Source organism: Pseudovibrio sp. Ad5, assembly GCF_001623095.1.
In the GTDB taxonomy this organism is placed as follows: domain Bacteria; phylum Pseudomonadota; class Alphaproteobacteria; order Rhizobiales; family Stappiaceae; genus Pseudovibrio.
In genome coordinates this window covers 57,672-173,014 of sequence record NZ_LMCH01000065.1, presented here as the reverse complement: position 1 = coordinate 173,014, position 115,343 = coordinate 57,672, and the positions used below count along the sequence as shown (strand labels likewise).

92 protein-coding genes, 1 tRNA gene, 1 other RNA gene, 1 pseudogene and 1 riboswitch (2 of these 96 cut by a window edge) are annotated in these 115,343 nt (G+C 52.3%); of the genes and pseudogenes, 65 read left to right on the top strand and 30 right to left on the bottom strand.

The features are described from left to right. Together dnaG and rpoD are read left to right on the top strand one after the other, a co-directional pair. Positions 1-1,980: the 3' portion of a DNA primase gene (gene dnaG / locus PsAD5_RS23935; RefSeq protein ID WP_063293949.1), read on the top strand. It extends 12 nt beyond the left edge of the window; 1,980 of the gene's 1,992 nt are visible here — the last part of the coding sequence; its start codon lies off the left edge, out of view; the stop codon is at positions 1,978-1,980. Between the two features lie 538 nt (positions 1,981-2,518). Further along, a complete protein-coding gene (gene rpoD, locus PsAD5_RS23930; protein WP_063293948.1) occupies positions 2,519-4,639 on the top strand; it encodes an RNA polymerase sigma factor RpoD in 2,121 nt (706 codons plus the stop codon). 116 nt (positions 4,640-4,755) lie between these two features. On the opposite strand, the gene PsAD5_RS23925 is transcribed toward rpoD, so the two are convergent. Beyond that, positions 4,756-5,496: a hypothetical protein gene (locus PsAD5_RS23925; protein WP_063293947.1), complete on the bottom strand. Its 741-nt coding sequence runs from the start codon at positions 5,494-5,496 to the stop codon at positions 4,756-4,758. A gap of 91 nt (positions 5,497-5,587) precedes the next feature. Here PsAD5_RS23925 and PsAD5_RS23920 point away from each other — a divergent pair, with 91 nt between their 5' ends. Next, entirely contained in the window at positions 5,588-5,935 is a 348-nt protein-coding gene (locus PsAD5_RS23920) for a winged helix-turn-helix transcriptional regulator (RefSeq protein WP_063293946.1), read from the top strand. A 102-nt stretch (positions 5,936-6,037) separates the two neighbouring features. Beyond that, positions 6,038-6,295 carry a hypothetical protein gene (locus PsAD5_RS23915; protein ID WP_057461158.1) on the top strand — a complete coding sequence of 86 codons (258 nt, stop codon included), beginning with the start codon at positions 6,038-6,040 and terminating at the stop codon, positions 6,293-6,295. 148 nt (positions 6,296-6,443) lie between these two features. On the opposite strand, the gene PsAD5_RS23910 is transcribed toward PsAD5_RS23915, so the two are convergent. The 3 genes from PsAD5_RS23910 to PsAD5_RS23900 form a co-directional block, all read right to left on the bottom strand. Further along, positions 6,444-7,883, bottom strand: coding sequence for an MFS transporter (locus PsAD5_RS23910; RefSeq protein WP_208988792.1), 1,440 nt, complete (start codon positions 7,881-7,883; stop codon positions 6,444-6,446). A gap of 500 nt (positions 7,884-8,383) precedes the next feature. Next, positions 8,384-9,139 carry an SIMPL domain-containing protein gene (locus tag PsAD5_RS23905; RefSeq protein ID WP_063289991.1) on the bottom strand — a complete coding sequence of 252 codons (756 nt, stop codon included), beginning with the start codon at positions 9,137-9,139 and terminating at the stop codon, positions 8,384-8,386. Positions 9,140-9,264: 125 nt separating this feature from the next. After that, positions 9,265-10,347: an AI-2E family transporter gene (locus PsAD5_RS23900; protein ID WP_057461156.1), complete on the bottom strand. Its 1,083-nt coding sequence runs from the start codon at positions 10,345-10,347 to the stop codon at positions 9,265-9,267. A gap of 206 nt (positions 10,348-10,553) precedes the next feature. Here PsAD5_RS23900 and PsAD5_RS23895 point away from each other — a divergent pair. The 6 genes from PsAD5_RS23895 (at position 10,554) to PsAD5_RS23870 (ending at position 15,504) form a co-directional block, all read left to right on the top strand. Next, positions 10,554-10,630 (top strand) — tRNA-Ile (locus PsAD5_RS23895). 344 nt (positions 10,631-10,974) lie between these two features. Further along, a complete protein-coding gene (locus PsAD5_RS23890) occupies positions 10,975-11,442 on the top strand; it encodes a curli assembly protein CsgF (RefSeq protein WP_208860170.1) in 468 nt (155 codons plus the stop codon). Positions 11,443-11,457: 15 nt separating this feature from the next. Continuing rightward, complete coding sequence (locus PsAD5_RS23885; protein ID WP_057465680.1) at positions 11,458-12,408, top strand: CsgG/HfaB family protein; 951 nt, start codon at positions 11,458-11,460, stop codon at positions 12,406-12,408. A 250-nt stretch (positions 12,409-12,658) separates the two neighbouring features. Next, positions 12,659-14,218, top strand: coding sequence for a curlin (locus PsAD5_RS23880; RefSeq protein WP_063293944.1), 1,560 nt, complete (start codon positions 12,659-12,661; stop codon positions 14,216-14,218). Positions 14,219-14,335: 117 nt separating this feature from the next. Further along, positions 14,336-14,860: a curlin repeat-containing protein gene (locus PsAD5_RS23875; RefSeq protein WP_063293943.1), complete on the top strand. Its 525-nt coding sequence runs from the start codon at positions 14,336-14,338 to the stop codon at positions 14,858-14,860. Positions 14,861-14,901: 41 nt separating this feature from the next. Next, positions 14,902-15,504, top strand: coding sequence for a curlin (locus PsAD5_RS23870; RefSeq protein ID WP_063294096.1), 603 nt, complete (start codon positions 14,902-14,904; stop codon positions 15,502-15,504). Between the two features lie 29 nt (positions 15,505-15,533). Here the strand turns inward: PsAD5_RS23870 and PsAD5_RS23865 are convergent, their stop codons facing one another. The 5 genes from PsAD5_RS23865 to PsAD5_RS23845 form a co-directional block, all read right to left on the bottom strand. After that, positions 15,534-16,403, bottom strand: coding sequence for a BadF/BadG/BcrA/BcrD ATPase family protein (locus PsAD5_RS23865; RefSeq protein WP_063293942.1), 870 nt, complete (start codon positions 16,401-16,403; stop codon positions 15,534-15,536). 284 nt (positions 16,404-16,687) lie between these two features. Then, the gene (arsH, locus tag PsAD5_RS23860; RefSeq protein WP_063293941.1) at positions 16,688-17,395 is read right to left on the bottom strand and encodes an arsenical resistance protein ArsH; all 708 of its coding nucleotides are present in this window, start codon (positions 17,393-17,395) and stop codon (positions 16,688-16,690) included. Between the two features lie 12 nt (positions 17,396-17,407). Then, positions 17,408-17,818, bottom strand: coding sequence for an arsenate reductase (glutaredoxin) (gene arsC, locus PsAD5_RS23855; RefSeq protein ID WP_063293940.1), 411 nt, complete (start codon positions 17,816-17,818; stop codon positions 17,408-17,410). 22 nt (positions 17,819-17,840) lie between these two features. Next, positions 17,841-18,203, bottom strand: a complete 363-nt coding sequence (locus tag PsAD5_RS23850; RefSeq protein WP_063293939.1) for an ArsR/SmtB family transcription factor — start codon at positions 18,201-18,203, stop codon at positions 17,841-17,843. 157 nt (positions 18,204-18,360) lie between these two features. After that, positions 18,361-19,092 (bottom strand): pirin family protein, encoded by a 732-nt coding sequence (locus tag PsAD5_RS23845; protein ID WP_063293938.1) that lies wholly within the window; start codon positions 19,090-19,092, stop codon positions 18,361-18,363. Positions 19,093-19,471: 379 nt separating this feature from the next. Here PsAD5_RS23845 and PsAD5_RS23840 point away from each other — a divergent pair, with 379 nt between their 5' ends. Both PsAD5_RS23840 and PsAD5_RS23835 read left to right on the top strand, forming a co-directional pair. Beyond that, positions 19,472-20,719: an exonuclease SbcCD subunit D gene (locus tag PsAD5_RS23840; RefSeq protein ID WP_063293937.1), complete on the top strand. Its 1,248-nt coding sequence runs from the start codon at positions 19,472-19,474 to the stop codon at positions 20,717-20,719. Continuing rightward, positions 20,719-24,468, top strand: coding sequence for an AAA family ATPase (locus tag PsAD5_RS23835; RefSeq protein WP_063293936.1), 3,750 nt, complete (start codon positions 20,719-20,721; stop codon positions 24,466-24,468). The genes PsAD5_RS23840 and PsAD5_RS23835 overlap by 1 nt, the downstream gene beginning before the upstream one ends. 44 nt (positions 24,469-24,512) lie before the next feature. Here the strand turns inward: PsAD5_RS23835 and PsAD5_RS23830 are convergent, their stop codons facing one another. After that, positions 24,513-27,722: an EAL domain-containing protein gene (locus PsAD5_RS23830; protein WP_063293935.1), complete on the bottom strand. Its 3,210-nt coding sequence runs from the start codon at positions 27,720-27,722 to the stop codon at positions 24,513-24,515. Positions 27,723-28,148: 426 nt separating this feature from the next. Here PsAD5_RS23830 and PsAD5_RS23825 point away from each other — a divergent pair, with 426 nt between their 5' ends. From PsAD5_RS23825 to ettA, 3 genes are all read left to right on the top strand, one after another. Then, complete coding sequence (locus PsAD5_RS23825; protein WP_208988791.1) at positions 28,149-28,964, top strand: hypothetical protein; 816 nt, start codon at positions 28,149-28,151, stop codon at positions 28,962-28,964. Between the two features lie 356 nt (positions 28,965-29,320). Beyond that, positions 29,321-29,531: riboswitch (cobalamin riboswitch) on the top strand. A 36-nt stretch (positions 29,532-29,567) separates the two neighbouring features. Beyond that, a complete protein-coding gene (locus PsAD5_RS23815; RefSeq protein WP_057465684.1) occupies positions 29,568-30,233 on the top strand; it encodes an energy-coupling factor ABC transporter permease in 666 nt (221 codons plus the stop codon). A gap of 223 nt (positions 30,234-30,456) precedes the next feature. Continuing rightward, a complete protein-coding gene (gene ettA, locus PsAD5_RS23810) occupies positions 30,457-32,106 on the top strand; it encodes an energy-dependent translational throttle protein EttA (RefSeq protein ID WP_063289978.1) in 1,650 nt (549 codons plus the stop codon). A gap of 59 nt (positions 32,107-32,165) precedes the next feature. On the opposite strand, the gene PsAD5_RS23805 is transcribed toward ettA, so the two are convergent. Beyond that, the gene (locus PsAD5_RS23805; RefSeq protein ID WP_063293933.1) at positions 32,166-32,903 is read right to left on the bottom strand and encodes a hypothetical protein; all 738 of its coding nucleotides are present in this window, start codon (positions 32,901-32,903) and stop codon (positions 32,166-32,168) included. Positions 32,904-33,146: 243 nt separating this feature from the next. Then, positions 33,147-34,046 (bottom strand): glycosyl hydrolase family 18 protein, encoded by a 900-nt coding sequence (locus PsAD5_RS23800; RefSeq protein WP_063293932.1) that lies wholly within the window; start codon positions 34,044-34,046, stop codon positions 33,147-33,149. A gap of 259 nt (positions 34,047-34,305) precedes the next feature. Here PsAD5_RS23800 and PsAD5_RS23795 point away from each other — a divergent pair, with 259 nt between their 5' ends. Further along, entirely contained in the window at positions 34,306-34,569 is a 264-nt protein-coding gene (locus PsAD5_RS23795) for a hypothetical protein (protein ID WP_063293931.1), read from the top strand. A 7-nt stretch (positions 34,570-34,576) separates the two neighbouring features. Here PsAD5_RS23795 and PsAD5_RS23790 read toward each other — a convergent pair whose 3' ends face one another. Continuing rightward, the gene (locus PsAD5_RS23790) at positions 34,577-34,912 is read right to left on the bottom strand and encodes a DUF2293 domain-containing protein (RefSeq protein WP_057465688.1); all 336 of its coding nucleotides are present in this window, start codon (positions 34,910-34,912) and stop codon (positions 34,577-34,579) included. A gap of 29 nt (positions 34,913-34,941) precedes the next feature. Beyond that, on the bottom strand, positions 34,942-36,966 hold the full coding sequence (locus tag PsAD5_RS23785; RefSeq protein ID WP_208988790.1) for a diguanylate cyclase domain-containing protein: 2,025 nt from the start codon (positions 36,964-36,966) through the stop codon (positions 34,942-34,944). Positions 36,967-37,358: 392 nt separating this feature from the next. Between PsAD5_RS23785 and PsAD5_RS23780 the strand changes: the two genes are divergently transcribed. Continuing rightward, the gene (locus PsAD5_RS23780) at positions 37,359-37,985 is read left to right on the top strand and encodes a helix-turn-helix transcriptional regulator (protein WP_057465690.1); all 627 of its coding nucleotides are present in this window, start codon (positions 37,359-37,361) and stop codon (positions 37,983-37,985) included. A gap of 24 nt (positions 37,986-38,009) precedes the next feature. Here the strand turns inward: PsAD5_RS23780 and PsAD5_RS23775 are convergent, their stop codons facing one another. Then, positions 38,010-38,612, bottom strand: a complete 603-nt coding sequence (locus tag PsAD5_RS23775; RefSeq protein WP_063293929.1) for a helix-turn-helix transcriptional regulator — start codon at positions 38,610-38,612, stop codon at positions 38,010-38,012. A gap of 204 nt (positions 38,613-38,816) precedes the next feature. Beyond that, on the bottom strand, positions 38,817-39,704 hold the full coding sequence (locus tag PsAD5_RS23770; RefSeq protein WP_063289973.1) for a LysR substrate-binding domain-containing protein: 888 nt from the start codon (positions 39,702-39,704) through the stop codon (positions 38,817-38,819). A 525-nt stretch (positions 39,705-40,229) separates the two neighbouring features. Between PsAD5_RS23770 and PsAD5_RS23765 the strand changes: the two genes are divergently transcribed. The 7 genes from PsAD5_RS23765 (at position 40,230) to PsAD5_RS23735 (ending at position 52,000) form a co-directional block, all read left to right on the top strand. Continuing rightward, positions 40,230-41,315, top strand: a complete 1,086-nt coding sequence (locus tag PsAD5_RS23765) for a DUF2336 domain-containing protein (RefSeq protein WP_063293928.1) — start codon at positions 40,230-40,232, stop codon at positions 41,313-41,315. Between the two features lie 155 nt (positions 41,316-41,470). Beyond that, positions 41,471-43,813: a mechanosensitive ion channel family protein gene (locus PsAD5_RS23760; protein WP_063293927.1), complete on the top strand. Its 2,343-nt coding sequence runs from the start codon at positions 41,471-41,473 to the stop codon at positions 43,811-43,813. A 217-nt stretch (positions 43,814-44,030) separates the two neighbouring features. Then, positions 44,031-45,047, top strand: a complete 1,017-nt coding sequence (locus tag PsAD5_RS23755; protein ID WP_208860167.1) for an ArsR/SmtB family transcription factor — start codon at positions 44,031-44,033, stop codon at positions 45,045-45,047. Positions 45,048-45,049: 2 nt separating this feature from the next. Then, positions 45,050-45,970 (top strand): methylenetetrahydrofolate reductase [NAD(P)H], encoded by a 921-nt coding sequence (gene metF / locus PsAD5_RS23750; protein ID WP_063293926.1) that lies wholly within the window; start codon positions 45,050-45,052, stop codon positions 45,968-45,970. A gap of 90 nt (positions 45,971-46,060) precedes the next feature. Next, positions 46,061-49,807: a methionine synthase gene (gene metH / locus PsAD5_RS23745; RefSeq protein WP_063293925.1), complete on the top strand. Its 3,747-nt coding sequence runs from the start codon at positions 46,061-46,063 to the stop codon at positions 49,805-49,807. A 181-nt stretch (positions 49,808-49,988) separates the two neighbouring features. Beyond that, positions 49,989-50,585 (top strand): FMN-dependent NADH-azoreductase, encoded by a 597-nt coding sequence (locus tag PsAD5_RS23740; protein WP_063293924.1) that lies wholly within the window; start codon positions 49,989-49,991, stop codon positions 50,583-50,585. Between the two features lie 605 nt (positions 50,586-51,190). Beyond that, positions 51,191-52,000: an extensin-like domain-containing protein gene (locus tag PsAD5_RS23735; RefSeq protein WP_063289968.1), complete on the top strand. Its 810-nt coding sequence runs from the start codon at positions 51,191-51,193 to the stop codon at positions 51,998-52,000. Positions 52,001-52,107: 107 nt separating this feature from the next. Here PsAD5_RS23735 and PsAD5_RS23730 read toward each other — a convergent pair whose 3' ends face one another. Continuing rightward, positions 52,108-52,596 (bottom strand): BA14K family protein, encoded by a 489-nt coding sequence (locus tag PsAD5_RS23730; protein WP_057465821.1) that lies wholly within the window; start codon positions 52,594-52,596, stop codon positions 52,108-52,110. Positions 52,597-52,922: 326 nt separating this feature from the next. Between PsAD5_RS23730 and PsAD5_RS23725 the strand changes: the two genes are divergently transcribed. Beyond that, on the top strand, positions 52,923-53,669 hold the full coding sequence (locus PsAD5_RS23725) for a HugZ family pyridoxamine 5'-phosphate oxidase (RefSeq protein WP_063290148.1): 747 nt from the start codon (positions 52,923-52,925) through the stop codon (positions 53,667-53,669). Between the two features lie 83 nt (positions 53,670-53,752). Next, positions 53,753-54,409: a class I SAM-dependent methyltransferase gene (locus tag PsAD5_RS23720; protein ID WP_063289967.1), complete on the top strand. Its 657-nt coding sequence runs from the start codon at positions 53,753-53,755 to the stop codon at positions 54,407-54,409. Here the strand turns inward: PsAD5_RS23720 and PsAD5_RS23715 are convergent. Together PsAD5_RS23715 and PsAD5_RS23710 are read right to left on the bottom strand one after the other, a co-directional pair. Next, positions 54,393-55,076 (bottom strand): glutathione S-transferase, encoded by a 684-nt coding sequence (locus PsAD5_RS23715; protein WP_063293923.1) that lies wholly within the window; start codon positions 55,074-55,076, stop codon positions 54,393-54,395. The genes PsAD5_RS23720 and PsAD5_RS23715 overlap by 17 nt on opposite strands. After that, positions 55,069-55,641, bottom strand: coding sequence for a thioesterase family protein (locus tag PsAD5_RS23710; protein ID WP_063293922.1), 573 nt, complete (start codon positions 55,639-55,641; stop codon positions 55,069-55,071). Before PsAD5_RS23710 ends, PsAD5_RS23715 begins: the two co-directional genes overlap by 8 nt. Positions 55,642-55,804: 163 nt before the next feature. On the opposite strand from PsAD5_RS23710, the gene PsAD5_RS23705 reads away from it, so the two are divergent. The 5 genes from PsAD5_RS23705 (at position 55,805) to PsAD5_RS23685 (ending at position 59,974) form a co-directional block, all read left to right on the top strand. Further along, positions 55,805-56,587 (top strand): sulfite exporter TauE/SafE family protein, encoded by a 783-nt coding sequence (locus PsAD5_RS23705; RefSeq protein WP_063293921.1) that lies wholly within the window; start codon positions 55,805-55,807, stop codon positions 56,585-56,587. A 97-nt stretch (positions 56,588-56,684) separates the two neighbouring features. Beyond that, positions 56,685-57,485 (top strand): sulfite exporter TauE/SafE family protein, encoded by an 801-nt coding sequence (locus tag PsAD5_RS23700; RefSeq protein ID WP_063293920.1) that lies wholly within the window; start codon positions 56,685-56,687, stop codon positions 57,483-57,485. A gap of 94 nt (positions 57,486-57,579) precedes the next feature. Beyond that, positions 57,580-58,557: a calcium/sodium antiporter gene (locus tag PsAD5_RS23695; protein ID WP_063293919.1), complete on the top strand. Its 978-nt coding sequence runs from the start codon at positions 57,580-57,582 to the stop codon at positions 58,555-58,557. 605 nt (positions 58,558-59,162) lie between these two features. Then, on the top strand, positions 59,163-59,396 hold the full coding sequence (locus tag PsAD5_RS23690) for a type II toxin-antitoxin system Phd/YefM family antitoxin (RefSeq protein WP_063293918.1): 234 nt from the start codon (positions 59,163-59,165) through the stop codon (positions 59,394-59,396). A gap of 203 nt (positions 59,397-59,599) precedes the next feature. Then, a complete protein-coding gene (locus tag PsAD5_RS23685) occupies positions 59,600-59,974 on the top strand; it encodes a hypothetical protein (RefSeq protein ID WP_063293917.1) in 375 nt (124 codons plus the stop codon). Positions 59,975-60,233: 259 nt separating this feature from the next. Here the strand turns inward: PsAD5_RS23685 and PsAD5_RS23680 are convergent, their stop codons facing one another. Next, positions 60,234-63,833 (bottom strand): hydantoinase B/oxoprolinase family protein, encoded by a 3,600-nt coding sequence (locus tag PsAD5_RS23680; protein WP_084406046.1) that lies wholly within the window; start codon positions 63,831-63,833, stop codon positions 60,234-60,236. A gap of 235 nt (positions 63,834-64,068) precedes the next feature. On the opposite strand from PsAD5_RS23680, the gene PsAD5_RS23675 reads away from it, so the two are divergent. Further along, positions 64,069-64,611, top strand: a complete 543-nt coding sequence (locus PsAD5_RS23675; protein WP_057465707.1) for a winged helix DNA-binding protein — start codon at positions 64,069-64,071, stop codon at positions 64,609-64,611. Between the two features lie 32 nt (positions 64,612-64,643). Here the strand turns inward: PsAD5_RS23675 and PsAD5_RS23670 are convergent, their stop codons facing one another. Together PsAD5_RS23670 and PsAD5_RS23665 are read right to left on the bottom strand one after the other, a co-directional pair. After that, complete coding sequence (locus PsAD5_RS23670; RefSeq protein ID WP_063289959.1) at positions 64,644-65,549, bottom strand: DoxX family protein; 906 nt, start codon at positions 65,547-65,549, stop codon at positions 64,644-64,646. Positions 65,550-65,652: 103 nt separating this feature from the next. After that, positions 65,653-67,731, bottom strand: a complete 2,079-nt coding sequence (locus PsAD5_RS23665; RefSeq protein WP_208982009.1) for a putative bifunctional diguanylate cyclase/phosphodiesterase — start codon at positions 67,729-67,731, stop codon at positions 65,653-65,655. 352 nt (positions 67,732-68,083) lie between these two features. Here PsAD5_RS23665 and PsAD5_RS23660 point away from each other — a divergent pair, with 352 nt between their 5' ends. The 3 genes from PsAD5_RS23660 (at position 68,084) to PsAD5_RS23650 (ending at position 70,298) form a co-directional block, all read left to right on the top strand. Next, positions 68,084-68,776 carry a J domain-containing protein gene (locus tag PsAD5_RS23660; RefSeq protein ID WP_063289957.1) on the top strand — a complete coding sequence of 231 codons (693 nt, stop codon included), beginning with the start codon at positions 68,084-68,086 and terminating at the stop codon, positions 68,774-68,776. Then, positions 68,773-69,531: a peptidoglycan recognition protein family protein gene (locus tag PsAD5_RS23655; protein WP_057465710.1), complete on the top strand. Its 759-nt coding sequence runs from the start codon at positions 68,773-68,775 to the stop codon at positions 69,529-69,531. The genes PsAD5_RS23660 and PsAD5_RS23655 overlap by 4 nt, the downstream gene beginning before the upstream one ends. Positions 69,532-69,800: 269 nt before the next feature. Further along, positions 69,801-70,298, top strand: coding sequence for a lytic transglycosylase domain-containing protein (locus PsAD5_RS23650; protein ID WP_063293915.1), 498 nt, complete (start codon positions 69,801-69,803; stop codon positions 70,296-70,298). Positions 70,299-70,467: 169 nt separating this feature from the next. Here the strand turns inward: PsAD5_RS23650 and PsAD5_RS23645 are convergent, their stop codons facing one another. Further along, the gene (locus PsAD5_RS23645; protein ID WP_244272114.1) at positions 70,468-71,280 is read right to left on the bottom strand and encodes a pyridoxamine 5'-phosphate oxidase family protein; all 813 of its coding nucleotides are present in this window, start codon (positions 71,278-71,280) and stop codon (positions 70,468-70,470) included. 108 nt (positions 71,281-71,388) lie between these two features. On the opposite strand from PsAD5_RS23645, the gene pdxR reads away from it, so the two are divergent. Then, positions 71,389-72,822 carry a MocR-like pyridoxine biosynthesis transcription factor PdxR gene (pdxR, locus tag PsAD5_RS23640; RefSeq protein ID WP_208988789.1) on the top strand — a complete coding sequence of 478 codons (1,434 nt, stop codon included), beginning with the start codon at positions 71,389-71,391 and terminating at the stop codon, positions 72,820-72,822. Positions 72,823-72,866: 44 nt separating this feature from the next. Further along, an RNA gene (rnpB, locus tag PsAD5_RS23635) (RNase P RNA component class A) lies at positions 72,867-73,262 on the top strand. Between the two features lie 159 nt (positions 73,263-73,421). On the opposite strand, the gene PsAD5_RS23630 is transcribed toward rnpB, so the two are convergent. After that, complete coding sequence (locus tag PsAD5_RS23630; protein ID WP_063293913.1) at positions 73,422-74,144, bottom strand: SDR family oxidoreductase; 723 nt, start codon at positions 74,142-74,144, stop codon at positions 73,422-73,424. A gap of 160 nt (positions 74,145-74,304) precedes the next feature. Here PsAD5_RS23630 and PsAD5_RS23625 point away from each other — a divergent pair, with 160 nt between their 5' ends. The 3 genes from PsAD5_RS23625 (at position 74,305) to pepT (ending at position 77,061) form a co-directional block, all read left to right on the top strand. Beyond that, complete coding sequence (locus PsAD5_RS23625) at positions 74,305-74,988, top strand: formylglycine-generating enzyme family protein (RefSeq protein WP_063293912.1); 684 nt, start codon at positions 74,305-74,307, stop codon at positions 74,986-74,988. 119 nt (positions 74,989-75,107) lie between these two features. Then, a complete protein-coding gene (locus tag PsAD5_RS23620) occupies positions 75,108-75,728 on the top strand; it encodes a LysE family translocator (RefSeq protein ID WP_208980675.1) in 621 nt (206 codons plus the stop codon). A gap of 91 nt (positions 75,729-75,819) precedes the next feature. After that, positions 75,820-77,061 carry a peptidase T gene (gene pepT / locus PsAD5_RS23615; RefSeq protein ID WP_063293911.1) on the top strand — a complete coding sequence of 414 codons (1,242 nt, stop codon included), beginning with the start codon at positions 75,820-75,822 and terminating at the stop codon, positions 77,059-77,061. Between the two features lie 42 nt (positions 77,062-77,103). Here pepT and PsAD5_RS23610 read toward each other — a convergent pair whose 3' ends face one another. Beyond that, complete coding sequence (locus tag PsAD5_RS23610; RefSeq protein WP_057465717.1) at positions 77,104-77,526, bottom strand: helix-turn-helix domain-containing protein; 423 nt, start codon at positions 77,524-77,526, stop codon at positions 77,104-77,106. Positions 77,527-77,595: 69 nt separating this feature from the next. Between PsAD5_RS23610 and PsAD5_RS23605 the strand changes: the two genes are divergently transcribed. The 21 genes and pseudogenes from PsAD5_RS23605 (at position 77,596) to recN (ending at position 104,206) form a co-directional block, all read left to right on the top strand. Continuing rightward, the gene (locus PsAD5_RS23605; RefSeq protein ID WP_063293910.1) at positions 77,596-78,828 is read left to right on the top strand and encodes an MFS transporter; all 1,233 of its coding nucleotides are present in this window, start codon (positions 77,596-77,598) and stop codon (positions 78,826-78,828) included. A gap of 286 nt (positions 78,829-79,114) precedes the next feature. Continuing rightward, entirely contained in the window at positions 79,115-79,933 is an 819-nt protein-coding gene (locus tag PsAD5_RS23600) for a sugar phosphate isomerase/epimerase family protein (RefSeq protein ID WP_063293909.1), read from the top strand. Positions 79,934-80,551: 618 nt separating this feature from the next. Beyond that, a complete protein-coding gene (locus PsAD5_RS23595) occupies positions 80,552-81,022 on the top strand; it encodes a division/cell wall cluster transcriptional repressor MraZ (RefSeq protein ID WP_057465720.1) in 471 nt (156 codons plus the stop codon). Beyond that, positions 81,022-82,059, top strand: coding sequence for a 16S rRNA (cytosine(1402)-N(4))-methyltransferase RsmH (rsmH, locus tag PsAD5_RS23590; protein ID WP_193757776.1), 1,038 nt, complete (start codon positions 81,022-81,024; stop codon positions 82,057-82,059). Before PsAD5_RS23595 ends, rsmH begins: the two co-directional genes overlap by 1 nt. Before the next feature lie 3 nt (positions 82,060-82,062). Beyond that, complete coding sequence (gene ftsL, locus PsAD5_RS23585) at positions 82,063-82,416, top strand: cell division protein FtsL (protein ID WP_057465722.1); 354 nt, start codon at positions 82,063-82,065, stop codon at positions 82,414-82,416. 11 nt (positions 82,417-82,427) lie between these two features. Beyond that, positions 82,428-84,152 (top strand): peptidoglycan D,D-transpeptidase FtsI family protein, encoded by a 1,725-nt coding sequence (locus tag PsAD5_RS23580; protein ID WP_063293907.1) that lies wholly within the window; start codon positions 82,428-82,430, stop codon positions 84,150-84,152. Positions 84,153-84,264: 112 nt separating this feature from the next. After that, a pseudogene (locus PsAD5_RS28895) lies at positions 84,265-85,746 on the top strand (UDP-N-acetylmuramoyl-L-alanyl-D-glutamate--2,6-diaminopimelate ligase); the annotation flags it as partial. 63 nt (positions 85,747-85,809) lie between these two features. Continuing rightward, positions 85,810-87,984, top strand: a complete 2,175-nt coding sequence (locus PsAD5_RS28890) for a UDP-N-acetylmuramoylalanyl-D-glutamyl-2,6-diaminopimelate--D-alanyl-D-alanine ligase (protein WP_446737490.1) — start codon at positions 85,810-85,812, stop codon at positions 87,982-87,984. 10 nt (positions 87,985-87,994) lie between these two features. Next, the gene (mraY, locus tag PsAD5_RS23570; RefSeq protein ID WP_063293905.1) at positions 87,995-89,089 is read left to right on the top strand and encodes a phospho-N-acetylmuramoyl-pentapeptide-transferase; all 1,095 of its coding nucleotides are present in this window, start codon (positions 87,995-87,997) and stop codon (positions 89,087-89,089) included. A 12-nt stretch (positions 89,090-89,101) separates the two neighbouring features. Beyond that, on the top strand, positions 89,102-90,502 hold the full coding sequence (gene murD / locus PsAD5_RS23565) for a UDP-N-acetylmuramoyl-L-alanine--D-glutamate ligase (RefSeq protein WP_063293904.1): 1,401 nt from the start codon (positions 89,102-89,104) through the stop codon (positions 90,500-90,502). Then, a complete protein-coding gene (locus PsAD5_RS23560) occupies positions 90,502-91,650 on the top strand; it encodes an FtsW/RodA/SpoVE family cell cycle protein (RefSeq protein ID WP_063293903.1) in 1,149 nt (382 codons plus the stop codon). Before murD ends, PsAD5_RS23560 begins: the two co-directional genes overlap by 1 nt. 37 nt (positions 91,651-91,687) lie before the next feature. Continuing rightward, on the top strand, positions 91,688-92,812 hold the full coding sequence (gene murG / locus PsAD5_RS23555) for an undecaprenyldiphospho-muramoylpentapeptide beta-N-acetylglucosaminyltransferase (protein WP_063293902.1): 1,125 nt from the start codon (positions 91,688-91,690) through the stop codon (positions 92,810-92,812). Next, positions 92,809-94,230, top strand: coding sequence for a UDP-N-acetylmuramate--L-alanine ligase (gene murC / locus PsAD5_RS23550; RefSeq protein WP_063293901.1), 1,422 nt, complete (start codon positions 92,809-92,811; stop codon positions 94,228-94,230). Before murG ends, murC begins: the two co-directional genes overlap by 4 nt. Further along, positions 94,227-95,201 (top strand): UDP-N-acetylmuramate dehydrogenase, encoded by a 975-nt coding sequence (gene murB / locus PsAD5_RS23545; protein WP_063293900.1) that lies wholly within the window; start codon positions 94,227-94,229, stop codon positions 95,199-95,201. The genes murC and murB overlap by 4 nt, the downstream gene beginning before the upstream one ends. Before the next feature lie 46 nt (positions 95,202-95,247). Beyond that, complete coding sequence (locus tag PsAD5_RS23540) at positions 95,248-96,174, top strand: D-alanine--D-alanine ligase (protein WP_208980677.1); 927 nt, start codon at positions 95,248-95,250, stop codon at positions 96,172-96,174. Continuing rightward, entirely contained in the window at positions 96,162-97,076 is a 915-nt protein-coding gene (locus PsAD5_RS23535; RefSeq protein ID WP_208988788.1) for a cell division protein FtsQ/DivIB, read from the top strand. Before PsAD5_RS23540 ends, PsAD5_RS23535 begins: the two co-directional genes overlap by 13 nt. Next, a complete protein-coding gene (gene ftsA / locus PsAD5_RS23530; RefSeq protein ID WP_063293899.1) occupies positions 97,073-98,395 on the top strand; it encodes a cell division protein FtsA in 1,323 nt (440 codons plus the stop codon). The genes PsAD5_RS23535 and ftsA overlap by 4 nt, the downstream gene beginning before the upstream one ends. A 110-nt stretch (positions 98,396-98,505) precedes the next feature. Beyond that, positions 98,506-100,269, top strand: a complete 1,764-nt coding sequence (gene ftsZ / locus PsAD5_RS23525; RefSeq protein ID WP_063293898.1) for a cell division protein FtsZ — start codon at positions 98,506-98,508, stop codon at positions 100,267-100,269. A 247-nt stretch (positions 100,270-100,516) separates the two neighbouring features. Then, complete coding sequence (lpxC, locus tag PsAD5_RS23520; RefSeq protein WP_057465827.1) at positions 100,517-101,479, top strand: UDP-3-O-acyl-N-acetylglucosamine deacetylase; 963 nt, start codon at positions 100,517-100,519, stop codon at positions 101,477-101,479. Positions 101,480-101,632: 153 nt separating this feature from the next. Further along, on the top strand, positions 101,633-102,499 hold the full coding sequence (locus PsAD5_RS23515; RefSeq protein ID WP_057465730.1) for an outer membrane protein assembly factor BamD: 867 nt from the start codon (positions 101,633-101,635) through the stop codon (positions 102,497-102,499). 33 nt (positions 102,500-102,532) lie between these two features. After that, entirely contained in the window at positions 102,533-104,206 is a 1,674-nt protein-coding gene (recN, locus tag PsAD5_RS23510; protein WP_063293897.1) for a DNA repair protein RecN, read from the top strand. 241 nt (positions 104,207-104,447) lie between these two features. Here recN and PsAD5_RS23505 read toward each other — a convergent pair whose 3' ends face one another. The 3 genes from PsAD5_RS23505 to PsAD5_RS23495 all read right to left on the bottom strand — a co-directional run bounded on the left by PsAD5_RS23505 (position 104,448) and on the right by PsAD5_RS23495 (position 106,526). Then, positions 104,448-105,206, bottom strand: a complete 759-nt coding sequence (locus PsAD5_RS23505) for an ABC transporter permease (protein ID WP_063293896.1) — start codon at positions 105,204-105,206, stop codon at positions 104,448-104,450. Beyond that, entirely contained in the window at positions 105,203-105,886 is a 684-nt protein-coding gene (locus PsAD5_RS23500; RefSeq protein WP_063293895.1) for an ATP-binding cassette domain-containing protein, read from the bottom strand. Before PsAD5_RS23500 ends, PsAD5_RS23505 begins: the two co-directional genes overlap by 4 nt. Before the next feature lie 190 nt (positions 105,887-106,076). Then, entirely contained in the window at positions 106,077-106,526 is a 450-nt protein-coding gene (locus tag PsAD5_RS23495) for a hypothetical protein (RefSeq protein ID WP_063293894.1), read from the bottom strand. Between the two features lie 335 nt (positions 106,527-106,861). Here PsAD5_RS23495 and PsAD5_RS23490 point away from each other — a divergent pair, with 335 nt between their 5' ends. Together PsAD5_RS23490 and ligA are read left to right on the top strand one after the other, a co-directional pair. Then, positions 106,862-108,121: a glycosyltransferase family 87 protein gene (locus tag PsAD5_RS23490; RefSeq protein WP_063293893.1), complete on the top strand. Its 1,260-nt coding sequence runs from the start codon at positions 106,862-106,864 to the stop codon at positions 108,119-108,121. Between the two features lie 217 nt (positions 108,122-108,338). After that, positions 108,339-110,507 (top strand): NAD-dependent DNA ligase LigA, encoded by a 2,169-nt coding sequence (gene ligA / locus PsAD5_RS23485; RefSeq protein ID WP_063294091.1) that lies wholly within the window; start codon positions 108,339-108,341, stop codon positions 110,505-110,507. Between the two features lie 58 nt (positions 110,508-110,565). Here the strand turns inward: ligA and PsAD5_RS23480 are convergent, their stop codons facing one another. Both PsAD5_RS23480 and PsAD5_RS23475 read right to left on the bottom strand, forming a co-directional pair. Further along, a complete protein-coding gene (locus PsAD5_RS23480) occupies positions 110,566-111,177 on the bottom strand; it encodes a hypothetical protein (RefSeq protein ID WP_057465734.1) in 612 nt (203 codons plus the stop codon). A 216-nt stretch (positions 111,178-111,393) separates the two neighbouring features. Beyond that, the gene (locus tag PsAD5_RS23475) at positions 111,394-111,891 is read right to left on the bottom strand and encodes a DUF4142 domain-containing protein (RefSeq protein ID WP_208982004.1); all 498 of its coding nucleotides are present in this window, start codon (positions 111,889-111,891) and stop codon (positions 111,394-111,396) included. 371 nt (positions 111,892-112,262) lie between these two features. Between PsAD5_RS23475 and PsAD5_RS23470 the strand changes: the two genes are divergently transcribed. Continuing rightward, the gene (locus tag PsAD5_RS23470) at positions 112,263-114,701 is read left to right on the top strand and encodes an ATP-dependent helicase (RefSeq protein ID WP_063294090.1); all 2,439 of its coding nucleotides are present in this window, start codon (positions 112,263-112,265) and stop codon (positions 114,699-114,701) included. Positions 114,702-114,775: 74 nt separating this feature from the next. After that, positions 114,776-115,343 carry the beginning of a cation:proton antiporter gene (locus PsAD5_RS23465; RefSeq protein ID WP_063293891.1) on the top strand. Its footprint extends 1,250 nt past the window's final position, so the window shows 568 of its 1,818 coding nt (coding positions 1-568); its start codon is at positions 114,776-114,778; the stop codon falls past the right edge of the window.

Genomic DNA, 115,343 nt, shown 5'->3' with positions numbered 1-115,343 from the left:
CAGCTCTTTCTTGATGACATTCGCAACCGCGTCTCGCTTACAGATGTGGTGGGGCGACGTGTAACCTGGGATCGGCGTAAATCGCAGCCCGGAAAGGGTGATTATTGGGCCTGTTGTCCCTTCCATTCAGAGAAGTCTCCCAGCTTTCATGTTGATGAGCGCCGCAACCGCTACAAGTGCTTTGGCTGTGGTGAAAGTGGAGATCATTTCAAGTTTTTGATGGAGACTGAGGGCCTCAGTTTCCCCGAAGCTGTGGAAGAACTGGCCGGTGTAGCCGGAATCGCCATGCCTGCGCCCGATCCTCAGGCGGCAAAACGAGCTGCAAAGCGCAATTCTCTGACCGATGTTTGTGAGATGGCGGCACGCTATTTTCGGCATGTGTTCCAGTCTGCTGACGGGCGCGCTGCGCAAGAGTATGTGCAGCGGCGCGGTTTGAGTGCCGAGACACTGAATGAGTTTCAGTTTGGTTTTGCGCCTCCAGGACGTGACAATCTGAAGAAGGCTTTGATGGCGAAAGACGTCACTGAAGCTGAGCTGATTGAAGTGGGGTTGCTCATTAAACCCGAGGACGGGCGTCCGTCCTATGACCGGTTTCGCAATCGTCTGATGATCCCGATCCATGATGATCGGGGCAGGGCGGTTGCTTTTGGTGGCCGAACCATGGACCCGGACGGCCAGCCGAAATATCTGAACTCACCGGAAACACCTGTCTTTCACAAAGGGACGATGCTGTTTAATGCACATCGCGCGCGCCAGCCTGCTTATGAGAGCGGACAAGCGATCGTGGTGGAAGGGTATATGGATGCCATTGCTCTCTGGCAGGTTGGCATCAAAGCGACGGTCGCGAGTTTGGGTACTGCGTTTACCGAAGACCAGATTATGCGGCTTTGGAAGTTTGCTGATGAGCCCGTGGTTTGCTTTGACGGTGACGTCGCCGGTATCTCTGCTGCCCACCGAGCGGTTGATCGTATTCTTCCAGTTCTGACCAGCGGTAAGTCTTTCCAGTTTGCGTTTTTGCCTGACGGGCAGGATCCGGATGATGTGATTAATGCTGGTGGCACTGCTGCCATGTATGGAGAGATTGAGAAAGCTCTGCCACTTTCAGAAGTGGTTTGGCGCCGTGAGAGTGAGCAAGCACGGATTGATACGCCTGAGCGCAAGGCTGCGCTGGAAAAGGCCGTTGAAGATCTGGTTGGGACCATCAAAGATGAGCGCGTTCAGAAGCGTTATCGGATGGACTTGCGCCTCAAACTCTCCAACTTGTTTTACGAGGAGAGCCGTCGGAACCGTAGCAAAAGCGGTGGTAGTGGTCGTCGTGATGGGGGGTGGCGCGGCCAACAAGCTGGCAAGGGCGGTAACGAAGAAAATCGCTTCAGAAGCGCTGAAAACAACATGGGGGCGCCTAACACGCCTGCTTACGGGATTGAGCGAATTGTTATTGGTATGTCCGTTGTATACCTTGATTTGCTTGAGAAGCATTTCGAGCGAATTTCTCTACTGAGCTATAACAATGATGATCATGTGAAGTTTATGGAGAGTTTTCTTCGCGTTGTTTCTCCTGAACTGGGAGATGAAACTGTCGTCCGTATGTATGATAGTCTTGGAGAGCACTTTTACCAGATTTTGGGGGAAGCCAAAGGCTTCATTGAGCGATTTGAGCCGCAGTCGAAGACAAATAAATTAATCAGCTGGGATGCTTTGGGGAACCGTGCTCAAATCCTAAAAGAAAATCCGCCCGAGGACTTCGTGGAGATGCTGTTCCTGAATTATGCTGATATGCTTGAGTTGCGCATGTTGGAGCAGGAACTTGAGCATGAAACGCGGGCCATGGAGCAGGATCTGACCGAAGAAAGCTGGGGCCGGTTTCAGGCGCTTACGCAGGATTTGGCTCGTCGCCGTGAGGATTGTCTGCGTGATGAGCAGGAGTTGGCGGAGCGTGCAGCCAAAATGCGCTCCTCAAAAGGGTCTGTTCTGGCTTGATCTGAGAGGAGGGATTGCGGATCTGTTTATCTGCTTCCACCATAGGATCTGGTGATCGCAACTTGAGGTAGAATTGTGATGGAAGAACTCTTGTTTTTCAAAGTTATCCAGAAAAACAGGCAATGAACTGTCCAAAATCCCCCAGAATCAGATTGACCATGCCGAATCGCCCTTGCGAATCACAAAAGGCGGGCTACATACACTAAGTCAGACAGCCGATACGAGCGCCCGTAGACCTTAGATGTCTTTAAAGCGGCGATATCATAATCGGATAATCAGCGCTGTCGATGCCTGGAATGTGCCGGATACGGCCTAAAACGGTAGGGATGCCGGTGAGCAGTCCTGCCCGAATGAGTTTTGGGTTTTCAATTCCGTGAAAACATTTTGATACCAGGGTTAAGTCAGGTTTAAGGGACTTTGCGTTAAACCCCAAAGTCAAATGTGATTCAAATACCGCCTGTGTGGTCCAAACACGGGGGTGATTGATTGCGTAACGCGATAGTTCGCTGGAGCACGACCAGCGACTTTGGAGCAGAATATGGCGACGAAGGCGACACAAGCTGAAGATACGCAGGAACCGGCAGGCGCAGAGGGACAAGATGGTCCGCTCTTGGATTTGTCGGTCGCCGCCGTCAAGAAAATGATCAAGTCCGCGAAAAAACGCGGATACATCACTTATGACGAACTGAATGAAGTTCTTCCACCTGATCAGGTGAGCTCTGAGCAGATTGAAGACACCATGTCGCTTCTTTCTGAAATGGGCATCAACGTTGTTGAGGCGGAAGATGCAGAAGAAGGTAAAGAAGAAGAGGAAGCTCCACCCGCTGTAGACGGCGGTGAGTTGGTTGTTGCTTCTTCTACTGCTGTTACCAAAACCACGACTGCCAAAGAACCTACAGACCGTACCGATGATCCGGTGCGTATGTACCTGCGCGAGATGGGCTCTGTTGAGCTGTTGTCCCGCGAAGGCGAAATTGCCATTGCAAAGCGTATTGAGGCTGGCCGTGAGGCTATGATCTCAGGTCTTTGTGAAAGCCCACTGACCTTCCAGGCGATTATCATCTGGGGTGAGGAGCTGGCTGAAGGCAAGGTTCTGCTGCGTGACATTATTGATCTGGATGCAACATATTCCGGACCTGATGACAAGAACGGTCCATCTGATGATGACCTTTCTGAGCAGGAAAACGCTGGCGAGGGTGAAGTTCCTGAGGCCGTGCGCCTTAAGGAAAAAGAAGAAGCCCGCAAGCGCAAGGAAGAAGAAGCCCGCAAGCCTAACGGTGCTGCGGCTCCTGCCGCTGCTGCACCAGGTGATGCCGCTTCGGGTGCGCCGGGTGAAGCACCTGCAGAAGGTGGTGAAACCACTGATGACGATGACGACGAGTACGAGGCAAACGTTTCTCTTTCCGTGATGGAAGCAGAACTGAAGCCTATGGTCGTTGAGATCTTTGACAAGATCACAGAGGACTACAAGAAGCTGCGCAAGCTTCAGGACCAGCTGGTTGAAAACAAGCTGGCTAACAAAACTCTGTCTCCGTCTCAGGAGCGTCGTTACAAGAAGCTCAAAGAAGACATTATTGTTGAAGTGAAGAGCCTGCACCTCAATAACAACCGTATTGAAACACTGGTTCAGCAGCTTTACTCCATCAACAAAATGCTGATGGGTTATGAAGGTCGCTTGCTGCGTCTTGCAGACAGCAACGGCGTGAACCGCGCTGACTTCATCAAGCACTATCAGGGTTCTGAGCTAGATCCGAACTGGATCCGCAAAGTTGCAAACCTTTCTGGCCGTGGCTGGAAGAAGTTTGTGACTAATGATGGCGACATGATCCGCGAATTGCGCGGCGAGATTCAGACGCTTGCGACTGAGACTGGCCTTGAGATCACCGAATTCCGTACTCTGGTTTCCATGGTGCAGAAGGGTGAGCGCGAAGCGCGTATCGCGAAGAAGGAAATGGTGGAAGCGAACCTTCGTCTCGTTATCTCCATTGCCAAGAAATACACCAACCGTGGCCTGCAGTTCCTGGATCTTATTCAGGAAGGTAACATTGGCCTCATGAAGGCGGTCGACAAGTTCGAATACCGCCGTGGTTACAAGTTCTCCACCTATGCGACCTGGTGGATTCGTCAGGCGATCACCCGATCCATCGCGGATCAGGCACGCACCATCCGTATTCCGGTGCACATGATCGAGACGATCAACAAGATCGTTCGTACCTCTCGTCAGATGCTTCACGAGATTGGCCGTGAGCCAACCCCGGAAGAGCTCTCTGAAAAGCTGCAGATGCCGCTTGAGAAGGTCCGTAAGGTGCTGAAGATCGCTAAGGAGCCTATCTCCCTTGAAACACCGATTGGTGACGAGGAAGACAGCCATCTTGGTGACTTCATTGAGGATAAAAACGCCATCCTGCCGATTGATGCGGCTATTCAGGCGAACCTTCGTGAGACCACGACCCGCGTTCTGGCATCGCTGACACCTCGTGAAGAGCGTGTCCTGCGTATGCGCTTCGGCATCGGCATGAACACCGACCACACTCTGGAAGAGGTTGGTCAGCAGTTCTCCGTTACCCGTGAGCGTATTCGTCAGATTGAAGCGAAAGCCCTGCGTAAGCTGAAGCACCCAAGCCGCTCCCGCAAACTGCGGAGCTTCCTGGACAGCTAAGCTGCTACGGATATGCGAGAATTAAGAAAGCCGGTCTCTGTGTGGAGACCGGCTTTTTTGTTGGGTTGAGACTTTCTGGCTGGAGAGCGGACGGGTTTTTCTGCATTAATTGAAGGTTATGCAGCTACCGTTTTCTCTTTCCTATTTTCTGTCACCATCTTTTGTATCGACAGAATATGCGCTGTCAGGAAGAGGGGGACGAAGAAGGCGGGGACGAGGACGAGGGGGTAGTTGTCTATGATGTTGGGAGCATCTGTGGAGAGCAGGTGGAAGTAGCCGTTTGAGGTGAGGACACCTGTGCCGATTGCGGCCACGAAATCCAACAGGCCGAGAATGTGAACACGGATCATGAGAGTGCGGGCGTTGGCGGCGTTGCTGCGGGCTGCTTTGTAAGCAAACACGGCCAGAATGCCTGTTGCGATATCTCCAAGGCCCGCTGGCATGGCAAATTCCCATGGCACTGGCCCCATTGCCCACCCCACTAGAAACACAAAGCCGATCACACGCAGGATTTGAACTCCCATGAAGATGCTTTGGTCTGTGGCTTCCAGAATCTTGCGTCCTGCCGCCGTGAAGTTTGCCAGGGCCCATACGGTGAGGGAGCCGCCCAGAAGCAGAAGGATTAACCGTGGAACCTGTGGGGCTTCGGTGGGCAGCGTGAACAGATCTGCCTTGGCAAGCAAGACGGCAGCTGCAAACCACACCCCAAGCAATGTGATGAAGACGCCGACGGCCCAACTTTGAGCGGGAGGTGATAGCTGGGCGTGGTTGGCTCTGTTTGCGACGATAGCAACCAGTGTAGTCGGGAATATAACAGCGAAGGCTAAAACAATGAATTCCAGAATGATTGAAGTCATGGGAGTTCTCCTGAATAACTTCAATATTGGTAGTGACTTCAAATATAGGAGTCAATTCCATTTTTGAATTTACTATGCTACCTCTGCTTATATGACTGAGTTTGACCCTTCTCTTCTGCCGCCTGAACTTGCTGGAATTGACCGCGATAACTGCCCCATCATGCGCTCGCTTGGCGTGCTGGGCGATCCGTGGAGTCTCTTTATATTACGAGAGTTTTTTCTGGATGGGCCGCGTAAGTTCAAAGACCTTGAAACGAGTTTGAAGGTCAGTCCTAACACGCTCTCAACTCGCCTGAAAAAGCTGGAGGAACACGGTGTCCTCAAAAAGCGCTTCTACTCTTCCCACCCTCCACGTGCCGACTACGTCCTGACCGAAAAAGGCCAAGCCGTCGGCCCCATCCTGCTGGAACTGCTGAAATGGGGTGAGACGTTTGCGTGAGGTGAGAGGCTTTCGGGAGTGCATCAATTGTGAGCGATTGATGTAAGTTGGTGTTCCGGTGTTTCTGAGAGGATTGTTCTATCGTTTTTGATGGAGCAGGATATGGAACCGGAAGATATGCGGCGTGAGCTGGATGGGTTGAGGGCTTCGATTGGGCGGAAGCCGAGCAGGGGATGGGTGATTGCGACTTCGATTATCACGACACTGCTGGTTCTTGTGGTGATTGCCGTGATTATGATGTTTGCGATGATGAACCGCATGCATGGTGTTGGTTGGCGTGGGCATGGACCTGACAGGTATTTTGATCAGCCTCTGCGACGAGCACCTCCGCCGCCACCGGGTCAACCGCTTCCACGCTGACTTACTTTCCTGCGTGTTCTGATCCGAAAATCGGCACTCACTTTGGTAAGGTGCGCTTTAAGCACCGGCCAGTGCCTGCACCTGTGGCGGATCGCGTCCTGGGTTGTCTCCACATTTGCGGCACATGTTTGTCATCCCTTCAATGTGACTAGGCCATTCTTGGCATCTTGAACGCCAATAGCGCTGCAATGCTTGCGATGCCCGCCATGATGAGGAACAGGACCGGGCCGGACTGCGCTGCATTTTCCAGTGTAATCAAGTCTTCTGCACCTGGAACGGAGAAGCCGGAGAGGCCAGCCAGAAGGCCTGCCAGCGCTGCGCCAATGGCCATGCCTGCGGATTGCAGAGGCCCGATGAAACCGGAGGCTCTGTCACGCTCGTCGTCCGTTTCTGCGTAAATGATTGCCTTTTTCAAAAACTGACTGCTCATGCCAAAGCCTGCTCCGTTAAAGACGGAGGAAAGCAGGAATATCCATAGGGACATCGTGTAGAGTGAAACAACTGTGAGAAGTGTGCCAGCGATGATGTTTAAGGTTCCCAGACGGATCAGATAGGTTTGTGCGTGTGGTGTTTGCACGCGGGCGACGATCCATGCGGCGGCTGTCCATGTGAAGGCTGTGATGGCCATAGCATAGGATGCTTGAGTGACGGAAAGTCCCCACAGCACCTGCCCCATGGCAGCGCCATAAACAACACGGGCGGCGCTGGCGATGGACAGCAGCAGCGTGACCCACATGCCAAGGCCCAGAATGCCGGTGAACTTGAACGCACTGCGTGGAATGAACGGACTGGTGCTTTTCTTATCCCATTTCACGGCAAGGAACAGCAGGGTTAAACCAACGACCAAAGCCCCGGTGATGTGAGGAAGGCTGCGCAGTTCGCCCACATACGCAATGAGCAAGACCGCCACAGCCAGAAGCCCGAGGCGGGGGAACATGCTCATCTTATCCGAGGATTGTGTCGTTGTGGCTTTGTCTCTGGTGGTGGACGGGATGACGGTGATTGCCAGCAAGAGCAGCATCAAACACAGAGGCAGGTTGGCGTAAAACACTGCACGCCATGACCAGCTTTCTGTCAGGACACCTGCGGTGAGGGGGCCGATGCCTGCCGAGACAGCCCAAACTCCTGAAAGTAAAGCGAAGACCGAGGAGACGGCGTTTTCCGGATAAAGATCTGAAATCAACGTGTAGCAGAGAGAGACAATCATGCCTTCGCCCAGGCCCTGCAGCATTCTGCCAAGCAGCAGGTGTTCCAGCGAATTTGCAGCGCCGCCAACGAATGAGCCTGCCAGAAACGACAGGGCCGCCGCGATAAAGAGAGGGCGTGCGCCAATGCGTGCTTTCAACGAGCCTGTGACCGTGCCTGCCAGAATGGAGCCGATCTGAAACAAGCTGAGGACCCAGAAGGCGCGTTGCTGGCCACCAAGATCGCGGATGATATCTGGCATGATGGCGGAGGAGAGGAAGTTGTTCATGCTTGCCGACCCAACACCCAAAATCATGATGAGAGACGCAAGCCAGCGACCATCCATGGTCAGCTTTTTGAAGGGCGATAATGGGATTGTTTGTGCCGGGCTGGATATGGTCATGAGTATCGCCTATTTGAAAATATATCACTTATTTAATTTGAGGTGTTTAATAAGTAAAGTCTTTTCTTATTGAATTGTGGTGTACTAATCATCCTCAATGAATCGATTTTGCAAAAATTGGCCCAACATAAATTGGCGGATTGTTCCTTTTGTTTCGCAGGCTTAGCTTTCTTACAGCACGAGGAGGTCCTTTTTTCGGCAGATGTGAAGGCAACTTGAATAGCTTGGTTTTATGCGGGCACTTGGCGGTCGCCTACGTGAAGCCTGGCGCGGTTTTGAGCTGTTGAAACGATGAAAAATGCTGCGTGCTTTGTGAGGTGTTCTGAATCGAGGCGACTTCAGAATATGCATAAATAATGAATGTCTGGGGGAGACTATCAGACCCCAATACAGGAGTGCTAGTGGGAGCGTGCATGTTGCCGGACTATGATGGTTGTCGGCATTAAAAAAGAAAACCCCGCTTGGGGCGGGGTTTTGAGAGGTTGCATTGGAGGCTTGTGTTACTGCACAAGTTCGTAGGTTATTGTAACTGATGACGAGAGGGTCTCCTGACCTGCTGCAATTGGCGGGGCACTGTCCATTTTTGCAGCTCTCATGCCCATCATTTCTGGGTAAGGGCGCGGGTTGTACCCGGCTTCGGAAATGCTGAGAATTTTGCCGAGGCTAACACCGGCAGCTTTCGCGTAGGTTTCCGCCTTGGTGCGGGCGTCTTTCACGGCGCTTTCGCGGGCTTCATCAATATATTTTTCAGGATTGGATACGCCGAACTGGATCTGGCCAACATCGTTGGAGCCGTTTTGCACCAGCATGTCCAGCGTGGTGCCCAGTTTGGTGATGTCCTGCAGACTGATGCGGATGCCGTTCTGCACACGGTAGCCAACAATCTCAGGAGCTTTTGGCTCATTGTTTTTGAGGCGGCGGTTGTCGTAGATCGGTGAAATGTCAAAACCGGTGGTCTGGATGTTCTTTTTTTCGATGCCTGCGTCTTCAACATCCTGCAGGATGGCGCGCATGGTGACGGAGTTTTGCTGAAGGGCGGACTTTGCATCATCACCCTGTGTGATTACGCGAGAGACCAGCGTCGCCATATCAGGCGCCACGTTGACCGATCCCTGGCCGGAGATTGTGATCTTGCCTGTTTGTTCAGCAGCCTTGGCATTGACACCGCTGGATACAACAAGGGCGGCGGCAACAAGACCAGCAACTGCCAGCGCGCTTATACTTGGAAGACGCAATTTCTTCTGTTCGCTCTGCATTAAATTCTCCAGTTTCAAATTTGTTGAGGCTGATGCCTGATCCGTGCTGCGGACTATCATTCTTGATCAGCCGAATATCGAGAAATGCAATTAGAAGTTACAATTGCGGCGGCTCTCAGGCGTGATCATGTCAATTCACGGGTTTGATTTTGATGATCCAGGTTTATCGGATCGCCAACATTGCCATCCCCCGACAACAGGATTGCAATGGGACGCGAAGATGGGAACTGGGCGCAAATGATGATGGCAAGCACGACAAGTGGCACGCACAGCACCATTCCAATAACGCCCCATAATGCCCCCCAAAAGCTCAATGAGATCATAATGACGAGGGGTGAAATGTTAAGTTGTGTGCCCATCAGACGTGGTTCCACCAGATTGCCGAGAATGAACTGAACTGCTCCCAGCCCAAGAGTAATCGCGATAAATGGTGTGAGGGTGTCGAAATAGACCAGTGATAACAGGCTTGGGAAGATGACGGCAATCAGAGAGCCGATGGTTGGAATGTAGTTGAGCAGGAAGGCGATGAACCCGAAAAGGGCCGCGTAGGGCAGGCCTGCCCATGACGTGATGCCGTAGGTGAGGAAACCGGTGATGATGCTGACACCGGTTTTGATGCCCATGTAGTGACGCATGCGGCGACCAATCTCTCCGCGGATGGCGAACGCAAGCTGTACGCGGTCGGAATCTTCAAAGAGGGCGGCGAGCTTTTTGTCAAAGGTTGCCGCCTCGAAAATCATGAAGAGCACGTAGATGAAGACCAGTGAGCTGGATCCGGCCAGACTGGTGAGAACGGATGCTCCGGTGCTGAGGGCTGCGCTTAGCGAGAAGTTGGGCAGGATGTCTGAAAGTTGGAGCGGCTTTTCCATATTCAGTTGGTTGGCAAGCTTGAGCAGCAGCTCATCCAGCCGTCCCTGATAGGTCGGTGCATCGAACGCCAGCTGTTGCAGGTTGACTGAGACGATGTTGAACAGGATGCCGACGACATAAAAGATCGCGAACAGGGCCAGCAAAATGGTGAGCGGGCGCGGCAGATACGGTCCAACCACAGGCAAATGTCGCAGGGCAGAGGACATGGAGTTGATAATGTACCAAAGCACCAATGCGATAATCAGGGGTATAATGAGGGAGCGCCCTATGAAGAGTAGCCAGCCAATAATGACAAGAAGGAACAAAGAGGCGGTGAACTTAATGAGAGGCTGGCGCATCATGCACTCCAAGGGGTCAGGCTGCCGGAAGCTGTTAGTTTTCACATAGTCTCTTAAAATCAGGTATTTATAAAGCTTTGTGATGAATGCTCTGTTGATCTGCCGGGGAAAAGGCGCATCCCCAAGTTTCAACAGGATCTGCCTTGTTCACTGCTATAAACAATTTACTCACCCGTGGTTGTTGGTGTAGAACCTGTCTTCGGTAAGGGCCTGTAGCTCAACTGGTTAGAGCCGTCCGCTCATAACGGACTGGTTGGGGGTTCAAGTCCCTCCGGGCCTACCACCTTTCCTATCTTGTTCATTTCCCTTTTAGAACAGCTGCCTTGATGTAATTTGCATTCAAGTTATGCATTTATGCTATCTGCATGATGTAATCGTGTGGGCTCTATTAGAATTGATATTTATACCAATATGAATTTATAGGTGATATATTCTATCAGGCATCTACTAGGTGAAATTAGTTTAAAGTAATCACTTGGTTCTTACCTTGTTAAAAGAAACTAATACCTCGATATGTCGAGAGATGACACAATAGTATTCCCCTAATATACCAAAGCTACATCGATACAACTGACACTTTCTTTCTCAGAAATTTATCGTGAAGTCCTCGTTAGATTAGGGGTTGCTATGAGACTAAATTCTGCTCTCGGGCTTATGCTGGGGTGTGTCCTCAGTGTTGGCTCCTCTCACGCACAACAACTTGTTTATCAGCCGACTAATCCGAGCTTTGGCGGATATGCGGCTAATACTACCCACCTTTTTGCAACGGCGAATGCCCAGAAAACTGCAACTGTCGGAGGAAGCAACAAGTATGGTTCCGGGTCTGGTAGCGGTGCTGATGGTTCTGGCAGTAGCCTGGCTGATTTGTTTGTACGCCAGCTGCAGAACCGATTGATTTATGCTCTGGCGGATCAGGTATCCCAGGCGATTTTTGGTGATGATCCGAAAGACAGCGGCACTGTGAGCTTTGGCGACCAGAAGGTTTCGTTTGTTCGCGGCACAGATTCCATTCAGCTGCAGATTATTGATGAAAGCACGGGTGCCATTACCGATATCACGGTTCCTGTCCTGCAGGACGGTACTCCCATAAATTAATGCCAGGTTATTGATATGATGAAGAAATCCATTGTTGTTGCCATGGCGTTGTCGTTGTCTGCCTGCGGGCCGGTAACACGCATGGCATTTAGTCCCGGACCTCAGCTTGCAACGATTTCGGTGCAAGCCAGCAAGCTGAAAAAGCTGCCCGCTCCGAAGGAACCGATTTACGCTGCTGTCTACAGTTATCAGGATCTGACAGGCCAGTATAAGCCGTCTGACAAAGTTCAGACACTGTCACGATCTGTGACACAGGGTGCTGACACTATGCTGGTTCGTGCGCTTCAGGATGCCGGGGATCGCAAATGGTTCCGTGTGGTTGAAAGGGGCAATCTTGATGCTTTGCTGAAAGAACGCCAGATCGTTACGCAGATCCGCAAAATCTATCTGGGTGAAGACAAAGTTGATCCGAAGGTCCTGCCACCACTGCTTTATGCGGGAGTTCTTTTTGAGGGTGGCGTTGTCGGGTATGATAGCAACACCCGAACAGGCGGATTAGGGGCTCGTTATCTGGGCATTGGCGGAAATGCGGATTACCGGCAGGATGACGTGACGGTTTCGCTGCGTGCTGTCAGCACACGAACCGGTGAAGTCATGGCCAACGTGATGGTTCAGAAATCCGTTGTCTCTGTCGGGTTGAAAGGTGGCGCGTTCCGCTACATCGCTTTAGATGAAATTTTAGAAGCCGAAGCTGGCATCACCAAGAATGAGCCTGTCACCCTTGCTGTGCAGCAGGCTATTGAGAAGGCGGTTTACTCCATTGTTATGGAAGGGGCGCGTGTTGGAGCCTGGAGTTTTGAGAACCCGGCTCAAGCCAATGCTTTGTATCAGGAATACACATCTGAGAAGGCACAGGTCACCCAGCGTGTAAAGGTTAAAAAGGCTCGCCCCCCATCGAATATGGGTCCTTACAGAGGCAGTGTTCCACTGGCACGGTCAAACCTGTGGGCGAATAAGAAATCTTAGGATGTTGCAAAATGTTCAGCAGTTCTAGAACAACATCCATCTTTTTCCTCTTGATCCAAAATTTCTCTAAGCCATTGAAAATAAGTGACTATGAGAATTGGTGGCAAGAGATCTCGGTTACCGTAAAAACGGTAATAGAGGGTGTGCGACCTCGCAAAAACTCACACACCCTCATGTCGCAACGGAGCAAATGTGATTGGTTACAATCTCCTTTGCTCACCCGAACTATTATAGGTGAAGGTTCGTAATTATGAAGCAAATTCTTATTTTGTCATGTTCAGCTTTGGCATTTTCAGTTGCTGCTGCACATGCGGGAGATGGTAATGCATCTTCCCTGAGCCAGGTAAATCTTGCTGGTGCAGGCAACACGGGTACAATCACCCAGATTGGCGACAGCAACGATGCGATTGTAGTGCAGACCAACACTGCAGGTGGTGGTAATAACGCAACTGTGCTGCAAACTGGCAGCAACAACATTGCTGGTAGCAATCGTAGCCCAAGCGGTAAGTACGACGGGCAGATGGTGCAGGATGGCGCTAGCAATACTCTTTCCATCAACCAAGATAACAATCAGATGGTAAGAAATGTTAGTCAGTCTGGTGACCAGAACACTGCAAGTATCTTGCAGCGTGCAAATGGCTCTCCTTCTGATCGTACTCCTGATCATCGTGTCTGGCGTGTAAATCAGACCGGTCAGGCCGGTGCTGTTGCCTTACAGAACAGCCTGACAATTGACCAGCGTGGTGACACCAACGTTGTTGCTAAGGTTAGGCAGGAAAATACCTCTGTAACTGGTGGTGTAAACACTGCTTCAATTCGTCAGCGTGGGGACTTTAACGGCGCTAATATTGATGATGTTCCACCAGATCCAACAGGAACAGGTACTCCTGTTGTTGAAGGTCCATCCCATGGTGCGAAGCTGATTCAGGTTGGTTCTGCCAACGACACATCAGCTCTTCAGAATGGCTCGCGCAACAACTTCTGGCTTGAGTCCAGAGGTGTCGGCAATATGGTTGATCTGGTTCAGGATGCTGGTTCAAATCAGTCCTACACCAAATCTGTCATTGAAGGTGACATGAATGATGCTGGATACCGCCAGACTGGTGACATGCAGGATATTGATGTCAGTCTAAACGGCAGTAACTTTATGATCCGTGCGCGTCAGGCTGGAGACTCTAACACAGTCGACTACGTGGGTGCTGGTACCAACGGCAAAGTTTCCATTCAGCAGTCTGGTGCTGGCAATGCCTTCTCCGGTTATTCATGGGGCGATCGGCAGTATATTGCTGTGAAGCAGTCTGGTGATAACAACGGCGTTTTCATTGATGGCTTGAATGGTCCTAATCTCAACAAGTTCTATGTGTTGCAGACAACAAGCGACAACGGCGTAACGGTTGGGGTTGTTGATGGTAGCTACAACCGCCTGCAGTTCATTCAAAAAGGTGGTGATGGCAACAACATCGATTTTGAAGACGTTAATGGTGATCAGAACAAGATCTTCCTCACCCAGAACGGTACAGGCAATATGATCACCGGTAATGTTGGTAATCGGACTGATGCCTCTACCAGCAATGATAACCACATTCAGGTCGGGCAGATCGGTGATTACAACGAAGCCGGCGTCTCTGTGATGGGAAGCCACAACAGAGCAATGGTTGGCCAGAAGGGTGACTTCAACATTGCTAGTGTTAGCCAGACCGGTGACAGCAACTCTGCAACTATTAACCAGGGTGCTGCCAGTGTGGGAGTTCCAGCTATCGTGACTGACAGTTCTGTTCCGTTCAATACTTTGATGGGCTCGAACTGGTAAGTCTTCTTTCCCCGGCCTACGGGCCGGGGTCTTTTCAGTTTTAGTGACTGAATGCAGAAAAAAAAGAAAATGCTGTGATGTGATGGGAGTGGAGTATTCCACTCCCGGAGCATTGCAATGTTGTTTAAGCGTGTCGGTTTTTTCGTTTTTGGCAGTGTTGTTTGTGGTGCGCTTTCTGGCGTCTCTGCCCAGGAAATGGCGGTTATTCCGCAAGTTGATGCCTCTGGGTATCAGCAGGATGCTTCAACCGCTCAATTACTGGAAAATAAGAGCGCTAAGGTGTTTACGGGCAACATTCCTCAAGTGACTGAAGTTGGTGGGAACACCATCAGCCTTCGGGGGCTGGAAGAGAGTTACGCCACTTTGATCGTTCCTGTGATGCCAGAAACAGTCAGCGGCGTTCCGAACTCTCCGGTTGCCGGGCAGGGGCTCATTATCGGGACCGGTAATACGGTGCTTTATGAGGCTGAGGGAACAGGGAATGGCTTTGGATTTATCCAGTATGGATATGGCAATGCGCTCTCAGGCAGAGCTTATGGGCACGACAACAATGCGCTGGTTGGGCAGTTCGGGAACAATAACCGGGCGCTCTTCAATCAATTTGGAGATGGAAACTCTCTGAGTATCATGCAGGGGCAATAGCCTTCAGTGGGCTCCTCGCTCCGAATTTTCGGGTGATGGATATGTTTAGGAAATTAGCGGGTTTAATTCTGGCATCTGTTTTGATGCCATCTGCGGCTTTTGCAGGTGATGGGAATACAGCTCTCATCCGGCAGGTGGGGGACAATCACGAAGTTCAGGTTTCTCAAAGTGCGAGTGGCAGTGATGTGACTGTCTTGCAAGGGGGAGACACCTTAACCGCAGGCTTGGGTCAACAAGCTTTGCGCGGGACATGGTTTGTCGGCAAGCTGTTGGGTGCCTCAAAAAATACACTGGATACGGCAGATAATGTTGCTGCGCTTGCCGTGCGCAACAGCTTTCTTGCTCCTTCTGCCGCTGGTGTTGGGAATGAAGCAACCGTTGTGATTTCAGGTGATAATTCAACGGGCAATCTGTTCCAGACGGGTGACGGTAATCAGGGCTCGGTAGAAGTATCCGGCAGCAGTTCCAAGGGCACGTTATGGCAACATGGCAATAACAACGAAGCCGGGCTTGCTGTGACGAGCAATGGGACCAATGTGCTTTACACGCAGCGTGGGAACGGGCTTAAAACTTCAGATGTTGCTGCTGGCAACACGCTTACCGTCTATGCGCCAGGTAATACTGTGATGGTGCATCAGCAGTAGGCTGGGCCATGCTTTAGCAGAGGCGAGCTTCAGGTGTTCAGGGCGTTCTCACGCTCTGCCATTGCCAGGGCACCGCGCAGGGCGTCGTTCTTGGCGGGTACGATGAACTGTTTCAGGTCTGGAGGCAGAAATGAGTCGTAGGCGTGGCTCAAACCGCCGAGCAAAGCGATGGGGAGTTTGCCATCATCGCTTAAAAGCCGGAGGGCGGAGGCCACATAGGTGGTGCCTTCCTCGACAATGTCGAGGGCAAGGCGGCTTTGTTGCTTGGCATAGACGAGAATGATGGGCATGAACTCGCCAAAGTCTTTTGGCTTTGCGGTGCGGGCAAACTCGGAAAGCTTACGCGGATCGTCGTTAAACTGGCGCAAAATGTGTTCCGTTAGCGGACACAGGCTGCGCAGGCCATCAGGGCAGCGATGCCAAACTTCCAGTGCGCGTTCGCCCATTTTGGCACCGCTGCCCTGATCTCCGCAATGAAAGCCCCAGCCGCCGAGGTAATAGTGCTTTTCGCCTTTGCGGGCCATGAAGTTGGACCCTGTGCCAAGGATGCCGATGACACCGTCGTCAGAATCATGAGCGCCCTCCAATGCGATTAAGCTGTCGGAGACGACCTGAACGGCGGCGAACGGCAGGTTTTCGGCAAGGCCAATGGGGTCGTTGTGGGCGTTGGCGCCTGCCAGCCCCAGCACTGCGAATGTCTGTTGTAAGGCCTCTTCGGTCAGCCCTGCGTCCTTGCAGGCCTCTTTGGCGGCATGGAGAATGGAGCTGAGGCTCTGGGTTGGGTCGCTGTAGATGTTGGCTGATCCGGCTTTGCCGCGTCCCAGCAGACGTCCATCTGCCGTTGCGATTGCAGCACGACAACTGGAGCCACCGCCATCAACACCCAGAATGTAATCCATGAAGCTTGCCTCTGTTTGTTCCAATCCCACTGCTGTGTATGGCAGCAGGTGTTTAATGCATGGTTGAGACTTGTCAGTTTTAGCGGGCGGTGGTTTGAGGGGGAGTGTTTGATGGTGGTTGGAATAGGATGTGTCGGCTGACCAGTTTATTGACGAGCAAGCGGTTTACCCGGTGTTGTTCCTCGAAGACCATAAGCGCGCTGAGTTTTTTGGGTTGTAGCGCGCTTATGGTGTGATGGCTTGCTGGCTGAGAGCTGAGCCCCTTGCCGTGAGGTGTGCCTGTCTTACTTCGTGTTCACCCTTGCAGAGAGTTCGGCGGCGGTTTCTTTGCGTTCGGAGTAGCGGTCGGTCAGGTAGTCGGAGTGGCCGCGGGTGAGGTGGGTGAATTTCATGAGTTCTTCCATCACGTCCACCACGCGGTCGTAGAGAGAGGACGGCTTCATGCGGTCGGTCTCGTCGAACTCCAGAAACGCTTTGGGGATGGAGGACTGGTTTGGAATGGTGACCATGCGCATCCAGCGGCCTAGCACGCGCATCTGGTTGACGGCGTTGAAGCTTTGGGAGCCGCCGCTGACCTGCATCAGAGCGAGTGTTTTGCCCTGAGTTGGGCGGACTGCACCGACGGAGAGGGGCACCCAGTCAATCATAGTTTTCATGATGCCGGTCATGGAGCCGTGGCGCTCTGGTGAGCACCAGACCTGACCTTCGGACCACATCATCAGCTCACGCAGTTCCTGCACCTTGGGGTGATCCGGCTCTGCATCATCAGCCAGTGGCAGGCCGCTTGGGTTGAAGATGCGGGTTTGCGCGCCGAGCTGTTCCAGTATGCGCTGGGCTTCCAGCACTGCGAGGCGGGAGAAGGAGCGTTTGCGCAGGGAGCCGTAGAGCAGCAGGATGCGCGGGGCATGGTCTGGTGCGTCGTCTTTGCGTAGAGCACTGGTGTTGATGGGGTGGAAGCTGTCGGCCTCCACCTTTGGCAGATCAGAAGACATCTCAGACACGGCTTAACCCTTTGCCGGAATGACGACTTCGCCGTCTTCCTTGGTGAATGCGCCTATCTGTTCCTCATCCAGAATTTCCAGCAGGACTTCGGAGGGGCGGCAGAGGCGGGTGCCTTTGGCGGTGGTGACGAATGGGCGGTTCATGAGGATCGGGTGTTGCTCGATGAAGTCGATGAGCTGCGCGTCGGTCCACTTTTCATCATCAAGGCCGAGTTCCTCGTAGGGCGTGCCTTTTTTGCGCAGGATTTCGCGCACGGTGAGGCCGCTGTCTTTGATCAGCTTTTCCAGCGTTGCGCGGGAGGGCGGGGTTTTGAGGTACTCGATGACCTCTGGTTCCATGCCTGCCTGCTTGAGCATGGCGAGGGTGTTGCGGGAGGTGCCGCATTTTGGGTTGTGGTAGATGATCGGGTTCATTTGGTCTCTCCGATGGGGTCGGTCAACGACAAGGAAACGGGTTGAAATCCAGACACAGGGTGGGATCGCCGCTGCAGCAATCCTGGGTCAGGAAACGAAGCAGGCCGCGCATGGTGTGTGGGGCAATGGCATAGCGCACCACACGGCCTTCTCGCTGGGCGGTGAGAAGCCCGGCGTGTTCAAGCGTAGCGAGGTGAAAGGACATGCGTGTGGGGGCGATGGAGAGATCTTTGGCGATCTGTCCAGAGGGCAGGCCCTTGGGCATTGCTGTCAGGATGAGACGGAAGGCAGCGAGCCTGTCTTTGTGAGCCAGAGCGCTCAGCGCTGCGACGGCTTCGTCTTCCTTTAGATTTGCGGAGGTGTTGCACTCAGAATTCTCTGTCATGCAATAATACTACAAATATCCTTGTAGTATTGCAAGGTGAGTCTTCTGAAGGAAAAAAGAGAGGGAGGCTTTTGTTGTCTTTGAGGAGTGCCTCCCTCCAATGTGCCAATGCCAACCTGTCAGGCATTGGGTGGTGCAGATGGGGTGTGCGTTGTGTTTAGCCGAACGGTACAAGGTGGAAGAGAATGACCTCAGCCCCATTGCCGTTGCTCAGTTCCAGCGTGCCGCGGCCTTCTGCTTCAATGGCATCGCCATCACTCAGCGTTTGGCCACCGATCTGCACTTCGCCGCGGGCCACGTGCACGTAGACTGCGCGCTCGTCTGCCAGCTCAAAGCTGATGGTGTCAGCGCCATCCAGCTTACCGGAGTAGACATCGGCGGCGGCTTCTGTGCGGATGGACCCGTCACGGCCATCTTGAGAGAGGAACAGTTGTAGTTTGCCGCTGCGGGCTTCCTCGCTCAGGTCCAACATCTCATAGCGCGGTGTGGTGTTCTTGCGGTCCGGGATCAGCCAGATCTGGAGCAGGTGCGTTTCGTCCGTGCTGGACGGGTTGAACTCGGAGTGCTGCACACCGGTGCCGGTGCTCATGAACTGGATGCCACCTTTGTGCACGGTGCTGCCGTTGCCCATGGTGTCTTTGTGTTCCAGTGCGCCTTCCAGCATGTAGGAGAAGATTTCGAAGTTCTCATGGGGATGCATGGGGAAGCCGCCATCGGGGCCGACCCAGTCATCGTTGATGACCCGCAGATTGTGGAAGTTCATGTTATTGCGGTCAAAATAGCTGGCGAAGCTGAAGGAGTGGGCGGATTTCAACCAACCTGCATCGGCATGGCCGCGCTGGTGGGAAGGGCGAACTCTCAGTTTCAAATCGGATGCTGTAACAGACATGGGGCTCTCCTGATTTCTTAATATTTACAGTGGTGTCGTCATGCCCTTAAAGATATTCCAGTGCTTGGAATGAACAAGGTAAGCTTTGGTGATCTGATTGTTCGTCATTAGTGAACGAATAGATTCGGGGCGTGTTTTCGGAAACTGCAAAATCCGGCTCTGAATTTCTCAAAAATTTCGCAGGGGGAGGTGCTGGCACAGATTCCTGTGCGCTACTTGTGCCAAAGCCCCTAAATCTGTGGGTTAGCGCCGCGCTTTAAAGACTTCTGTGTAAACCCTATGCCTAATTTGCGGATTGGTTAATGAAAGATTTCTGAGTCATGATGCAGCTGTCCTTCAAAACGGCTGCCCTCAAGGCTTGGAGCGTGGAACAGGTAGTATGGCGTTGAAAATCCTGCACACAGCAGACTGGCATATTGGCCAGAGTCTGAATGGCTGGTCGCGCACCTATGAGCATCAACAATTCTTCATGGAGCTTGTAGAGTTGATTGAACGCCATGAGGTGGATGCGCTGGTTGTGGCAGGAGACGTGTTTGACAACCAGAACCCATCCGCAGATGCCACGCAGATGTTGTATGAAGCTTTGGCGCGGTTCCGCGAGAAGCGTCCGCATCTGGTGACGGTGCTGACTGCTGGCAATCATGACCCTGCCGGACGTGTGGAAGCGCCGGGTGTGCTTTTTCAAAAGATCGGCGTGCAGGCGGTTGGCATGGTGCGCCGAAAGGACGGCTTGCTGGACCTTTCCCATCATCTTGTGCCGCTGAACGATAGCGATGGTGCCGTGAAAGCCTATGTGCTGGCGCTGCCGTTTCCTCGGGCGACGGATTTGCCGGGACTGAGCTTCTCTTCTTCAGAGGAAGGGTCTCCTGTGGTGCGGGCTGTTGCAGAGCTTTATGAGGCGGCAGCCTCGCAAGCTCGTGAGCAGATTGGTGAGATGCCGTTGATCGCGACGGGTCACTTGCATGTGGCGGGTGGTCTGGAGTCAGAAGGGGCGGAGCGCCGTATTCTGATTGGCGGTGAGCATGCCATGCCGTGGGAGCAGTTTCCTGATGATCTGACTTATGTGGCGCTTGGGCATTTGCATAAACCGCAGAAGGTGGGCAAAGAAACAATCCGCTATTCCGGGTCTCCGTTTCCTCTTTCCGTCACCGAGCAGCATTACAAGCATGGCGTTAATCTGCTGAGCTTTTCTGATGCCGGTGTGCTTTCCATTGAGCGCTTGCCTCTTAGCCGACCTGTGCCATTCCATCGCCTGAAAGGGGATGGTGGTTTGCTGCTAGAGGAGCTGGTGCCAGCCCTTGTGGCGCTGGAGCTGGATGCGGACCTGCCAGTGGAGCAGCAGCCGTTTGTGCATGTGGATTTGCGACCGCAGGTTTCTGCCGGTGGGCTGAAGGCTGAGGTGGATCAGATCCTTGCGCAATATCCGGTGCGCAGTGCCGGTGTTTCTGTGCTGCGGCCAAAACAGCAAGAGCCAATAAGTGCGGAGGCGACAAGCCTCATTCGCCTTTCTGAAATTCAGCCGGATGAGCTTTTCAAATCCGCTTTTGAGCGGGTGCACGGCATTGAGCCGGAAGCCAAACATCTGGACTATTTTTATCGCGCAATCGCAGAAGCGGAGGTCGAGTAATGCGTATTCTAGCGGTGCGTGGCGAAAACCTTGCCAGTCTGGCGGCTCCGTTTGAGATTGATCTTGAACAGGAGCCGCTGAACGGGGCTGGTTTGTTCGCGATTACCGGAGAAACGGGCGCGGGCAAATCCACATTGCTGGATGCCTTGTGTCTTGCCTTGTTTGGGCAATGCCCACGTTTGAGCGCTGCGGGCAGCAGCGACAGTGTGCCGGATGTTGCCGGTGCTGAGCTGCGAGAAACAAACCCGCGCACCGTGCTTACACGTGGGGCTGCCTCTGGCTTTGCCGAGGCGGACTTTGTTGGGGCGGATGGAACGGGATATCGTGCGCGCTGGACTGTGCGCCGGGCTCGCAACAAAGCATCAGGACGTTTGCAAAATGTGGAGCGTTCGCTGGTTCGCATTGAAGACAATGCTGCGGTTGAGAGCGGCATCAAACAGGTGGATGCGGCTGTTGAAGAGCGGTTGGGCCTGACCTATGACCAGTTCAAGCGTACGGTTTTGTTGGCGCAGGGTGATTTTGATGCCTTCCTGAAAGCCAATGACAATGAGCGCGCTGCCTTGCTTGAAAAAGTGACGGGTACGCAGCGCTACAGAGAAATTTCCAAACAGATTTTCCAGCGCTTTACTGATGCGAAGGATGCAACCTCAAAACTGGAAGAAAAGTCTGATGTGGCTGGTCTTTTAGAAGAGGAAGAACGCGCTGCTCTTGTTGGGCAGTCAGAAGAGTTGGAGAAGCAATCCAAGTCTGTTCAGTCAGATATGGATGCGATTGCCAAGTCTCTGGGGCATTTGCAGAAACTGGATGAAGCGAAGACAAAGCTGGCGTCTGCGCAGGACGAGTTTGTGGCGTTGAAGGCCCGCCATGAAAATGCGAAGGCCAAGCGGGATCTGAAGGCGCAATTTGAACGCATCAAATCTCTTGAGCCTGTGAACCACCGTGTGGTTGAGGCCGAGAAGGATGTTGCTGGCACCCGTGCTGCTGCTGAAAAAAGCCGGGTGATGCTGGAAGGTGCCCGCAAAGACCTTGCTGGCAAGGAAGAGCAGGCCAAACAAGCTGATGCGGTTTTCAATGAGCTGGAAGCTGAACTTGCCAAGTTGACACCGGAATGGAGTGCAGCTGAGCAACTGGACACCAAGCTGGGTGAGCTTGAGGTTGAAGGCAAACAATTGCGGGACCGCTCTGACACTGCTGTGGCGGAGGCCAAGCAGGCGGATGCAGCGCTGGCAGAGCACACCAAATCTCTGGATGAGCAGAAAGCCTTGCAAGCCACTGTGAAAGAGCAGATGGCGCGGTTGAGTGCGACCAAGATTTTGAAAGACCGTCAGGAGAGCCTGATTGCGGATCTGGATGAGTTTGAACGGGTTCAGGTTGCGCTGACGAAAGATGCGACGCACCTTGCCCAGATGCGCAAGCGCGAGAGTGAGTTGAGCGATATCCAGAGCACTCTTTCTGCCCAGCTAGAGCAGTTTGTTTCTGATCTGGAAGGGTGTGAAGGCGCGTTTGCTGCCAAGAAAGGCGAGATTTCCGCTCTTGGTGCTGAGAGTGCCCGTAAAAGCATGGAGCAGCTTTCTACGTTCCGTCAGCGGGCTGAAAAACTGCAGGAGACGTCTCGCCACTTTTTGAAAGCAAAGCGCAACAAGCAGGCTGAGAGTGAGACCTGGAAGAAGCTGGTGGACCAGATGACCGGATTGCAGCAGGCGAAAGGCAAAGCGTCCAGTGAGCTTGCTTTTCGGGGAGAAGCCCTTGAGAAAGCGCGCGGCCTTTCCACCCTTGCTGAAGCGGCGCAAGGCGATCAGGTAAAGTTGTTGCGTGCCGAGCTGGTAGATGATGCACCATGTCCGGTCTGTGGTTCTGACCATCACCCCGTAGATACACAGGAGGGCCGGGCTGCGTTGGACACGCTGTTCGGCGACGTGTTTCTACAGCGCAAGGAAGCGGAAGAAGCTCGCGCAGCTGCGCAGCGAAACCTAGACGAGGTCAACGGCCAGATTGCAGCCTGTGAGGCATCGCAGAAAAATGCGTCTGCCTTGATGGAACGCTATGCCAGTGAGGCTGATGCGCTTCGGGCTGAGACGGAAGAACAGTGGGCTGCTTTGGCGCCGCCGGTTGAGGTGGCGTTTGCTCTTGATGGCTTGCTTGATGCGCCGGACCTACTGGACGCTGTGCTTGCGCAGGCGGCGACACAGGTTGATGCTCTACGTGCCGTTCTTGTTCAGGAAGACGTGCTGCGTCAAGAGCTGGAGCAGCTGGATGTCATGCTGCGTGGTTTGCGGGATGCGCACCAGAAAGCAGTTGGTGATCAGGCTCGCAAGGCTGAAGAGGTTTCATCTATCAAGGTCGAGCTTTCTGGCGTGGAAGGTCGCCACACCGAGAACTTTGAGGCACAGTCACGACTGGAACAGCGGCTTGGTGAAACGCTGCTGGCTGGTGGCATGGTGTTCGGGTCCCTTGGTGCCGAGTTACCAGCGCTGAAGGCGAGTTTGCAGGAGCGTATCTCCACCTGGGAGCAACTGGAGCAGCAGGAGGGAACAACTTCTGCCGCGCTGCAATCTCTTGAACAGAAAACGAGTGGTTTGAGTGAACGGCGGGATGGACTGGCCAAGTCCTCCAGCGAGTTGCTGAGGCAGTTGGAGCAGCTGCGTTTGTTGCATCAGGAGCGCTCTGCAGAGCGGAAACTGTTGTTGGGCGGGATGGCGACCGTGGCGCATCGGGCGGCGTTTTCTGAAAAACACAGCAACGCAAAAGAACGCAAAAATAACGCTAGCAACGCACAAAACAACGCAAGAGAAGAATTCGGGCGCATTGAGGCTGGATTGGCAGCGGCAATAGCTGCTGAAGCAAAAGCGGCCTCTGCGCTAAGCGACTGTGCTGACAGGTTAAATTCAGAACTGGCAAGCTTGGGGTTGACGAAAGAGGCCTATGACGGATTGCAGGAGCGGAGCTCTCAGGAGCTGGACGCACTGGCCTCAGAGCTGAAGATGCTGGATGACGCTTACTTAGCAACGCAAACGGCTGTTTCCACCTGGGAGAAGGAGCTTGCTGCTGTTGAGGCTCTGCCATTACCAGACAAGCCGCAGGAGGAATTATCCTCGTTGTTGGAGGCTTCGAAGCAGGCACTTTCCGAGTTGCAGGAGAGTAAGGGGGTTCTTTCTGAAAGGCTACGTGCTGATGCCGTCGCCCGAGAAAAGGCTCAGCAAATCATGGGTTTGTTGTTGGAAGCGAAAGAGACTGCCAAGACGTGGGGTGCGATTTCGGAAGCGATTGGCTCTGCGGATGGTTCCAAGTTTCAGAAGGTGGCGCAGGGTGTTACTCTCGATTTGCTGGTGGAGCTAGCCAACAAACAGCTGCATCAGCTTAAGCCACGGTATCAGCTGAAACGGGCTGATTTCGGCCTTGGCCTGTTCGTCATCGACCGCGATATGGGCGACACACCACGCTCTACACGCTCGCTAAGTGGCGGAGAACGCTTCCTTATTTCGCTCAGCCTCGCACTTGCCCTGTCCGGTTTGGAAGGCCGCCAATCGTTCGTTGATACGCTCTTTATCGACGAAGGTTTCGGTTCTCTGGATGCTGAAAGCCTCGACCTTGCCATTGATGCGTTGGAGATGCTGCAGGGGCAGGGGAGAAAAGTTGGCGTCATTAGCCACGTGGAAGCGCTGAAGGATCGAATTCCGGTTCAGGTTCAGGTGGTTAGGCAGGGTGCCGGACGTAGTCGTGTGGCGGTGAATGCACCAGCAGGATGGTGATAAGTCCTGCTGGGTGCTTGTTGTTTCAGCGCTAGAGTGCGGGTTTAGTCGCCTGCGTCAATCATCTCATGATCTTGCTTAGCTGCTTGATTTTCCATCTCTTTTAGCTTCAGAGAAGTTTCCTGCAGTGCTGCGATGTATTGGTCTAAAGCCTGAATTTCCAGATTGGCATTGCTGACATGTTTTGCCATCTCGCCATCCATCACTTGCGGACGGCCAATCAGAAAGCCTTGCACTTCATCGCAGGATTCATTGCGCAGCAGCTCTAATTCTGGTTCAGTTTCAACACCTTCGGCGATAACTTCCATTCCCAGGGCCTGCCCAAGATCGATGACAGCACGGATGATCGCCGCCAGTTCCGGCGTCTGAGTTACACCGCTGACAAAGCTGCGGTCGATCTTCAGACGATCAAACGGGAAGCGACGCAAATAGCTGAGAGACGAGTAGCCGGTACCGAAGTCATCAAGCGCGATGGTGATGCCTAACTCTTTGAGTTGCCTCAAGGTATTGAGCGCACGGCGGTCGTCGTGGATCAACACACTCTCGGTGATTTCCAGCTCCAAGCGCTCTGGAGACAGCCCACTTCGCGCCAATGCACCTTCAACTTCCTGTATGAGGTACTCATCACAGAACTGCACCGGACTGAGGTTCACCCCCACACGATACCGCTCCGGCCATTGAGAAGCTTGCGCACAGGCTTCATTCAGAACCCAGCGGCCAATCGGAATGATCAGACCACTTTCCTCCGCAACCGGGATGAAGTTGTTCGGTCCAATCTGGCCCTTCTCCGGATGGTTCCAACGCAGAAGCGCCTCGAAGCCGACAATGGAACGGGTGTCAGAGCGTGCCTGAGGTTGGAAGTGGAGCTGAAGTTCTTCATTTTCCAATGCGTTACGCAGGTCGCCTTCCATTGTTCTTCTCAGCAGGATGGCCTCTTCCATCTTGTCTTCGAAGAATGCGAAGGTGTTTCGGCCAGCTTCTTTAGCTTCATAAAGCGCTATATCCGCCTTGGACATCAGCTCATCCGGGTCCGTCCCATGGTCTGGAATCAGCGCGATGCCAATGCTGGCGCTCGTTCTGACCGTGATGTTGTTGCCAACATGGATCGGCTTTGACAGGACCTCTAGTATTTTGTTGGTCAGCAGACCGACTTCAGCCGTTGTCTTCAGATTGACCTGAATGATCGCAAACTCATCCCCGCCGAGACGGGCGACTGTGTCGTGATGGGTGACGCATGCATTGAGGCGGCGAGCTACTGTCTGAATGAGCTTGTCACCGATTGGGTGACCATATAAATCATTGATATCTTTGAAGCGATCCAGATCCAGCAGCATGACTGCGGAGATCGTTTGTTCTGCGTTTGCCTGGTTTTCGATTGCTTTTTGGAAGCGCTCGCGGAAGTAAGTTCGGTTCGGCAGGCCGGTCAACATGTCATGCTGAGCGAGATGGAGAATGCGCGCTTCGTCTTCTTTCTGCTTACGCATATCACGTACAGCTGAGACACGAAGGTTCTCGTCTGCCACTTCCATCAAGCGACCACGAACTTCAATCGGAATACGCTCGCCAGACTTGCTTAAAAGCATGACTTCGTTCGGAGTTGGCTCATTGGCCAGAATGCTCTCACGCGCTTTTTCGCGAAAGTCTGGTGCGACATGAGACAGTAAACTGGTCCCACGCATCTCACCTGCCTGATAGTCCAGTAGCTCGTAGAGCACGTGGTTACATTCCACGATAATGCCGTCTGTCGAGATGGCCAGACCTTCGAACGCACCTTCTGCAAATGTGGCGAGTTTGCTGAGTTCTTCCTGCTGCTTACTGTTTGATGTTTCGCTGATTTTCCGCCGTTTCTCGTCGCTCTGAAGCTTGTCGAGGAACGTGTTGAAGAGCGAAGCGAGGCGTTCTTGTGGGTCACTGTCCCGTACCGGCAAGCGCTCATCCAGCTTGGCGTCATGCCAAACCAACTTGCCGATCAGGTTCTCCATCTGGCTGATGGTGCTGACAATCGGCGTTTCATTCAGATCAATTTCGTCGGCTTGGCGGAACTGCTTTGCAAATTTGAAGGCCGTAAACAGGAATAGACCTGACAAGAAGGCCCAAAGGATGGTCAGTAAAGCTCCAACTGCCTGAAGTATAAGGTTATCCAGACTGAACCCAGCCAGCGCATGGTCTGCTGGTAGTGCGGTTGTGAAGCCGAAAAGGCCAATCAGAGAGCCAATGCCAAGGCTGGTGTAGTAAATGATGACCTTGTGGGTCTTTGACCTTGCGTAGATAATGCGCGCGACTGCTATAGAAGCAGCTGAGGCCGTCAGAGCAATAAGAACGACGCCTGCAACCGTCAGATGCTGGGCGTTTCCGAGAACGGAGGACAAGCCGCCGATCATGCTCAGCAAAATGGTTGGGTACATGACCTTGCGCGGTGCGAAGAAGCCGAGGGCGACTCCCAATAGTACCGAGACACCGGTTGCGACAAGAACGTTGAAGATCGCGCTGCCCAACTCTCCTGAGTAAATGCTTGTGTTACCAACAGAAAAGCCAATGCCGCCAACGGCCATCAGCGCCGCGCCTGCTTTGATCTGCAGCACATTGTAGTTTTGTGTGTTGCGCAGAATGTACTCAGGTAACGCTGGTGAGTTTCTTAGTCCGGTCACTAACATGCCGGAAAAGGCTACGAAGGTTGCGAGCAATGTGACAACGGTACCGCCGCCAATCTGCTCGAAACCAACTGACAGCACGGTGTTTTGGCTAATCGGATGAAGCAATAACCCTTGGACACCCTTCAGGTAGGCAGGGTAGATGACCCCGCCGATTGAGAGTGCGAGAATGATCGTCGCACGCAGTGTCAGCTGATGGGATAGAGGCAGATAAGCCAGAACTGCGATCATCGCTGCCATTGCTGCGTGGATTGCAGCGGCGTGGATGTCCCCCTGTGGTCTGAATTCCACTTGAGACTGCCAGAGGATCAATTGTGCCGTTACATCAGGCAAGTTCAGCGTTGTGTCGATGAGCAGGCATGCTGCTGAACTGATGATGATGAGGAGAAGGGCACGGTTGAAAAAACGCGTCGCCCGCATACGCTCCTGAATAAACAGGCTGGAATAGACAATAAGTATTCCAAGAACACCAAGCGCGAACAATCCAACAGACAATATGGTCCATAGGTTCTGCTGCTGAGTGAGCAGTTCAGCTTGATTGAGCTGATTGTGCAGGCCACCTGTCGCAGGATCGAAAATCGACGCATACGATGACGCTGACATGAAGTGTATCGATAAACCAATTAAAACGAAAAGGAGCAATACAGGAAGTAAGAGGGCTCGAAAATGCATTTGGGTACCCCAGGAAATTCCTCGGCATAATTGTTTGAAATTATTGCGCATTTATTAAGAATTCTAGGGATGAACCGGGTTTAATTCTAAAAAGTATCGAAAAGTGCGGTGCATATGACGTTTATCTGACACGTCCAAAGCAAATTTATGAAAATTGTAAGTAAATGTTTCGTTGAGTGAAATTCTTTATATACGTGAATACTCGTATTTATCTTCAAGTTGAGAGGAAAGAGGGACGGGCTGTCAATTATGATTCTCTTCTCTTTTCACGAGAGCATTTAGTTCATTTTTTATGGGCAATTGATGTGCATTGTAGTTCACCATCTTGCTGAAACAACTTTCAGGTGGTCTTGAACGATGCAGTGGTCCAGCTTGTTTTTATACTCAGCGGTTTCGGTTTTGCAGCCAACTGGTGGTGAGCGAGATAACATCTTGCCGAGTTGGAGCTCAACCACAGCACGCCATGGTATCGTAGAAAGCATTGAGCGTATGGCTCGGGCTGGGAGCCCTGAATATGTGAAACTCGATGACCGTGTTGCTGTTTTGGTTGGCGATGGGGCTTTATGGAGTGACGCGCTGGCTGGCGCAGACAATGAAGTGACGCCACCTGAAGCTGGCGACAGTTTTGGAAGCTTTGCTGTTTATTCTGAGAGTGTACGTGCTCATCTGTCATTACACGGGCCGAAGGCTGTTGGCGCAACGTATAGAGAGTTCGCTTTTCAGCCTCTGAAAGAGCTGGTGGGCTTTTTAAAAGAGCATCACTTTCAGATTTGGGTTTTAAGCTTTGGAGATCATGAAGTAGACCGCACAATGGCGGAGTTGAATTATGGACTTCCGAGATTTCGGGTTATCGAGGTTACTCCCCACGTAGCGCCGATGTCTTCAACAGATCTTGCCCGAACTATCTGGGAGAGGATAGGAACAGCACCCCAGATTTTTCTTGGACGATCTCACAGTGATCTTGGCTTGCTGAAGCTTGCTGGAAAAGGTGAGGGGGTGCTTAAAATCCAGATTTCTGCCAGCCAAAATGCTTCCATTCAGACACCGGATTCAACTCCTGATGATTCTGGAGAGCAGCAGAACTCCTGGAGCTTTGTGATTTCTCCTGAGGAGCATTGGCTAAGGAAATATTCGTGGCAGGCACCTTCGGAGAGAACTTATAGCAAGAACTAATAGAAAATACTGAGACTTTCGTTGCAAGATGCACGAGATATATTTGATCTATTCTAGTTTTAATCGATTGAAAATCTGAGTGCTTTTGTAATGTTGAATAATATCCGATGTTTCTGAGGTAATTTTATTTATTTTGATGAAGATCAATGAAGAGGTGGGGCACTCTGATATTTCTAAATACAGCTTCGGCTGGCACTCGGATGGGGGAGTGTCAACTTTCTTAAAGGCGTGTACCAACGGGTACACGCCTCTTTTTTTGCCTGCAGCTCTGGCGGGTTACGAAGGCCGTTGCATCCCTCTGATTGTTGCTTATTCCAACTACCTCTTATTTCTAGTTGTGTCTTCTCTTGTAATTTAGGATATTCCCGCTGTTGGGTTCTGTAGAAGCCAAGCTTCTTGGATGAAAAGGGAATGCGGTAGGGATGACCAAAGATGGGCCCGAACCGCAGCTGCCCCCGCAACTGTTACGTGGTGCCTTCTTCATAAAAGCCACTGGAGATGATCTCTGGGAAGGCGGAGGACGCAAAAGCCATAAGCCAGGAAACCTGCCCGACACGACATAAACTCATGACCGCACGGAGGGTGCGAAGAGGAGCATATTAAATGCATATTGAACCGGGTTACGTTTCCGCCGCCAAGGTTATTGCTGCCAATGCAGGGGCCGTTGGCGTTATTGTCTGGGGCTGCAAAGAGCAGATCTCCGAATTCCTGAAAGAGCCATTCACACCACTGAAAACGCTATTGGCTGCGGTTTTCTTCTCCATTTTCATGCAGAGCTTCCATATGTCTGTTGGAGCATCAGAACTTCACTTCGTTGGTGCGATGGCGATGTATCTGACGCTCGGGTTTACCCCTGTTCTGCTTGGGTTTGCCATTGGCTTGCTGTTTCAGGCGCTCGCTTTTGATCCGCAGGACATGTACCACCTTGGCGTCAACAGCCTGTCTTTGATGTTGCCGCTGATTGCCGTTCACTACCTGAGTGGCCGTGAGCTGTTTTCCAAGGAACTGACCAAGCGTGTGAGCTTTGCGCAGATTCTGAAGTTGGATGCGATGTATTATGCTGGCGTGACCGGCATGGTTGGCTTCTGGTTGATGATTGGGGACGTTGCTACGCCGTTTACGGCATGGGCGCAGTTTGCTCTGTCTTATCTGGCAATTGTTGCGTGTGAGCCATTGGTCACCTTCATTGCTGTGAAGGGGCTCAAGGCCGTTGAAGACAATGCGATTGTTCGGAACCTGACAGTGGTTCCGCAGTTGAAGCTTGCGTAAGTTTTCACGAGTTTGTTTGTTATTGGGGCGGCAGTGTAAACCTGCTGCCCTTTTTCTTGCGTGGAAGTGACCAGGTGTTGTCGTGAAATTCTCCGTTTGAGGAGAAAAAGCGACGGATTTGATCATCGCTGAAGTGTTATGGATTGCCCCTTGGCGCTGCTTCCACTATGAGTGCTCTCCAGAGATTTCATTGTTTACACAGATCAGGAGATGCAGGCAGTCCATGGCGCGCCAGTTCATCTATCACATGCACGGGGTCTCCAAGGCCTACGGTGCAAAAAAAGTACTCGACAATATTCACCTGTCTTTCTACCCGGATGCGAAAATCGGTATCCTTGGTCCAAACGGTGCAGGTAAGTCTACTCTTTTGAAGATCATGGCTGGTCTTGATAAAGAGTACACCGGTGAGGCATGGGCTGCAGAAGGTGCCAAGGTTGGCTACCTGCCGCAGGAACCAAAGCTGAATGAGGACAAGACCGTCCTTGAAAACGTGATGGAAGGCGTTGCGCACAAGCAGGCACTTCTGGATCGTTATAACGAACTGATGATGAACTACTCAGATGAGACAGCCGATGAAGGTGCTCAGCTGCAGGACATCATTGATGCGCAAGATCTGTGGAATCTGGAAAGCCAGGTTGAGATGGCAATGGAAGCGCTTCGCTGCCCTCCATCCGACTCTCCTGTAAATAACCTTTCTGGTGGTGAGCGTCGCCGTATCGCGTTGTGTCAGCTGCTCTTGTCCGAGCCTGACCTGATGCTGCTTGACGAACCAACCAACCACCTTGACGCTGAGACCGTGCACTGGCTGGAACGCCATCTGCGTGAGTTTAAGGGTTCAGTGCTGATCATTACCCACGATCGCTACTTCCTTGACAACGTGACTGGCTGGATTCTGGAACTCGACCGCGGTCAGGGCATTCCTTATGAAGGCAACTACTCCACTTACCTTGGTCAGAAAACTAAGCGCATGGAGCAGGAAGGCCGTGAGAACATGGCTCGTTCCCGCGCTATCAAGCGTGAGCAGGAATGGATGGGCATGACGCCGAAGGGCCGTCAGACCAAGTCAAAAGCGCGTATCAATGCTTATGATGCGCTGTTGACTGCTCAAGAAGAGCGTATGCCTTCAATTGAGCAGATCCTGATCCCTGTTGGTGAGCGTCTGGGTAACAATGTTATCGACGTTCAAGGCGTTTCCAAAGGCTTTGGCGATCGTCTGTTGATTGATGATCTGACCTTCAAACTGCCACGTGGTGGTATTGTTGGTATCATCGGTCCAAACGGTGCTGGTAAGTCAACACTCTTCAAGATGTTGTCCGGTCAGGAAAAACCTGACAGCGGTGAAGTGGTAGTCAGTGACCGCGTGCACCTTGGTTATGTGGATCAGTCCCGTGATAAACTGGATGACAGCAAGACCGTTTGGGAAGAGATTTCCGAAGGTGCTGAAGTGATCTATCTTGATAAGAAAGAGATCAACTCACGCGCTTACTGCTCCTCCTTCAACTTCAAGGGTGCTGGACAGCAGGCGAAAGTTGGTGATCTTTCCGGTGGTCAGCGTAACCGCGTGCATCTTGCTAAGGTTTTGAAGTCAGGCGCAAACGTTCTTCTGCTCGATGAGCCGACCAACGATCTTGACACCGAAACACTTGCAGCTCTGGAAGATGCGCTTGAGAACTATGCTGGTTGTGCCGTGGTTATCTCGCACGATCGTATGTTCCTTGACCGTCTTGCAACGCACATGCTGGCCTTTGAAGGTGATAGCCACGTTGAGTGGTTTGAAGGTAACTTTGAAGACTACGAAAAAGACAAGGTTCGCCGCCTGGGTGCACACGCTGCAGACCCAAGCCGCATCAAGTACAAGCCACTTACTCGCTAAGTTTAGCTTGCTTGAAAGAATTAAGGCCCGCATTTTGCGGGCCTTTTTTTGTTGTTTTACTAGATGGTTAGCAGCTCGAAGACAGGTTCACGCCGCAAAGCTTCTGTCTGCGCAGCACCGCCTTCGCGGTCGCTTCGAATTTCGTTGCGATAGCTGGCAAAGTCCCAATGGTGTGGAGCAACGTCTGACGCTGGTCGTTCACCAGGTTGGATACCTGCATGAGAGAGTTTCTGCTCGATGGTTTCGACAAAGGATTTATCATTCTTCAAATCTTGCGCCGTGTACTGGGAATCTTCAGCACTTGGGCGCAGGTAAAGAGTAAATTGAGCACCGACTTGTACGCGTGAGCCTTCTGTCACGCGTGTCATGTCGGTTACTTTCCATTTATCGACCGGAGAGTCTTCCGAAAAGAGAAGTGTGTTAATGGCATCAAAGGCTTGTGGTACCTGACTAGGCTCGATGCTTAAATGGATTTTGTCACCCGCAAACTCACCTTTTGCGTTCGGATCAATGCGCTTGGTGTGGATGAAGCTGTCCTGGCTCTCAATATTGAGGGTCCGCCAACCATTGTTCTCTGACCCCCAGCCACTATTCTTTGCTGCTTCGAAGTTTGGTGGGTTTGCTGCCGGGCGGAATACTGGTGCAGGCAAGTCTTTCACTTGCTGCGCAACAGCGTCCTGCTTACCCGCCAAACCTCCTGGTTTGTTGGCTTGGTGGTTGGTAGCAGCCTGTTGCTGAGGTTGGTTGAGCTGCAATGGTGGGACTTGCAGTTTAAGAGACAGTCCGAACTTTGGCATGAGATCCTCTCCTCGCTTGAAAACTTGAAGGCCGCGTCATCAGACAGGGCTGTCTGGTCCCTGTATTGCTACAACCTTTGAGGGAGAAGATAGGGAATGTGCAGCGTGCATTACGTGCTGCTCGGCACTGATCACGAAATTGTTTTGGATCGGCGTTTGGGAAACCACTATTTGGTTTTAGGTGGGGTTTTGCTTCTGAGTGGCGGAGCAGGGCCTGCTCCGCCATTCGCTAATAGCTCAGGATCAGTTACCAAGCGCCTTTGCCATGGTTGCTGCCCATTCATCAGTGCCTGTATCTGAACCGTATTGAGTGGGATATTGCCACCCCATCACGCCGGCAAAGTCAGGTTCTTTTGCGAGTAGAGGTGTGATGAGGTTGTCCACGATCTCATCAGCGGGCAGGTAGCCGTTTACTGCGGCTGAGCCGACGACATTTTGCAGCGTGGTCGGTTTGCCGAGAATAAGCTTGGAGATTGGAACACCGGTTGATGCGATTCCGATAATGCTGGAAGGAAACGTACTTCCGCCAACTGGCTCAGTACCCGCGACTTTTCCTGTCTCCTCTTCAGCTGTTTCACCGACATACCACTGATTGTTGTAGTACTGGATGTTGTAAAGATCGACTGTGTCTCCAGCATTCTTGGCTACATCAACGTACACTTGTAAGTACCCGGCTCCGCCATAAAAGTATGGTGCTTGCGGTGCATGTGTTACGAAGTTCTGGTCTTCAGGAAGTTTTGATTTTAACGCCTTCGATAGATCAATCAGAAAAGTTGGGGCGTCATATCCAGTATAGCCTGTATCCTCCCAGTCGATATCAACACCATCAAGGCCGTGGTCGGTTACCATCTTAGTCAGCTGTTGGACTGTGTTGTCGAGGTTGTTTGCAAGAGCGGCCCAAGCTGCGGTTGTAAAGACTTCGCCGCCGATTGAAATTAAGACACGCTTGCCTGCTTTTTTCAGATTACTGATCAAATCCGGTGCGTCGAACATGGCTTGAAGTTCTGTGCTTGGGGAGAGATTTCCCGCTTCATCGCTCACAACAAAGCAAAGAATGACTGTTGTATAATCGCTTTGCGCCATCTCAGCGATGAGCTGTGTATTCGTGCTGAGAGCGTAGCCGACAATTTCTTTATTTGGCATCTGATTTCCTTTTTTCTCTTGTGCTCAATGAGCTCGCGTTTAGCTGACGAAAATCAGGAGAGGTCGTGATCTGATAAGTGTGTTTTAGTTAATGCTTTTAGAGTTATACGCTCGACGTGGGCCCCATGATGGGAGATGAACCATCATCTATATTCATGCTTCATACGTAGATGTGCTGATGTGACGCATGCGTGTGAATGTTAAATTGATGTAAGTCAACTCTGTGTTCTTCCCCCATCAATCAATAACGGGCACTGCAATGAGCGATACAACTCTGTCTTCTGCTGAAGATCAGCAGGATAATGATCCACTCTTCTTCAAGCTTCTTTTCCTTGTTCCAATCATCGGCTGGTTGTTCAAAGATGCTGTGCATGGCAACAGTGAAGCAAAATACTATTTCTGCGCAAACTTCTTTGTTGGCTGGGGTTTGGCAATTGCATTCTTCGGGTATGCTGCGATCATCATCCCTGCGCTGTGCCTTGTAGCGCTTGCGTTTACTTGGATTATTGGTGTTTGCCGATAATTTGTAGCTACTGATCTTGCTCGCCGCTTTCATTGGGAGCGGCAAGCAGTTCCCCGGCGGTGATGCTTCCGCCCCATGATGTGATGGTGGCTTCCATCTCATCTGCGACGCAGTAACGAGCAGCGTCCCGGTCCAGGCCTTCTTCCAGTAAATCGTCGTAGTCAGTATATTGATGGCGCACATAGCTGGTTGTTGCCAGCAGAACCGCAATGTGGGCTGGGAGGTGGCGCAGGTGCTGTTGGTTGGCTTTGCTGCGTATTTCCGAAGCATCCAGAAATGGAACATGCGGAATAAGCGTGCTTAGGGCGTCGCTGATCGCTCGTTGTCTTTTGGTTTTGCTCACACATGATCTCTTTGCGCTGGTGTTGCGCGCTAATTTATCATGGATGATGGCAGGCGCGATATTCTTCTACGTGCCATGTTTGTTTTTACTCTCTGGATTGGATCTGGCGAGATGCCGAGCACGTGCTTCTTGTAAATTTCAGAAAAGCGTTGTTCAGGGCCATAGAATGCGCCTTGGACGTACTCTGCGCCTAATTTTCTCAGTTTCTCTTCGGTGTTTGCATTTTTGATTTCCGAAAGGATGATCTCGATGTTCAAGGCATGTGCGAACTCAGTTGCAGCGGAAAGCAATCGTGCTGTTTTATCATCTTCAAACAGTCGTTCTACAGAGCCCGCGTGTAGTTTGATGTAGGAGATCTTCAGTTTCTGGAAATGCTCAATCTTCAGTCCGCCGGAGTCAAAGTGGTTGATGCACAACTTGACGCCTGTGTTTGTTAGCTCATTCAGCTGACCAATGAGGATATGAGCGTTGGCTCTTAAGAGAACACGCGAGGGGATCTCCAGTGTGAACTTGTCTGGCGATACGTTGTTTTCCTGCAGAAGGTAGCTGAGATCATCGCAGAATCCTTCCTTTAACACAGAGGGAACCGGGACGCGGAACAGGAACTCCCAATGTTGCATTGGAGTGTTCTGACAGGCGCGCATGGTGTGAATGATGGCTGCAATTGTTGTCTCGCCAAGAACATTGCTGAAGCTGGCGCTGTCAAAGATGTTTGAAAGGTCACAGCCCCGAGCAATTTCTAGAATCTGAGACGGCCATTCTGGTCGGGCCTCCAACATTCGTATTTGGCTTGTTTGGCCAAACCTTATGGGCTGGAAGATAGTTCCGACCTGGTTTTGCAAGAGTGCCTGTTTTGCGGTTTGCTGAAGGGTGACCTGCCGTTCCAACCGGGTACGCATGACCTGATTGAACAGACTGGCACGATTTCGGCCCCTCTTTTTTGCATGATACAGAGCTGTGTCGGCACTATCCTGCAGTTCCTTCACAGTGTTTGCGTGGCGTGGGAATACCGCAGCGCCAATGCTGACCTTGGGTCGTATTTCGCTGTGCTCATGATAGATCGGGTGACTGAGAGATACTGGCAATTCTTCAAGCAATACTCTGATCTGATGACATGTGGTGTCTTCTAAGAGCAGCGCAAACTCATCGCCGCCTAATCTGAGAGCGGTGACGTTTTCACATTCCATCTGCTTCAAACGGTCGGAAATGGCCACCAAAGCTGCGTCGCCTGCAGCGTGCCCGTGAGCGTCGTTGATGACTTTCAAATGATCCAGATCGACATAGAACAAGGCCACGCGTTGATCTGGGTTTGTCACGCTTTCTATGGCGTCGGAGATAAGTTGCTCAAAGCTCTCTCTGGTTCGCAGGCCAGTCAACGGGTCAATATTGCAGACTGTGAAGATTTCTCGCGGATTGGCTTGCTCTGGTGGCAGTAAGTATTTTGTTGCCACCTTGGCATTGACTGAGAGTGTGCTGCACAAATCGTTTGTTGAGAGGATGCGGAGCAGACCGGGAACGAGAATTCTTGCCAGGTTTCTGAAGCTTTTGAGCTTTTTGGTCAGGTCTGCATTTATGAGTTGATCTGAAGGTGTGGTTGGCTGGAAATGTGTTCTGGGAAAATGGGCAGTGTTGTTTGCATCGGACTTGCAGAGAATACCCACGACGGCGATCACTCGCTCGTGGAGGGAGAGAGGCATGAGTGCGATGAACTGCGTTGCGAGATGCGGTGACCTGGCTGTTGAGGGTGCGTCTTCGCCATTAAACCTATGTGGGAAAATCTGCACATCATCTCCGCAGATTGGGAGTTCCGTAATCTTGGAAAGCAGATTGTTGAGTTGGTTCTTATAAGGCTGAATGCTATCGGAAACGAAAAGCTCTGAACCACTCCCTGTTTCTGATTGATTGACCATGATGAAGGTCGGGAGCTCGAACAGTTTCTCGTAGACGCGCAGGACAGACTGAGCGAATGGCTGCGGGGGCATCTCTACTGGATGCAGGTTCGTTTTATATGCCGGGTACTCGATATTGTATTTTGCGTTGCCTGCTTCAGACATCATTCCCACCACTATCAACCAATTATTTACCACGCCCTTATTGATAGGGATTATGTGCTTTTACGCAAAAGGAAAGCGGGGGGCTCTGTGAGAATTAAGGGGCAAGCTTTATGTGAATACTATAAAAATACTAGGTAAATTTTAGGAAAATGGGGATAAGCACCTTCTATTTTTCTGATTTATATGAAAAGTGAAATTTCTTATTTGTGCATTACATATGTAGAAGAGTAATTATGATGCATAATCTCTTATGGTTCAAAGACAATACTATTTTATGGGTAAGTTATCAGTGATTCCTTCGCGTTGTTTTCTGATGTTGGTGCACTACAGCTTTTACTTTATTAGGAAAGCTAAAACTTTTCATATAATTTCGATTGTGCTATGAGATGCCTATGAGTGACCGTACGAAAGATCGTTTGATGTACGCGCTGAAATCGCGCGGACCGAACACAGCTGCAACTATGGCCAAACATTTGGGCGTGACGGCTGTGGCCGTGCGTCAACATCTTGATGCGTTGCTGGAAGCGGATCTTGTTGAGTTTGAAGACCTGAAAGGGACTGTGGGGCGTCCTCGCAGAACCTGGCGTCTTTCTGAGACAGGCAACAGGAAGTTTCCTGATAACCATAGTGGTGTGCTGGTTGATCTGCTTGGAAACATCAAAGACCTTTACGGCGAAGAAGGACTCCAGCGCCTCATAGATGCGCGGGCTGATCAATCCCGGAAGTCCTATCTAACTGCGATGAAGTCTGCAAAGACCCTGTCTGACAAGCTACAATGCCTTGCTGAACAGCGCAGTGAAGAAGGGTACATGGCTGAGGTTCTGAAGGATGGCGAGAATGGCTATCTGTTTGCAGAGAACCATTGCTCTATTTGTGCTGCAGCCCGGTCTTGCCAACACTTTTGTCGATCAGAGCTTGATTTGTTTCAGGAGGTTTTGGGAGATGATGTACGCATCGAGCGTGTTGAGCATATCCTGAAAGGTGACCGGCGTTGTCTCTATAAGGTCTCACCCAACTAAGCTGCTCGCGACCTCACGTTCTTTTTAAACCAGAATTGACAGAAGCATTGCCAGTTCCACGCGACTGCTCACGTTAAGCTTTGCGTAGATGTTCTTGCGGTGCGTACGCAGTGTGTTCTTCGTAATATCCAGATCAGCGGCAATCTGAGGCTCTGTTTGTGTGCCAGACAGCTGCTCCAGGACAATCGCTTCCTTATCCGTCAGGCGGAAGAGGGCCGTTGCCTTCTGGATGTTGATTTGCTGTTGGATTTCCAGATCCGTGACGAATAGAAAGAAGAGATCGTCGAACTCAGTATCGACCAGGCGTATGTCGATATGGATCGGGCGCAGAAATGCTTCATCTCTTCTGAGGACGAGCTCTTGCTGTACATCCAGATCAATTGTTGCTGTGGCCAGACTTTGTGCGTTCTGGAACTCGCGCTGGTGGCTCGGGTCGGTGAACTCTAGCCGTCCGGTGCTGACCTTGATCTGAGGTGTTTGCTCAAACAAGCGTTTTGCAAACTCATTACATTGCAGGATGGTTCCATTACCCTGAATAATGGCCACGCCCTTTTGTAGCCGGTCAAGGCTGTCTGCAAGAAACTTGCAGAATGCTTGGTCTACAATATGGGCGGTCTCTTGGTTCAAGCTAGTGGATTCCTGTTTTACACCAAGCAACTAAAACCGGCTGATGGCGTAATAGTGTGCATTTGAGTGGAAGGAAGTTCATCTTAAAAAGAGTCGTTCTTCTAATCCATATTCTATAGCTTAGTGAGAAATCGATAATACGTATGCAGTTGCACGGTATATTTTTCGGTTATTCACAGCAACGGGTTAAATTAACTCGTTTCATTAGTTGGTGACGTTACGCAAACACCTTGCAAGTGCCATGTAATCCTCGCTTTTAGGTGAAGTTTTTCGCCAAATTAAACCTATCCTACGGGAAGGTTGAGGCTCTGCAAACCGCAAAAGTGTTATGCGATCGTCTGCGATTTCTGTATCTGCGCAAATTTCAGGCAGGACAGTGACGCCATATCCGGCAGCGACCATGTGCAGGACAGTTGCTATACTTGTTGCGCCTACGTTAGCTGATTGATTTTGACCAATTGCTCCACAAAAGCTCAGTGTTTGATCTCTGAGGCAGTGCCCTTCTTCAAGCAATAGCAGATTTTCACCATGCAAATCATCTGGACCCATCCTCTTACGCTCATCTATTTTGCGTGAGCTGGACACAGCTAAAAGGAAATGATCTTCAAAGATAGGTACTTCTTCAAGCTCTGGCTCTTCGATGGGAAGGGCTGCGAGAACAACATCCAGGGTGCCGTGCTTTAGCTCGCTTACCAAAGATGCTGTCAAAGTCTCGCGGAGATTGAGCTGAAGATCAGGATATTGCTTGATAAGAGCGGGTAGCAGCTTGGGCAGAATGTATGGTGCAAGTGAAGGGATGACACCGAGGCGTATGATACCACTCAGCGGGGATGCTGCGTGTTTGGCATAATCCTTAAGGTCCTGCATTTCTCGCAGGATCTGGTTGGCTCTTCTGGCAATTTCTTCGCCCTCCGGCGTGATCCGGATTGAACGTGCGTTTCTCTCGACAAGGCAAAGACCTAGCTCTTTTTCGAGATCCCGGATCTGCATGGAGAGTGCAGGTTGGGAAACACAGACTTCTTCTGCGGCATTGCCAAAGTGGTGATGCTGTTGCACGGCGAGGAAATAGCGGAGTTGTTTGAACGTAAGCATAAGGATCAGGATATCTTATCAATATAAGAAATTGAATTCACATGTTCTGATCTAATTATTACTGGATTACTGACTTGAAATCATGAAGGGGTGTTGCACTCCATGGTTGCTGGCATGGTGCGACTCAAAACGGCTGGTTTTACGAAATTGACCTTTTGGTAAGGAATTGAGTGAATGACAGGCCTTAAAACGTTGATGCTGTTACTCATAATTTGGGGACGTTTTGATAAAAAGAACGCATGTCGCAAACAAGTCATTAACGAGTGTAGGTCTGCTCGCAACATAGATGAAGCTTGTTAAGTCTCCGTGATATTTTTGTAACTCGTTGTTGTCACTTACCTTTTTAATTAAATTTCTGAAATCTGTTCTAATGGGAGAAAACTTATTGGTTTTTCCTCTTTTTGAAGCATGCAAATCGCATGTTATTTTTTCTAAATTAACTAAAAATAGAATAGATTGAGTTAGGTTTTGTTTAATCCTGTTCCATAGGTTTTTATCAGTTTGCGTATCCCATCGGTGTTTTAAATGTCATCTGACTTGGCTTCTCATATCGTTGATTTCAAATCTCTCGCGCTTGAGAACAATATTGAGCGACGTTCGGAGCTTGCGCGTCATGTTGCGCTTTTGTTTGCGCGAACATGGGAACGGTGTTCTGACGATCAGATCGATATTTACGATGGTGTGATGCTGCGGCTCTCAGAAATGGTTGAGCGGCATGCACTGAGTTATATGGCGGAACAGCTTTCTGAAGTGCGCCGTGCGCCTGAGCAGACTGTTCGCAAGCTTGCTTTCGATGAAATTGAAATTGCAGAGCCGCTTCTTCGGAACTCTAACGTGCTGCGCGAGAGTGATCTGGTGAGCATTGCGCGCAGCAAGAGCGATGATCATCGTCTGGCGATTGCGAAGCGGGATGTAATTTCTGAGAGTATCAGTGATGTGCTGGTGAACCTTGGAAATACCGAGGTGAAGCAGACTGTTGCTGCAAATGATGGTGCAGTGCTTGGTCAGCGCAGTGTGAACTCGCTGATGACCGACGCGAAGGGGGACGAAGTCCTTCAGCTGGCCCTTGGGCAACGCGCGGATCTGGCAGATGCTCATATTGAAGCGCTTATCAACTTCGCTAGTGAGCAGGTTCGCAAGCTTCTGATCAAAGAAGGGGCGACCGAAGCTGCCGGGAAATTGCCGAAAGCTGCACGGATTGCGGCTGGCAAGCTTTCTAATGAATTCTGGCTGGGCCGGTATGATTTTGAGACTGGTCGTGGCCGTGTCATGGAGCTGGTCCGTGAAGGCAAGCTGACTGAGAATGCTCTGCGTGCTTATGCTGAGGAAGACCGGTTTGCTGAAGCGGTTGCTGCGTTTGCGATGTTGGCTGGTATTGGTCATGCAGAAGCGCAGCATTGGACCGTGCGAAATGACACTGAGCCTTTCCTCGTGGTGTGTCGCGCCTCTGGTTTTGGGATGATGACCGTTCAGGCTCTCCTGAAGATTGGGCCATGGCGTTACCGCCTTTCAAACTCTCAGCGTCAGACTGCGTTAAAGAGTTATCAGGCGCTTGACCAACAAGAAGCCTATAAGCAATTTATTACCTGGAAAGAGCAATGGATGGCCTGACCCATTCAAAAATTTAAGTGGTTTTGTGTGGGTCGCGTGTGCGGCCCTTTTCTTTGGTCAATTTAGTCCAAAAGTCGAATGTTTCTGCCAAAGCAACTTTAGGTGCTGTTCGTGTTTACTCCTGCTGATTGGGTTGTGTAGCCAAAGCAGGATTGATGCAAATAAGAAAAAGCAAAAAAGTTTCTTCTGACAGTTCTAAGGCGGATCGCTTTCTTAATTTCCTTATCTCCTTTCTGACACTCGCTGTTTTGGTTGGTATGGGGCTTTTGCTGCACATCAGTTTTGTTGTTGCGCAAACGCCAGAAACCCAGAACTCAGTTGTTGCAGACCCTATGGTTGATGCTCAGGAAATGGTGGTGCAAAGCGAGTCTATTCCTATGGAAGGGGCACCGCTTGTTTTTGAGCTATCTAATGGACTGGAGCTGTTCTCGCTGGAGAACATTGATCGCTCCAGCCAGTCTCTGAATGCTGTTTTGAAGGATCTTGGGAACTTTCCCAGGCACGTCCATAATGCACTGGAGCGGGCGCGGCCCGATACGAGTGTTTCGTGGGTGTGGCAGATATTTGCGCTGACGTTGTTTGCAGTCACGCTTGGTTTTGTGGTTGAGCTGTTTGCAGACAAGCTGTTTGCTAGGAGGCTTTTACGATTTTATCGCGGGATGCCGGAGAGCAGGGCTGAGAAGATTGGATTTCTGTTCTCAAGATCACTGGTGCAGGTTGCCGCGATCTTTCTGCATGTGATTGTGACGTTTGGACTCATTCTTGTTATTTCCGGTAATACAGAGAGTGTTCGACATGCTGCGCTGATCTTTGCGAGTTTTTACTTCTTCTTTCGGCTTCTGATGGTTTTCACGCGGAACTTTCTGGCTGTTGGGAATGAACATCACCGTGTCGTGCCATTGGATGATGACGTTGCCCGGTCATTTCTGAATGCCATTATTCTGTGCGGCGGGGTTACTTTTTTCCTGCTGGCATTTGGCAGGTGGATGAGCCATTTGTCTCTCAATGCCAATGCTCAACGTATTCTCGACCTTCAAAGCGGGTTGTTTCTGGCGGTTTCTGCTGCGTTGATTTGCTATATTTTTCGTAGGCCCATTGGAGGCTGGTTTTCCGGAGAGTATGCCAACACTGAGAGGCGGCGGGTTTGGCGGAGGTTGTTTAGCCAAAACTGGCATTTGGGTGCTTTGGCGTATTTTCTGGTGGCGTGGCTGGTGTTTGCCCACCGCCTGCTCTTAGGACTGAGCTATGACAGTCTCCTGTTGCTGGCGCCGATTATGGCTATTTTTGCCAGCGTCTTGCTCTACGGTATTTTACTTCTTGTCATTGATAAGTGGCTGTTGCCGCCGATTAACATTGATAAACTGCAGGATGCCTTTGTTGAGGAGATTGTGCAGGTCGAAGAGCAGGCCGGTCATTCCTATAATCCTGAGGAGGTCAATGCTGAAGCCCGTGCGTTGGCGGCAGAAAAAGAGGCTGCCCGGCGGCCCTACCGGCAATTGCTTGATCATGGTGCCCGCCTTGTGACGCTGATGTTTGGTCTTGCGGTGATCGTTGAAGCGTGGGGGATCAATCTTTTCAAGCAGGATGGTTTGTTTGGCAATCTGGTGGAAGTCGCGTTGATCGTGTTCTTTGGCTACATGGCTTACCAGGCCGTTCACATTACTATCCAGCGTCAGATTGAAATCTCTGAAAGCGATAAAAGTGGACAGGCCAAGATGGGGCGGTTGGCGACGCTGTTGCCGATCCTGCGGAATTTTCTGCTGGTCTCTATTGTTGTGCTCTCCGGCATGGTTGCTCTTTCAGAGATCGGGGTGAACATTGGTCCTCTGTTTGCTGGTGCTGGCGTAGTTGGGCTTGCTGTCGGGTTTGGCGCGCAAACGCTCATCAAAGATATCTTCTCAGGTGCGTTTTTCTTGCTCGATGATGCCTTTCGAACGGGTGAGTACATTTATGTCACCAATAATGTTGAAGGGACGGTTGAACGGATCTCCATAAGGTCCATGCAGCTACGGCAATCGGACGGTCTCCTGAATACGGTTCCGTTTGGCAATTTGTCGTTTGTGAAAAACTCGTCGCGTGACTGGACCATGATGAAGTTGGCGTTTCGGGTCACATATGACACGGATGTCGACCGGATGCGGGAGTTGATCTCATTGCTGGGAGACAAGTTGCTCGAGGATCCTGAGCTTGGCCCGAAGTTTCTGGAGCCGCTTCAATCTCAAGGCATCACGGCTCTGGAAGATTCCGCGATGATTGTGCGGGTCAAATTTACGACGCGACCTGGGGATCAGTATGTTTTGCGGAAGGCAGTGTTTGTAGGCATTCGGGAGATTTTCAACCGCGAGGGCATCACTTTTGCCCATCGTGAGGTGAAGGTGAGGATCGATGAAGGGGCTGCTGGTGGGCAAACTTTCTCTGACTCACAGAAAAAGGCAGTAGGTGGTGCTGTTTTGCCTGTGGTTGAAGAGGATGACCAGAACGGCTCTCCAAAAGCGTAACTGTTGTAATTCCTGGCTTTTTTGCTCTGTTTGCCCCTCCGTAATGTCAGAGTTGATTTTTGATCAGCCAATTTTTAAGGAAAACTCAGAAAAACTATTCCTCTTTTGGTGCGAGAAGGGAATGTTCCTCCTTGTCATCGAGTTATTATACGTATAAAGATATCTTTATATCATATTATTCGATCAGTTGGTGGCGGTAGTAGGCTTGATAACGACAGTGAACAATGAACCGGAAGGCAAACTCCCTGTAGAGGACCTGGTGGGCTGCTTGCGTGCCTGTGGAGAGACGACGCGTATTCGTCTGCTTGCTTTGCTTGTGCTTGGTGAGCTGACCGTGAAGGATCTTACAGTCATTCTTGGGCAGAGCCAGCCTCGGATTTCGCGACATCTCAAGCTTCTTTGTGAGGCAGGGGTGATCAAGCGGTATCCGGAAGGGGCCTGGGTTTATTATCGTCTTGGTGAAGGTGGGCCAGCTGAGCTGGCGCGGCGCATTGTTGCGCAGAGTGAGCAGGATGATCCGGTACTTGCTGCCGACCATGAGCGATTGGTTTCGTTGCGCCGTGCAAAGGCAGAGGAAGCAGCGGCTTTCTTTGCAGCACGTGCCAACAACTGGGACAAGGAGCGTAGTCTTCATGTGCCGGAAGTTGCCGTTGAAGCTGCGATGCGTGCGCTCGTGGGGTCCAAGTCCTTTGATACCCTCCTGGACCTGGGGACTGGAACTGGCCGTTTGCTAGAGTTGTTCAGTGAACAGTACGAGCGTGGCATTGGCATTGATGCCAGCCAGAACATGCTTTCTGTTGCGCGGGCCAATCTGGACCGTGCTGGCTTGCAGAAAGCGCAAGTGCGTCAGGGCGACATTTACGCGCTGCCGGTTGCACCAGACACAGCTGATCTGACTGTGGTTCATCAGGTTCTTCATTATCTGGAAGAGCCTGGGCGAGCGATTTTGGAAGCTGCCCGTGCTTTGCGGCCGGGTGGGCGTCTGTTGCTCGTAGATTTTGCTCCTCACGAATTGGAGTTTTTGCGGGAGAAGCATGCGCATCGTCGTCTTGGCTTTTCTCAGGGACAAGTGGGCAATTGGCTTTCCGAGGCTGATCTGGAGCTTGTTTCAACGAATGATCTTACCCCGGGCGCGGGGGAGAAAGACAAATTAACCGTTACCCTTTGGCTCGCTCAGGATCGTCGGGTTGTGACCGACCTGCCTGTAGCGGATCAGACCAAGGAGCTTGCTTAGTTATGAGCGAACATAGTATCGATCGCCGTTTTAGGCTCAATGGAGCCTCTGACATCTCCGTTTCTTTCGAGTTTTTCCCTCCTAAGAGCGAGAAGATGGAGCAACAGCTTTGGTCATCAATCAAACGGCTAGAGCCATTGGCCCCGAACTTTGTCTCTGTCACTTATGGCGCTGGCGGATCGACCCGTGAGCGTACTCACTCTACGGTTTCCCGTATTGTGAATGAGACTGCTTTGAAGCCTGCTGCACACCTGACCTGTGTGGATGCCACCAAGGAAGAAGTGAATGAAGTCATTCGCGCTTACTGGGATGCGGGTGTTCGCCACATTGTGGCGCTGCGTGGTGACCCGGCTGCGGGACTTGGTGAGCAGTATCATCCGCATGAAGGTGGATATCAGTCTACCGCTGATCTGGTGGCTTCCATTCGTTCTATCGGTGATTTTGAGGTTTCTGTTTCAGCCTACCCGGAAAAGCACCCGGAATCTCCAAGCTGGGAGACGGAACTGGATGTTTTGAAGGCGAAAGTGGATGCGGGTGCGACCCGTGCGATCACACAGTTCTTCTTCGATAATGATCATTACTTCCGCTATGTGGACCGTGTTCGGGCAGCTGGCATCACTATCCCGATTATTCCGGGTATCGTGCCAGTGACCAGTTTCAAGGGCATTTCCGGCTTTGCGAAGAAGACCGGCGCATCTGTTCCAGGTTGGCTGGCGCACCGGTTTGATGGTCTTGATGATGACCCTCGCACCCGTGAACTGGTTGCTGCAGCTGTTGCTGCCGAGCAGGTGATGAGCCTTGCGGATGATGGCGTCGAGGACTTCCATTTTTACACAATGAACAAAGCAGACCTCGTTTACGCGATCTGCCACATGCTTGGTCTTCGGGCGAAACAAGATGTGAAAGCATTTGTCGCCGCCTAAACCTAATCCACGTACATAAAAAGATATTTGTCGGATTACGGTCCCCAATCGTAACCCGCAAAAAATAAAGACTAGAAAAGATCGGATCCCATGAGTTTGCAGGTGAAAAAGACCGGTTCGGACATTTTTGCAGCCCTAGAAGCAGCCGCCAAGGAACGTATCCTTGTTTTGGATGGCGCCATGGGAACTATGATCCAGAATCTTCAGTTCAATGAAGCGCAGTTCCGAAGTGAGCGCTTCAAGAGCTGGAACCAGGATCTGAAAGGGAATAACGATCTTCTGATCCTGACCCAGCCAGATGCCATTCGAGATATCCACCTGCAGTATCTGAAAGCGGGTGCAGATATTATTGAGACCAACACGTTCTCCTCCACTTCTATCGCACAGGCTGACTACGCGATGGAGAGCATTGTTTATGAGCTAAACAAGGAAGGTGCCCGCCTTTGCTGTGAAGCTGTTGAGCAGATGAAGGAGATTGATCCTTCCCGCCGCCGGTTTGTGGCTGGTGGGCTTGGTCCAACAAACCGGACGGCCTCGATCTCTCCGGACGTGAACAATCCGGGCTTCCGTGCAGTTTCCTTTGATGATCTGAAGGATTCTTATGCTGAGGCGACCCGTGGTCTGGTTGATGGTGGCTGTGATCTCATTCTTGTTGAGACCATCTTTGATACCCTGAACGCAAAAGCGGCTTTGTTCGCGATTGATCAGGTGTTTGAGGAAAAAGGCATCAAACTGCCGGTCATGATCTCCGGTACGATTACAGACTTGTCTGGCCGTACCCTTTCAGGTCAAACACCGGAAGCGTTCTGGAACTCTGTCAGTCATGCGGAGCCGTTTACGGTTGGCCTGAACTGTGCGCTGGGTGCAAAGGAAATGCGTGCGCACGTGGATGAGATTTCCCGTGTTGCGGATACTCTTGTTTGTGCTTATCCGAATGCGGGTTTGCCGAATGAGTTTGGTGAATACGATGAGAGCCCGGAATACATGGCTGGCCTCATGAAAGAGTTTGCCGAGTCTGGGCTGGTCAACGTGGTTGGCGGGTGCTGTGGCACGACGCCGGATCATATCAAGGCCCTTGCGAATGCGATGGAAGGCTTGAAGCCGCGTACTTTGCCAGAAGTGCCGCGCCTGATGCGTCTGTCCGGTCTGGAGTCGTTCACTTTCACCAAGGAAGTGAACTTCGTCAACGTGGGTGAGCGTACCAACGTGACGGGCTCTGCGCGGTTCCGCAAACTGATCAAGAACGATGACTACAATGCAGCGCTGGATGTTGCCCGCTCTCAGGTTGAGAATGGTGCGCAGATCATCGACATCAACATGGATGAGGGGCTTCTTGATAGTGAAGAAGCCATGGTTACTTTCCTCAACCTGATTGCGGCTGAACCGGATATTGCCAAGGTTCCAGTGATGATCGACAGCTCCAAGTGGACTGTCATTGAAGCTGGCCTGAAGTGTGTGCAGGGTAAGGCTGTGGTGAACTCGATCTCCCTGAAAGAAGGGGAAGAGAACTTCATCGCGCAGGCTAAGTTGATCCGCCGTTATGGTGCTGCTGTTGTTGTGATGGCGTTTGATGAAACGGGTCAGGCTGACACGTTTGATCGCAAGATCAACATCTGCAAACGCTCCTATGATGTGCTGGTTGATAAGGTTGGTTTCCCGCCTCAGGATATCATTTTTGATCCGAATATCTTTGCGGTTGCGACTGGTATTGAAGAGCACGACAACTATGGTCTGGACTTCATTGAAGCGACCAAGTGGATCTCTGAGAACCTTCCACACGCTCATATTTCTGGTGGTGTTTCCAACCTGTCGTTCTCCTTCCGCGGGAATGAGCCGGTTCGTGAAGCGATGCACTCTGTGTTCCTGTACCATGCCATTCAGGTTGGTATGGATATGGGCATTGTGAATGCTGGTCAGCTGGCTGTTTATGATGACCTTCCTGCTGAGTTGCGTGAGCTTTGTGAAGATGTGGTCATGAACCGCCGTTCAGATTCCACGGATCGTCTGCTTGAAGCTGCTGAGAAGTTTAAAGGTCCGGGTGGAAAGAAGCGTGAGGTTGATCTGCGCTGGCGTGAGGCAACTGTTGCAAAGCGTCTTGAGCACTCGCTGGTTCACGGTATCACTGACTTTATCGTGGAAGACACGGAAGAGGCTCGCCAGAACTTTGATCGGCCTTTGCATGTGATTGAAGGTCCATTGATGGACGGCATGAACGTGGTGGGTGATCTGTTTGGCGCTGGTAAAATGTTCCTGCCACAGGTGGTGAAATCTGCTCGTGTGATGAAGGCAGCTGTCTCCTATCTGATGCCATTCCTGGAAGAGGAAAAGCGTCGCAGTGGTTTGGATGAGAGTTCATCCAACGGCAAGATCCTGATGGCGACTGTTAAAGGGGATGTGCACGACATTGGCAAGAACATCGTTGGCGTTGTTCTGCAGTGTAATAACTTTGAAGTTATCGACCTTGGGGTGATGGTGCCAACAGCCAAGATCATTGATGAAGCGCGCAAGCACGATGTTGATATCATTGGTTTGTCCGGCCTGATCACACCGTCGCTTGATGAGATGTGTCACGTGGCTTCTGAGATGGAGCGTGAAGGTCTGGATATTCCGCTGCTGATTGGCGGTGCGACGACCTCTCGTGTTCATACAGCGGTGAAGATCCATCCGAACTACTCAAAGGGGCAGGCGATTTACGTCACTGATGCCGGTCGTGCGGTGGGTGTTGCGTCCCGTCTGGTGAGTGAAGGTGGTCGTGAGGCACTCTATGATGCGACCCGTGCGGAATATGTGGATGTTGCTGAAAAGCATGCGCGGTCGCGGAACAAGAAGGTGCGGGCGTCTATCGAGAAGGCTCGTGCAAACCGCTTCAAGCCGAATTTTGATGGATATGCTCCAACCAAGCCTAAGTTCATCGGCACCAAGACATTTACTAATGTCTCCTTGAAGGAGTTGGTGAGGTACATTGACTGGACACCTTTCTTCTCCACCTGGGAGATTAAGGGAGCCTATCCTGCAGTGCTGACAGATGACCGCTATGGTCCTGCAGCTCAGGCGCTTTATAATGATGCGCAGGAGATGTTGAAGGAGATCGTGGACGGCAATTTGTTGCAAGCGAATGCTGTGGTTGGTTTCTGGCCTTGTGCGCAGGATGGTGATGATCTTGTGCTTTACACCGACGAGAGCCGTACAACTGAGCTGAACCGTCTTTATACCCTTCGACAGCAGATGGACCGGAGTTCCTCTGATCGTGGGAACGTGGCTCTTGCGGACTTTGTTGCGCCAATCGACAGCGGCATCCCGGACTATGTTGGCGGGTTTGCTGTGACTGCGGGTATTGGTGAGGATGAAATTGCCAAGCGCTACGGCGAAGCTGGTGATGACTACAACAAGATCCTCTCTCAGGCGATTGCTGACCGTTTGGCAGAAGCACTTGCAGAGCGGATGCACGAACTGGTTCGTACTGAGCTTTGGGCCTATGCGCCGAATGAAGGTCTGTCTAATGTTGATCTGATTGCAGAGGTCTACGATGGTATTCGTCCGGCACCGGGTTATCCAGCACAGCCAGATCATACTGAGAAGGGTACTCTTTGGGAGCTGCTTGATGCGGAAGCGCAGACAGGTATCTCATTGACTGAGAGCTACGCGATGTGGCCGGGGTCTGCTGTGTCTGGTCTCTACTTCTCTCATCCTGACAGCCACTACTTCGGCATTGGCAAGATTGAGCGGGATCAAGTGGAAGATTATGCAAAGCGTAAGGGTTGGGAACTGGCAAAGGCGGAGCGCTGGCTGGCTCCGATCCTGAACTACAACCCGATGGCTCGCGAAGCTGCGGAGTAATTCTCTGAAACACTGAAATTTAAAAGGGCTGCGGATGTTTTCGCAGCCCTTTTTCTTTGTCGGATTGTCGCTGAGACGTGCAAAGACTGTTTCCAAATAGTGATCTAATCATTCGCTGTGGTTCCATTATGTATGTTCAGGAGAAGACAATAGCTCCTGTTTGGGGCATAGGAGACGACCGATGAAAAAGACAATTTTGAAAATCCATAGCTCAGCGGCAACTGCAACATCCGTAACCCGCCAGCTTTCTGATGAACTTTCTTCCAAGATCTTCAATGAGGGTGACACCGTTATCGAGCGCGATCTGAACTCCCCGATTTCGTTTATCAACGAAGCATGGATTGGTGCTGCTTACACCCCTGACGAGCAGCGCAGTGAAGAGCAGAAAGAAGGCCTTGCGCAGTCTGATGCGCTCATCGCGGAGCTGAAAGCGGCAGATGTGCTGGTTATTGGTGCGCCGATCTACAACTTCTCTGTGCCTGCTGTTTTGAAGGCATGGGTTGACCAGATTGCACGTGTGGGTGTGACCTTCAATTACACCGAATACGGCCCACAGGGCTTGCTGACAGGCAAGAAGGCATACATCGTTGCGGCAGCCGGCGGCGTGCCTGTTGGCTCTCCAGCAGACTTTGCAGTGCCTTACCTCAAGCAGGTGCTTGGCTTTATTGGTGTGAGCGATGTGGAAATTGTTGCAGCGGAAGGTGTTGCTGTTGACCGTGATGCAGCAATTGCACAAGCACAGAACACAATGGTTGGCCTGACATCTGTGGCAGCGTAACTGATACGCAAAAGCAATTAATCAACTGGAGCTCACTTTGGTAACAAGGTGGGTTTCTTTGTGCACCTGGTAAGCCTTGCCTTCGATTTTTGTTTTGTGAAGGACTTTGTCAGTGTGGGGGAGGGGGACTATAGCAAGCCGATAACGACAGCACCAACAAATGCAAATGCAAGTGTGATTGCGACGGCGTTAAAGCTTCGTGTGACAGTCATGGATTTATCTCCCGTTACTCACTAGCTGTTTAAAGCTTATGTGACGGAAGCCACGTTAGGAAGCAAAAAAATGCCATTTTTCATGGCACTGCTAGAAAAGCACCTAGGATCACTGAAAATTTCTGTAGCGAATAATATGTGTAAAGCCGGAGGATACTTTCTGGTTGTTTTGTGAAAGACCAAGGGAATTCTTGCGTTTCCTCTGTCAAATCAATATGCAGGTTTTCTGCAGCTTCGCGAATACTCGTCGGGCTATACTCATGCTTTTCCTGGGGTGAATTGGGCGTGGATAGTTTAAAACATTCATGACAATTCAGGCGGGAAAACGGAAATATTCAGCATTGAATCAGGAACAGCGCCGGGCAAACGCCTGTTCAAATCGGGGATTTCGAGGTGGGTTACAAGACAGGTGGGAACGCTGCCGGAAGACTTTTGTCTGCCGTTTTGGTTATCGGTATGTGCATCGGCGCTGCACACGTTAGTGCTGCCCCGATGCCCAAAGCTCGTCCTTATGTGGGCAATGTAACCTTATTGCCTCCGATGCCTCTTCCTCAGAGCAAGGTGAGTGTTCAGCCTTCACGTGTTCCTGCGGGCAAGCCGCTTTCTCTCGTTCCTGTGCCACTTGAAAACCAGCGTGTTTTTCCTCCTGCAAGCGATGCGAGGATGTGTGTGCTCCGTGGTTGGAGTGTTGAGATCTCAAACGCTGTTGACGGGCCGGGCGGATGTGGGATTGATCAGCCTGTTTCTTTGCGGTCTGTGGTTGGTGGTGGCCAAGAGATTGGCCTGACGATGCCAGTGCAAATTGAGTGCGAGCTGGCACAAAAGCTGGATGGCTGGTTGCAGGATGTGGCAGTGCCTGCTGCTCGGCGGGAACTTGGTGTATCCATCACGCGCATTCGCACGGCTGCAGGGTATGCTTGTCGTGGCCGGAATAACAAACGCGGCGCGAAGCTCTCAGAGCATGGCAAGGGCAACGCCATCGATATTGCAGCCTTCTATTTGTCTGATGGACGAGAAGTGACTGTTGAAGAGGGCTGGGACGGGTCTTCAGCTGAAGTGCGTTTCCTGAGCAGCTTACATAAAGGAGCCTGTGAGCGGTTCACGACCGTACTTGGCCCAGAGGCCGACAAGTATCACCGAGACCACTTACACTTCGATCAGGGCTGTCACGGCAAGGGCTGCAAATATCGCGTCTGCAAATAAAGGCGCGGGCTCACAGTCCTTTTTTCAAAAGCATGATGTGGGAACGCCCACCTGATTGAGACGGGGCTTTATCTCTTTCAAGCGGGCGTGTTCTGTGATGACAGGGCTTACTGGCAGAAACGGTTTTTGCCAGAGTACGTGCGATAGGTGCCGGTGTTCGGGTTAAAGCTTCTGTATTTGTTGGTGCAGTAGGCAAACCAAGCCGGGGACCACGGGGCTGGGGCTACAGCCTGAGCGTGATAAACCGGTGCTGGCTGATGCACCACTGGCGGACGGTAGGCTGGTGGGCGATACGCTGGCGCTGGTGGACGGTAGGCCGGGCGTGGTGGTGCAACGTACTGAGGTTGCGGTGTCACTGCATTGCCGATGATGAGACCTGCCGCCAGACCGATAACGCCGATTGCAGCTGCTTCACCTGCATTGATGCCGTGCTTCTTATGCTTTCTCTTCTTACGCTTATGGTAATAGTTGTTTTCAACGTAAGTGTTGTTCTCAATGTACGTATTGTTTCGCGGGCCTGCCTGAGCTGCAGAAACGACTGGCAACATCATTGCCCCTGCAAGCGCTACTGAAATTACTGCTGATGCTTTAGCCATTTTCGTCTCCGTAAACGGTATTTCGTGTTTGTTGAGACTAATTAACCAGAAGTGGCCTGAACCTTCTTTGAGAGCGCCATTCATCTTCTGTTCATGTAGATGAATGGGCTAGAAAAACTATATAAATCAATTCATTAGATGTTTGAAAAAATGTTTAAGACGCTGGTTTCTTGCCGAATTTTAAGTTGAGTACGTTATCCATCTTACTTAAATCAGTATGTTGTCCTCTCCAGATTATGGAGACCACTTTTCGGGAATACGCTTAAGTGGAGATAGACAAGAGCCAAGAATCTGAGCAGGGTCAGATTGGGAAAAGTGAGGTTGGTATGGAAAAGAAGATAGATCCAATTCGTGAAACCACCGATGAAGCACGCGCTCTTGCCAAGAAGCTGATCAGGTCTGTCAGATTTGCTTCTCTTGCTGTTCTGGAGCCAGAGACCGGCTACCCTATTGTCAGCCGTGTTGGTGTCAGCTCGGATGTTGTTGGTGCGCCGTTTATGCTTGCCTCCAGCCTTTCCAACCATTCTCAATGCCTTGTGCAGGATCAGCGGGTGTCTTTGCTGATTGGTGAGCCCGGTAAAGGGGACCCACTGGCTCATCCGCGGCTGACCGTTATCGGGCGCTTTGAGCGACTGAGCAAAGGGGATCCGCTGTGCACTGAGCTACGCAACCGCTATTTGATGCGGCATCCCAAGGCAAAGCTCTATGTCGATTTTGCTGATTTCGACTGGTATCGCCTGCATGTTGAGCGGGTGAACATGAACGGCGGCTTTGGTAAAGCGTTCCTGCTGGATACCGAGGATGTTCTGTCTTCTGATGAGGGACGCGAGCAACTCGCGGCTACCGCTCATGACCTTGTTATCCGCATGAATGAGCGCCGTGCTGATGATATTGGGGTGTTTGCCTCGAAAACCTTCAAGGTTGGCGCTTCAAAATGGGGGTTGGTGAGCGTTGATGGTGAGGGGGCTGATTTCTTTGATGGAGAGGCAGTTTACCGTCATTCCTGGGATCAGGAAGTGTCGGTTACGGAGCTAGAAAAGCTGCTGATGCAAACTCTTGGTTGTTCTGTGTAAAACCATGACGTAGGGTTTTGCTCATGTTGTTGTTCTAGTATGGCAACTATGCATGCGTGAAGCAAAACAGGATTGGTGCGGAAATGAACAAAGAGAATTTGGATAGCGCGGCAGGGGCAGAGGTCTACTCCGATAAAACTCTGCGTATTTATGACCTGTTGGTTCTGCGGTTCTCCAACACGTTTCTGTGGCGCTGTTCCGCTTCAAAGGCACTGAGCTTCTTCAACCGCAATGTCAGTGCCAATCACCTCGATGTAGGGGTTGGCAGTGGTTACTTTCTGGAGCACGGGCGCTTTCCGGATAAGACGCGTCTGGTGCTGATGGACCTCAACCAAACCTGTCTGGAGTATGCCAAGGCGCGCTCTGTGGTGGCAAATGTCAGCGTGACACAGACTGATGTGCTGGAGCCGATTGAGTGGACCGACGCCAAGTTTGACAGCATTAATCTGGGTTATCTGCTGCACTGCCTGCCGGGAACCATGAAGCAGAAGTATATGGTGTTTGAGAACCTCAGACCGCTGCTGAATGACGGTGGGATCTTGTTTGGCTCAACCATTTTGGGTGAAGGGCAGAAGCCAAACTGGGCAGCGCGCAAGCTGATGGGCTTTTACAACAGCAAGGGCATCTTTTCGAATTCTGAAGACAACCTTGATGATTTGCGCTCCAATCTGGAGACGTATTTCAGGGATGTGACGATTGAAGTGGTTGGCGAAGTTGCGCTGTTTAAAGGGCGTGTGTAGTCACTTCTTGCGGGAAGAGCACAAGGTTATCCTCGGGTGACCATGGCTTCCATTTCATACCGAATACGGTTTTAAAATCCGGCTGGTCGATCCGTTCGAGCAGCCATTTTTTTACGCTTGTAGGGGCTTCTATCTCAAAGCGTTCTTTATCTGCATTGGCGAACTGGCGCACGAATGGGAAGAGTGCCTGATCTGCGAGAGCTGGGCGTTTTCCGAACAGATACGTTGAACCTTCAAGGCGCTCAGAGAGCTTGGAGAGTTCTAGGATGGCGAGGGTGTAGTGCTCGTCCGGATCCGCGCCTTCGTAACGTGTTGAGTACTTGTATCTGTCCAGATTACGTTTGAAGTCGCCGTCCATCTCTTCAATCAGCTGCAGCATTTCCTCCAGCGTACCCACCTCAGGTGAGAGCCAGCTTTGAGGGTCGTTTTGCTGCAAAGCCCAGAGCATGATCTCAAGGCTTTCCTCAATGACGGTTCCATCTGCCAGTTGCAGGACAGGAACCGTTCCTTTTGGTGAGATTTCCAGCATGTGGGCTGGCTTGCTGCGCAGCACGATTTCGCGGAGGGCAACGGTTGTCTGGCTTGCGACCAATCCCAGTCTTGCGCGCATTGCGTAGGGACACCGACGAAATGAATACAGGATCGGGAGGGAGGTCTGCTCAGCCATGCTTTCTGTTGTCTGCCTTTGATTGATCGTTTTCAGCAGCTGGTATTTCTAATGAATCTACCGGAGCAATGCCAGCGGATTTGCGCTCATAAGCCTGAATTGCCTTCTCTTCTTTCAAAAACGCTTCGATATGCGGCTGCAATGGAAGCTTTGTCGCGAGTGTTTCGGTCTCTTCCAGCACCGCTGAGGTTGGGACAAAAGCCTTCTGTGCGCGGTCGTACATGCTGACGCGCACCAGACCGGTCGCAGCAACAATGCCTTTCTTCGGGCCTTTGGTGAAGATGAAGCGTTGTTCCATCACACAGGCCTCATCCGTCCAGTACACAATCTCGCTTTCCAGCTTGAACGGCTCGCCAAAGGGGAGCTCGCGCCGAAAGCGGACGGTGGCGTGATTGGCCAGCGGCGTCCATTTGTTGCGGAAAATCGCTTTGCCGAGCTTGGTGCGGCTCATGTGATCCACACGACCAAAATCCATCATGGCCAGATAGCGGCTGTTGGTGAGGTGGATGTTCATGTCAATGTCAGAGGGGAGAACGCGCAATCGGACAACAGACTTGCTGAACATGTCTGCTAGTTTTTCCTGAAAAGGGAACTTAATGAAATAAAGTATAAGTCTAAACCAGAGTTGCATTTCTTCTCCACGTGATAGCTCACGGGCTTTCACAAAAATCTAATGGATTTTCCAATAGGGAATTAGCTTTCCTATTAGGTCAGGTGTGTTGTGCCAGATGTTTGAAGATATTTCTAGTTATCTCTTTGTGTGGGAGATTGCGTATAGCTCAACGGAACTTGCTGCTGTTGCGGGCGCTTTTTTCTTTGCAGCTTTCGTTAAAGGCGCGACAGGCCTCGGGTTTTCAACGACTTGTCTGCCGTTTCTGGTTTACGCGGTGGGGTTGAAAAGAGGAATTCCGCTCATCTTACTGCCCAGTATTACCAGCAATATTCTGGTGATGGTCGATGCCGGGTCTTTCAGGGAGATGGTGGATCGCTTTCGCTGGATGTTGCTTGCCACGGTGCCGGGGATTCTGCTGGGCCTCTGGTTTCTGGATGTGGCGCCCGCTCAGGAAGCTGTTGTGGTGCTGGGTTTTGTGCTTATCAGCTATGCCTTGTTTGCTTATTTCACGCCGCACCTGAAACTCTCCTATGAGATGGAGCGCTTCCTTGGGCCTGTCAGCGGCTTTATTACGGGCGTGGTGAATGGCATTACCGGTTCGCAGATTATGCCTGTAATGCCCTATCTGTTGTCGCTGAATCTCAACAGTGAGCGTTTTGTACAGGCGATCAATTGCTCCTTTACTTTGTCCTCCTTTGTGATGGCGGGTGGCCTTTACTATCTCGGACTGCTTGATCTGAGTGCGCTTGTTGTTTCTGCACTTGGGCTGGCTTTTGTCTATCTGGGCACCAAACTGGGCTCGGTGGTGCGCCAGCTGATGTCGCCGTCGGTTTTCAGGGCGTCTATTCTGCTGCTTTTGTTCGGGCTTGGGTTGAGCTTGCTGGTCAAAGGATTTTAGCGGCCATGCTCTAAGCTAACTGGTGGTTGATGGATCCCTTCAGTTTGCAGATGGAGATGTTAGAGATTGTTGCAGGTTCACGCCTAGGCTCTGCTGCATGATGGATATGGAAGCAGACATGGCAATGGCGGCGGAGTATCTCGGCTATACGGCCTTTGAGATTGCCATCATCATGTTCACGTTCTTCTTTGCAGCTTTTGTGAAAGGCCTTGCAGGGCTGGGGTTTACAACGATCTGCCTTGCTGTTCTCGCTTACACGGTGGGTTTGAAGAAGGGCATTCCGCTTATTGTGATACCGGGGCTCATCAGTGATCTCATACTGGTTTATGAAGCCGGGCATTTTCGGGAATCTTTTTCTCGCTTCTGGCGGATTTATCTTTATGCGGTGCCGGGCGTTGTCATTGGTCTTTGGTTTTTGGGGTGGGCGTCCACGCATTGGCTGACAATCCTGCTGGGGTTTATCATCATGGCGTTTGTGGGATATGCGCTGCTTTCCAAGAACCTGAAGCTGAAAACGCATTGGGAGAAAGCTGGGAGTTCGCTGTCTGGATTCTCAACCGGATTGCTGACAGGGATGACAGGCTCACAGTTGATGCCGATCACACCGTTTCTGGTGTCTCTCGATCTCCCGCGCAGCCATTTCATTCAAACGATCAATAGCTTCTTCACAGTCGTGACAGTCATGATGATCCTTGGTCTGACATACATGGGCCTGTTGCATCTTGGTGCTTTTGCGATTTCGATCACCGGGCTGGTTTTTGTCTATATCGGCACCAAGAGTGGTAACTATCTTGGCCGGCGCTTCAGCCCGATCCTGTTCCGCTATTGCGTGCTGGTGATGATGCTTTTTTCTGGTCTCGGCCTCATTATCAAAGAGGTTTGGCTGAATGTAATGTGATGACCAACCTTCTTGCAATCTGATTGAAGGATACCCAATTGCACATCAGTCTAAACCGCAAGCGCGAACTGCGCTTAAGGAAAGTTTTCAGAAAATGGTGATCCTTCAATTGGTTGGGGGGCTTGTGCTGCTGCTTGTTGGCGGTGAAGCATTGGTGCGCGGCAGTGTGGCTGTTGCGACGCGTCTGGGTGTTTCCAAACTGTTTATCGGGCTGACCCTTGTTGGCTTTGGCACATCCATGCCGGAGCTTGTGGCCAGTTTGCAGGGCGCGCTTGCTGGTTACCCCGGTGTTGCCATTGGCAACATTGTGGGCAGCAACATAGCTAATGTGCTGCTCATTTTAGGCATTACGGCAGTGATCTTACCCATTGCGGTGAACCGGGAAGCTTTTCAGCGTGATGGTGCCGTGCTTGTGCTTTCAAGCCTGATTTTGCTGGGTGTCATCCTGACGGGATATCTGTCCCGATGGGCTGGTTTCGTTCTGATTGGCCTGCTGCTGGCCTATACACTCTTCAGCTATTGGTCGGAACGCAAAGCGGGAAAGGCAGCGGCTCAGATTCATGAGGCTGAAGCTGATCAGGCGAGCTATCCGAACCTTTCCATCTGGGCGGGGCTTGCGATTTTTGCTGTCGGTGTGGTTGGCATCGTTATTGGGGCGAGTTTGCTGGTGTCATCCAGCGTTGAAATTGCGCATCAATTTGGGGTTTCTGATGCGGTGATTGGCTTGACGCTGGTTGCGATTGGCACATCTCTGCCAGAGCTTGTCACCTCGGCCATAGCTGCGGTGCGAGGCCATGCTGAGGTTGCATTTGGCAATATTGTTGGCAGCAACATCTTCAATATTTTCGGCATTGGCGGTGTAACAGCCCTTGTTGTGCCAATTCCGGTGCCCTCTGAGATCGCGCAGGTGGATATCTGGGTGATGGTGGGCACGGTTGTGCTGATGGCGATTGCCTGCATTACCGGCTGGCGAGTGAGCCGCAGGGAAGGTGTGTTCTTCCTGTGCTGTTACGCAGCTTATATGGTTTTTCAGCTTATGCCCGGCCTACGTGCTGCAGTTGGTATTGCGTGATGCTGCAAAGCGTTTTGGAAAAAACTTACTCCCCTCCTGAATTCCTCCCATACTGTGAACCTATGCCTACGTAACGGGCTGCTGGCGGAGCGACCGTCAGTTTGTCGTAGGTTGGGCGGGGCTATTGGAAGACGTAACGCACCTTTCAGTGGTCCGGTGAACCGAACTTCAAACGTGACCGCATGGTTTGAGGGGAAGGGCCCAGGACTATAGGGTATCACGCGGCGACGGATACAAGAGCACCGGCAGGGAAACTTGCTTTTGCGAAGGTATCAGTCAAAGACGGAGGAACTGTTTGGGCATGGAAACGTGTCTGGATAAGCCACTTTCTTTCCGGGAAACCGGCTATCGTGCCTTATAGGCAAAAGAGGCGACGTTGTTCATCCCAAGAAAGCCCGGGCAAGGCGTGTAGCTGATGCCGAAGACTCATTACTAACAAACAGCGCAGGCATTGCCTGCCGCCTTGCTCATCCCACCTTCCGGGAATTCTGGTTCAACACTGCATGGGATGCCATGTGGTGCTACGGGTGTTTACGGGAATCGTGGATTGGTGGACTTCCGCTCTCTGAGGTATCATTAGCTCAGTCTAGCCAAGGTAAAGTGCCATGAAGGTCAATATGCGCGAAGCGAAGTCCAACCTTTTCAAGCTTGGTGAGAAGGTTTGGCAAGGAGAGCGTGTCGTGATTACCAAAGCTGGAAAGCCCTACCTTGACCTGGTGCCACATAAGGGGGAGTTGAAACCGCGAAAATCCGGACGCTTCAAGGGGCAGATCAAACTTGCCGCTGATTTCAATGAAGAGATTAAAGAGGTTACATTTGGCTTTGAGGGCGACGAATGAGAAGCTGACTGAGTTGCCGGTTGCTGTAAATCTAAAGTCGAGCCTTCTTGTTTCCTCTAAGCGCAGGAAGCTGACGAACAATCTTAATTAGGTCCAGTGGAAAGCTGCTGGGTGTGGCTATATTGGTCCTCCTTGAAGGTTTTTATAAGCACGATTTTAGATAGGAGTGGTCCCTAGCCCCTGTGCCCAACTAAGGAGATCAGATGTCAGAAAATAGTTCGCGCCCCCATGCTCTGTTGGATATCAACTTTGTTCGACCGATTTTAAAGCAAATCAAAGAAGGTCGTGATCCTCATGAAATTAGAGCGACAATGGAAGGGCAAGATGTCGTTTCGATAGTCGAAAAACTCGTCGAATTTGGATTGGTTGATCACCTTTCATTGGTAGCAGCTTCCGTAAATCAGGCTAGGTCAGGTAACTATTTCCTGACTGATAAAGGACTTCGGTGGCTACGTACCTACGACAGATGGGAGCGCTTCAAATATGGAATTTTAAAATGGCAGCTTTTTTGGGGGGTTATTTTCGGAGTCTCTATCAATATAGTATCGAGCTTTATCTGGCAGGCTTGGTTTGTTTAGTAGTGTGGTTGTGATGCTTATGGTGTGCTGGTGGTAGTAATGTGGTGGCTGAAATTAAGCGCGGTGAACATCCTAGTGCTCATGTAGTGACCATTAATGACTGTGAATATGGATATGATAATCCAGATAATTCTGTAAGAGATAACGCAAATCGCGAGAAACGGAGATGTTTGCGATTACTAATCACGAGAGCCAATTATTAATCTAAAAACGCCCGGCTGAGTGAGCCGGGCGTTTCTGTTGTTTGATCTTAAGTAGCCTATTCTGGGGTGCCCCAGCCGCCGCTGGTTGGGGGGACGACTGTGATGGCTTCGCCGGCTTCCAGAATTGTTTGGTCGCAGCCTTTCAGCTCTTCCATCTGGCCGGAATTGCGGCGCACGTAGGTGCGGCCCTTCTGGCCATCTTCGCCGCCCTGCATGCCTTTTGGAGCGATGGTTCTGTGGGAGGCCAGGATTGCGCAGTCCATCTTTTCCAGGAAGCGGATGGTGCGTTTGGTGCCGTCACCTGCATGCCACTTGCCTTTGCCGCCTGTTTCCTTGCGGATGTGGAAGTCTTCCAGCAACACAGGATAGCGGAACTCAAGCACTTCCGGGTCGGTGAGGCGAGAGTTGGTCATGTGGACGTGGACGCCATCAGTACCGTTGAAGCCCGGACCTGCCGGAGAGCCGGAGCACAGGGTCTCATAGTACTGGTAGGTGTTATTGCCGAAGGTCAGGTTGTTCATGGACCCTTGTGAATTCGCCATGGCACTGAGAGCTGCGAACAGAGCGTTGGTGATGTGCTGCGAGGTTTCTACATTGCCTGCCACAACAGCTGCCGGATAATGCGGGCGCAGCATGGAGCCTTCCGGCACCACAATGTTGATTGGACGCAGGCAGCCTGCATTCATCGGAATGTGTCCTTCCACCATGACGCGGAAGCAGTAGAGCACAGCGGCGCGGGTGACAGGTTCCGGTGCGTTGAAGTTGTTCTCTTTCATCGGGCTGGTGCCGGTGAAATCAACAGTTGCTTCACGCTTGTCCTTATCAACGGTGATCTTGACTTTGATGGTTGAGCCCTGATCCGTTGGATATTCGTAGGAACTGTCGGAGAGTGCTTCGATCACACGGCGAACGCTTTCTTCAGCATTGTCCTGCACGTGGCCCATGTAGGCCTGCACGGTTTCCAGACCAAAGTGGTCTGTCATCTTGCGCAGTTCCTGAACGCCCTTCTCATTAGCGGCGATCTGGGCTTTCAGATCGGCCACGTTCTGGTGAACGTTGCGAACCGGGTATTTGTGGTTGGTGAGCAGCTCGACCAGAGCTTCTTCGCGGAAGTCGCCTTGGTCCACCAGCTTGAAGTTGTCGATTAAGACGCCTTCTTCATCCACCTTGGTGGCGAGCGGGGTCATGGAGCCCGGAGCGGAGCCGCCGACATCAGCATGGTGACCACGGGAGGCCGCCCAGAACAGGATTTCCTTGCCGTCGTCATCAAATACCGGAGAGACAACGGTGATATCCGGCAGGTGGGTGCCGCCGTTGTAAGGAGCGTTGAGTGCGAACACGTCGCCCGGTTTGATCCTGCCTTTGTTGAGAGAGATGATCGCCTCAACGGAACGGTCCATGGACCCGAGATGCACCGGCATGTGCGGTGCGTTTGCTACCAGCGCGCCGTTTTGGTCAAAGACCGCGCAGGAGAAGTCCAAACGCTCTTTGATGTTCACGGAGTAGGCGGTGTTTTGAAGGGTGACACCCATCTGCTCGGCGATGGACATGAAGAGGTTGTTGAACACTTCCAGCATCACCGGATCTGCGGTGGTGCCGAGAGCGACTTTCCTCTCCAGCGGGATGGTGCGGGTTAGAATGATGTGGTTCTTGGCGTTGACCTGCGCATGCCAGCCCGGTTCCACAACGATGGTGGCGTGTGGTTCCATGATGAGGGCAGGGCCTTGCAGCTTCATACCCGGCTGGAACGCATCGCGCTTGAGGATGGACGCATCCTGCCATTTGCCGTTTGCGTAGAACTGGGTCTGTTCTGCAATTGCCGGAGCATTTGCTGCCAGTGCTTCGTCTGGTTCCTGCAGGCCAGCGCCGCCGCCGATTGCTTCCACTTCGAGCGCTTCGACCACGATGGTCTTGTTCTCGTAGGCAAAGCCGAACTGTTTGATGTGGTTTTGGGTGAAGGCGGCGACCATGGCATCGAGATCACCGGTGTTCAGATCCACCGCGATTGGGGTGTCAGTGCCGTCATAACGCAGGTGCGCACGCGGAAGGATGGAGAGTTCGTCTTCTGCAACGCCCTGATTTTCGACTTCTGTTTTCGCGTCTGTTGCAAGGCGCTGAGCGAGGTCTGCAAGAGCTGTCAGATTGTCGGTGTTCAGCTCTTTAACAACGGCTTGCTGACGGGTGGCGCGGATGTCCGCAAGGCCCATACCGTAAGCAGAGAGGATGCCGGAGAGCGGGTGCACGATGACGGTTTTCATGCCGAGGCTGTCGGCAACCATGCAGGCGCTCTGGCCGCCAGCACCGCCAAAGCAAGTGAGGGCGTATTCGGTGACGTCATAGCCGCGCTGAACGGAGATCTTCTTGATGGCGTTGGCCATGTTCTCAACGGCGATCTTCTGGAAGCCTTCTGCGACTTCCTCGCCAGTGCGGCCATCACCGATTTCAGCGGCGAGCGCGTTGAAGGCTGCTTTGACTTCTTCGATTGCCAGCGGCTCGTCCTGATTTGGACCGAAGATCTTAGGGAAGTAGGAAGCGTTGAGCTTGGACGTCATGACGTTGGCGTCGGTGACGGTGAGTGGGCCACCTCGGCGGTAACACTTCGGTCCCGGGTTTGCACCAGCGGAATCTGGACCAACCTGGAAGCGACCGTCTTTGTAATGGAGGATGGAACCACCACCGGCTGCAACGGTGTGGATCATCATCATTGGCGCGCGCATGCGAACACCAGCTACTTCGGTCTCAAAGGCACGCTCGAACTCGCCATCGAAGTGGGAGACGTCAGTAGAGGTGCCGCCCATGTCGAAGCCGATGAGTTTCTCGAAGCCCGCCATTTTGGAGGTTTCAACGGCACCAACAACACCGCCAGCAGGGCCGGAGAGAATAGCGTCTTTGCCCTGGAAGAGGGAGGCGTCGGTCAGACCGCCGGAGGACTGCATGAACATGAGACGGCAGTCGGTGTTCTGGATGTCGAGTTCACCAGCAACCTGATCCACATAGCGGCGCAGGATTGGGGAGAGGTAAGCGTCAACAACAGTCGTGTCACCACGGCCAACCAGCTTCATGAGTGGGGAGACTTCATGGCTGACGGAGATCTGCGGGAAGCCGACTTGCTTCGCGATGTCCGCCAACTGCTTCTCGTGCTCAGGGAAGGCGTAGGCGTGCATCAAGACGATAGCGATGGAACGTGTGCCGTTAGCGTAGGCTGCTTCGAGCTGGGCTTTGATCTGGTCAAGGTCCGGAGCGGCTTCAACGGTGCCATCAGCGCGGACGCGCTCATCAGCTTCCAGTACCTGATCGTAGAGCAGCTCTGGTTTGATGATTTCTTTGGCGAAGATGTCCGGGCGGGCCTGATAGCCGATTTCCAGAGCGTCGCGGAAGCCTTTGGTGATGAGCAGAAGGGTGCGGTCACCCTTACGTTCCAGCAGTGCGTTGGTGGCGACTGTGGTGCCCATCTTTACCGCCCGGATCTGGTCGGACGGGATGCGGGTGTCTTTGGCAACACCCATGAGGTCGCGAATGCCCTGAATGGCGGCGTCTTTGTAGGCCTCAGGGTTTTCGGAGAGGACTTTATGGGCGCGTATTTCTCCTTGAGGTGTGCGTGCAACGATATCTGTGAAGGTGCCGCCGCGGTCGATCCAGAAGTCCCACTTGCTCATTGTCATGTTTTGTCCCACCTCGATTTGAAATCTTATTCTGTGATACATCTACAAAATGTAGGCATATTGTCAATGTGAATATGTGAGAGTCAGGAGAAACGCGGCGATTGGTATTGAAATTTACGTGGATCGGTCTTTTAAGAGAGGTTGTGTGATCTACGTAAACTCTCGACATTATGTTGCGCGAGATGGTGCGAATCTGCGCAATTCTAACTTGGTGGTTGTGAGGTCAAAAATGAGTGATGCTTTAGAGCAGAAAAATACTGGTGGGCTGGGCGTTGGACCGGTCGTGTCCTCATCGCACCTTGCATCGGGTGAATTGCCCGCACTGTCTGAGGTGGAATTTGCGGTGACAATGATGGTGAATGCCTATCATCGTTGGATGGTGCGCTGCATGGCTGCTGCAGGGCAGGAGGGCTTATCTCCTCTGGAAACGCTGGTGCTCCACTCCGTCAATCACCGTGAGCGTTCAAAAACACTGGCCGATTTATGCCTTGTTCTGAATATCGAAGATACTCACACGGTGTCTTACGCTCTGAAAAAGCTGGAGAAGGCGGGCCTTGTGCAATCCGGTAAGCGGGGCAAAGAGAAAATTGCCGAGATTACTGAGGAGGGTCGTGCGCTTTGTGATGCTTACAAGCAGCTGCGTGATGCCTTGCTGGTGAAGCCTGTGAAAGAACTTGGGCTTGATGAAGCTGAGCTGTCCCGGCTTGCATCTGTTTTGCGCAGTGTGTCAGGTCATTACGATCAGGCTGCTCGTTCTGCCGCTGCAATGTAATGTGATCGCAGCGGGAACCTGCTATCGATTACTCAATCGACATGCTCATTGTGGGCGAGGCCTGTGTCTCCCATGAGCAGTTTGATCCATCCGGGCATTTTACCGGTTCTGCGCAATGCACCATCTATGGAGAATTCTCCCCCTCCTGTGGTGGTGAAGCTAAGATAAGACGCAAACAGGATCAGCGGCAGCTCCCATGAGACGGCTGTGGCGAAGGAGACGAAACCGTGCTCCAATGCTCCGCTCAGCGTGGCTGCAAACAAGATATAGGCTGCAGCGAAGAAACAAGAGAGACGGGTGAGCAACCCGAGGCCGATGCCAATTGCAATGGCCAGTTCTGCCAGACCTGCTGCATCAATGATCATGGCAGGGTCGGGATAACCGAGCAGGGAGAAGAATTCCACGTGCTCCATGTAAGGGAGAGACCCGGCAAACAGCTTGTCGGTGAAGTGTGGCACCATCACAAAGCCAACCAGAATACGGAAGAAGGTGAGTTGCCATTGCCAAAGCGTGAGGCCACGGCCTGCTGTCTCAAATGAGTTGCGCTGGATAGTGCTGAGGAACCAGATGAGATTGACGAAGAAGGCAAAGGCCAATGGCCAGCTGAGCAGATAGGCATAATAGAGTGAGGCAATCCGCCAGGCGACAAGTTGGCAAAGCAACATGCACAAAAAGCCGAGTGTGAAATTTTTCGGCACGACGATCACGACAAAGAAGAATGCCAGTGCAAGCCAGATCAGCATGGGCCGTAATGCAGATTCTGGAATGGGTGACATGAGCACTTCCAGAGAGATGAGTGCTACGACGCCCAGCAATAGGGCTGTAATGAGGGATTGAAGCAGCTGGAAGAAAGACAAGTAGTGGAAGGGCCGTGCAATCTCTGCAAGATCCTCCTCTTCGCTCATGTCCTCAGTATTTGCATTGCTCTTGTCTGCCATAGCTACCTCACAGCGAATCCCAAGCGCGGGTCATTTGTGTCAAGGTAGCGTGCAGCGCCTAGCGAGAGATATCCTGCTATTCTCGCTAGGCTTATTTGAGAGGTTATCCGACGTAGGCAGCTTCAATCTGCTTGGCCTCTTGTGTTCCAAGCGTGCAGCGGACATTTGCGTGCGGATTGGCCGGATCAACGTTAGATGGTTTGCCGAAGTAATAACCTTGAACGATATCGCAGCCGCCGGCTCGCAGGATTTGGGCCTGCATTTCTTCTTCAACGCCTTCTGCTGTGATCAATACGTCAAGTGAACGGCCAAGACCGATAATCGCAGCAACGATTGCGTCGGTGTGGGCATCCTTGCCGATGTTCATGATGAAGCTGCGGTCGATCTTAATTTTGTTGAACGGGAAGCGAGAAAGGTAGCTTAGGGAAGAATAGCCCGTGCCGAAGTCATCCATGGCGATGGAAACGCCCATGTTCCCGATCTTCTTGAGTGACTTCACCACGCTGGTGGTGTCGGCAATCAGGAGGCTTTCGGTGATCTCGATCTCAAGGCGCTCTGGTGCCAGACCGGATTCTTCGAGGGCTTCTGAAATTTTCTGCTCGATCAATCCGGTCTTGAACTGTGCAGGCGAGAAGTTGACGGCGACTTTCAAGGTTGGGTCAGCCCAGCTTGCAGCGTCAGTGCAAGCCTTTTTGAGCACATATTCGCCGAGCGCTTCAATAAGGCCGGTGTCTTCGGCAATTGGGATGAAGACTTCTGGTGAGATACGGCCTTTTTCCGGATGCACCCAGCGGAGCAAGGCTTCAAAAGCTTTGAGCTTGTTGTCTGCTAGGCCAACCTGAGCCTGATACACGACTGAGAATCCGTCTAGCTTGAGCGCACGGATCATCTCTGTTTCCAGCTCACGGCGGCGTTCCAGCTCTTCATCCATGCTGGACTCGTACCAGGTGTAAGTGGAGCGGCCACCGTTCTTGGAGCGGTAGAGCGCCAGGTCAGCGCAATGGAGAAGGCGGGAGGATCGCCAAGCAGCATCGGTCGCCTGAGCGATGCCCATAGATAAGGAGATCTGGATTTCTTTGCTGTCGATGACGCAGCTGGAATTGGTGGTTGCCATGGCGCGCTGGGCGAGCACGGTGATATCGTGACTGGTGTATTCCCCCTCGATCATCACAGCGAACTCATCGCCAGAAAGACGCGAGACGAGGTGATCAGTGAAGACGAGCCGCAACCGGTCTGAAATGATCTGGAGGAATGTATCGCCAGCCGCATGGCCGTGGTTGTCGTTCACTTCCTTGAACTTATCAACATCGATGGCGATGACGTAAACATTGGAAGCTGTAATAGATGCTTTGCGGAGCGCCTTGTTTAACTCGTCAGAAAAAACGGCGCGGTTCGGCAAGTGAGTCAGTGGATCGTTGTGCGCGAGGAAGCGGATCGTTTTGGAGGTTTTCCAGCGATCATGCAGTCCTTTCCAGGCGAACATAATAGAGGCAATTGCCACGACGAGCACCAGCAGGAATGCAAAGGCCGACCCAAAGGCGATTGCGTCCATAAACACGACGGTGTTGAGCGTTGGTTTGGTGGTGAAGATAAAGCCGCCACGCGCTTTGTTTTCGTCATTTACATAAGGAATGACGACGCCAAATTTTGGTATCCGCCATTCAAGCCAGTTGAAGTTGGAGTAAATTACCAACTGTCCTGAGTTGAGTGCAGAGTGCCAGGCGTCATAAGCGGATGGATCGGACAGAATTTCGTTTACGCGGTCATTGGTCATATTCCGCGGATGGACAGCCAATGGACGACCGGGAGCGTTGACGACCAGAAGTTCGAACTCTTCAAACTGTTCTACCAGTGCCTGCTTGACTGCGGTGGCTTTGGTTGCAGGCAGTTTCCAGCTTGAAGAGATGATTTCTGTGGTTGGGGCAGAGCTGGACCCGCGCAGGCCGAAGTTTAACGGGGAAGAGGAATCCTTTTGTCCCGTGTCTTCATTGGAAGGTGCCTCGAAAGGGTGGTGTGAATTGATGATGTTGTTCGCAGTATGGAATTCTTTTTGAGCTTCACTCTTGAATAAATAATATAAAGTCGCTTGATCAATGGCATAAAAGCTTGTGGCAATGGCACCAATCACAGCAAACACTATGCCGGCGTAAAGTAATTTACGATGTGGAGGTATCGTTTCCACTTGAAATCCCCATCCCGAAACGCACGAAATAATGTGCGCTGGCAGCAGGCAACTGAGAAGTTAGTTGGCGCTGTCGCCTGTATGTGTACTTAATTAATAGCGAATATATCTGTAAAACATTACCCATGTGTTTCATGGGGCGATATTTTGAGATCAAGCTTGACTGAGGCTTGAACTGAAATCATGCAATGGGCACTTATAGATAGCAGTGGGCAAATAAAACCCAAGGGAAACAAACTATTCAGATTGATAAATAATTTGTTAGGTATAAACCTGATTTGCGGTGACTAATTATTTTGCTGTCTTTTCCGGCGAAATTGTCAAGCAGATTGAACTAGAGAGCAGGATGCCAATGAATTTTTGGGGCAGCTTTGACAAGATTGTAGGTGCACTGCAAACCGGTGGTGCCCAGTTGGTTGACCGGCTGCAGCAGCTTGTTCAGTCAGTTGGTGAAGCGCGCCGGAATGTTGCCTTTACAGTCGCTATGATCGCCTTGTCTGCGAAAATGGCAAAAGCTGATGGTGTTGTGACCCATGACGAAGTGATCGCATTTTACGATCTGTTTGAGATGCCAGCGGGTGAGGAGCGCAACGTTTCACGCCTCTTCCAACTGGCTCAGCAGGACGTGGCGGGCTTTGAGACCTATGCTTCCAAGCTCTCTGTGTTGTTTGCTGAAGATGAGACGACGCGTACGGATGTGCTGGATGGCCTCTTTTATATAGCCAAGGCAGATGGCGTTATTCATGAGAGAGAAGTTGCCTATCTCAGCCGGATTGCCGAAATCTTTGGAATTGATGCTGTTGGCTTTTCGCAGATTAAAGCCCGTCATATAAGAGGGGATGGAGATCCCTATCTGGTTCTCGGCATTGATATGGCGGCGAGTGATGAAGACGTGCGCTCTTGCTATCGCAAGCAAGTCCGGGAGACACATCCTGATCGGTTGATTGGTCGAGGTGTCCCCGAAGAGTTCGTCAAGATCGCCAGCGATAAGCTGGTTGCATTGAATAAAGCGTATGAGCAGATCTGCGCGGAACGAGGAATATGAGCGTTAAAACTGAATGCGCAGTGCCTGCGCGTCTTCGTCCATCTCCCAATCACAACGAGCGCCGCGTTCCTGCCGTTGATATGCTGATCTTGCATTACACGGCGATGGAAAGTGCTGAGAAGGCTGTTTCGTGGCTGTGCGATCCGCGCTCAGAAGTTTCCTGCCACTATCTGGTTGATGAACTGGGCATGGTTACGCAGATGGTGCCGGAAAGTCGCCGGGCCTGGCATGCTGGTGTTTCCAGCTGGAAAGGTGAGGATGACCTTAACTCTCGCAGCATTGGAATCGAGATTTCCAATCTGGGGGATCAGGAAGAGGGCACGCAAGGCTATCCTGATGTGCAGATTGAAGCTGTGATTGCTCTCGCCAAGGATATCTGTGAACGCAACAGTATTTCACCAGAGCGGGTGCTTGGACATTCTGATGTTGCTCCGTCCCGTAAACAGGATCCGGGCCGTCATTTTCCATGGGCGCGGTTGGCTGAGGCTGGAGTTGGGCATTTTATTGAGCCGGTGGAACTTGAGGCTTCGAGCTTCTTTCAGGAGGGGGACGAAGGACAGCCGATTGAAGCTCTACAGTCGCTTCTGGGGCTCTATGGGTATGATGTGTTGGTCAGTGGCGTGTTTGATGAGAAGACCAAATATGCTGTTGAGGCGTTTCAGCGCCACTTCCGTCCTGCAAAAGTCGATGGAATTGCTGATGCGCAGACCATTGCGACACTGCATAGCCTGCTGAAAAAGCTAAAATCCTTCTGATTGTGATAGATGTCATTGAAATATCAGTAAAACAGGGGCTAATACGTAATTGAAATACGATTTGATTACGTAGGGGAATGTCTCTGTTTTGTTGAAAAGTTTCCTTAAGTAAGGCTGATATGCCCTGTATCAGCCTTTTTTGCGCCATAAACTAAGGTTTATGCCAGTTTTTAAACATTAAAATTGTAACTTTTCGTGATCAGACCTGTCTGATTTTCGTCTCATCTTCTGAAGATAAACACTCCTGCTCAAAACATGATTGCCAGGAAATGAAGATGAACCTTACAAAAATAAAAAATAACGTAGTAATCCCCGTTCTTGCTGCAAGTGTTATGCTCGGCGGTGTTGTGAATACCAATGTCTTCTCTGATGAAGCTGAAGCAGCTACTAAAAAGGGAAGCTACGTCAAGCTGATCGAACAGAAAGCCAAGAAGCACGGTGTCCCGCACCACATCGCGAAGGCTGTTGTTGAAGTGGAAAGTAACTTCAACGCAAGAGCCCGCGGCCTTGCTGGTGAAGTTGGTCTCATGCAGATTAAGCCATCTACCGCACGTGGTATGGGTTATCGCGGTTCGACCAAAGCACTTTATAAACCAGAAAACAACATCGAATGGGGCATGCGATATCTGGCTGGTGCTTATAAGCGCGCTGGCGGAGATCTTTGTGGAACCATTTTGCGCTATAACGCTGGCCATTATGCCAAGCGTATGAACCGGATTAGTGCCAAGTATTGCAAGCGCGTTAAGGATATTATTGCACGCAGCTAAATGCATCTTGCATATTCGGGCGGGGGACGGTAAGTTCCCATTCAAAGTTTCTTAGAATTTTACGAATGTCTGACCGACGGTCAGTCTGTCTGCAAGGACATATCAGGGTGGTTGACCGGGCAAAGTCAACCACCCTAACTCTTAAAATTTTAGGCGAATTCCCCGAAAATTAGGCGAACTTTCGAGCTGCATTTGTTGGCGAAGCGGGCACCTTCACGCCATCCAGTAGTTTCCCATCATCAATAGGCTGACCGAGTGACGTTGTGACCGGAACAACGCCAGCCCAATAGGGCAGTGCGTAATCTTCCTCATCGTCAACTGGTGCGCCCTGACGGATTTTTGCTGAGGCATGTTCAATCTCGATTGCGATAACACCTGTCGAGATCTGTTCTTTCTCCGTCATCGGGCGGACCTCATCCCATCTGCCAGGCAGAAGGTGCTCGGTGATGGCCTTGAGGGAGTCCCATGCTTCCTGATGGTCAGTTACCAGGCGGGCGGTGCCGTGAATGACGGCGGTTCGGTAATTGACGGAGTGGTGGAAAGCTGATCGTGCAGCAACAATGCCGTCGATGAGTGTGAATGTCAGGCAGACTTGGGAGTCTTTGCTCATCTTCTTCACGATCCGCGCAGCTTTGGCACCGTGAATGTAGATAGTGCGGTCCATAACTGCAAAAGCCATGGGAATGACCATTGGGCGATCTTCGTCCATGAAGCCGACATGGACGACGAGGGAGCTCTCCAGAATTGGGAGGATTGTGTTCCAATCATAATCCGCGCGCAGACTTGTTCTGACACGAGCAAATTTAGGTGGCTTGGTTTCACGAGTGCTGGTGCTTGGCGCTGCTTCAAGTGTCATTTCTGCTGTCATTGTCTTAACCGTTTCTGGTCCCCGGTTTTGAGCGAAATCGGCAATATGGGACCAGTTGGCCCGGCAAGTGGTTTGAGTTTGTGCTCTGACTGTTTGCCGGGTTTTCTGTTTCATTTGTGCACGTTACCCCCGCTGCGGGGCGAAGAAGTATTGTGCTGATCTGTATTCTCTGCAAAACTGGTTCCTCATATAGATCCGCTTAATCTAATTGTGGGGTGCCAGTTGTTTGAGTATGTTGTGATGATCAATCGCGAGGTCAGCACTCCGCTGTCGAGCCAGATTTATCAGCAGTACCGGGATGCAATTTTGAAGCGGCGTGTTCCTGAAGGAGAGCGGTTGCCCAGCTCACGTCAGTTGGCGACCAGCCTTTCCGTTTCTCGCAACACAGTGAACACGGCCTATGATTTGCTGCGCTCCGAAGGGCTGGTGGACGTGCGGTCTGGTGCACGGCCTGAAGTGGTGGCCTTGCCTGAGGTTGAAGGGGCTGTTGTTGCAGGACCTGTTCGTGAAACGACACCTCCACTTTCATCGCGTGGCAAGCGATTTTCTTGTAATCACCGTTACACGAGCCCGTCGGGGCGGGGTGTTTCCATGCAGCCGGGTGAACCTTCACGGGAGCTGTTTCCCAAAGAACAGTGGGCACGGAGTTTGCGGCGCGCAGCGCGACTGCTCAATGGCAATGCGCTTGGATACGAGCACACTTCTGGCTTGCCTGAGTTGCAACGGGTACTGGCGCGGTATCTCGCACAGGAGCGCGGCGTGGTCTGCTCTCCTGAGCAGGTTCTTGCCTTTCCAACCACACAGTCAGCGCTCTCGCTCATGTCTCAGTGCTTTTCTGAGGAAGGGGACGTGGCACTGCTTGAGGAACCGGGGTACCTGGGTGCGCGATCAGCCTTTTTTGCTGCTGGGTTGAAGGTGCAAGCTTTAACAGAGATTGATCAGGTTTCACGTGCCTCTTTGATCTATGTGACGCCTTCGCACCAATACCCAACTGGCCGGCGCATGGAGATGAGTGAGCGACTTATGTTGCTTAAACAGGCTCATGACAAAGGTGCGGTGATTTTAGAAGATGATTACGACAGTGAGTTCTTGTTTGAAGGGCGGCCGATTGCAGCGCTTCAGGGGCTGAGTGATCGTCACTCTGTGATCTATATCGGTACCTCTGCAAAGTCGCTCATGCCGGGTATTCGGCTTGCTTATGCGGTTGTTCCTAAAGAGCATGTGGTGGGATTGGAGTTGGCGCAGCGGGTATCGGGTGCACTGGCTAATGTGCATGTACAGATGGCCTTTGCTGATTTCATCGAGAGCGGGCACTTTCGGGCGCATCTGAACAAGATCCGCAGTGCTTACCATGAAAACGGTGTTGCGCTGTGCCAGTTGATCGGGGAGCGTTTTGGCAATCAGGTTGGTGTTTCCATGCCAACCGGAGGCTTACAGACTTGCCTCTATCTGCCGGAGACCTGCGATGATGTGGCTGTTGCGGACCTGATGAACCAGAAAGGTTTTGGAGTTAATCCGCTTTCTGTATTTTATCTTGGCGCACCGCAGAGGGGACTTGTTGTTGGGTTTGCAGAGGCGAATGAGAAGCTGCGGAATGGCTTTGTTCAAGCTCTTGAGCAAGCAATGGAACTGAGCGGAGATCGTGTGCAAGCGTAATTCTTTGCTTGACCTTTTTCCTTAGGCTCCGTAGTTCAGGTGCACCAGTCGGCCGGACGGTTGCTGCTGCAAGTGCTGAAAGGCCGCAGTGGAGGAAAGTCCGGGCTCCATGGAGACACGGTGCCGGATAACGTCCGGCGAGGGTGACCTCAGGGAAAGTGCCGCAGAAAGCAAACCGCCAGTGCATGCATTGGTAAGGGTGAAAGGGTGGGGTAAGAGCCCACCGCGTTTTTGGCAACAAAAACGGCATGGTAAACCCCACCGGGAGCAAGACCGAATAGGGGCGGCGCGGAAGTTTACTTCCAGTCATGTTTCCAGACCTGACCGCCCGGGTGGGTCGCTAGAGGTGTTCAGTAATGGGCATCCCAGATGAATTGCCGTCGCGTACAAGGGTAACATCTTGTGCCTTACAAAACCCGGCTTACAGGCCGACTGGTATTTTTCTTTATACATCGCTTGTCAGCAGCTTGTAGCCTGCAAAGGTGAAGAAGCTGCCGAGCAGTCCTTCGATCCATCTCCGAGCCCTTCGGTAGGCTGCGCTTTTGAAGGCGTAACAAATTTGGAGCGGATTGTAGGCCGTTAGCGGTGCTGTCGTATGATCAGCCAGATTGCCTCGTTGCTGTGATGACCAGTTCGCGAATGTTTACGGTTTGGGGCTGATTGTAGGCAAATAGGGTCGCGTCGGCCACGTTTTGTGGGTCAAGTGCACCACCGATTTGCCGTTTCTGTTCTTCGTAGTCTTCGCGGATTTTTGCATCGCGTGTGCTGGAAGGGAGGGGTGTTTCAACCAGACCTGGTACGATGGTGATGACACGGACGTTGTGGCCTGCCACCTCTTGCCGTAATGCTTCGCTGAGGCCGTGGATTGCGACCTTCGTGGCGCCATAAGCCGCACGCATGGGGAAGGGCTTCTTCGCAGTCATGGACCCTATGTTGATGATGGTGCCAGAGCCGCGTTGGTACATTGCTGGCAGCACTGCGTGGATGCCGTTGAAGACACCGCGCAGGTTCACGTCGATCATTGTCTCCCAATCTTCTGGATTTTGATCTTTAAGCTCGCTCAAGAACATGCAGCCTGCGTTGTTGATGATGGCATCTGCCGGACCTAAAGCTTGCTCGGCATGGCGGATGGCCTTGATCATGTGCTCTCGGTTTGTGACGTCGACTTTGCTGCAGATCGTGTTGGGAAGGTCCATCGCCATCATGGGTTCCGTGCGTCTTGCCAAGAGCAACAGAGGGTGCCCGTCTTTGCTGAAGGTTTTTGCAAGGGCTGCACCGATACCTGAGCTGGCACCTGTGATCACAACAAGAGGCTTCGTCATGGGTCTGCTTATGTTCCGATCATTGTGAGCGGGATGATCTTTCAATTCATTAGCCAAAATAGTTTTCTGAAGCTTGTTGGGAGCGCGTAAAGTTTGCTTCTATTCGTTGGTGTGCCACACTCGGCGCGTTGGGGCTTACTGGTTTGTTGGAGATGCTGGAATGCTGTTGGGGGAGTTGAGTTCCACTTTGATACCGGAAATGGTGACGATTCCTGCCGGTGTCCTTCTTCAGAAAGATGATCGTAAAAGGGAGCGATGGACAGCTCAGGTTCAGTCGTTTGATACTTCGAAATATCTGGTTACACAGGCGCTGTATGCGTCTGTTCTGAATGAGCGGCCCTCTCAGTTTACTGGTGATGATTTGCCCGTTGACTCTGTCAGCTGGTTTGATGCGGTCAGGTTTTGTAATGGCCTTTCTGAGCGGTATGGCCTGAAGCCTTACTACCTTGAGCATGGAGACGGGCTGGTTGATCGGTGCGCCATAAGCGATGGGTATCGTCTGCTGACAGATGCTGAGTGGGAGTATGCGTGTCGTGCTGGTTCTCAAGGACCGCACTATGGTGCGCTTGAAGATATCGGGTGGTTTGCCGAAAACTCAGCTGGAACTCCGCAGGCAGTAGGGTGCAAAGAGCCGAATGAGTTTGGGCTCTACGATATGTTGGGCAATGTTTGGGAGTGGTGTTGGGATCTTTATGATCCAGCTGTTTATGGAGAGTACCGCGTGTTCAAAGGTGGTGGTTGGGCAGATGATGAACGGGGTTGCCTTGTCACCAACAGACGGCGTAGCCACCCAACCTTTCGTGTTGAGGACCTGGGTTTTCGTGTTGCGCGGTCAATAAAGTAAGTTGCTTGCTGGCAAGGAAGCCTCTGTCCAAGAAAAACACCGGTATTGTCTTGCAAGCTTGACTGCTCCAACGCAATCAATTACCCAAGATCTGATTTGTGTATACAGTGGAATACAAAATGGATTTTTGGGTTTGGGTTTCTTTTGTACTGATTTCTGCGGCGAATATTGTGACGCCTGGACCAGCGATCCTTAATACCGTGCGACGGGCTGCGCAGTTGGGGATGGGGCGGGTTCTGCCGACTATTCTCGGCAATACACTTGGGCTTGCGATTGCGGGTGCATTTTGCGCGGGTGGTGTGGTGAGTTTTGTGCTCACCTCTGAGATTTTGTGGAGTGTGTTCCGATGGATGGGTGTTGGGTATCTGGTCTGGCTTGGGCTTAAGTTTGTCTTCAAGCGTGAGGAGATTGATTTATCAGGGGATGTCAGCGTTTCTGTATCTGGATTGACACTGTTCTGGGAAGCATTTTTGCTGGCGGTGACCAACCCAAAAGCGATCCTGTTTTTTGTTGCTCTGTTCCCACAAGTTATGAGCTCTGAGTTGGCCCTGCTGCCACAGGCCAGTATTCTTGTTGCAACGTTTTGCGGAATCTCTGTCCTATCTTTAAGCGGGTATTCTGCGTTGGCCTCGTTGTTGCGGGCGCGCTTTATTACTCAGGCTCGGTATCGCCGGTTCCGTGTGTTGTCGGGCTTTGTTCTTTTTGGGTTTGCAGGGAAAATTGCGAGTGAGGTGCGGTAAAAGCGGTTTGCTTTTGCTCCTATGGCAGTGTTCCAACTTGAAAGTTGAAGGGGCTTCGCGCAGATAGAAGGTAACTGCAAGGAGATCTTCTATGAGAACAGAATTTGATCAGGAACTGGAAGAGCGCCTCGTTCGCTATGCGGCTATTGATAGCCAGAGCAATGAGACGTGTCCGGAGTCCCCAAGCTCTCAGATCCAGCTTGATGTACAAAAGGTGCTGCGTGCTGAGCTGATGGAGATTGGTGCCAGTGACGTTGAGCTGACTGAATACGGCGCTGTTCTTGCCACTATTCCTGCAACTATCGAGACTGATGCACCCGTGATTGGCCTGCTGGCGCACGTGGATACCGCCCCGGCCTACCATGCAGAGGGTGTGAAGCCGCGCGTTCATCGTGCTTATGATGGTTCTGCAATTTCCTTCCCGGATGCCTCTGAGTTGTCCCTGTCTCCTGAGAACTCCCGTTATCTTGGTGAGAAAATCGGTGATGACATTATCACCGCCAGTGGAAGTACGTTGCTGGGTGCGGATGACAAGGCCGGTGTTGCTATCATCATGTGTCTTGCACGTCATTTGCTTGCAAACCCTCAGATCCCTCATGGCAAGCTCCGTATTGCGTTTACGCCGGATGAAGAAATCGGGCGCGGTGTGCATGACAAGTTGCCTGGCGCTCTGGGTGCGGATTTTGCTTACACGCTGGATGGCGGCAAAGTGGGCGAGCTGAACTATGAGAACTTCTGCGCTGATGGTGCGACAGTAAAGATCACTGGCGTTTCCGTGCATCCTGGTTATGCGAAGGATAAGCTGGTCAACGCGTTGCATCTGGCAGGCAAGATCATCACCATGCTACCGCATGCGACGATGACACCTGAGACCACTGATGGTCGTGATGGCTTTATCTTTATTGCCGACATGGTGGGGAATGCAGCTGAAGCGGAACTGCATTTTGTGCTGCGTGATTTTGAGCTGGAAGGTCTGGAAGCGAAAGCTGATCTGCTGGAGCAGGTATGTGCTGCAGTTCAGGCTACTGAGCCGCGTGCTTCCATCTCTTGTGAGGTCAAAGAACAGTATCGCAACATGCACCATTGGCTGCGTGATGATATGACCCCAGTTGAGCTTGCTAAGGCAGCTTATGAGGACATGGGCTTGAGTGTATCTGCCAAGCCGATCCGTGGCGGAACCGATGGTTCTGTGCTGACCGCGAAGGGGACATCCTGCCCGAACATCTTCACCGGCATGCAGGAAATCCATGGGCCGCTGGAATGGATCAGCGTGCAGGACATGGCATGTGCGATGCAGGTGTGCCTTAAGCTTGTTGAGCGCGCTGCGAAGTAAGAGGCCCCTAAAAACCGCTTCATGAGAACATGGAACCGTCGGCTATTTGGTCGGCGGTTTTTTCTTTGCTGGTTTCCGCCTGTCCGATGCCTTGAGCATGCGTTGGAAGGAAGGGCACTCCATATGGCTCGGGGCAGGGCAGTCGGCCACGTGGTGCAGGACATCGCGCAGGGCTGTGAGTTCCTTGATTTGCTCATCAATCAGATCGGCACGTTCACGGATCTGCTCTCGCGGGATCTGGAGCTGACCCTTTTCAGAAAACATGCCTGCAATCTCTGTCAGTGAAAATCCACCAGCCTTGGCGAGTGTGATCAGAGAGAGTTTCGTTAGGATTTGCGGCTCGTACTGACGTCGGAGACCGTGCCGCGTTATGGATTGAATGAGCCCGACTTCCTCATAATATCGCAGTGTGGAGGGCTTCACGCCTGAGCGTTCGGTGATCTCTCCAATATCCAGCAGTTTCATACTTGACCTCAAGTTGACTTGAAGTCGTATCCTGATCTCAACAGGGTAATTTTGCAAGAGGATAAGCAAATGAAACAAGTGCACGTGGAGCCCGAACAACAGGTCTGGAAAGACCCCAGAGCGATTGCTCTTTTAATGGCGGCTACTTTAACGGTCATGGCGAACGCGACGATCAGTCCTGCTCTTGCTGGATTGGAGGAGATGTTCCGGGATGATCCAAATGTTCTTTGGTTGTCCCGGCTTCTGGTCTCAACGCCTTCGCTGACTGTTGTTATCTGTGCCCCGCTGGCTGGAGTGATCGCAGATCGCTATGGTCGGCGGGCACTGTTGCTTACAGGTGTCCTGCTGTTTGCTGTGATGGGAAGTGCCGGCATGATCCTGCCGGACCTGACGAGTATATTGATGAGCCGATTGGGTCTTGGCATTGCAGTTGCCATGGTGATGACGGCGCAAACAGCTTTGATCGGTGACTACTTTGTCGGCAACCAGCGCAGCTCTCTGATGGGGCTACAGACGTCGGCTCGTAACTTTGGCGGTTTTCTCTTTATCTCAATGGCTGGCTTGCTGGCTGTTACTTCTCCGCGGTTACCGTTTGCGATTTATGGGCTTGCGTTGCTCATGGTGCCGTTCTTGTGGCGTTATATCAGCGAACCGGTGAAGCACTCTGCAGCTGCAAAGAAGGCTGCAAGTGCAGAAGACGACGGATCTCCGGCTTGGGTCTGGCTGCTGGCGGCATTGGCTTTACTGCAAATGCTGACCAATATGATCTTCTTCCTTATGCCGACACAGCTGCCGTTCTTTCTGGATGCTCAAGGTTATGACAGTGCGACTATGACAGGTGCTGCGCTGGGTGCGTTGATGCTGACTGGTGGCACGGCAGCTCTGCTTTACGGGCGGATTAAAGCGCGTGTTGGTTACAGTGGGGCATTTACGCTGGCCTACGGATTCATGGCGATTGGGCTGATGTTGCTGACCCTTCAGAAAACCTGGAGCGTGTTCCTGGGGACCGCTGCGATGGGTGCTGGGTATGCGCTTGCGATGCCGAACTTTCCAGCTATCGCCCTTCAGGTAGCTCCGAGCTCGCGGCGTGGTATGGCAGGTGGGGTGCTGACTTCCTCTGTTTTCCTTGGTCAGTTCCTTTCTGTTTTTGTCAGCATTCCTTTGATTGCTGCGGTTGGATTTGCCGGGACGTTTCGGATTGTGGCTACTGCGCTGACCTGCATGGCGCTTATCGGCTTACTCGTCTTTATCTGGCGCTCGGTTCGTAAGGCAGCAACGGCGTTTGTGCGGATGGAAAACTGAGTGTGATGAACTTACGAGAGCGTCAGCTTTTGAGCGTGTTAAGCGCATTTTTTGTTGATGCTCTCGATCGCTCTGGAATAGTACGTAGACCGTGCAAAACGAAACTGTCATGGTGCTCTGATTGCCGCAAAATATATGCGGCGGGATGAGCGCTTAAAGCAGTGAGAGCGAGCCGGAACAAGGTAAGCAGCTTTAGGCGATGTAATGCCTTTGACATGCAAGACATGTAAGAGCAAAGGCATAACTGAAAGCAGTGCCTTTTGAGGCCTTATCTTGGAATAGCCGCATGAGTGATTTGCCGGTTTTAGGCGCAGCAATGTGCGTCAAACATCTTCCCCAACATCGTGAATGGTTGCTGGAGCTGCCTCGGGATCTTGAGCTGCAGGATTTCTATAATTGGAACTTGCTGGACAATGGGTGTGATGACCTGGTTGCAGAAGCAAAGAAGCTTCTGGATGGCCATGAGGGACGCCTCGGTCTGCATGGTCCGTTCTGGAACCTGGACCTTTCTGCGGCTGATCCGCTGTTTCAGCAGGCTGTTCGCAAGCGTCTGGATCAAGGCATTGAGTTGTGTGCCAAAATGGGTGCAGACCAGATGGTGTTGCACAGTCCTTACACGATCTGGGATCACAACAACCTCGATCTTTATGACAATGGTCGTCAGATGAAGCTGGAAATGATCCATGCGAACCTGAAGGATGTTGTTGCCAAGGCGGAGGACATGGGCTGTGTCATCGTGTTGGAGAACATCGAAGACCTGGACCCGTCCTACCGGGTGGAGATCCTGAAGAGTTTTGAGAGTGAAGCTTTGGCGCTTTCGATTGATACCGGACATGCTCACTACATGCACTCCTGCTATGGCGCGCCGCCGGTTGATTACTTCATCAAGTCAGCAGGCGATGCTTTGCAGCATGTGCATATTCAGGACATTGATGGTCATGCTGACCGCCACTGGAATCCGGGTGAGGGTTCTATTCCGTGGGAGCCTCTGTTTGCAGAACTGGCAAAACTGAAGAGCAATCCACGCCTGATCCTTGAGATCATGGATGAGACCACTTTGCGCAAAGGTGCAGACTATCTGGTTGGGTTAGGTCTCGCCAGATAACGGGAGGTTTGCTCCCTGTGATGAGATATGGGGTCGGCAGTGCTGCCGGCCTCCTTTGTTTGAGCGATCAAAGTAACCAGTAAAACCAATTGTGATCGCAGTGTGTGACGTGCCTTCCCGGTGGGATTTATCGACTCAGGACAATCTTGGGTAGGTATGGGAAATTGCCCCACCGTCCTCAGAATGGGCATGGAATTTCATGGTCCGGCATGGGAAAACCGGGGTTTAGCCAAGGCTGATAGGTTAAAATCACTAGAGCCAATCGGCGAAATTCTTTCTTCGACCTCTGTAAAAACTGTGAGTACTTCTGGTTGTAATCGTATTTTGGATGCGTGTAACTCGCAGAAATCCCTGCGTAAACTCCTATCAATACTTCGTTTACCATAATTGGTGATAACTAGCAGATGTTAAGGGGCATTCTTTTCGGTTTGGGCTGGTGGGTTCATTGACGTCCCATGCTATCCCATGGTATCCCATAGGCTCCCGGGATATTCCGGTTTGTACTTCAGTAATCTTGTTGTTTTTGCCTGATTTGAGCGCTGGCTCTCCAAGGAGTGGAGAGTTGTTTGATGTGCCGCTGACAGATCAAGAAGATCTGGCTCATTAAAGAGGGGACCAATGGCTGGTTTTGTTTCGCACTTCACCAATCGGGTGGATGCAAAGGGTCGTGTATCGATCCCTGCACCCTTTCGTGCGGCGTTGGCGAAAGACGGCTTTGAGGGACTCTACTGTTTCCCATCTCCTTTTCAGGAGGCGGTTGATGCGGGCGGTAACGGACTTACAGCGGAAATCCAGAAACGACTTGATGCGTTTTCAACGCTCTCAATGGAGTACGACGCTCTGTCCACGGCGCTTTACGGCGCAAGTGAAACCCTGAAAATTGATCGGGATGGCCGGATTGTTCTTTCTGAGATGATCCGCAACCACACCGGCATTGATGGCGAAGTCACGTTTGTTGGGCAGGGGTTTAAGTTTCAGATTTGGGAACCGACAAGGTTCTCCAAGCACCGCGACGAGGCTATGAAGCGGGCGCTTGCAGTATTGTCTTCCGGCGGTGCGCCGGGGACAGCAGCCGGAGGGGCACTATGATGACGGGCGGCGACGGAGACAAATCCGGTATCGCTGGCGGACCAGCGCGTCACATTCCAGTCCTTCTGGAGCGGGTGCGGGAGGCAATGGCCCCCGCGCCGGGTGATGTGATTATTGACGGCACGTTCGGTGCCGGTGGTTACTCCAGGGCTTTTCTTGAGGCTGGAGCCAGTGTGATTGGCGTTGATCGGGATCCGGATGCGATCCGTGATGGTCGCGTTTTGGAGCAAGAGTCCGATGGACGCTTGCAACTGGTTCACGGCCAGTTTGTCGATCTTGAAGACCATGCACGTGCACTTGGCTATGATGCCGTAGACGGTGTGGTAATGGATCTTGGCGTGTCTTCCATGCAGTTGGATCAGGCGGAGCGTGGTTTCTCGTTCCGGTTTGATGGACCGCTGGATATGCGCATGGAGCAGGATGGTCCAAGTGCGGCGGATGTGGTGAATACCATGGAGCGTCAGCATTTGACTCGCATCATCGGGATGCTTGGCGAAGAAAAGCGTGCTTCCAGTGTTTCCCATGCCATTTGTCAGGCGCGTGAAGAGAAGCCTTTTGAGACGACGCTTGAGCTTGCTCGCGTTATTGAGAAGGTGGTGAAGCGTAATCCGAAAAAGGCCAGCATTCATCCGGCAACGCGGACCTTTCAGGCGCTACGTATCTATGTGAATGGTGAGTTGCATCAGGCGGCTGGTGCTCTTGCTGCTGCTGAGCGGATTTTGCGTCCGGGTGGGCGTCTGGTTGTTGTGACGTTCCATAGTCTGGAAGATCGTATTGTGAAGCGGTTCCTTGCGGATCGCTGCAAGACCCGCGGTGGCGGATCCCGCCATATGCCGGAGATGGATATTCCTCCTCCGACTTTCGAATTTATCGTGAAGGGCAATCAGGATGCCAGCGTTGAGGAGATTACTGATAATCCTCGCGCACGTTCTGCTCGTTTGAGAGCTGGACGGCGGTTGGATACGCCTTCACGGGAGTTAGATATTCATGCGGCAGGCGTTCCGCGCCTTGCTTCATTCCACGGTCTAGGAGGCTAAGCTATGCTGCGCTTCGTAAATCTGTTCTTTATTGTTGCGGTGGTTATTGGTGCTGCGCTCGTTTACGACATCAAGATGTCTAACGAAAACCTTGCCGATCAGGTGCGTCAGCTTTCTGCTGAGATTGCTAAGGAAAAAGACGATATCCGTTACTACAAAGCCCAGTGGAGTGTGCTTAATCAGCCGGGGCGTTTGCAGGGTATCGTTGATCGTTACAACGATATTTTGAAGCTTGAGCCACTGCGTGCGGAACAGATCACGACACTGAAGGCGTTGCCGGTTAGACCTGTTCTGATGGAGCCAGTCTCTGCTGATGCGATGAGCGGTTACGCCAGTCGCGTTACATCCGTACAGTAAGGGAGGGGCTCGTGGCCAGGAAAGCTGACAGCTCCTTTTTGCGGCGGTCTAATGTGAACCAAAAGCACGGCACAAGTGCGATCCGGCTTCGTGGTCCGGGGCGCTCGCGCATTTTCTTTGCAATGACTATTTTTGTGTTTGTGTACGGGGCTATTGCCGGTCGTCTGATCCTGCTTGGTTTGCAGGATGGGGACCCTGCTGAGCGGTTCCTTGCTGCGCAGAGTTCTGTTGCTCAAGCGCGCCCTGATATTGTTGACCGCAATGGTGAAATCCTCGCGACCGATATCAAGAGTGCTGCGCTTTATGCTGAGCCGCGCAAGATCCCTGATACAGATGAAGTCTTTGACGGGCTGATCTCAGTTCTGCCGGAGCTGGATACGCCATCCATCAAGAAGCGTCTTGAGAGCAATGCGCTGTTTACGTGGCTCAAGCGCGAGATCTCCGTTGAGCAGCGACAGGCCATTCATGCGCTGGGTCTGCCGGGTGTTGGCTTCCGTGAGAGCAATAAGCGGTTTTATCCGGGTGGTCAGACGGTCAGTCACATTCTTGGAACTGTGAATGTCGACAATCAAGGCCTCTCTGGCATGGAGAAGTATGTCGATCAGGCGTGGTTGAAGGATCTGCAAGATCTTGGCTTTACGCAGGATCGGACCATGGAGCCCGTCAAGCTTTCGGTTGATCTGCGTGTTCAGCATGCAGTGCGTGATGAGTTGCGCCGTTCCATGGAGTACTACAAGGCCAAAGCGGCCATGGGTGTGGTGCTGAAAACGGACACCGGTGAAGTGATCGCCATGACGTCGCTGCCGGATTTTGACCCGAACAACCGTCAGCAAGCGCTTGAAAAAGAACGTATGAACCGGGTGACTGGTGGTGTGTTTGAGATGGGCTCCATCTTCAAGGGTATTACCATTGCGATGGCGCTGGATAGTGGCAAGGTGAAGCTGGAAGATGGCTTTGATGCCACCAAACCTATCCGTGTTGCAGGTCAGAAGATCGATGACTTCCACGGGAAGCGCCGTGTTTTGTCCGTGCCTGAAGTTTTCATTTACTCCTCCAATATCGGCACCATCAAAGTCATGCAGAAAGCTGGCATTGAGGAGCAGAAGGCGTTTTTGAAAAAGATTGGGCTGACCCAGAAAATGAAGACCGAGATACCGGGCGTTGCGCGGCCTCTGCTTCCACCGAAGTGGAATGACCTTGCTGCAATGACGATCTCTTTTGGTCATGGCTTGGGCATCACGCCGCTGCAGATGGCTGTTGCGGGTGCGACGCTGGTCAATGGCGGTAAATATCTTGAACCAACGTTCCTGCCTCGCAGTGAGGAAGAAGCTGACAAGCTTGCTAAACAGGTTCTGAAACCACAAACCAGCGAGATCCTTCGGTATCTCAACCGTGAAAATGTCCTGCGTGGATCCGGGCGGCGTGCTGCTGTGCCGGGTTATGATGTTGGCGGTAAGACTGGAACAGCGCAGAAAGTTGTGAATGGCCGTTATGCTGAAGGTGTTTATCTGAACTCCTTTATGTCGGCGTTCCCGATGTCCAATCCTGAGTATCTCGTTTTGATTGTTTTGGATGAGCCACAAGCCGTGGAAGGGCAACGTTATTCTACTGCAGGGTGGAATGCTGTGCCAACCACTGCATCTGTTATCCGCAGAATTGCACCAATGCTCGGCGTGGTGCCTGATTTCGCAGATGACGCAGAAACAATTCCGGTTTCCTATCAGAACCGGAACTAAACAGGAGAATTGATTGAGGCAATACACGGAGATTTTGGGGAAATATGAAGACAACTGTCCTCCAAATCTGGTTTGCCACATTCATGTCTCATAGGCCGGACATATCGACGCTATGTTGCTTAAAGACCTTACAAAACAAGAGATAATCTCCGCCGAGGGCGATGGGCCAGACGGGGTTGATACTCTTAATATTTCGGGGCTTACTGCTGATAGTCGAGCAGTGGAGCCCGGTTTTGTTTTTGCTGCCCTTAAGGGCGCGAAAGTTGATGGTGCGCAGTTTATCGAGCAAGCCGTGGACGCGGGTGCTGCTGCCATTTTGATTGATGCGGACAGACTTTCTGATGATATTCGCAAGCAAGCCAAACAGGTTCCGCTGATCGCTGCACAAGATGCGCGCCGGGAACTTGCTTTGATGGCGGCTGCTTTCTCTGGCAAACAGCCTGAGAAGATGGTTGCTGTGACAGGCACTGCGGGCAAAACGTCTGTTGCTGTTTTCGTGCGTCAGATCTTTGAATATGCCGGGCTGGTTTCTGCCAGTCTTGGAACCATTGGTACTGTCACATCGACAGGGCAGAGCTATGGCGGCTTGACCACACCTGACCCTGTGTCTTTGCATGAAGACCTTAAGCGTCTGGCAGAGGATGGGATTACCCATGCGGCCCTGGAGGCGTCCAGTCACGGGTTGGACCAGCATCGTCTTGATGGCGTGCACATTGTTGCAGCTGGCTTTACCAACCTTGGCCGAGACCACATGGACTACCACCCAACGGTGGAAGACTACCTTCAGGCAAAATTGCGTTTGTTCCGCGATCTTTTGCCGGATGATGGTGTGGTTGTTGTTGATCCGGAAACGCAATTTGCTGACCGCGTTCTGGCGATTGCGGAAGAGCGCGGCCTCAAGACGTTTACGACTGGTGTTTTTGGCGATGATCTGAAAGTGCTTAGCGTTCAGCCAGAGGGCTTCAGTCAGGTTCTTGAGCTGGAAACGGCTGAGGGTGTGTTCTCTGTCGCCTTGCCGTTGGCAGGTGATTTTCAGGTGAGCAATGCCCTGATTGCTGCGGGGCTGGCTATTTCTGCTGGTGTGGAGCTTCAAACTGTTCTTGAAGCGCTGACTGTGCTGCGTGGTGCACCGGGCCGGATTGAGCATGTAGGTACACGTGAAAACGGCGCTCTGGTGTTTGTTGATTATGCTCATAAGCCGGAAGCGCTGGAGAATGTGCTTGCAGCCTTGCGCCCATTTGCGGCTGGTCGCCTGATCAGTGTGCTGGGGTGTGGCGGTGATCGGGATGCGGGTAAACGTCCGTTGATGGGCGAGATTTCTGCTCGTCTTGCTGATGTTTCCATTGTGACTGATGATAATCCGCGCACGGAAGATCCTGATAAAATTCGCGAAGAGATTGTTGCTGCTTGTCCTGCGGCCCTTGAGATTGGGGATCGTGCACTTGCCATCCGCCAGGCGGTGAAGATGCTGCAAGAAGGCGATGTGCTTTGTGTGGCCGGTAAGGGGCATGAAACAGGGCAGATTGTTGGAACGGAAGTTCTGCCTTTCTCCGACCATGAAGAAATCCAGAAAGCGCTTGCAGAAGCTTCTGCTGAAAATGGTGGGCCTCCTGTTGCTGAGAGTGATCTGCCTGAGATCTCACTTGATCTGGATGAGATGGACCTGCTGGCTGACGAAGGTGATGAGCTGGCAGCTGCAGAAGCGCTGGATGATGATGATCTGTTGGCTGCGGTGCAGGCTGGTGTTGAGGAGCTGGAAGATACTCTGCCGGAAAATCGTGATGATGCACGTGATCAAGAGGAAGAAGACTGGCTGGCGCTGGAAGAAGATGTTCTGGGCGCTGATGATCTTGCAGATGCGGAACTGGCTGATGTTGAAAGCCATGACCCTGATTTTGGCAAGGATGGCTTCCCCAATGTTGCGGAAGATACACCGGATGCACTTGAAGACGAGCTGCTGGGTGATCTAGCGGCTATCGAAGCCGAAGCCGAAGCCGAAGCCGAAGCCGAAGCCGAAGCCGAAGCCGAAGCCGAAGCCGAAGCGAACCCTGAAGTCGCGACAGTGAGTGCTGTTGAGCCGGAAGAGGCGCCAAACGCGGATGCGGATGCATTTCTTGCGGATGAAGGTCTTGAAGAGGTTGCTCCGGAGGTCACGGAAGATGTATCGCAGTCCACTCAACCCGATGAGCAGGACGGCACAGAAGCAATAGGTGGGTTACCTGCTTCTGAGGAACCTGCTGAGACGGCTGAGACTGCTGCTTTTGAGCGTAAAACCGAAGAAAAACCAAAGCTCAAGTCAGCGATAGACAAGCCTGAGTGGACTATCGTCCCCCATATCAACCTATTGGACCCGGACATTAAGTCGGAATATGAGCGGCAAATGATTGAACTGCCTGAATTAGACCGTGGGCCGCTGTGGCTGCTTAACGATTTTCTGGAGGCAGTAGATGGGGATGTTTACGGTGATCTGAGTGATGACATAACCGGAATCTCCATTGATAGCCGGGTGATCCAACCCGGTGAAGCCTTCTTCGCGATCAAGGGCGAGAACTTTGACGGTCATGCGTTCGCAGGAACAGCTGTTGAGGCCGGTGCTGCTGTGGCTGTTGTTGCGCGTGACAAGCTTGCTGAGCTGCCGGAAGGTGGCCGCTATGTGGCTGTTGATGATGTGCTTCAAGCGTTGGAGCGCCTTGGTGTGGCTGCGCGCGCGCGCTCGAAAGCGCGGATCATCGCGGTTACTGGTTCTGTTGGAAAGACAGGCACGAAAGAAGCTTTGCGTCTCTGCCTGTCCAAGTCCGGTATTACCCATGCACCTGTGGCGAGCTTCAACAACCATTGGGGTGTACCACTGACATTGGCGCGTATGCATGCTGATACTGAGTTTGGCATTTTCGAGATTGGTATGAACCACCGCGGTGAGATTACTCCACTGGTGAAAATGGTTCGTCCGCATGTGGCAATCGTGACCACTGTGGAGCCCGTGCATCTGGAAGCCTTTAACTCCGTTGAAGATATCGCGCGTGCGAAGGCTGAGATCTTCACTGGCATCGAAAAGGGTGGTGTGGCGATCCTGAACCGGGATAACCGCCAGTATGACTTGCTTCGTTATCTGGCAGCTGTGGCCGGGGTGCGGAACATTGTCAGCTTTGGCATGCAGCCGGGTGCTCAGTCCATTGCCAAAAAAGTGGCTGCAAACCCTGATTGTTCTTGTCTGAATGCCAATATTCTCGGGCAGGAGATTTCCTACAAGATCGGCGCTCCGGGTGCACACCATGTGATCAACTCACTGGGCGTGCTGACCGGGGTTATGGAGCTGGGGGCCAATCTTGCGTTTGCTGGTCTGGCCCTTGCAGAAATGTCTGCGCCGAAAGGGCGTGGTGCGCAGACCGTTCTTGATGTGAATGGTGGCACGGCGTTGCTTGTTGACGAGAGCTATAATGCCAACCCGGCGAGTATGCGCGCTGCGATCAATCTGGTGGCTGGTCTGCCCGTTGCGAAGAATGGCCGTCGCATCGCCGTATTGGGAGATATGCTCGAATTAGGTGCAGATTCCGACAAGTTGCACGCAGACCTTGCGCGTGAACTGGAGCGCGCAAAGATCGACGTGGTTTATTGTGTGGGTACTCACATGAAGGTGCTCTGGGACCTGTTGCCTGCACAGACCAGAGGCGCCTATTCAGAGACCTCCGACAAACTGGAAAAAGACCTGTTGTCGGAAGTGCGTCCCAACGACATCGTGATGGTAAAGGGCTCCCTTGGAACCCGTATGGGTCCACTTGTGGATGCCTTGAAGAAACGTTTTCCTGAACCGGCTGCAACCGGTAAGTCCTGAGGTTGACTAAATGCTATATTTGCTGGCGGAGCTTTCAGAGGTTTATCCTTCCCTGTCTGCGCTGAATGTTTTTAAATACATTACGTTCCGTACCGGCGGCGCGATTATGACTGCTTTGTTGTTTGTGTTCCTGTTTGGCCCACGCATCATTGATGCGCTGCGTTCGCGTCAGGGACATGGGCAGCCAATTCGTGAAGACGGACCCGCGAGCCATCTGCTGACAAAAAAAGGCACGCCTACCATGGGCGGCCTGATGATCCTTTCCGGGATGATTGTTGCGACGCTGTTGTGGGCTGACCTTCGCAATCCCTACACCTGGATCGTTCTGGGTGTGACTGTTGGTTTTGGCCTTATTGGTTTTTATGATGACTATCTGAAAGTCACCAAGTCTTCGCACAAAGGCTTTGGCGGTAAAGCACGTTTGGGTCTTGAGTTCCTGATTGCGGGTTTTGCGGCTTTTGCGGTGACGCTTCTGGATGCCGAGCCATTTTCCACCAGTATCGGCTTTCCGTTCTTTAAAGAGCTGACGCTGAACCTTGGTCTGTTCTTCATCCCATTCGCAGCCTTTGTTGTTGTTGGCGCGGGCAATGCGGTGAACCTGACTGATGGTCTGGATGGTCTTGCGATTGTGCCGGTGATGATTGCTGCAGCTGCTTTTGGGCTGGTTGCATACTTGACTGGTAACGCTGTGTTCTCCAGCTATTTGCAGATCCACCATGTCGCGGGCACAGGTGAGCTTGCTGTTGTGTGTGGTGCGGTGATTGGCGCGGGGCTCGGGTTCTTATGGTTCAACGCTCCGCCTGCTGCGATCTTTATGGGTGATACAGGTTCTCTTGCTCTGGGCGGTATGCTGGGTGCGATTGCGGTTGCGACCAAACACGAGATTGTTCTGGCGATCATCGGCGGTCTGTTTGTGCTGGAAGCGGTTTCTGTGATCGTGCAGGTGGCGTCGTTCAAACTGACTGGCAAACGTGTGTTCCGCATGGCGCCAATTCACCACCACTTTGAGCATCTGGGCTGGACTGAGAGTCAGGTGGTTATTCGTTTCTGGATCATTGCTGTTGTGCTGGCCCTTGTTGGTCTTGCCACACTGAAGCTGCGCTAGGAGGTTCGACACATGATCCCTATCCGTCATTTTGCAGGCAAAGAAGTCGCGTTGTTCGGGCTCGGAGGGTCCGGGCTTGTAACTGCGCGTGCGCTTGAGGCTGGTGGGGCTCGGGTTGATGTGTGGGACGATAATGAGGCCAGCGTTGCCACGGCTGAAGAGTACGGGCTTGCTGCCATTGACCTGCGTGAGGCGGATATGTCCCGCTACGCAGCGCTGGTCGTTGCTCCGGGTGTTCCGCTGACGCATCCAACACCGCATTGGAGTGTGGAGCGGGCGAGACAAGCTGGTATCCCGGTGATTGGTGATGTGGAGCTTTTCGTCAATGAGCGGGAAGGGGTTTGCCCAGAAGCGCCGTTTGTTGCCATCACTGGCACCAACGGTAAATCCACCACGACTGCGCTGATTTCGCATGTGCTCAAAGAATGCGGTATGGATGTTCAGATGGGGGGCAATATTGGCCGTCCGGTTCTGGACCTTGAAGAGTTTTCTGAGGATCGCGTCTATGTGGTTGAGGTCTCCTCCTACCAGATCGATCTTGCCCCAAGTCTTGTGCCGGATATCGGGGTGATGATGAACCTGTCGCCGGACCATCTGGACCGGCATGGGAACATGGAGAATTACGCTTCCATCAAAGAGCGGATTGTTAATGCGGCGCGTTTGGCTGTTGTTGGCGTGGACGATGAATACAGCGCTGCCATTGCGCAGCGCCGGGCGGAAAGCGGTGAGCCGGTTGAGCTGATCTCCTGCACTAAGCCTGTTGAGTTTGGTGTGTATGCTGAAGACAGTAAGGTCATTGAAGTTTTTGACGAAGAGCAGGTCGTTGTGGCTGACCTGTCTTCCTCCAACACTTTGCGTGGTTCTCATAACGGACAAAATGCATCTGCCGCTGTTGCGGTTTGTGCAGCACTTGGGCTGGAGCTTGACGAGATTGCGGGTGCGCTTGCGACCTTCCCGGGTCTTGCGCATCGTTTGATGCTGGTTGCAGAAACGGGCAAGGTTTTGTTTGTAAATGACAGCAAGGCGACCAATGCGGAAGCTGCTGCCCACGGATTAGCGGCGTTTGACCGGATTTACTGGATTGCAGGAGGTCGTGCGAAGGCGGGCGGGATTTCTTCGCTTAAAGCCTACTTCCCCAAAGTCGTGAAGGCTTATCTGATCGGGGAAGCGGCGGAAGAGTTTGAGCAGGAGCTTGCCGGATCTGTTGAGGCACACAAGTTTGGCTCTCTGGAAATGGCTGTTGAAGCTGCGGCGCGTGATGCTGCGCGGGATAAGAGCAGTGAGGCGGTGGTTTTGCTGTCTCCGGCCTGTGCCTCGTTTGACCAGTTCAAGAGTTTTGAAGTTCGCGGGGATGCATTTGTGAGCGCGGCTGTTGCTGCTGCCAAAATGCTGAAGGGTGAGGAGGCACGCTGATGGTATCACGTACGGATCGCAGTGCGTTTGCAGAGTGGCTTTGGACGATTGACCGTTACATGCTGGTCGGCATTTTCACGCTGATGGTGTCGGGGCTGGTGTTGTCTCTTGCTGCGAGCCCTCCTGTTGCAGAACGCCTTGGGCTCGAGAGCTTTTACTTTGTGAAGAAGCAGGCGCTTTTCCTTATTCCAAGCGCTGCTGTAATGCTGGGCGTTTCTGCGCTTTCCCCACGCTATATCCGCCGTGTTGCCTTGCTGGTGTTCTGCGTGATGCTGGTGCTGTTGTTGGGTACGCTGTTCTTCGGCTCTGACATTAAAGGTGCGCGGCGCTGGGTGAGCCTGTTTGGTGTTTCCATTCAACCGTCAGAGTTTATCAAGCCAGCGCTTGTGGTGATCATTGCGTTCCTGTTGTCTGAAGGGCGAAAAGCACAAGACATTCCGGGGCAGCTGATCTCCATTCTTCTGTTTGGCATTGTGGCCGCCATGCTAGTGGCGCAGCCTGACTTTGGGCAGACGATGCTGCTGACCATCGTGCTGTTTGCATTGTTCTTCCTCAACGGGCTGTCCTGGCTGGCGATTGTGCCACTCGGGATTACGGGCATTCTTGGTGTTGCCGCTGGCTTTACGTATCTGCCACACGTGCGCGGGCGCATCATGCGCTTTTTGGACCCATCTTCCGGTGATACCTACCAGATTGATAAGGCCATCGACTCCTTTATTGCCGGGGGGTGGCTTGGCCGCGGTGTGGGTGAAGGTACGGTGAAACGGATTTTGCCCGATAGCCATACGGACTTCATTTTTGCGGTGGCTGCGGAAGAATACGGCATCATCGTTTGTGTGGTGCTGGTGACAGTTTTTGCGTTTGTTGTGTTGCGTGGTCTTTATATGGCAACACAGGATCAGGACCCGTTTGGGCGTCTGGCGTCCTCCGGTCTTATCGTCATGTTTGGTCTGCAAAGCACCATCAATATGGCGGTGAACCTCAATCTTATGCCTGCGAAGGGAATGACCCTTCCGTTGATCTCGTCTGGTGTGTCGTCGTTAATGGCGATTTCCCTGACGATGGGCTTTGTGCTGGCGCTGACGCGGAAACGTCCGCAGCCGCGCAAAAACCCGATTATTACCGTTACCCGTGCTGCCCCTGTGTAGCCTGCCTAAAAGAGTTTTGCCTGTGTCGGAGAGTGAAATGAAGCCAAAGATTATGCTCACTGCTGGAGGAACGGGTGGTCACCTGTTTCCTGCACAAGCGCTGGCCTGTGAGCTGAAGCGCCGTGGGTATGGTGTTGAGCTGATCACGGACAGTCGCGCAGACAAGTACGGTAGTGCTTTCCCAGCAGATAACGTGCATCTGGTCAAAAGCGACACCATTCGTGGCAAGAACCCGATTTCTCTCGCCAAAACTGCGATCAAACTTGGTCTGGGTACGTTGCAGGCGATGAAAGCAATCCGCGCGGCCAAGCCTGCTGCGATTGTTGGCTTTGGCGGGTATCCGACCTTTCCGCCTATGTTTGCTGGTCGCCTCTTAAGCGTTCCATCCATTTTGCATGAAGCCAATGCTGTGATGGGGCGGGCGAACCGGATGCTAGCCAAAGGTGCAAGTGCTGTTGCGACCAGCTTTCCGCTGAAAACATTGCCTGCTGATCTGGCTGCTAAAGCGACCATGACCGGTAATCCATTACGTGACAATGTGATTGCGGTGTGTGGTCAGGCTTATAACGCACCTGAAAAAGGTGGCGCTTTTCATCTGCTGGTGTTTGGTGGCTCGCAGGGTGCGCGCGTGTTCTCTCAGATTTTGCCCGAGGCGTTGAAGCTGATGGCGCCGGAAGATCGCGAGCAGCTGGTGGTTGTGCAACAGGCGCGGCCGGAAGATCTGGAGGGGCTTGAAAGCTCTTATCGCGAAATGGGTGTTGCGGCGCAAGTGGCGTCTTTCTTTACTGATTTGCCTGAGCGCATTGCGGCGGCTCATCTGGTTATCAGTCGTTCCGGTGCTGGTACTGTATGTGAGCTGGCTGCGATTGGGCGTCCTTCTATTTTAGTGCCTTTACCGGGTGCTCTTGATAACGATCAGGGCATGAATGCGAATGTGCTTGCTGAAGCAGGTGGCGCATGGCCGATCCCACAAAAAGAACTTGATCCGCAACGACTGGCCCGTGAGCTGAAAGAACTCATGGATAATCCGGGCCGTCTTGCACAGGCAGCACAGGCAGCACAGGCGCAGGGCGCGCCGGAAGCTGTACAGCGCCTTGCGGATCTGACTGAAACACTTGTCGGTGCTGCACCGGCGAATGAACAGAGAGAGATTACCTCATGAAAATGCCAGTAGACATTGGGGGCGTGCACTTCGTCGGTATCGGCGGCATTGGAATGAGCGGTATTGCCGAAGTGCTGCATAATCTTGGCTACCGTGTTCAGGGCTCTGACATGTCCGAGAATGCAAACGTGCAGCGTTTGCGTGATAAGGGCATCAAGGTTATGGTCGGTCATGCAGCAGAGAACCTGGAAGGTGCTGATGTTTGCGTCATCTCTTCCGCAATCAAAGGCAGCAATGTTGAGCTGAAGGCTGCACGCGAAAACAACATGCCTGTTGTGCGCCGCGCTGAAATGCTGGCTGAGCTGATGCGCTTTAAACAAGCAATTGCCATTGGCGGCACGCACGGCAAGACGACGACGACCTCTATGGTTGCGGCGCTGCTGGATGCTGGTCACATGGACCCGACTGTTATCAATGGCGGCATCATCAACGCTTATGGCACCAATGCCCGCATGGGTGAGGGTGACTGGATGGTGGTTGAGGCGGACGAGTCCGACGGGACATTCGTCAAGCTTCCTGCTGATATTGCGGTGGTGACCAACATCGATCCTGAGCATCTTGATCACTACGGCGATTTTGATGGTGTCCGCGCTGCGTTTGCTCAGTTTGTTGAGAACGTTCCGTTCTACGGTTTTGCGGTTATGTGTCTGGATCACCCAGAGGTGCAGAGCCTTGTGGGTCAGATTGAAGACCGCCGGATCATCACCTACGGCACCAATCCGCAGTCTGATGTTCGGTTTACTGATGTCTCCACCAAGGGTGGCAAGTCCATCTTTACCGTGATCATTCATGATCGCCGTGGGAATAAGGTAACTGAGCTGAAAGATCTGGTGTTGCCAATGCCGGGTCTGCACAACGTTTCCAATGCGACAGCTGCAATTGCTCTGGCGCATTCTCTCGGTATTTCTGATGCGAACATCCGCAAGGGGCTGGCAAGCTTTGGCGGAGTGAAGCGCCGCTTTACGCACACTGGCTCCTGGAACGACGTAGAGTTCTTTGATGACTACGCGCATCATCCGGTTGAGATTAAGTCCGTCTTGCATGCGGCGCGTGAAGCAGCTGAAGGTAAGGTGGTTGCTGTGATGCAACCGCACCGTTTTACGCGCCTGCAGAGCCTGTTTGAAGATTTCTGTGCCTGCTTCAATGATGCAGACAAGGTTGTGATTACACCTGTGTTTGCGGCTGGTGAACAGCCGATTGAAGGGGCTGGTCAGGCTGATCTGATCTCTGGTCTGCGTGCTGGTGGTCACCGTTCGGTTCACAGCATTGCTGGTCCTGATGAGCTGGCTGGTAAGATTGCGGAGCTGGCGGAGCCGGGTGATCTGGTGATTTGCCTTGGTGCAGGGAACATTACCCAGTGGGCTTACAAGTTGCCTGTAGAGTTGGAAGCGCTCTCTCCCAAAGGAGAGACTGTATGAGCCAAACTGTAAGCTACCCTGATCTCCTGCCGCTTCTTGGTGATGCTGTCGAAGACATTCGCGGTCGCCTGATCCCGAACCAGCTGCTTTCTGCTGTGACATGGTTCCGTGTGGGAGGTCCTGCGCAGTTGATGTTCCAGCCTGCTGATGAGGCAGATCTGGCTGTGTTCATGAAAGCACTGCCAGAGGATGTGCCGGTGACTGTGGTTGGGCTTGGTTCCAACTTGCTGGTGCGTGATGGTGGCATTGAAGGTGTTGTTATTCGTCTGCCAATCCGCGGGTTTGGGCAGGTTGAATACCTTGGCAGCCATAAGTTGCGGGCAGGAGCGTGCGTTCCTGACAAGAAGCTGGCGGAAGAAGCGGCCAAGACGGGCACAGGTGGATTTGCATTCTACACCGGTATTCCAGGTGCTGTTGGTGGCGCCTTGCGCATGAATGCAGGGGCTCATGGGACAGAGACAAAGGACCGTGTTGTTAACGTTAACGCGGTGACACGATCCGGCGAAATCCTCACTCTTTCCAATGAGGAAATGGGCTATGCGTATCGCCATTCTTCTGCCTCCAAGGACCTGATTTTTACCAGTGCGGTGTTTGAAGGTTTTGCGCAGAGTGAAGATGAGATCCGCGCGGAAATGGCTGAAGTTGTTGCTCATCGTGAGAAAGCACAGCCCATTCGCGAGAAAACCGGTGGTTCCACTTTCAAGAATCCTGACGGCAACAGTGCCTGGAAGGTGGTTGATGCGGCTGGATGTCGTGGATTGCAGATCGGCGGCGCAAAAATGTCGGAATTACACTGCAACTTTATGTTGAACGTTGCAGACGCTACCGCTCACGATTTGGAAATGCTTGGCGAGACTGTTCGCCGGGATGCTCTGGCAAAGACAGGGACGCGTCTGGAATGGGAAATCAAGCGTCTTGGGGCGTTTGTGGACGGAGCGGCGATTGAGCCGTTTTTGGGTAAAGCGGGCTAATTCCGTTCACGTGTTGTTTTAGGCGTTTAAATCAGGATTGGGTTTTGTGATGACCAAGCATGTTGCAGTTTTGATGGGTGGATGGGTTGCTGAGCGGCCTGTTTCTCTGTCTTCAGGCAAAGACTGTGCGGACGCTCTGGAAGCGGCTGGTTATCAGATCACGCGTGTGGATGTTGACCGCAACATTTCTGCTGTGCTTCAGGAACTGAAACCAGACGTGGCATTCAATGCGCTGCATGGGCCGTTTGGCGAGGACGGGGCTATTCAGGGTATTCTGGAAGTGCTCGATATTCCCTACACCCATTCCGGGGTGATGTCGTCTGCGCTTGCCATGCATAAGGAAAAGGCGAAGGCCGTGATGAAGGCTGCCGGTGTTCCGGTTGCCAATGCCATTGTGGCCAGTCGCGCTGATGCTGCGCGCCGTCATGTGATGGAGCCGCCTTATGTGATCAAACCAATCAACGAAGGATCGTCCTTCGGTGTGCTGATTGTGAAGGAGGGGCAAGAGCATCCTCCGCAGGAATTGACACGCGAAGATTGGCAGTATGGTGATTTGCTCATGGTCGAGCGTTACATCCCAGGCCGCGAATTGACGTGCGCGGTGATGGGTGATGTGGCGTTAGGGGTACTAGAAATTGTACCGCTGGGTCACACTTATTACGATTATGACGCAAAATACGTCCCAGGCGGTTCACAACACATACTTCCTGCGGAAATTTTACCATCTGTTTACCAAGAAATACAAAAATCAAGTCTCAAGGCACATCAGGCTCTGGGGTGTCGCGGCGTTACACGCGCCGACTTCCGTTTTAACGAAGGACCCGGTGGCCTAGGAGAACTGATTTGTCTTGAGGTGAACACTCAACCCGGCATGACGCCAACATCACTGCTCCCGGAAATCGCGGCACATGCCGGACATGATTTCCAAGAATTGGTGAGTTGGATCGTGGAGGACGCAAGTTGCGGAAGATAAAGGCAAAATTTGATGCATTGCGGGAACGCACAGGCGTCTGGAGCTATCGCTTCAGAAGTCGTGGCGTATCGCGTTTGCACCAGAGACCCGCTTGGGGGGTCACTGGATTTTTTGCACTTATCCCATCCTGGGCACCAACTGCGAGTGCTTTTGGCTTCCTTGCATTGTCCGCTGCCTATGGCATTACGCTCGGTGGACACGCCCGTAATGTGAGCGAATCAGTTACATCCTCCGTCGGTTTCGCGGTGAATGAGATCAAAATGGAAGGTTTGCAGCGTGTTACCGAGTTTCAGGTGCTGGAAGCGCTTGAACTTCATGAACGACCTTCTTTGATGTTGTTTAATGCGGCTGACGCGAAGGAGCGTCTGGAAAGTATCGCCTGGATCCGGAATGCGGCCATCCAGAAGTTCTACCCCGGTACGCTGCGTGTGATGATCAAAGAGCAGGAGCCTTATGCGCTCTGGCAACGTGGGGACATTACGTCTGTCATCACTAAAAAAGGCGAGGTCATCACTGATGAGGTGGATGGCCGTTATGCGAACTTGCTTCGCGTGGTCAATCATGGTGCGCAGTTGCGTGCTGGTGAGATCATGAACGAGCTGGACAATTTTCCTGGCATTCGTGCCCGGGTGCGCGCTGCAAAGCTGCGCTCTGAACGACGCTGGGATCTTGCCCTGGAAAACGGAATTACAGTGCGTCTGCCAGAATTTGATGTTGGCGATGCGCTGGCCGAACTTAAGAAGCTGGATGATCAAGGTGGTTTGCTCTCCCGCGATATCGTCGCGGTGGACCTGCGTTTGCAGGATCGCGTTGTGGTGCGTCTTTCGGATGACGCTGCCATTCGCCGCAAGACCACCATCGAGCAACGGGGTACGCCCTCCAACTCCGGGAGGGACACATGAGCTCGAATAAGAACGTGATTTTCCTGCCGCGGATGCGGCCTTTGCCAAGCCGCAGATCTGTTGTGGTTTCTGTGCTGGACGTCGGCTCCACGAAAGTGTGCTGTATTATCGCGAAACTGGTGCCTGGTGACGAGGAAGACCTGATGCCAGGCCGTTCGCATGGCATTGAGGTGCTGGGATACGGCTATCAGGCGTCTGCGGGCATGAAGTCCGGCGTTGTTGTGGACATGGATCAGGCTGAGCAGGCGATCCGCCGCGCTGTTGATCAGGCCGAGCGTATGGCTGGTGTGATGGTGGAGACACTGCTGGTCACCGTCAGCTGTGGTCGTCTGCAGAGCGAGATCTTCTCCGCTACTGTGCCGCTTGGAACTGAAGGTGTGACCGAGGCCGATATTCAGCGTGTACTCGCTGCCGGGTCTACCCACACAGCGACCGAAGGGCGGGCGGTAATGCATGCGCTGCCGATCTCCTACGGGCTGGATGGCAACCGCGGTATTCGCGATCCGCGTGGCATGATGGGCCGCAAGCTAGGCGTGGATATGCAGGTGGTTTCTGCAGAAGTGCCGCCGGTGCGTAATCTGGAGCTTTGTATCGAACGTGGGCATCTGCAAGTGGAGTCTCTGGTTGCGACGCCTTACGCAGCAGGCCTTTCCACACTGGTAGAAGACGAGATTGAGCTGGGTGTTGCCTGTATCGATATGGGTGGTGGTACGACTACGCTCTCGATTTTTGTTGATGGTCAGATGGTGCATCTGGATGCGCTGGCTGTTGGCGGTAATCACGTCACCATGGACGTGGCGCGCGCGCTCTCCACACGGATGGAAGCTGCTGAGCGTTTGAAAGTTTTGCATGGGTCTGCCCTGCCAAGTGTGGTGGACGACCGTGATTTTATTCAGGTGCCGCCCGTGGATACGGATGGTGATCTGCCAACGCAGGTCCCCCGGGCGATGCTAACGCGGGTTATTCGCCCGCGTGTTGAAGAGATATTGGAGATGGTGCGAGACCGGATTGTCGCTTCTGGTTTTGCAGGCCGAGTGGGTAAACGTGTTGTGCTGACAGGTGGGGGCAGTCAGTTGACTGGTCTTTCTGAAACGGCACGACGCATCCTTGGGCGCAGTGTGCGTCTGGGGCGTCCGCTGGGTATCTCCGGTTTGCCAGAGGAAGCCAAGGGTCCGGCGTTCTCGGCAGCTGTGGGCCTGCTGATTTATCCGCAGGTGGCACAGATTGAGCAATTCGAACCCCGGCACCAACGTCGTGGCCTTAAGGGCCGCGGGAGCTATCTGGCTCGGGTTGGTCAGTGGATTAGAGAAAGTTTCTAGTGGGGATCGCATAACCCCCACTATCACGAGTTTCGCCAGATGCGGCGGACGCACGAGAGGAAGAACGACATGCCCGACTTCGGGCATGTTATTAGGGTCGCGAGGTTAATATGACAATCAACCTGAAAATGCCTGATATTCAGGAATTGAAGCCCAGGATCACCGTATTCGGTGTTGGTGGCGGTGGCGGAAACGCCGTAAATAACATGGTAACGAGCGGTCTTCAGGGCTGTGACTTTGTTGTTGCTAACACGGATGCACAAGCATTGGCTCTTTGCCAGGCTGAGCGTGTTATCCAGATGGGCGTTGCTGTGACTGAAGGCTTGGGCGCTGGTTCCCAGCCTGAAGTTGGTGCAGCTGCTGCAGAAGAAGTTATTGACGAGATCAACGATCACCTGTCCGGCTCGCATATGGTGTTTATCACCGCGGGTATGGGTGGTGGCACCGGTACCGGTGCTGCGCCAGTTGTTGCTCGTGCTGCGCGAGAGCAAGGTATACTGACCGTCGGTGTGGTTACCAAACCCTTCCAGTTTGAAGGGTCCAGACGTATGCGTGTTGCCGAAGCCGGCATCGAAGAGTTACAGCGTAATGTTGACACTCTCATTGTTATTCCAAACCAGAATCTGTTCCGCATTGCGAATGCACAGACCACTTTTGCTGACGCCTTCTCTATGGCTGATCAGGTGCTGTATTCCGGTGTTGCGAACGTCACTGACCTGATGGTCAAAGAAGGCCTCATCAACCTCGACTTTGCTGATGTACGCTCCATAATGCGTGGCATGGGTAAAGCGATGATGGGTACCGGTGAAGCGTCCGGCGAACAGCGTGCCATCCAGGCTGCTGAAGCTGCGATTGCGAACCCGCTGCTTGACGAGACTTCCATGAAGGGCGCGCGCGGTCTGCTTATCTCCATCACTGGTGGTAACGACCTGACGCTGTTTGAAGTTGATGAAGCTGCAACTCGTATCCGCGAGGAAGTAGATCCAGAAGCGAACATCATTCTTGGTGCGACCTTCGATGAATCTCTGGACGGTATCATCCGTGTTTCTGTTGTTGCGACTGGCATCGACAAGGAATTGCGTGAAGACATCTCCCCAGCCGAAGTTCGTATGGCTGAACTCACAGAGCGTCTGCAGAGCGCTACTACGTCTACGCCCAGTTCAGCGGTAGCTGCGCCGGTAGAAGTAGCACCTGCACCCACCCCAGTTCGTGCGATGCGCGCGATGGGCTCCGCAGTGGCCGAAACATTTATGCACTCTGAGCCGGTTGCTGTTGCAACTGACCCGGAAGTGGAAATTTCTCCTTATCAGGCCCGACGTTATGAGCCTGTGCAGGAATATGATGCACTTGACGAACCAACTCAGGCTTTTGATGAGCCTACCAATATACCTGAGCCGTTTATTCCACCTGTTGCACAAAAGGTTGAGTCTCAGACACGTATGCCACGTGTTGAAGACTTCCCGCCAATTGCACAGCGTGAAATTCGTGCGCGCACGGATGCTCCTGCTGCAGCGCCTGCTCCACAGCCGGCAACTGCAACTCCAAAGCCAGCACCAGCCACTATGGCCCAGCCGGTTGAAGAGCATGATGAGCATCATTTGGAAGAAGAGCGTCGCCCAATGGGTCTTCTGCGCCGTCTGACTGGTGGCCTTGGCCGCCGTGAAGATGAGCACATGGAGCACCATGAGCCAGTGCAGGCAGATGCGTTTGCTGAGGCACCACGACAGCCAGCACCGCCTCGTCCTGCTGAGCCTCAGAATCACGGTGCAGCCGGGACTCTGGACGCTGGTGGACGCCCTGCGCCAGCACGCTCACAGATGATAGAAGATGATCAGTTGGAAATCCCGGCGTTCCTGCGCCGCCAAGCCACCTGATTATCAACAGAACTCGCGCCTCTCGAGCAGCAATCCGGATTTTTCCGGGTTGCTGCTTTGCGCTTTTAAGTGGAATTGTCGGTAAATGTACCTAAAATTTTCAGGACGTTACAAACCGTAATAAAGCTTTATTTTATTTGGTAATGCCCTCGGGCTATGTTCCAGCCAACCCGAAAAGGGTATTCGAAAGTAGTGGCTCGTGAGGTTCAGTATGTACCTGGAGCGGAATGATAAAGGCTGGAACATTATGGGAATGCGTGTCGAAAAACAGACAACGCTTGCAGACAGTGTAACCTTGAATGGTATTGGGGTTCACTCCGGCGGTCCAGCTTCCATTACTCTTCACCCTGCAGACGCTAATTCCGGTATTGTTTTCCATCGTAGCACCAAGGGTGGCTACGTGCAGACGGAAGCAAACTGGAAGGAAGTCACTGCAACATCTTTGTGCACCGTACTTGGTGATCCTCATGACAGCGGCATCTCTACCGTTGAGCACCTGATGGCTGCTCTGCGCGGTATGGGCGTTGACAATGTGACCGCTTATATTGACGGACCTGAGATGCCAATCATGGATGGTAGCTCCGAAGCATTCGTTGAAGCTATCGACCGCGTTGGCCTGAAAACGCTCGGCACAAAGCGTCGCTTTATTCGCATCAAAGAAAAAGTTCGTTACGTTTCTGGTGATCAGTGGTGTGAACTCAACCCGTTTGACGGCACCCGTTTTGACATCACCATCGATTTTGATCACGAGAAAATTGGTTGTCAGCAGCTCAAGTTTGACCTGACACCTGATTACTTCCGTGATGAAATTTCCCGTGCCCGTACCTTTGGTAGCGTGCAGGATGTTGAGAAACTCTGGAAGCTTGGCTTTGCCATGGGCTCTTCCCTAGAGAACTCCGTTGCTCTTGACGGTGATCGCGTTCTGAACCCTGAAGGAACCCGTTGGGCAAACGAATTCGTACGTCACAAAAGCCTTGATGCGATCGGTGATCTTGCTCTTGCTGGTCTGCCTATTTTGGGCGAGTACCGCTCTTACAAAGGCGGTCACCGTATGAATCACTGCATCCTTGTGGAGCTTTTCAAGAACCCGGATGCTTTTGAAATTGTCGAAGCTGATGTTGCTCTGGTAGATCGTCATGCACGCGAAAAAGGTCATGCCGAGTTGATTGGCGGACTGCAGGCTGCAGCATTTGGCCCTAACGTCTCCTGAGGCTAAAATAGTTATTCAACGGTTTTTGCCTCTATTCCGACATAAATTCGAGGCAAATGCTGTGGTACTACGTGACGTTATCCAAACATTGAGATAGAAGCGTGAACTGGGAGGGATTTTACCCGAATCCCAACACGATAGGAGTCGGAAACATTGCTGCGTTCAGATGCTGCCGGGACTGCTTTGGGGGCTAATCGCCTCAAAAGAGCGATTAGATATACCTCTTTGGCGATGGCACTCGTTATTGCGGGCTGTGCAACCAAGGATGATGTTGATGATCTTGCGCTGGATGAAACTCCTGCGGAAGTGATGTTCAATGAGGCTTTGGCTCTTCGTGCATCTGGCGACGTGCAAGCGTCTGCGAAAAAGTTCTACGAGCTTGACCGCATCTATCCTTACTCCGAATTCGCGCGTAAATCGCTGATCAACATTGCTTACCTGAACTTCAAAATGGGTAAGTATCCTGAAGCGATTTCCGCTGCTGAGCGCTTTACCTCGCTTTATCCTGGTAATGATGATTCCGCCTACGCGCTCTTCATTATTGGTGAGTCCTACTTCCGTCAGATCCCAGATGTGGGTCGTGACCAGGCTGTGACCGCCAAAGCATTGGACGCAATGCGTGAAGTTGTTCAGCGTTACCCAGATTCTGAATACACCAAGCAGGCTCGTCAGCGTATCCGCGCGACGGAAGATCAGCTGGCTGGTAAGGAAATGGAAGTTGGCCGCTACTATCTGGCGCGCCGTAACTACCTTGCCTCTATCAACCGCTTCAAGACTGTGGTGAGCAATTATCAGACCACCCGTCACGTTGAAGAAGCGCTCTATCGTCTGACCGAAAGCTATTATGCACTTGGTGTGACGAACGAAGCACAGACAGCTGCAGCGGTGCTGGGACACAACTTCCCGCAGAGCCAGTGGTACAAAGATGCGTTTTCTCTTTTGAAAAAGGGCGGTCTGGAGCCACATGAGAACAAAGGCAGCTGGCTTAGCAGGGCATTTGGGGATATGAAACTCCTTTAAGCCTTTCAAGGAATCGGAGTTTCCTAGACTACCATGCTGGCATCGCTTTCTATTCGGGATATCGTTCTCATTGATAAGCTGGATTTGCATTTCAGCGACGGCATGAGTGTTCTGACGGGTGAAACCGGTGCAGGTAAGTCTATTCTTCTTGACAGTTTAAGCCTCGCCCTTGGTGGGCGAGGAGACGCCGGACTGGTTCGGCATGGTCAGGACCGCGGTCAGGTAAGCGCAGTTTTCGACGTTCCAATGACGCACCCTCTTCGCACCCTTCTTCAGGAAAATGAACTAGAGCACGACAGTGACATCATCTTGCGCCGTGTTCAGGCGTCTGATGGACGTACCCGTGCGTTTGTGAATGACTCGCCCGTGAGTGCTGGTCTGCTGCGGCAGATTGGAGAGTTGCTGGTTGAGGTTCATGGACAGCATGATGACCGCGCCCTGATTGATCCTGAGAGCCATCGTCAGCTGCTGGACAGCTTTGGCGGGCTGGAAGGTGATGCTGCAAAGGTGGGGCAGAGCGCGAAAGCGGTTCGCACTGCCGAGAAGGCCCTGAAAGATCATGTTGCGCGCATTGAAGAAGCCCGCCGTGAGGCGGATTATCTGCGCTCCAGTGCTGATGAGCTGAGCGCGCTTGATCCTCGTGACGGAGAAGAAAACGAGCTTGCTCTGCGTCGTCAGGATATGATGCAGGTGGAGAAGATTGCAGGCGATCTGCGCGAGGGCTATGAGGCACTTGACGGACCAGCCTCTCCAATCCCTGAGCTTTCCAGTTTGTTGCGCCGTCTTGAGCGTAAGGTTGATCTGGCGCCCAACTATCTGACAAGTGTGGTTGAAGCCATCGGCGGGTCTCTGGACCAGCTGGAGGAAGCGCGCGGTGGTTTGGAGCAGGCGCTGCGTGACACGGATTTTGACCCGCAAGAGCTGGAGCAGACGGAAGAACGTCTGTTCGCATTGCGGGCTGCAGCTCGCAAGTATTCTGTGCAGCCGGATGACCTTGCTAAACTGCGGGCCCAGATGGAAGGTGACCTTTCTGATCTGGATGCAGGTGAAGAGAAATTGCAGGCGCTGGAAAGCGCTGTAGAGGCTGCCAAGCAAACCTATGACAAGCTGGCGGCGGCGCTGTCAAAGAAGCGTCAGAAAGCTGCCAAAGGCCTTGAGACTGCGGTTCATGCTGAGCTTCCGGCACTAAAGCTGGAACGGGCGCGGTTTATCATCAATATCGAGAGTGATGTTGAACAGCGCGGGCCGTCCGGTATCGACACTGTCGAGTTCTGGGCGCAGACCAACCCGGGTACTCGTCCGGGGCCTATGTTCAAGGTTGCTTCGGGTGGTGAACTCTCCCGCTTCCTATTAGCGTTGAAGGTGTCGCTGGCAGATAAGGGCTCGTCTCCGACACTGGTGTTTGATGAGATCGACACGGGTGTTGGCGGTGCCGTGGCTGAAGCGATTGGCGTGCGTCTTGCCCGCCTTGCGAACAGTGTTCAGGTGCTGACGGTGACGCATGCACCGCAAGTGGCAGCTCGTGCCAATGGTCACTTCCTGATCCGTAAAGATGAGGTGGAGAAGGACCGTGTGGCGACCCGTGTGACTGAGATCGCCGAGGGCGATCGACATGAAGAGATTGCCCGTATGCTCGCCGGTTCCACCATCACCGAAGAAGCCCGTGCCGCGGCCAAGCGTCTTATGGGCCAAGAAGAGCTGATTTAAGCTTCCTACTTTGATCGGAGTTCCTGCAACACATAAGGGTAAACTTGATCCCCTCCTATGGTAAGTTATTGACTTACCTATAGCCTAAGTTACCCGGAAACGCGTCTCCGACGATACACCGGTAGATTGTCACAAAGAAATTGCCCATATGTTGGCTCATTCCATCATATCGAAAAAGCTGACCCCTCCCGCAAAATCGCTGATGCCCAAGAATTGCTGGTGAAAGACACTTTGTCTCTGATCACTCGTACTCCGGCTCCATATAGATGGTGAAGCGGAGGGCGAGGATGATGGCGAGGGTTTGGGTGGCGGAGATGCCGAGCATGATGGCGATCTGGTACTGGACTGCCTCGATCGGGTTGAAGCCGCCGAGAATCTGACCGGTCATCATTCCCGGAAGAGAGACCAGTCCCAGTGTTGCCATGCTGGCGATAACGGGGGAGGCGGCTGCGCGCAGGGAGGATTTGACGAGTGTTCGCCGGGCTTCCAGTTTGGTCGCGCCCATGGTGGTGAGCAGCTCGATGTGTTCCTTATCTTCCGGTGTTCTCAAGTTGAACCGGCGCAGGGCGATGACCAGCGACCCCAGAGCGTTGCCGAGCAGCATGCCGGCGATTGGGATGGTGACCTGCGCAGAGTACCACGGCACAGGGCGGCTGAGGATTACGATGAACATCAGCAGTACTGGCAGCATGGCAATGAGTATGGCTGCCGTGAGCGGGGCTGTTGATTTGAGGCGGGGCATTTGTGCACGACCAGCCGAGGTGATTGCAGCGATTATTGCCATGGCGACCAGCCAGAGCAGGTTGAGGGCCAGATTGTCCAGATCGAAGACGGTTTGCAGATAGAACCCGATGACCAGCAGCTGAATGCTCATGCGGGCAATGGATATTGCCAGATCCCGGGAGAGGTCTTTGAGGCCCATAGTCCAGAGCAGGGACAGTGGGATGATTGCTATGAGATAAAAGAGAGCCAGATCACTCCACGCGACATTTGAGGTCATTGCGCGCGCTCCTGTGAGCCTGGCTGTGCTGGTTCGGGCAGTTCAATTACCTGATCAATCTTGCTTTGAAGGTGGGCGTCGTGGGTGACAGCCAGCAGTGTCCCGGTGTTTTCCATCAGCAGGTCACCACAGGCGAGGGCATGGGCTTTGTCGAGGGCTGCTGTGGGTTCGTCTGCAATCCACAAAGGACGTTGCAGAAGCAGCGCACGGGCGAGTGCGAGGCGTTGACGTTCGCCGCCGGAAAGGCTGCTTGTCGCCTGATCGAGTACCATGTTGGGCAGGCCCGCTGCTGTGAGAGCCTGAAGCATCTGAGTATCTGATGGCTTGCGTTTGTGATTGGCTTGCAGCTCAAACGGTGCCAGCAAGGCCTCGCGAATATGGTCTGCCAGAGGGCTCACGCGTTGAGGGAGCCAGTTGAGTTGTTTGTGGAGCTGTGTTCGCCCGCCTGCTGTGTAAGAGACGCCGTTGAAGAGCAGCTCGCCTGCCTCCGGTTTATCCAGCCCTGCGAGAATGCGCAGGAGAACCGTTTTGCCCCGACCGGAAGGGGCGCGGAGGCACAGTTTATCGCCTTCATACAGCTTGAAACAATAGGCGTGAAAGAGCTGGCGCCCTTGCTTGGTGACTGACATATTTCGGGCCTCGATAAGAGGCACACGCTCTGCGTCCTGAGGGGCGGCCATTGGAACTCCTGATTGCAGGAGGGAGAGTTCCCTAGTTGCTGTGGAAAATCAAGGAGGGAGTGGTGGCCATGGTGTTTTGGGAGTGGACCTTATTTGGGTGAGCCAAGGTCATGTGCTGCTTGTGCTCTCATGGAGCTGTTGAATGTAAGGGGCATGGTTCGATCCGATGCCCCTCACTGACGTTGCCCGATTAAGAAGTCGGGGCTTTCGCCTTGTTCATCAGTTTGATCTCAGCAGGGGTCAGCTTACGGGAGCCTTTGCCGCGCTTGAGATTGAAAGTAACCGGGTTTGGATAGTGATCCAGAGTTGCGCCAGTCGCTGCATCAACACCAACACCAATAACACCACCAAGGATAATGTTGCCAGCCATGCCAGCTGCACCTTTGCCGCTGACGCGGGTCTGAACATCGATGACCTGAGACTGGTAGCCCGGTGCAGATGCAGTCAGAGTGAATTCTTTTTTACGTGGAACGTTGATCACGCAAGGTCCAACACAAGTATGCGCTGTTGTTGATGTGATTTTTGCGTTTGCTGGCTTTACATCGATTTTGATGTCTTCAGATGTGCCGCGAACAACTGTGCCGCAACCGGCCAAGAGAATGCTGGATGCTACGACGCCAGCTACAAAATAGGATTTCATTTCCCAACTACCCCAAATTTACGTTGAGGCTAATTAGGCAGATGTCACAATTCAGTCAAATTCCTTAATGAATTTTTCTGGTGATATCTTTACCGATAGGTTGCATGTTTATAATCTGTTAAATTTTTAGGAGACCCTGAAATGAGTAGAATTTCTCATCTTTTTCTCGTGAACATTGTTTCATTTCCCTAAAAGAATCTTAAATTACGTAGCGTATTCAAATAATTAACTTGGTATCTTCTAAACTCTCCGGCAACCAAGACTTTATACTTGCGCATATTCTCATCCGAAAACCGGAACCACTTACGGGGATATGCATAGATGGAGGCCGGTAGATGTTTATCTCGTTCGCCCGCTTACAGATCTATTTTGTCATCGCGCTGCTGCTGATTGTGGTGGTTTATCCGCTGTATCTGTTTGGATCGGTGATGGGCCTTGACGGATTCGATCTGCGCAGGGTGGGGGGCGACTTCTACCAGTTCCTGCTTGCCTCTCGCATGGCTGTGGCGGGGCAAGCTGCGCAGCTTTATGACTTTGGCTGGTTTTATGATGAAGTACAGCGCAATGTGGCTGGTGGCTCCGGCTTTTACGCGTGGGTGCATCCGCCAAGTCTGCTGGTCTTTCTGGTTCCGCTGTCTGGGTTGACCTACCTGCAGGCTTATAGCCTTTGGATGGGGATGGGAGCTTTGCTCTCGTTGTCTGTCGCCTTTAGCCGTAAAGCGCCTATTCGTGCATTCACCTTTTTCATTTTCGCCCCAGCAACTCTGGTAAACCTGTTTTACGGTCAGTTTGGCATGCTGGCTGGCGGGTTCCTTTATGGCGGGTTGCGGTTGCTGGACCGGCATCCGGCGTGGGCGGGTGTGTTGCTTGGGTGTGTTTCCATCAAGCCTGAGCTGTTTATGCTGATCCCGATTATATTGATTGCTCACCGCAGTATCATCGCGCTGTGTGCGTGTGTTGCGACAGTGGCGTTTCTTGTTGATGCCTCTGCTGTGTTTTTTGGGTCTGGTCTTTGGTGGATCTATCTGGATACGGTTCCGTCCTTACTGGCAACAGTCATGGACCAGGGTGAGGGCAGCTTCCTTTATCTGATTCCATCTGCGTTTGGGGCGATGCGGGCGCTTGGGTTTTCTGCGACGGCTGGATATCTGGTACAATTGCCTTTCACTGTTTTGGCGTTCGTGGTGGTGTTCTGGCTGTTTATGCGTGAGCGTGAACCGATTGCCCGCAACCTTGCTGTGACGCTGTGTGTTTTGCTTGCAACGCCTTTCCTGTTCCTCTGGGACTATGCAGTGCTTTCTCCGGCGCTCTACCTTTATGCGACACGCACTGGTCTGTTTGATGATGACGCGAATTCTCCGTTTGTAGCGCCGCTCTTATTGTTTGCGGTTTATCTTTTGCCAATCGTCAATATTGCGCTGGCGGCTCATGGCTTCCCGGTGGGGCCAATCTTCACGGCGCTGGCGTTGGCTGCTGTGTTAACGCGGATGGTTGGTATTGATCAGATGCAAGTTAGTGTAGGGGATGAACCAGAGGAGGGGGATAACTCCCTTTCTGATGAGCGTGAAAAGGATGAAGGGCTCGGGACAACCTGAGCCTTGGCCGTCCGTTACTTAGGAACGCAGGTTTCACGTAAAAAACGCAGATCAACGCAAAATCACACAAAGCAACGCAAACTGCGCAAAGTCATGGACCAACTTTTCTCGGGTCCAGAGTAATTCCTGTCTAAATCTTAACTGTTCTGGCTGGTGTGTTATTCCCGGTGGCGATAAGACTAATGCCCAGTTGATGATTAAACAGGTGAGTAAACCGGTGAGCCTTGCTGATACCTCTCAAAAAGAAATTGAAGCCCTGAACGCGGACGAAGCTGCGCTGGAGCTGGAGCGGCTGGCGGGGCTGATAGCTGAGTATGATGCGGCCTATCACACCAAAGATGCGCCGATTGTTGATGATGCGACCTATGATGCGCTGCGCCGCCGGAACGAGGCTTTGGAAGCTGCTCATCCGGAACTGGTGCGTGCTGACAGCCCGAGCAACCGGGTTGGTGGTGCTGTTGCGGAAGGCTTTGGCAAGGTCACTCACGCCGTGCCGATGCTCTCATTGGACAATGCGTTTTCTGATGAGGATGTGCAGGACTTTATTGGCAAGGTGCGTCGCTTTTTAAAGTATGATCCACTGATGGGCGCCCTTGCAGTGACGGCTGAGCCGAAGATTGATGGCCTTTCCCTTTCCTTGCGCTATGAGAGCGGCAAACTGGTTTATGCCGCAACCCGTGGTGATGGCACCACGGGTGAGAATGTGACAGCTAATGCGCTGACCATTAAGGATATTCCGCAGGTGTTGCCTGCGGGTGTGCCGGATGTGGTTGAGGTGCGCGGTGAAGTTTACATGAGCCATGCGGACTTTGCGGCGTTAAACGCCCGAATGGAAGCCAATGGTGGCAAGGTGTTTGCCAACCCGCGCAATGCAGCGGCAGGATCATTGCGCCAGCTGAATTCTGAGATCACCAAGACACGTCCGCTCAAGTTCTTCGCCTATGCCTGGGGCGATATGAGTGAAGTTCCTGCTGATACGCAGATGGGCATGGTGGAACTGTTTGGCAAATGGGGTTTCCAGATCAACCCGCTGATGAAGCGTTGCGAGAGCGCTGAGGAACTGTTGCGCGTCTATCATGGGATTGAGGAGGATCGCTCCGGTCTTGGCTATGATATTGACGGCGTGGTTTACAAGGTGGATCGGCTGGATCTGCAGGGGCGCCTTGGCTTTGTATCGCGCTCACCGCGTTGGGCGATTGCACATAAATTTCCGGCAGAACGCGCGTTTACAACGCTCAATGCCATTGAAATTCAGGTGGGACGAACGGGTGCTCTGGCTCCGGTTGCAAAGCTAGAACCTGTCACGGTTGGCGGTGTTGTGGTCTCTAATGCCTCTCTTCACAATGAAGACTACATCAAAGGCATTGGTCAGGATGGTGAACCCATCCGAGATGGCAAGGACATCCGTGTTGGTGATACGGTGATTATCCAGCGTGCTGGTGACGTTATCCCACAAATCGTGGATGTGGACTTGGGTAAGCGGGCTGAAGATGCAGCTCCGTTCGAGTATCCCGTGAACTGTCCGGCCTGTGGTTCTCATGCCGTTCGCGAAGTCAATCCGAACTCTGGCAAGGTTGATGCTATTCGCCGTTGTACAGGTGGATTGATTTGCCCAGCGCAAGCGATTGAGAAGCTTAAGCATTTCGTTTCCCGTAATGCCTTCGATATTGAAGGACTGGGCGAGAAGCAGGTGGAAGCGTTTTACGAATATGACATGGATAAAGGTGGGATCCGCACACCAGCGGACATCTTCACATTAGCGGAACGGGACAAGAGCTCGCTCAACAAACTGCGGTCTCGTGAGGGGTTTGGTGCTGTTTCTGCGCGCAAGCTGTTTGAAGCTATTGATAGCAAACGGCAAATTGAACTGAACCGTTTGATTTTCGGGCTTGGTATTCGTCATGTTGGAGAGGGAAATGCCAAGCTGCTGGCTCGGGCGTACTCTTCCTGGAGTGCTTTTTCTGATGCCATGATTGCAGCAACTGATGCAACTTCAGAAGCTTACCGTGAACTCAATGACATTGACGGAATTGGCGGTACGGTTGCCAATGCTCTGGTCGTGTTCTTTGCAGAGGAACATAACCGCGACGCGCTTGCTGCGTTGATTGATCAGATCACCCCGCTTGATGTGGTTGTTGCTGATAGCTCTGACAGTCCCGTTGCTGGAAAAACACTTGTGTTTACAGGTAGTTTGGAGCGCATGAGCCGGGATGAGGCGAAGGCACGTGCGGAAAGTTTGGGTGCGAAAGTGTCTGGTTCTGTTTCCAAGAAAACTGATCTGGTGATCGCGGGTCCTAAAGCCGGGTCCAAACTCACCAAAGCGCAAAGCCTTGGTGTTCAGGTCATTTCAGAGGATGACTGGTTCGAGTTGGTCGGCGATCAATAAGAAGAGAGCGAGGGAGTTGCTAGGCTCCTCTCGCTGCATTGGTAGACTTGCGGCGAGCCTACTTCTGCGCCAGTGTTGCTCTTAGGCGGACAGATGCTTCGGCGCGTCCGCCGATATAGAGCATCATGTTCTTGCCATCTGTCTGCACGCTCATGGGGATGGTTTTCTCGATCTGCTTTTTCAGTGGGTCGTAGTCTGCTTCAGCTTTTTCAAGTGCTTTCAGAGCACTGTCGTATTCCTGGATCTTCTTTTTGACTGCAGGCTGGAGCTTGAGCAGCTTTTTGAGCTCTTTCGCTGTATCGCGATAGTTGGGATCAGTTTTGGGGTCTTTTTCCTGCTGCTTCAGCTGGCTTTCGAGCACTTTGAGCATTTTGTGTTTTGTCGAGATATCCTCTTCCAGTGACTTGGAGGCCTGAACAAAACGGAAGGTTCTTGCTTTCTCTTTTTCAAGTGCGGCAATGTTCGTTCTGGCTTTCTTCATATCCGGTGCGTCTTCAACATGATTGTCGTAGGTCAGTCGGATGGCTGCCTTGCCCTGGAAAATGAGTTTGTCGAAGCTTGCAGTGTCCGTCGCGTGGATGTTCATCCGACGTCTGATTTCAGCCCAGATGCTTGTGCGGTTTTTATAGAAATCATCGTAGTTCTTATATCTGCAAATGACCTTCGGCATATCTCAAGCTCCATTCCAGTTGCGGTCAGATGTTCTCCAGAAGCAACATCCTTGGCTAAGAGAGTGGGCAGGAAATCTTAGCAAGATCTCTCGGGAGACAGCGATAATTGAGCCAAATTTGAAGATGTGATCGTTGGGTTGGCTGAATTTGACAGGAAAACACCAGTGGGGCCGGAGCGCACCACTGGTGTTTTCTGAGATGTTTGAAGGAGTTGCCTAGCCGATTTGCTTGCGGATCTCTGCCAGCATCGCCAGATGGGTATGAATGAAAGCGACCAGAATGGTTGCTGTAGCCACATCCACGTTCACAGGTTTTTTACCGGATTCCGGTGATTGAACCTTCAGCAAGTCCTCATGACCAGTGATTTCAGCGGAGATGTACAGACGGTCAAAATCCTCACCGTTTTCGGCCTCCAGCTTCTTGTAGATGTCTTCCAGAGCGGCGGGACGCGGGGGAGGTGTGGCGCCCGTGGATTCAATCACTTTTGAGACCGCAGTTTGTTCTTCGCTTTCCAGCTCTGCAAACTGGCGCACCAATGGATTGCTGGCCTTCATTGTCGCCATTTCACTGATGGCAAGTGAAAAGGGGCTGATTGTCAGCGTCTTGTTGGTGTAATCGGTGGAGCCGTGGTGGTTGGCCTGGGCGGAGGAAACCAGAGCAGGTGCTGCCAGTAAAGAACCGGAGATGCCAATGAGGGCGTTCCGGCGTGTCATGTGTAACTTACCAGTATTCATAGTTTTTCTTTCAGGTTGTTACAGTGTTGTTTGTCTTTCGGAAGTGAAGATATTCCCATTGCTAAGCTGAGTTATTCTCGTTGGCAGGTATACGCATACTTCCTCTTTAAAACACTAAAGGGTCTCCCGGATTTCAAGTAACTCAGAACAAGCTTGATAAAACATCACAGAGCAAAGCTGGCGTGAGGCAAGAGTTACTGAGTGAAGATGCCTTGCCCTACAAAACGATGTGTATCTCTTTGCTGATGCCTCGCTTCTTCAATGTTGTTGCTATATTGTTCCTCGTTAAGTATTGGAGATTCTCCCTCTGATTTGAGAGGGGTATGCGTTCAAAGGATCTAACGAGCTCAATGGCAAACTCTTCTGGCCCACTTCATCGCGGAATACCTGCTCACCCTGCTGATCCTCTGGCTGCACCACAGCCCAAGGCAGGTGGTATCGCAGCGAGGGCCATGGCTGCACGGCAAACCAACGCCCCAGCCTACATGGAAGGATTGAATGCAGAACAACGACTTGCTGTTGAGACGATCAACGGACCAGTGCTCGTTCTTGCAGGTGCTGGCACTGGTAAGACACGTGTTCTGACAACGCGTATTGCACATATTCTGGCAACGGGTCATGCCACTCCGGGGCAGATCCTTTCTGTGACTTTCACCAACAAAGCTGCCCGCGAGATGAAAACGCGCATTGGCGCTTACATTGGTGATGGCGTTGAAGGCATGGCCTGGCTCGGCACGTTCCACGCCATCTGCGTGAAGATTTTGCGCCGCCATGCTGAGCTTGTTGGATTGAAGTCGTCCTTCTCAATTCTGGATACGGACGATCAGGTTCGTTTGATCAAGCAGATCATTCAAGCGGAAGGACTGGACGAAAAACGTTGGACTGCAAAGACATTTGCCGGGCTGCTGGACAGCTGGAAGAACCGGGGGCTTACACCCTCACAGATTTCAGCTGGTGACGCGCAGGCCTTTGCTAATGGCTTGGGGCGCAAGCTTTATGAGACCTATCAGGAACGGCTTTCTATTCTGAATGCCTGTGATTTTGGTGATTTGCTGCTGCACTGCATCACGATCTTCAAAGAGCATGATGACGTTTTGAAGAGCTTCCAGCATCGCTTCCGTTACATGCTGGTGGATGAGTATCAAGATACCAACATCGCGCAGTACATGTGGTTGCGCTTGTTGGCGCAGGGCAATCCGAACGTGGCCTGTGTTGGCGATGATGACCAGTCCATTTATGGCTGGCGTGGTGCTGAGGTCGATAACATCCTGAGATTTGAGCAGGATTTCCCGGGTGCTGTTGTGGTTCGTCTTGAGCGGAACTATCGCTCGACCAGTCACATCCTATCTGCTGCCTCCCATCTGATTGCGCACAATCAGGGCCGGCTTGGTAAAACCCTTTTCACTGACCAGATGGGATCTGAAGAAGAAGAGAAGGTGCAGGTTACCTCGGCCTGGGATTCTCAGGAGGAAGCCCGCTCCATTGGTGATGAGATTGAAGCCCTTCAAAACCACGGGCATTCTCTGAATGAAATGGCCATTTTGGTGCGTGCGTCCTTCCAGATGCGCGAGTTTGAAGACCGGTTTGTCACGCTTGGATTGAACTACCGCGTGATCGGTGGTCCGCGCTTTTATGAGCGTATGGAGATCCGCGATGCACTCGCCTATTTCCGCTGTGTGATGCAGACGTCAGACGATCTGGCTTTTGAGCGTATCGTGAATACGCCGAAGCGTGGGCTTGGCGAAGCGACGCTGAAGATTGTGCATGCTTATGCGCGAGAACGCGCTATTCCGCTGATGATCGCTGCGGAAGAGTTGGTGCAGACCAATGAACTGCGCCCGAAAGCTCGTGCTGCGCTGGCGGATGTGCTGGGCATGTTGGAGAACTGGCGCAATCAGGTTGAGACCATGAGCCACACAGAACTGGCGGAGATCATTCTTGATGAGAGTGGTTACACCCAGATGTGGCGTCAGGATCGGTCGGCTGAAGCGCCGGGGCGTTTGGACAACCTGAAAGAACTTATCCGCTCGATGGAAGAGTTTGAGAGCATGGCTGGGTTCCTTGAGCACATCTCGCTGGTGATGGATAAAGACAGCGATGCGGAAGAGGATGCGGTCTCGATTATGACGCTCCATTCTGCAAAAGGCCTTGAATTTGATAGTGTTTTTCTTCCCGGTTGGGAAGAGGGTGTGTTCCCGAACCAGCGGGCATTGGATGAAACCGGACAAGCTGGTCTGGAAGAGGAACGGCGCCTTGCCTATGTGGGGCTTACCCGTGGCCGCAAGCGTGTGAAAGTGTGGTTTACCTCCAACCGCCGCATTCATGGCTCGTGGCAGTCCTGCATTCCTTCTCGTTTCCTGGATGAGCTACCTGCAGACAGCGTTGAGGTTGTTGAGGCCTCCAGCTCTTACGGTGGGTATGGTCTGAATAGTGCTGGTGGTGGTTATGGCGCCAGCCGGTTTGACAACAGTGATCCCTTCCAAAGCAAGTACTCTACGCCGGGTTGGCAGCGGGCGCGTAAAGCGCAGGCGTCTGGTCAGCAATATGGCAAAATGCATGGTGGGAACCAGAGCCGTCGTGCCAAGAAGGCTGGTCCGATGACCATTGAAGGCGAGCTGGTTGCCAAGAGCGTTACTGAGGCAGGAAGCGATTTTGCGATTGGTGAGCGGATCTTCCATATGAAGTTCGGTTATGGATTAATCGGCGATATCGAGGGGAACAAGCTCACTGTCGATTTTGAAAAAGCTGGCCAAAAGAAAGTGCTCGATAGCTTTGTTGAGCGGGCATAAGCTGCAACGCAAGCGTTAATTACCTTTAGGGTAGATTGTGCTATCTCTCTTCTAAGTTGTGTTGGGAGATGGCAATGAATGAGGTGGTTCTCGCGCTTGCGATGATTGGTGTGGCGGGCGTTGGTGCACAATGGCTTGCCTGGCGATGGTCTTTGCCTGCGATCGTTCTTCTGCTTGTTGCTGGCTTTCTCATTGGTCCTGCCACGGGTGTTCTCAGCCCAACTGCGTTGTTCGGTGATTTATTGCGTCCAACTGTTGCGCTTGGTGTTGCCGTTATTCTGTTTGAAGGCGGTCTTTCTCTTAATTTTCAACGTATTGGCGGTGTTGAGAAGGCGGTTTGGCGGCTCGTTCTTTTGGGCGCTTTTATCGCGTTTTTGTTGGGCGCATTGAATGCCCACTATATCGCAGAGCTGAGCTGGCCTTCGGCGCTGGTGTTTGCTGCAATTCTGATTGTTACCGGTCCTACTGTCATTATTCCCCTTCTGCGTCAGGCGCGGTTGGAGCGACGGGTGAGTTCGCTGCTGCGCTGGGAAGCAATTCTTGCTGATCCACTTGGTGCGCTGCTCGCGGTGTTTATGTTTGAAGGGTATCTGGTTTATCACGGCGACCATGGTTTCTGGGTCCTGGCGATCCGGGCTGTGG

Bases quoted from the DNA above. Each gene is read 5' to 3' on its own strand.
- PsAD5_RS23760 (WP_063293927.1), top strand. From the start codon at position 41,471: ATGCAAATAAGAAAAAGCAAAAAAGTTTCTTCTGACAGTTCTAAGGCG.
- PsAD5_RS23710 (WP_063293922.1), bottom strand. From the start codon at position 55,641: ATGTTCAGCAAGTCTGTTGTCCGATTGCGCGTTCTCCCCTCTGACATT.
- PsAD5_RS23620 (WP_208980675.1), top strand. From the start codon at position 75,108: ATGGATTTTTGGGTTTGGGTTTCTTTTGTACTGATTTCTGCGGCGAAT.
- PsAD5_RS23675 (WP_057465707.1), top strand. From the start codon at position 64,069: ATGAGTGATGCTTTAGAGCAGAAAAATACTGGTGGGCTGGGCGTTGGA.
- PsAD5_RS23785 (WP_208988790.1), bottom strand. From the start codon at position 36,966: ATGTCTGAAGCAGGCAACGCAAAATACAATATCGAGTACCCGGCATAT.
- PsAD5_RS23645 (WP_244272114.1), bottom strand. From the start codon at position 71,280: ATGAAACAGAAAACCCGGCAAACAGTCAGAGCACAAACTCAAACCACT.
- PsAD5_RS23610 (WP_057465717.1), bottom strand. From the start codon at position 77,526: ATGAAACTGCTGGATATTGGAGAGATCACCGAACGCTCAGGCGTGAAG.
- PsAD5_RS23905 (WP_063289991.1), bottom strand. From the start codon at position 9,139: ATGCAGAGCGAACAGAAGAAATTGCGTCTTCCAAGTATAAGCGCGCTG.
- recN (WP_063293897.1), top strand. From the start codon at position 102,533: ATGCTGGCATCGCTTTCTATTCGGGATATCGTTCTCATTGATAAGCTG.
- ftsZ (WP_063293898.1), top strand. From the start codon at position 98,506: ATGACAATCAACCTGAAAATGCCTGATATTCAGGAATTGAAGCCCAGG.
- PsAD5_RS23925 (WP_063293947.1), bottom strand. From the start codon at position 5,496: ATGACTTCAATCATTCTGGAATTCATTGTTTTAGCCTTCGCTGTTATA.
- pepT (WP_063293911.1), top strand. From the start codon at position 75,820: ATGAGAACAGAATTTGATCAGGAACTGGAAGAGCGCCTCGTTCGCTAT.
- mraY (WP_063293905.1), top strand. From the start codon at position 87,995: ATGCTATATTTGCTGGCGGAGCTTTCAGAGGTTTATCCTTCCCTGTCT.
- PsAD5_RS23490 (WP_063293893.1), top strand. From the start codon at position 106,862: ATGTTTATCTCGTTCGCCCGCTTACAGATCTATTTTGTCATCGCGCTG.
- PsAD5_RS23815 (WP_057465684.1), top strand. From the start codon at position 29,568: ATGCATATTGAACCGGGTTACGTTTCCGCCGCCAAGGTTATTGCTGCC.
- PsAD5_RS23795 (WP_063293931.1), top strand. From the start codon at position 34,306: ATGAGCGATACAACTCTGTCTTCTGCTGAAGATCAGCAGGATAATGAT.
- PsAD5_RS23650 (WP_063293915.1), top strand. From the start codon at position 69,801: ATGAAGATGAACCTTACAAAAATAAAAAATAACGTAGTAATCCCCGTT.
- murD (WP_063293904.1), top strand. From the start codon at position 89,102: ATGATCCCTATCCGTCATTTTGCAGGCAAAGAAGTCGCGTTGTTCGGG.
- PsAD5_RS23870 (WP_063294096.1), top strand. From the start codon at position 14,902: ATGTTTAGGAAATTAGCGGGTTTAATTCTGGCATCTGTTTTGATGCCA.
- PsAD5_RS23850 (WP_063293939.1), bottom strand. From the start codon at position 18,203: ATGACAGAGAATTCTGAGTGCAACACCTCCGCAAATCTAAAGGAAGAC.
- PsAD5_RS23730 (WP_057465821.1), bottom strand. From the start codon at position 52,596: ATGGCTAAAGCATCAGCAGTAATTTCAGTAGCGCTTGCAGGGGCAATG.
- PsAD5_RS23605 (WP_063293910.1), top strand. From the start codon at position 77,596: ATGAAACAAGTGCACGTGGAGCCCGAACAACAGGTCTGGAAAGACCCC.
- PsAD5_RS23720 (WP_063289967.1), top strand. From the start codon at position 53,753: ATGAACAAAGAGAATTTGGATAGCGCGGCAGGGGCAGAGGTCTACTCC.
- lpxC (WP_057465827.1), top strand. From the start codon at position 100,517: ATGGGAATGCGTGTCGAAAAACAGACAACGCTTGCAGACAGTGTAACC.
- PsAD5_RS23800 (WP_063293932.1), bottom strand. From the start codon at position 34,046: ATGCCAAATAAAGAAATTGTCGGCTACGCTCTCAGCACGAATACACAG.
- murB (WP_063293900.1), top strand. From the start codon at position 94,227: ATGAGCCAAACTGTAAGCTACCCTGATCTCCTGCCGCTTCTTGGTGAT.
- PsAD5_RS23920 (WP_063293946.1), top strand. From the start codon at position 5,588: ATGACTGAGTTTGACCCTTCTCTTCTGCCGCCTGAACTTGCTGGAATT.
- PsAD5_RS23680 (WP_084406046.1), bottom strand. From the start codon at position 63,833: ATGAGCAAGTGGGACTTCTGGATCGACCGCGGCGGCACCTTCACAGAT.
- PsAD5_RS23835 (WP_063293936.1), top strand. From the start codon at position 20,719: ATGCGTATTCTAGCGGTGCGTGGCGAAAACCTTGCCAGTCTGGCGGCT.
- PsAD5_RS23840 (WP_063293937.1), top strand. From the start codon at position 19,472: ATGGCGTTGAAAATCCTGCACACAGCAGACTGGCATATTGGCCAGAGT.
- PsAD5_RS23655 (WP_057465710.1), top strand. From the start codon at position 68,773: ATGAGCGTTAAAACTGAATGCGCAGTGCCTGCGCGTCTTCGTCCATCT.
- PsAD5_RS23475 (WP_208982004.1), bottom strand. From the start codon at position 111,891: ATGACACGCCGGAACGCCCTCATTGGCATCTCCGGTTCTTTACTGGCA.
- metF (WP_063293926.1), top strand. From the start codon at position 45,050: ATGAGCGAACATAGTATCGATCGCCGTTTTAGGCTCAATGGAGCCTCT.
- ftsA (WP_063293899.1), top strand. From the start codon at position 97,073: ATGAGCTCGAATAAGAACGTGATTTTCCTGCCGCGGATGCGGCCTTTG.
- PsAD5_RS23725 (WP_063290148.1), top strand. From the start codon at position 52,923: ATGGAAAAGAAGATAGATCCAATTCGTGAAACCACCGATGAAGCACGC.
- PsAD5_RS23845 (WP_063293938.1), bottom strand. From the start codon at position 19,092: ATGTCTGTTACAGCATCCGATTTGAAACTGAGAGTTCGCCCTTCCCAC.
- ftsL (WP_057465722.1), top strand. From the start codon at position 82,063: ATGCTGCGCTTCGTAAATCTGTTCTTTATTGTTGCGGTGGTTATTGGT.
- PsAD5_RS23910 (WP_208988792.1), bottom strand. From the start codon at position 7,883: ATGACCATATCCAGCCCGGCACAAACAATCCCATTATCGCCCTTCAAA.
- PsAD5_RS23470 (WP_063294090.1), top strand. From the start codon at position 112,263: ATGGCAAACTCTTCTGGCCCACTTCATCGCGGAATACCTGCTCACCCT.
- PsAD5_RS23880 (WP_063293944.1), top strand. From the start codon at position 12,659: ATGAAGCAAATTCTTATTTTGTCATGTTCAGCTTTGGCATTTTCAGTT.
- PsAD5_RS23705 (WP_063293921.1), top strand. From the start codon at position 55,805: ATGTTTGAAGATATTTCTAGTTATCTCTTTGTGTGGGAGATTGCGTAT.
- PsAD5_RS23625 (WP_063293912.1), top strand. From the start codon at position 74,305: ATGCTGTTGGGGGAGTTGAGTTCCACTTTGATACCGGAAATGGTGACG.
- arsH (WP_063293941.1), bottom strand. From the start codon at position 17,395: ATGTCTTCTGATCTGCCAAAGGTGGAGGCCGACAGCTTCCACCCCATC.
- PsAD5_RS23505 (WP_063293896.1), bottom strand. From the start codon at position 105,206: ATGACCTCAAATGTCGCGTGGAGTGATCTGGCTCTCTTTTATCTCATA.
- rsmH (WP_193757776.1), top strand. From the start codon at position 81,022: ATGACGGGCGGCGACGGAGACAAATCCGGTATCGCTGGCGGACCAGCG.
- PsAD5_RS23770 (WP_063289973.1), bottom strand. From the start codon at position 39,704: ATGCTTACGTTCAAACAACTCCGCTATTTCCTCGCCGTGCAACAGCAT.
- PsAD5_RS23660 (WP_063289957.1), top strand. From the start codon at position 68,084: ATGAATTTTTGGGGCAGCTTTGACAAGATTGTAGGTGCACTGCAAACC.
- PsAD5_RS23885 (WP_057465680.1), top strand. From the start codon at position 11,458: ATGATGAAGAAATCCATTGTTGTTGCCATGGCGTTGTCGTTGTCTGCC.
- PsAD5_RS23630 (WP_063293913.1), bottom strand. From the start codon at position 74,144: ATGACGAAGCCTCTTGTTGTGATCACAGGTGCCAGCTCAGGTATCGGT.
- ettA (WP_063289978.1), top strand. From the start codon at position 30,457: ATGGCGCGCCAGTTCATCTATCACATGCACGGGGTCTCCAAGGCCTAC.
- PsAD5_RS23685 (WP_063293917.1), top strand. From the start codon at position 59,600: ATGTCAGAAAATAGTTCGCGCCCCCATGCTCTGTTGGATATCAACTTT.
- murG (WP_063293902.1), top strand. From the start codon at position 91,688: ATGAAGCCAAAGATTATGCTCACTGCTGGAGGAACGGGTGGTCACCTG.
- arsC (WP_063293940.1), bottom strand. From the start codon at position 17,818: ATGAACCCGATCATCTACCACAACCCAAAATGCGGCACCTCCCGCAAC.
- PsAD5_RS23825 (WP_208988791.1), top strand. From the start codon at position 28,149: ATGCAGTGGTCCAGCTTGTTTTTATACTCAGCGGTTTCGGTTTTGCAG.
- PsAD5_RS23780 (WP_057465690.1), top strand. From the start codon at position 37,359: ATGAGTGACCGTACGAAAGATCGTTTGATGTACGCGCTGAAATCGCGC.
- PsAD5_RS23805 (WP_063293933.1), bottom strand. From the start codon at position 32,903: ATGCCAAAGTTCGGACTGTCTCTTAAACTGCAAGTCCCACCATTGCAG.
- PsAD5_RS23900 (WP_057461156.1), bottom strand. From the start codon at position 10,347: ATGCGCCAGCCTCTCATTAAGTTCACCGCCTCTTTGTTCCTTCTTGTC.
- PsAD5_RS23875 (WP_063293943.1), top strand. From the start codon at position 14,336: ATGTTGTTTAAGCGTGTCGGTTTTTTCGTTTTTGGCAGTGTTGTTTGT.
- PsAD5_RS23915 (WP_057461158.1), top strand. From the start codon at position 6,038: ATGGAACCGGAAGATATGCGGCGTGAGCTGGATGGGTTGAGGGCTTCG.
- rpoD (WP_063293948.1), top strand. From the start codon at position 2,519: ATGGCGACGAAGGCGACACAAGCTGAAGATACGCAGGAACCGGCAGGC.
- PsAD5_RS23495 (WP_063293894.1), bottom strand. From the start codon at position 106,526: ATGAAATCCTATTTTGTAGCTGGCGTCGTAGCATCCAGCATTCTCTTG.
- PsAD5_RS23865 (WP_063293942.1), bottom strand. From the start codon at position 16,403: ATGGATTACATTCTGGGTGTTGATGGCGGTGGCTCCAGTTGTCGTGCT.
- PsAD5_RS23700 (WP_063293920.1), top strand. From the start codon at position 56,685: ATGATGGATATGGAAGCAGACATGGCAATGGCGGCGGAGTATCTCGGC.
- PsAD5_RS23765 (WP_063293928.1), top strand. From the start codon at position 40,230: ATGTCATCTGACTTGGCTTCTCATATCGTTGATTTCAAATCTCTCGCG.
- PsAD5_RS23740 (WP_063293924.1), top strand. From the start codon at position 49,989: ATGAAAAAGACAATTTTGAAAATCCATAGCTCAGCGGCAACTGCAACA.
- metH (WP_063293925.1), top strand. From the start codon at position 46,061: ATGAGTTTGCAGGTGAAAAAGACCGGTTCGGACATTTTTGCAGCCCTA.
- PsAD5_RS23600 (WP_063293909.1), top strand. From the start codon at position 79,115: ATGAGTGATTTGCCGGTTTTAGGCGCAGCAATGTGCGTCAAACATCTT.
- PsAD5_RS23595 (WP_057465720.1), top strand. From the start codon at position 80,552: ATGGCTGGTTTTGTTTCGCACTTCACCAATCGGGTGGATGCAAAGGGT.
- PsAD5_RS23480 (WP_057465734.1), bottom strand. From the start codon at position 111,177: ATGCCGAAGGTCATTTGCAGATATAAGAACTACGATGATTTCTATAAA.
- PsAD5_RS23695 (WP_063293919.1), top strand. From the start codon at position 57,580: ATGGTGATCCTTCAATTGGTTGGGGGGCTTGTGCTGCTGCTTGTTGGC.
- murC (WP_063293901.1), top strand. From the start codon at position 92,809: ATGAAAATGCCAGTAGACATTGGGGGCGTGCACTTCGTCGGTATCGGC.
- PsAD5_RS23560 (WP_063293903.1), top strand. From the start codon at position 90,502: ATGGTATCACGTACGGATCGCAGTGCGTTTGCAGAGTGGCTTTGGACG.
- PsAD5_RS23690 (WP_063293918.1), top strand. From the start codon at position 59,163: ATGAAGGTCAATATGCGCGAAGCGAAGTCCAACCTTTTCAAGCTTGGT.
- PsAD5_RS28890 (WP_446737490.1), top strand. From the start codon at position 85,810: ATGGACCTGCTGGCTGACGAAGGTGATGAGCTGGCAGCTGCAGAAGCG.
- PsAD5_RS23890 (WP_208860170.1), top strand. From the start codon at position 10,975: ATGAGACTAAATTCTGCTCTCGGGCTTATGCTGGGGTGTGTCCTCAGT.
- PsAD5_RS23830 (WP_063293935.1), bottom strand. From the start codon at position 27,722: ATGTCAGCGTCATCGTATGCGTCGATTTTCGATCCTGCGACAGGTGGC.
- PsAD5_RS23500 (WP_063293895.1), bottom strand. From the start codon at position 105,886: ATGGCCGCCCCTCAGGACGCAGAGCGTGTGCCTCTTATCGAGGCCCGA.
- PsAD5_RS23670 (WP_063289959.1), bottom strand. From the start codon at position 65,549: ATGGCAGACAAGAGCAATGCAAATACTGAGGACATGAGCGAAGAGGAG.
- PsAD5_RS23715 (WP_063293923.1), bottom strand. From the start codon at position 55,076: ATGGCTGAGCAGACCTCCCTCCCGATCCTGTATTCATTTCGTCGGTGT.